General features: G+C 57.4%; 90 protein-coding genes and 8 pseudogenes (2 of these 98 running past the window's edge). 37 read left to right on the forward strand and 61 right to left on the reverse strand.

What is annotated here, in order from left to right; translation table 11 throughout:
* Positions 1-142 carry the 3' portion of a glycosyltransferase family 39 protein gene (locus SFA35_RS12435; RefSeq protein ID WP_320578761.1) on the forward strand. It extends 1,367 nt beyond the left edge of the window, so the window shows 142 of its 1,509 coding nt (coding positions 1,368-1,509); the start codon falls outside the window, past its left edge; the stop codon is at positions 140-142.
* Positions 143-182: 40 nt separating this feature from the next.
* Here SFA35_RS12435 and SFA35_RS12440 read toward each other — a convergent pair whose 3' ends face one another.
* From SFA35_RS12440 to SFA35_RS12460, 5 genes are all read right to left on the reverse strand, one after another.
* A complete protein-coding gene (locus SFA35_RS12440) occupies positions 183-1,244 on the reverse strand; it encodes an SDR family oxidoreductase (protein WP_320578763.1) in 1,062 nt (353 codons plus the stop codon).
* Positions 1,245-1,319: 75 nt separating this feature from the next.
* Positions 1,320-2,012 carry an RES family NAD+ phosphorylase gene (locus tag SFA35_RS12445; RefSeq protein WP_320578765.1) on the reverse strand — a complete coding sequence of 231 codons (693 nt, stop codon included), beginning with the start codon at positions 2,010-2,012 and terminating at the stop codon, positions 1,320-1,322.
* Entirely contained in the window at positions 2,006-2,410 is a 405-nt protein-coding gene (locus SFA35_RS12450; RefSeq protein ID WP_320578767.1) for an antitoxin Xre/MbcA/ParS toxin-binding domain-containing protein, read from the reverse strand. The genes SFA35_RS12445 and SFA35_RS12450 overlap by 7 nt, the downstream gene beginning before the upstream one ends.
* Positions 2,411-2,494: 84 nt before the next feature.
* The gene (locus tag SFA35_RS12455) at positions 2,495-3,691 is read right to left on the reverse strand and encodes a GGDEF domain-containing protein (protein ID WP_320578769.1); all 1,197 of its coding nucleotides are present in this window, start codon (positions 3,689-3,691) and stop codon (positions 2,495-2,497) included.
* A 399-nt stretch (positions 3,692-4,090) separates the two neighbouring features.
* Entirely contained in the window at positions 4,091-4,312 is a 222-nt protein-coding gene (locus SFA35_RS12460) for a hypothetical protein (RefSeq protein WP_320578770.1), read from the reverse strand.
* Positions 4,313-4,746: 434 nt separating this feature from the next.
* Here SFA35_RS12460 and SFA35_RS12465 point away from each other — a divergent pair.
* The 3 genes and pseudogenes from SFA35_RS12465 (at position 4,747) to SFA35_RS12475 (ending at position 7,837) form a co-directional block, all read left to right on the forward strand.
* Positions 4,747-6,163: pseudogene (locus SFA35_RS12465) on the forward strand (HlyD family type I secretion periplasmic adaptor subunit).
* Positions 6,164-6,461: 298 nt separating this feature from the next.
* On the forward strand, positions 6,462-6,872 hold the full coding sequence (locus SFA35_RS12470) for a hypothetical protein (RefSeq protein ID WP_320578772.1): 411 nt from the start codon (positions 6,462-6,464) through the stop codon (positions 6,870-6,872).
* 314 nt (positions 6,873-7,186) lie between these two features.
* Positions 7,187-7,837 carry a glutathione S-transferase gene (locus tag SFA35_RS12475; RefSeq protein WP_320578777.1) on the forward strand — a complete coding sequence of 217 codons (651 nt, stop codon included), beginning with the start codon at positions 7,187-7,189 and terminating at the stop codon, positions 7,835-7,837.
* Positions 7,838-7,943: 106 nt separating this feature from the next.
* Here the strand turns inward: SFA35_RS12475 and SFA35_RS12480 are convergent.
* Positions 7,944-8,150: pseudogene (locus tag SFA35_RS12480) on the reverse strand (IS5/IS1182 family transposase); the annotation flags it as partial.
* A 207-nt stretch (positions 8,151-8,357) separates the two neighbouring features.
* On the opposite strand from SFA35_RS12480, the gene SFA35_RS12485 reads away from it, so the two are divergent.
* On the forward strand, positions 8,358-10,160 hold the full coding sequence (locus SFA35_RS12485) for a hypothetical protein (RefSeq protein ID WP_320578779.1): 1,803 nt from the start codon (positions 8,358-8,360) through the stop codon (positions 10,158-10,160).
* Positions 10,161-12,412: 2,252 nt separating this feature from the next.
* Here SFA35_RS12485 and SFA35_RS12490 read toward each other — a convergent pair.
* Positions 12,413-13,771, reverse strand: coding sequence for a hypothetical protein (locus SFA35_RS12490; protein WP_320578781.1), 1,359 nt, complete (start codon positions 13,769-13,771; stop codon positions 12,413-12,415).
* A 620-nt stretch (positions 13,772-14,391) separates the two neighbouring features.
* On the opposite strand from SFA35_RS12490, the gene SFA35_RS12495 reads away from it, so the two are divergent.
* Entirely contained in the window at positions 14,392-18,852 is a 4,461-nt protein-coding gene (locus tag SFA35_RS12495) for a PIN domain-containing protein (protein ID WP_320578783.1), read from the forward strand.
* 508 nt (positions 18,853-19,360) lie between these two features.
* Here the strand turns inward: SFA35_RS12495 and SFA35_RS12500 are convergent.
* On the reverse strand, positions 19,361-20,332 hold the full coding sequence (locus SFA35_RS12500) for a tetratricopeptide repeat protein (RefSeq protein WP_320570838.1): 972 nt from the start codon (positions 20,330-20,332) through the stop codon (positions 19,361-19,363).
* Between the two features lie 177 nt (positions 20,333-20,509).
* Here SFA35_RS12500 and SFA35_RS12505 point away from each other — a divergent pair, with 177 nt between their 5' ends.
* Positions 20,510-22,780 (forward strand): restriction endonuclease, encoded by a 2,271-nt coding sequence (locus tag SFA35_RS12505; RefSeq protein ID WP_320570839.1) that lies wholly within the window; start codon positions 20,510-20,512, stop codon positions 22,778-22,780.
* 157 nt (positions 22,781-22,937) lie between these two features.
* On the opposite strand, the gene SFA35_RS12510 is transcribed toward SFA35_RS12505, so the two are convergent.
* Positions 22,938-23,759: an NADPH-dependent oxidoreductase gene (locus SFA35_RS12510; protein WP_320570840.1), complete on the reverse strand. Its 822-nt coding sequence runs from the start codon at positions 23,757-23,759 to the stop codon at positions 22,938-22,940.
* Between the two features lie 114 nt (positions 23,760-23,873).
* On the opposite strand from SFA35_RS12510, the gene SFA35_RS12515 reads away from it, so the two are divergent.
* Positions 23,874-24,188: a hypothetical protein gene (locus SFA35_RS12515; protein ID WP_320570841.1), complete on the forward strand. Its 315-nt coding sequence runs from the start codon at positions 23,874-23,876 to the stop codon at positions 24,186-24,188.
* Positions 24,189-24,245: 57 nt separating this feature from the next.
* Here SFA35_RS12515 and SFA35_RS12520 read toward each other — a convergent pair whose 3' ends face one another.
* Both SFA35_RS12520 and SFA35_RS12525 read right to left on the reverse strand, forming a co-directional pair.
* On the reverse strand, positions 24,246-25,667 hold the full coding sequence (locus SFA35_RS12520; RefSeq protein ID WP_320570842.1) for a Shedu immune nuclease family protein: 1,422 nt from the start codon (positions 25,665-25,667) through the stop codon (positions 24,246-24,248).
* Positions 25,668-25,803: 136 nt separating this feature from the next.
* Complete coding sequence (locus SFA35_RS12525) at positions 25,804-26,451, reverse strand: HAD family hydrolase (protein ID WP_320570843.1); 648 nt, start codon at positions 26,449-26,451, stop codon at positions 25,804-25,806.
* 605 nt (positions 26,452-27,056) lie between these two features.
* On the opposite strand from SFA35_RS12525, the gene SFA35_RS12530 reads away from it, so the two are divergent.
* Together SFA35_RS12530 and SFA35_RS12535 are read left to right on the forward strand one after the other, a co-directional pair.
* A complete protein-coding gene (locus SFA35_RS12530) occupies positions 27,057-27,488 on the forward strand; it encodes a LexA family protein (RefSeq protein WP_010434693.1) in 432 nt (143 codons plus the stop codon).
* A pseudogene (locus SFA35_RS12535) lies at positions 27,478-27,939 on the forward strand (DNA polymerase V subunit UmuC); the annotation flags it as partial. The gene SFA35_RS12530 and the pseudogene SFA35_RS12535, both read left to right, overlap by 11 nt.
* Before the next feature lie 12 nt (positions 27,940-27,951).
* Here the strand turns inward: SFA35_RS12535 and SFA35_RS12540 are convergent.
* Positions 27,952-28,992: a DNA-binding protein gene (locus tag SFA35_RS12540; protein WP_320570844.1), complete on the reverse strand. Its 1,041-nt coding sequence runs from the start codon at positions 28,990-28,992 to the stop codon at positions 27,952-27,954.
* Between the two features lie 196 nt (positions 28,993-29,188).
* Here SFA35_RS12540 and SFA35_RS12545 point away from each other — a divergent pair, with 196 nt between their 5' ends.
* Positions 29,189-30,142 carry a tyrosine-type recombinase/integrase gene (locus tag SFA35_RS12545; protein WP_320570845.1) on the forward strand — a complete coding sequence of 318 codons (954 nt, stop codon included), beginning with the start codon at positions 29,189-29,191 and terminating at the stop codon, positions 30,140-30,142.
* Positions 30,143-30,280: 138 nt separating this feature from the next.
* Here SFA35_RS12545 and SFA35_RS12550 read toward each other — a convergent pair whose 3' ends face one another.
* Positions 30,281-31,234, reverse strand: coding sequence for a hypothetical protein (locus SFA35_RS12550; protein ID WP_320570846.1), 954 nt, complete (start codon positions 31,232-31,234; stop codon positions 30,281-30,283).
* Positions 31,235-31,372: 138 nt separating this feature from the next.
* The gene (locus SFA35_RS12555) at positions 31,373-31,750 is read right to left on the reverse strand and encodes a hypothetical protein (RefSeq protein ID WP_320570847.1); all 378 of its coding nucleotides are present in this window, start codon (positions 31,748-31,750) and stop codon (positions 31,373-31,375) included.
* A gap of 158 nt (positions 31,751-31,908) precedes the next feature.
* Between SFA35_RS12555 and SFA35_RS12560 the strand changes: the two genes are divergently transcribed.
* Positions 31,909-32,838, forward strand: coding sequence for an aldo/keto reductase (locus SFA35_RS12560; RefSeq protein WP_320570848.1), 930 nt, complete (start codon positions 31,909-31,911; stop codon positions 32,836-32,838).
* A gap of 74 nt (positions 32,839-32,912) precedes the next feature.
* Here the strand turns inward: SFA35_RS12560 and SFA35_RS12565 are convergent, their stop codons facing one another.
* Genes SFA35_RS12565 through SFA35_RS12585 form a run of 5 tightly spaced genes read right to left on the reverse strand, consistent with a single transcriptional unit; the run spans position 32,913 to position 38,036 of the window.
* Positions 32,913-33,686 carry an L-iditol 2-dehydrogenase gene (locus tag SFA35_RS12565; RefSeq protein WP_320570849.1) on the reverse strand — a complete coding sequence of 258 codons (774 nt, stop codon included), beginning with the start codon at positions 33,684-33,686 and terminating at the stop codon, positions 32,913-32,915.
* A 55-nt stretch (positions 33,687-33,741) separates the two neighbouring features.
* The gene (locus SFA35_RS12570; RefSeq protein ID WP_320570850.1) at positions 33,742-34,839 is read right to left on the reverse strand and encodes a sn-glycerol-3-phosphate ABC transporter ATP-binding protein UgpC; all 1,098 of its coding nucleotides are present in this window, start codon (positions 34,837-34,839) and stop codon (positions 33,742-33,744) included.
* 56 nt (positions 34,840-34,895) lie between these two features.
* Complete coding sequence (locus SFA35_RS12575) at positions 34,896-35,729, reverse strand: carbohydrate ABC transporter permease (protein ID WP_044310640.1); 834 nt, start codon at positions 35,727-35,729, stop codon at positions 34,896-34,898.
* A gap of 10 nt (positions 35,730-35,739) precedes the next feature.
* The gene (locus SFA35_RS12580; protein ID WP_320570851.1) at positions 35,740-36,666 is read right to left on the reverse strand and encodes a sugar ABC transporter permease; all 927 of its coding nucleotides are present in this window, start codon (positions 36,664-36,666) and stop codon (positions 35,740-35,742) included.
* A gap of 59 nt (positions 36,667-36,725) precedes the next feature.
* Positions 36,726-38,036: a sugar ABC transporter substrate-binding protein gene (locus SFA35_RS12585; RefSeq protein ID WP_320570852.1), complete on the reverse strand. Its 1,311-nt coding sequence runs from the start codon at positions 38,034-38,036 to the stop codon at positions 36,726-36,728.
* Between the two features lie 290 nt (positions 38,037-38,326).
* Here SFA35_RS12585 and SFA35_RS12590 point away from each other — a divergent pair, with 290 nt between their 5' ends.
* From SFA35_RS12590 to SFA35_RS12600, 3 genes are all read left to right on the forward strand, one after another.
* Positions 38,327-39,277 carry an AraC family transcriptional regulator gene (locus SFA35_RS12590; protein WP_320570853.1) on the forward strand — a complete coding sequence of 317 codons (951 nt, stop codon included), beginning with the start codon at positions 38,327-38,329 and terminating at the stop codon, positions 39,275-39,277.
* A 53-nt stretch (positions 39,278-39,330) separates the two neighbouring features.
* Positions 39,331-40,227 (forward strand): carbohydrate kinase, encoded by an 897-nt coding sequence (locus tag SFA35_RS12595; RefSeq protein ID WP_320570854.1) that lies wholly within the window; start codon positions 39,331-39,333, stop codon positions 40,225-40,227.
* 433 nt (positions 40,228-40,660) lie between these two features.
* Positions 40,661-42,709, forward strand: coding sequence for a PIN-like domain-containing protein (locus tag SFA35_RS12600; RefSeq protein ID WP_320570855.1), 2,049 nt, complete (start codon positions 40,661-40,663; stop codon positions 42,707-42,709).
* A gap of 697 nt (positions 42,710-43,406) precedes the next feature.
* Here the strand turns inward: SFA35_RS12600 and SFA35_RS12605 are convergent.
* The 11 genes from SFA35_RS12605 to SFA35_RS12655 form a co-directional block, all read right to left on the reverse strand.
* Entirely contained in the window at positions 43,407-45,302 is a 1,896-nt protein-coding gene (locus SFA35_RS12605) for a caspase family protein (RefSeq protein WP_320570856.1), read from the reverse strand.
* Positions 45,302-45,922: a hypothetical protein gene (locus tag SFA35_RS12610; RefSeq protein ID WP_320570857.1), complete on the reverse strand. Its 621-nt coding sequence runs from the start codon at positions 45,920-45,922 to the stop codon at positions 45,302-45,304. The genes SFA35_RS12605 and SFA35_RS12610 overlap by 1 nt, the downstream gene beginning before the upstream one ends.
* 272 nt (positions 45,923-46,194) lie before the next feature.
* On the reverse strand, positions 46,195-46,785 hold the full coding sequence (locus SFA35_RS12615; RefSeq protein WP_320570858.1) for a hypothetical protein: 591 nt from the start codon (positions 46,783-46,785) through the stop codon (positions 46,195-46,197).
* Between the two features lie 2 nt (positions 46,786-46,787).
* Entirely contained in the window at positions 46,788-49,535 is a 2,748-nt protein-coding gene (locus tag SFA35_RS12620) for a UvrD-helicase domain-containing protein (RefSeq protein WP_320570859.1), read from the reverse strand.
* A 248-nt stretch (positions 49,536-49,783) separates the two neighbouring features.
* Entirely contained in the window at positions 49,784-50,980 is a 1,197-nt protein-coding gene (locus SFA35_RS12625) for an AAA family ATPase (protein WP_320570860.1), read from the reverse strand.
* Between the two features lie 90 nt (positions 50,981-51,070).
* The gene (locus SFA35_RS12630; protein WP_320570861.1) at positions 51,071-51,403 is read right to left on the reverse strand and encodes a hypothetical protein; all 333 of its coding nucleotides are present in this window, start codon (positions 51,401-51,403) and stop codon (positions 51,071-51,073) included.
* Between the two features lie 329 nt (positions 51,404-51,732).
* On the reverse strand, positions 51,733-52,383 hold the full coding sequence (locus SFA35_RS12635) for a hypothetical protein (protein ID WP_320570862.1): 651 nt from the start codon (positions 52,381-52,383) through the stop codon (positions 51,733-51,735).
* A gap of 108 nt (positions 52,384-52,491) precedes the next feature.
* Positions 52,492-53,355: an HNH endonuclease gene (locus tag SFA35_RS12640; protein ID WP_320570863.1), complete on the reverse strand. Its 864-nt coding sequence runs from the start codon at positions 53,353-53,355 to the stop codon at positions 52,492-52,494.
* A complete protein-coding gene (locus tag SFA35_RS12645) occupies positions 53,352-54,893 on the reverse strand; it encodes an AAA family ATPase (protein ID WP_320570864.1) in 1,542 nt (513 codons plus the stop codon). The genes SFA35_RS12640 and SFA35_RS12645 overlap by 4 nt, the downstream gene beginning before the upstream one ends.
* A gap of 222 nt (positions 54,894-55,115) precedes the next feature.
* Positions 55,116-55,484 carry a hypothetical protein gene (locus tag SFA35_RS12650; protein WP_320570865.1) on the reverse strand — a complete coding sequence of 123 codons (369 nt, stop codon included), beginning with the start codon at positions 55,482-55,484 and terminating at the stop codon, positions 55,116-55,118.
* Between the two features lie 2 nt (positions 55,485-55,486).
* Complete coding sequence (locus SFA35_RS12655) at positions 55,487-56,443, reverse strand: ATPase (protein WP_320570866.1); 957 nt, start codon at positions 56,441-56,443, stop codon at positions 55,487-55,489.
* 215 nt (positions 56,444-56,658) lie between these two features.
* Here SFA35_RS12655 and SFA35_RS12660 point away from each other — a divergent pair, with 215 nt between their 5' ends.
* Positions 56,659-57,060, forward strand: a complete 402-nt coding sequence (locus tag SFA35_RS12660) for a hypothetical protein (protein WP_320570867.1) — start codon at positions 56,659-56,661, stop codon at positions 57,058-57,060.
* 83 nt (positions 57,061-57,143) lie between these two features.
* Here the strand turns inward: SFA35_RS12660 and SFA35_RS12665 are convergent, their stop codons facing one another.
* The 3 genes from SFA35_RS12665 to SFA35_RS12675 form a co-directional block, all read right to left on the reverse strand.
* The gene (locus SFA35_RS12665) at positions 57,144-57,818 is read right to left on the reverse strand and encodes a DUF6957 family protein (protein WP_320570868.1); all 675 of its coding nucleotides are present in this window, start codon (positions 57,816-57,818) and stop codon (positions 57,144-57,146) included.
* 125 nt (positions 57,819-57,943) lie between these two features.
* Positions 57,944-58,219: a hypothetical protein gene (locus SFA35_RS12670; protein ID WP_320570869.1), complete on the reverse strand. Its 276-nt coding sequence runs from the start codon at positions 58,217-58,219 to the stop codon at positions 57,944-57,946.
* Between the two features lie 345 nt (positions 58,220-58,564).
* On the reverse strand, positions 58,565-59,299 hold the full coding sequence (locus SFA35_RS12675) for a metallophosphoesterase (protein WP_320570870.1): 735 nt from the start codon (positions 59,297-59,299) through the stop codon (positions 58,565-58,567).
* Positions 59,300-60,021: 722 nt separating this feature from the next.
* Here SFA35_RS12675 and SFA35_RS12680 point away from each other — a divergent pair.
* Entirely contained in the window at positions 60,022-60,483 is a 462-nt protein-coding gene (locus tag SFA35_RS12680; protein WP_320578994.1) for a helix-turn-helix transcriptional regulator, read from the forward strand.
* Positions 60,484-60,617: 134 nt separating this feature from the next.
* On the opposite strand, the gene SFA35_RS12685 is transcribed toward SFA35_RS12680, so the two are convergent.
* From SFA35_RS12685 to SFA35_RS12700, 4 genes are all read right to left on the reverse strand, one after another.
* Positions 60,618-62,126: a hypothetical protein gene (locus tag SFA35_RS12685; protein WP_320570871.1), complete on the reverse strand. Its 1,509-nt coding sequence runs from the start codon at positions 62,124-62,126 to the stop codon at positions 60,618-60,620.
* Positions 62,119-63,108 (reverse strand): hypothetical protein, encoded by a 990-nt coding sequence (locus SFA35_RS12690; protein ID WP_320570872.1) that lies wholly within the window; start codon positions 63,106-63,108, stop codon positions 62,119-62,121. Before SFA35_RS12690 ends, SFA35_RS12685 begins: the two co-directional genes overlap by 8 nt.
* A gap of 14 nt (positions 63,109-63,122) precedes the next feature.
* On the reverse strand, positions 63,123-65,072 hold the full coding sequence (locus SFA35_RS12695; protein ID WP_320570873.1) for a hypothetical protein: 1,950 nt from the start codon (positions 65,070-65,072) through the stop codon (positions 63,123-63,125).
* A gap of 70 nt (positions 65,073-65,142) precedes the next feature.
* Positions 65,143-65,823, reverse strand: a complete 681-nt coding sequence (locus SFA35_RS12700) for a hypothetical protein (RefSeq protein ID WP_320570874.1) — start codon at positions 65,821-65,823, stop codon at positions 65,143-65,145.
* A 2,531-nt stretch (positions 65,824-68,354) separates the two neighbouring features.
* Here SFA35_RS12700 and SFA35_RS12705 point away from each other — a divergent pair.
* Positions 68,355-69,665: a site-specific integrase gene (locus SFA35_RS12705; protein WP_320570875.1), complete on the forward strand. Its 1,311-nt coding sequence runs from the start codon at positions 68,355-68,357 to the stop codon at positions 69,663-69,665.
* Between the two features lie 95 nt (positions 69,666-69,760).
* Here the strand turns inward: SFA35_RS12705 and SFA35_RS12710 are convergent.
* Positions 69,761-70,114: pseudogene (locus SFA35_RS12710) on the reverse strand (DNA-binding protein); the annotation flags it as partial.
* Positions 70,115-70,676: 562 nt separating this feature from the next.
* Entirely contained in the window at positions 70,677-71,354 is a 678-nt protein-coding gene (locus SFA35_RS12715) for a hypothetical protein (RefSeq protein ID WP_320570876.1), read from the reverse strand.
* A 598-nt stretch (positions 71,355-71,952) separates the two neighbouring features.
* Here SFA35_RS12715 and SFA35_RS12720 point away from each other — a divergent pair.
* The 4 genes from SFA35_RS12720 (at position 71,953) to SFA35_RS12735 (ending at position 75,290) form a co-directional block, all read left to right on the forward strand.
* On the forward strand, positions 71,953-72,240 hold the full coding sequence (locus SFA35_RS12720) for a hypothetical protein (protein ID WP_320570877.1): 288 nt from the start codon (positions 71,953-71,955) through the stop codon (positions 72,238-72,240).
* Between the two features lie 442 nt (positions 72,241-72,682).
* On the forward strand, positions 72,683-73,603 hold the full coding sequence (locus tag SFA35_RS12725; protein ID WP_320570878.1) for a hypothetical protein: 921 nt from the start codon (positions 72,683-72,685) through the stop codon (positions 73,601-73,603).
* The gene (locus SFA35_RS12730; RefSeq protein ID WP_320570879.1) at positions 73,575-74,492 is read left to right on the forward strand and encodes a hypothetical protein; all 918 of its coding nucleotides are present in this window, start codon (positions 73,575-73,577) and stop codon (positions 74,490-74,492) included. The genes SFA35_RS12725 and SFA35_RS12730 overlap by 29 nt, the downstream gene beginning before the upstream one ends.
* Positions 74,493-74,594: 102 nt before the next feature.
* Complete coding sequence (locus SFA35_RS12735) at positions 74,595-75,290, forward strand: helix-turn-helix domain-containing protein (RefSeq protein WP_320570880.1); 696 nt, start codon at positions 74,595-74,597, stop codon at positions 75,288-75,290.
* A 25-nt stretch (positions 75,291-75,315) separates the two neighbouring features.
* Here SFA35_RS12735 and SFA35_RS12740 read toward each other — a convergent pair whose 3' ends face one another.
* Positions 75,316-76,467 (reverse strand): RES family NAD+ phosphorylase, encoded by a 1,152-nt coding sequence (locus SFA35_RS12740; protein ID WP_320570881.1) that lies wholly within the window; start codon positions 76,465-76,467, stop codon positions 75,316-75,318.
* Between the two features lie 289 nt (positions 76,468-76,756).
* On the opposite strand from SFA35_RS12740, the gene SFA35_RS12745 reads away from it, so the two are divergent.
* Complete coding sequence (locus SFA35_RS12745) at positions 76,757-77,023, forward strand: LysR substrate-binding domain-containing protein (protein WP_320570882.1); 267 nt, start codon at positions 76,757-76,759, stop codon at positions 77,021-77,023.
* Between the two features lie 159 nt (positions 77,024-77,182).
* On the opposite strand, the gene SFA35_RS12750 is transcribed toward SFA35_RS12745, so the two are convergent.
* The 10 genes and pseudogenes from SFA35_RS12750 to SFA35_RS12795 form a co-directional block, all read right to left on the reverse strand.
* Positions 77,183-78,049 carry a hypothetical protein gene (locus tag SFA35_RS12750; RefSeq protein WP_320570883.1) on the reverse strand — a complete coding sequence of 289 codons (867 nt, stop codon included), beginning with the start codon at positions 78,047-78,049 and terminating at the stop codon, positions 77,183-77,185.
* Positions 78,046-78,522 carry a hypothetical protein gene (locus tag SFA35_RS12755; RefSeq protein ID WP_320570885.1) on the reverse strand — a complete coding sequence of 159 codons (477 nt, stop codon included), beginning with the start codon at positions 78,520-78,522 and terminating at the stop codon, positions 78,046-78,048. The genes SFA35_RS12750 and SFA35_RS12755 overlap by 4 nt, the downstream gene beginning before the upstream one ends.
* A 397-nt stretch (positions 78,523-78,919) precedes the next feature.
* Positions 78,920-79,144: pseudogene (locus SFA35_RS12760) on the reverse strand (carbohydrate porin); the annotation flags it as partial.
* 107 nt (positions 79,145-79,251) lie between these two features.
* Positions 79,252-79,992, reverse strand: a complete 741-nt coding sequence (qatD, locus tag SFA35_RS12765; protein WP_320570888.1) for a Qat anti-phage system TatD family nuclease QatD — start codon at positions 79,990-79,992, stop codon at positions 79,252-79,254.
* The gene (gene qatC, locus SFA35_RS12770) at positions 79,992-81,257 is read right to left on the reverse strand and encodes a Qat anti-phage system QueC-like protein QatC (RefSeq protein ID WP_320570890.1); all 1,266 of its coding nucleotides are present in this window, start codon (positions 81,255-81,257) and stop codon (positions 79,992-79,994) included. The genes qatD and qatC overlap by 1 nt, the downstream gene beginning before the upstream one ends.
* Entirely contained in the window at positions 81,254-82,108 is an 855-nt protein-coding gene (locus SFA35_RS12775; protein ID WP_320570892.1) for a hypothetical protein, read from the reverse strand. The genes qatC and SFA35_RS12775 overlap by 4 nt, the downstream gene beginning before the upstream one ends.
* A complete protein-coding gene (locus SFA35_RS12780) occupies positions 82,108-84,018 on the reverse strand; it encodes a P-loop NTPase fold protein (protein ID WP_320570894.1) in 1,911 nt (636 codons plus the stop codon). Before SFA35_RS12780 ends, SFA35_RS12775 begins: the two co-directional genes overlap by 1 nt.
* 388 nt (positions 84,019-84,406) lie before the next feature.
* Entirely contained in the window at positions 84,407-84,955 is a 549-nt protein-coding gene (locus SFA35_RS12785) for an AAA family ATPase (RefSeq protein WP_320570895.1), read from the reverse strand.
* Between the two features lie 16 nt (positions 84,956-84,971).
* Positions 84,972-86,234: pseudogene (tnpC, locus tag SFA35_RS12790) on the reverse strand (IS66 family transposase); the annotation flags it as partial.
* Positions 86,173-86,352, reverse strand: a complete 180-nt coding sequence (locus SFA35_RS12795; protein ID WP_320578996.1) for a hypothetical protein — start codon at positions 86,350-86,352, stop codon at positions 86,173-86,175. The pseudogene tnpC and the gene SFA35_RS12795, both read right to left, overlap by 62 nt.
* A 465-nt stretch (positions 86,353-86,817) precedes the next feature.
* On the opposite strand from SFA35_RS12795, the pseudogene SFA35_RS12800 reads away from it, so the two are divergent.
* A pseudogene (locus SFA35_RS12800) lies at positions 86,818-87,031 on the forward strand (integrase); the annotation flags it as partial.
* Positions 87,032-87,105: 74 nt separating this feature from the next.
* On the opposite strand, the gene SFA35_RS12805 reads toward SFA35_RS12800, so the two are convergent.
* Entirely contained in the window at positions 87,106-88,101 is a 996-nt protein-coding gene (locus SFA35_RS12805; RefSeq protein WP_320570896.1) for a hypothetical protein, read from the reverse strand.
* 320 nt (positions 88,102-88,421) lie between these two features.
* Here SFA35_RS12805 and SFA35_RS12810 point away from each other — a divergent pair, with 320 nt between their 5' ends.
* From SFA35_RS12810 to SFA35_RS12835, 6 genes are all read left to right on the forward strand, one after another.
* Positions 88,422-89,342, forward strand: coding sequence for an ABC transporter substrate-binding protein (locus tag SFA35_RS12810; protein WP_320570898.1), 921 nt, complete (start codon positions 88,422-88,424; stop codon positions 89,340-89,342).
* The gene (locus tag SFA35_RS12815; RefSeq protein ID WP_320570899.1) at positions 89,339-91,396 is read left to right on the forward strand and encodes a phosphotransferase; all 2,058 of its coding nucleotides are present in this window, start codon (positions 89,339-89,341) and stop codon (positions 91,394-91,396) included. The genes SFA35_RS12810 and SFA35_RS12815 overlap by 4 nt, the downstream gene beginning before the upstream one ends.
* 144 nt (positions 91,397-91,540) lie before the next feature.
* Positions 91,541-93,652, forward strand: coding sequence for a TonB-dependent siderophore receptor (locus SFA35_RS12820; protein WP_320578998.1), 2,112 nt, complete (start codon positions 91,541-91,543; stop codon positions 93,650-93,652).
* A gap of 13 nt (positions 93,653-93,665) precedes the next feature.
* On the forward strand, positions 93,666-94,250 hold the full coding sequence (pnuC, locus tag SFA35_RS12825) for a nicotinamide riboside transporter PnuC (protein ID WP_320570900.1): 585 nt from the start codon (positions 93,666-93,668) through the stop codon (positions 94,248-94,250).
* On the forward strand, positions 94,247-95,644 hold the full coding sequence (locus SFA35_RS12830; protein WP_320570901.1) for an LLM class flavin-dependent oxidoreductase: 1,398 nt from the start codon (positions 94,247-94,249) through the stop codon (positions 95,642-95,644). The genes pnuC and SFA35_RS12830 overlap by 4 nt, the downstream gene beginning before the upstream one ends.
* Entirely contained in the window at positions 95,641-96,360 is a 720-nt protein-coding gene (locus tag SFA35_RS12835; protein WP_320570902.1) for a GntR family transcriptional regulator, read from the forward strand. Before SFA35_RS12830 ends, SFA35_RS12835 begins: the two co-directional genes overlap by 4 nt.
* A 110-nt stretch (positions 96,361-96,470) precedes the next feature.
* On the opposite strand, the pseudogene SFA35_RS12840 reads toward SFA35_RS12835, so the two are convergent.
* A pseudogene (locus SFA35_RS12840) lies at positions 96,471-97,364 on the reverse strand (pyridoxamine 5'-phosphate oxidase family protein); the annotation flags it as partial.
* Between the two features lie 430 nt (positions 97,365-97,794).
* Between SFA35_RS12840 and SFA35_RS12845 the strand changes: the two are divergent.
* Positions 97,795-98,766 carry a LysR family transcriptional regulator gene (locus SFA35_RS12845; RefSeq protein WP_320570903.1) on the forward strand — a complete coding sequence of 324 codons (972 nt, stop codon included), beginning with the start codon at positions 97,795-97,797 and terminating at the stop codon, positions 98,764-98,766.
* Here SFA35_RS12845 and SFA35_RS12850 read toward each other — a convergent pair.
* From SFA35_RS12850 to SFA35_RS12885, 8 genes are all read right to left on the reverse strand, one after another.
* Positions 98,747-99,385 (reverse strand): DUF6250 domain-containing protein, encoded by a 639-nt coding sequence (locus SFA35_RS12850; RefSeq protein WP_320570904.1) that lies wholly within the window; start codon positions 99,383-99,385, stop codon positions 98,747-98,749. The genes SFA35_RS12845 and SFA35_RS12850 overlap by 20 nt on opposite strands.
* Complete coding sequence (locus tag SFA35_RS12855) at positions 99,378-102,155, reverse strand: Tat pathway signal sequence domain protein (protein WP_320570905.1); 2,778 nt, start codon at positions 102,153-102,155, stop codon at positions 99,378-99,380. Before SFA35_RS12855 ends, SFA35_RS12850 begins: the two co-directional genes overlap by 8 nt.
* Positions 102,156-102,163: 8 nt before the next feature.
* Positions 102,164-104,413 (reverse strand): TonB-dependent receptor, encoded by a 2,250-nt coding sequence (locus tag SFA35_RS12860; RefSeq protein ID WP_320570906.1) that lies wholly within the window; start codon positions 104,411-104,413, stop codon positions 102,164-102,166.
* 100 nt (positions 104,414-104,513) lie between these two features.
* Positions 104,514-105,527 (reverse strand): ABC transporter substrate-binding protein, encoded by a 1,014-nt coding sequence (locus SFA35_RS12865; RefSeq protein ID WP_320570907.1) that lies wholly within the window; start codon positions 105,525-105,527, stop codon positions 104,514-104,516.
* Between the two features lie 240 nt (positions 105,528-105,767).
* Complete coding sequence (locus tag SFA35_RS12870; RefSeq protein ID WP_320579000.1) at positions 105,768-106,100, reverse strand: prolyl oligopeptidase family serine peptidase; 333 nt, start codon at positions 106,098-106,100, stop codon at positions 105,768-105,770.
* A complete protein-coding gene (locus SFA35_RS12875) occupies positions 105,983-106,747 on the reverse strand; it encodes an alpha/beta hydrolase (RefSeq protein ID WP_320570908.1) in 765 nt (254 codons plus the stop codon). The genes SFA35_RS12870 and SFA35_RS12875 overlap by 118 nt, the downstream gene beginning before the upstream one ends.
* A 115-nt stretch (positions 106,748-106,862) precedes the next feature.
* On the reverse strand, positions 106,863-108,221 hold the full coding sequence (locus SFA35_RS12880) for an MFS transporter (protein ID WP_320570909.1): 1,359 nt from the start codon (positions 108,219-108,221) through the stop codon (positions 106,863-106,865).
* Between the two features lie 109 nt (positions 108,222-108,330).
* Positions 108,331-108,714, reverse strand: coding sequence for a VOC family protein (locus SFA35_RS12885; protein ID WP_320570910.1), 384 nt, complete (start codon positions 108,712-108,714; stop codon positions 108,331-108,333).
* An 88-nt stretch (positions 108,715-108,802) separates the two neighbouring features.
* Here SFA35_RS12885 and SFA35_RS12890 point away from each other — a divergent pair, with 88 nt between their 5' ends.
* Genes SFA35_RS12890 through SFA35_RS12900 form a run of 3 tightly spaced genes read left to right on the forward strand, consistent with a single transcriptional unit; the run spans position 108,803 to position 110,070 of the window.
* On the forward strand, positions 108,803-109,312 hold the full coding sequence (locus tag SFA35_RS12890) for a DUF6516 family protein (RefSeq protein WP_320570911.1): 510 nt from the start codon (positions 108,803-108,805) through the stop codon (positions 109,310-109,312).
* Positions 109,309-109,656: a hypothetical protein gene (locus SFA35_RS12895; RefSeq protein WP_320570912.1), complete on the forward strand. Its 348-nt coding sequence runs from the start codon at positions 109,309-109,311 to the stop codon at positions 109,654-109,656. Before SFA35_RS12890 ends, SFA35_RS12895 begins: the two co-directional genes overlap by 4 nt.
* Before the next feature lie 27 nt (positions 109,657-109,683).
* Positions 109,684-110,070 (forward strand): hypothetical protein, encoded by a 387-nt coding sequence (locus SFA35_RS12900; RefSeq protein ID WP_320570913.1) that lies wholly within the window; start codon positions 109,684-109,686, stop codon positions 110,068-110,070.
* Between the two features lie 16 nt (positions 110,071-110,086).
* On the opposite strand, the gene SFA35_RS12905 is transcribed toward SFA35_RS12900, so the two are convergent.
* Positions 110,087-110,218: a DUF2256 domain-containing protein gene (locus tag SFA35_RS12905; protein WP_320570914.1), complete on the reverse strand. Its 132-nt coding sequence runs from the start codon at positions 110,216-110,218 to the stop codon at positions 110,087-110,089.
* A gap of 164 nt (positions 110,219-110,382) precedes the next feature.
* Here SFA35_RS12905 and SFA35_RS12910 point away from each other — a divergent pair, with 164 nt between their 5' ends.
* The 3 genes from SFA35_RS12910 to SFA35_RS12920 all read left to right on the forward strand — a co-directional run.
* Entirely contained in the window at positions 110,383-111,969 is a 1,587-nt protein-coding gene (locus SFA35_RS12910; protein ID WP_320570915.1) for a putative bifunctional diguanylate cyclase/phosphodiesterase, read from the forward strand.
* A 114-nt stretch (positions 111,970-112,083) separates the two neighbouring features.
* Entirely contained in the window at positions 112,084-114,072 is a 1,989-nt protein-coding gene (locus tag SFA35_RS12915; RefSeq protein WP_320570916.1) for a methyl-accepting chemotaxis protein, read from the forward strand.
* Positions 114,073-114,657: 585 nt separating this feature from the next.
* Positions 114,658-115,343 carry the 5' portion of an ABC transporter substrate-binding protein gene (locus SFA35_RS12920; protein ID WP_320570917.1) on the forward strand. 553 nt of this gene lie beyond the right edge of the window, so the window shows 686 of its 1,239 coding nt (coding positions 1-686); it begins with the start codon at positions 114,658-114,660; its stop codon lies beyond the right edge, outside the window.

Here is a 115,343-nt window from a genome sequence, read left to right on the forward strand (position 1 = left end):
CTGCGGCGTCTGGCTGGTCTATGACGCCGGCGACTCGCCGCCCTTGCCGCCGCCTGGCGAATGGACGGTCATGCTGCATCGCAAGGTCTATGACAACGAGATGCAGTACTTTCGTAGGCGCAGTTGCGGGTGGACTCACTGAGTCCGCTTGCGCAACTCGCCCAGTAAACTGAAGCACCGCGTCAGGGAATCAAGCGCTCGGCACGCAATGTGGCGAAGACATCGAAGAACGCCTGGTCACTCGGCTCGAAGTCGAGGAAGCCGAAGCGTCGGCTCTTCGATACATCGGTCACCACTTCAATCGGTCGCCCCAAGTCTGCATCGGTGTGCCAAGGAGAAACCAACCGGCTGATGTCCGCCTCTTTCAATCTATGCTCGGCGGCCAGTTTCGACCAGATTTCGCCATCGCCGGTCATCTGCTCGGCCAGCGGCGAAGGCTGCGCAGGGAAGGGCGCCGGCGTCAGCTCGAACCATTCGGCGATGCGGCTCCACATCCACTTCCAGCGGAACACGTCGCCATTGGTGACGTTGAACGCCTGGTTGGCTGCCGCCGGCGTGGTCGAGGCCCACAGCAGCTGGCGCGCCAGCAGGCGCGCATCGGTCATGTCGGTGAGGCTGTCCCACTGCACCTGCGAGCCGGGGAACACGAAGGGCCGGCCCGTCGCCTTGCAGACTGAGGCGTACACCGCCAGGGTAGTGGCCATGTTCATGGCATTGCCCACCGCCACGCCGGTGATGGTGTGCGGGCGGTGCACGCTCCAGGTGAACCCGTCGCGGGCAGCGGCGGCGAACACTTCATCTTCCTGGGCGTAGTAGAAGTTCTCCACGTCCAGGCGGCCCTGATCTTCGCGAAATGGCGTCTGCGGCAAGGCGCCCTTGCCATAGGCTTCGAACGGGCCCAGGTAGTGCTTCAGGCCGGTGACCAACGCCACGTGCTGCAGGCTGCCGGCCGGGCGCAGGGCGTCCAGCACGTTGCGCACCATCGCTGCGTTGACCCGGATGTTTTCGGCCTCGGTGGCCTGGCGCGACCAGGTGGTAAGAAACAGATGAGTCGGCTGCTGCCCAGCCAGGGCCTGCTGCAACGCCGCAGGGTCTTGCAGGTCGGCGCTGATCGGCGTCAGGTCGGGCAGGGCGCTGGGCTTGCGCGCCAGGCCGGCGACGGTCCAGCCATTATCGATCAACAGGCGGGACGTGGCGCTGCCGACGATGCCACTCGAGCCGACAACCAATGCGGAACGGGTCATGAAACCTCCAGGTGAAACGGTTTATGTTGGAAGTTCGACAACCCGTTGGCCGATCTGTCATTTTTTAATGGCGTATCAAGCCTGGCTGATCTGGTTGACGCTGGTGATCCCCTGGTTCCAAATCATTTCATAGTGGGCGCTCTGCACGATCGAAGTCACCACCTTGGGCGTCAGCAGTGCCCAGCACAGGTCACCTGGCCGGCGCACCGAGCGATAACGCAGCCCGTTGCGTCCGGCAGCTCGGGTCGCCTGGCCGAGCAGGCGCGCCTGGCTGTAGTCATCTGCGGCGTGTACCGGGTGACTCAGGGGCAGCACGGCGGCGTCGAGCATGTCCGCTTCGTTGAAGGTGCAGGTCAGGCCGCGAAAGACGAAGCGGTCATAGCCCAGCCCCGCCACCCCGGACCAATAGTGGTCCTGATGGTGGCGCACTTCGGCCAGCGCGGTCTCCAGGGACTCGCCCAGATACAGCACGCCGAAGCTGCCGTCGCTGAAGCGCGAGCCGGCGGGGTTGACATGCGTGAAGGGCGCCGTGGCGTAGGAGCAACCGGGGATGCCGAAGGGAATCTGCTGGCGCGGGATCAATTCCAGGCGTCCGGCTTCGTTCAGCAGGCGCGGGTTGGTCAGGGCCTGGATCTGGAACAGGGTGTCGAACTCGCTGGCGTCGGCGACATCGTCGAACAGCGCGATAGGCGGGAATTTCGAGTTGACCAGCCGGTAGGCCTGCAGCGAGTGGACGCCCAGGCTGGGCAATTGGGCGGGCGCTACCATTGGCCACCGCGCAGCGCATCCAGACGGCGGAAGGTTTCGTACAGGGAGATCATGTCGCCCTGGGCCATGATTTCCAGCGGCGTGCGGCCGTTGAAAAACTCGTTGTGGTTGGCCATGGCGACGAAGCCGTAGACGTTCTGCGGGTTGTCGAACACCAGACGCAGTGCAGCGTGCATGTTCAGGACCAGGCTGATGCGCTGCATCTGATCGGCATCCAGGCTCACCGACCAACCCGCCTCACGCTGCCTGGCGCGCGTTTGCGTGCTACGGGAAATGCGCAGGATGCGACAGGCCTGATCGCCTGAAGCCTGCCATTTTTCCAGAATGCTCACGGCAGCGTGCAGGCCGGCTGCGCACTGGTCACGGCTGAAGGCGGGAGCGGGCAGAAGGGTGGACATGCAAAGACCTCGCGGCGATCTGTAGTGTGTCTGTAGACGCAATATAGCATCCATTGCGTCTACAGACCAGGCACAGGTTGAATGTCAGCTGGCGACCGGTTCCACCGACTCCACTCGGTCCCTGACCGATTTGGCGCGGTACAGCGCCTGATCGACGGCATGCAGCACTGTCTCGAACGCCGATTGAGTGTCCATCTCGTGGGTCTGCGCCAGGCCGGCACTGAAACGGATCGGCGCCGGGCTGTCCTTTGCCTCACCCAGCGCCTGGCGCAATTGCCCAAGAAACTGGCGGGCGGTGTCGAGGCCGGTACGGGGAAACACCAACAGAAACTCTTCGCCACCCCAGCGGGCGAACAACACCTCCTTCGGCTTGAGCCGCAGGACGCTGCTGGCGAACACCGTCAGGGCGATGTCGCCGGCGGCGTGGCCGTACTGGTCGTTGATCTTCTTGAAGTTGTCCAGGTCCAGCAGGGCCACGCACATGGGGTAGTTCGAGGGGCCGACGAGACGGCGGGACTGCTCGAAGAGCTGCACCGACGCGCCACGCCGGTTCAAGGCACCGGTAAGGGTGTCGGTGAGGCTCATCTGCAGGATGTCCAGGCGCAGTTGCTCTTGCAGCATCAGGCCAAAGCACAGGGTAAAGAGGAACGAGACCATGAAGTCCATGCCCAGCGCCGCCAGCGAGAACATGTCCGGCTCGTCGAACGGCAACGGCGGCAGCGGTTCGATCAGCAGGCCCAGCGTGTTGTAGCCATGAAACAGCAACAGCGCCGCCTGGCCGGCCAACAGTCCCCAAGCGCCACGGTAACGCCGCTTGAGCGGCCAGGTCACGCCCAGCTGCAGGCCGATGGATGCCAAGGCCAGCAGCAGAAACCACGGCACTACATAGGCGCCATGCAGGAGCAGGGCAACACCCACCCCATAGATCGCCGCCGGCCCGCACAGCACAACCAGCTGGCGCAACGGGCTGCCAGCACGGCCGGCCAGATGCCCCAAGGCCAGGGTGTGACCACCGATGGCCAGCATCAGCAGGGAAGTGTTAGCCACAAAGGCGCTGACTGGAGAAAGCACCGCCAGCCAGGCGTAGCTGCCGGTCGCCACCCCAGGTTGCAGGAAATCGACGCTGCGATAGGCCGCCAGCAACAAATCACCGGCCAGCCACCACAGCAGCGGGGTATGCCGCTTGCCGATGCCGACACCGGAGAGGCAGAGCATCAGGGTGGTCAACAGCCCGAAGGGGGTGATGAGCAGCAGCAAGGTCAACGGATCGTTCAGCAGCATGGGGAGCCGGGCTTGTCGAAAAGGCGCGAACTTGGCGCAAAGGCCCATCCTAGCGGGGCTGGCGGGGTTTGACGAGATGCGGATTGCTGCGATGAAGTAGGGGGGTAGAGGTGTCTGGAGTGTCGACTCAACTAATAGCCGTCCAGTTGAGTGGGCCAGGACGTCGGTGGAAAGTCAGATGATGAGGAACGTCCGCAGCATCTGTTGCCCAAGTTTCGAGCTGCCAACCGCTCACTTCGGCCAGCCTCTGGCCGAAGTGAGTGGGATCGGGAAAAAGGCGTCGGATCAGCTTCCTTGGGTATCGGAGTTGATCAATCCCCGAGTACTGCGTGCCTGATCCTTTGGCGCATTCCCGTTGTCTTTTGGGTCGGTAGCACTCGTTGGATCGGTCGCGTGGGATCAGGCAGCTCGCCAATGGTCCGGGTTACCCTTGTCAGTATCCCTAACGCGCGCCACCAGAGGTTTGTGACCCAGTTTTCTGGCGTCGTCGATCGCTTCCTCCTGAGTCTTGTATTCGGTTTGAGAAGCCTTCGCTCCGCCTGCCAGTTCCAGAATGTAACCGGTGATGGCGGCGCCTTCAGGTCTTCCTTTCGGTTGAGGCTCTACATAGACGTTAACCATTCGATCTCTCCTGCAATCGGGAAATGATAGATAAGTGATGCCGGCGAGAGGGCAAAATTCACATTCTTTGCCAGCATCAGGGTGTTCGGGGCACGTCGATATTGAATGGGCCCACGATCACTTGATTCCCTGTCGCCGCGGTTGGCGAGCAGCCCTTCATGTGCCCGAACTACTTCGAGCAGTTTGTTCGCTTTTGCGAAGACCGCAGTTGCCTGGCCACAGCGATCCGCGACCCGGGTATTGATGCCATCTACAGGCAGCCCAGACCTATCCATCTGCCCAAGATAAAAATGAATTTATTCATAAAGAAATATTTAAGTTTTGACGCGTAGCGCCGAGAACTTTTGAAAGGATGTGCTGTCCCGGGCGCTAAAGCGCCGTCCCAGAGCCTTCAAGGATTGAAAATGCTAAATCGGACCCGCTTCGGCTTCGTCATGATCGCCACGGCAACATTGCTGCCTGGATTGGCTAGTGCAGTCGCATTCAGCGACGATGCCCGCAAAGCTGACCTGCTGGGTGTCTATCAAGCGGCCGTGAAGAATGATCCGCAGCTGTCTGCTGCTCGCCACACGTTCGAAGGGCAGGTCGAAGCCATTCCGCAAGCCATGTCAGGGTTGCTGCCCAGCATCAGCGCCGGTACCAAAACCGAAGTCACGCGCCTGGACCGCGATCGCCCTGCGCTGACGCGCGAACGCAGCGGCAATACCTTTCAGGCCAACTTGAGCCAGCCACTGTTCCATGCGGACCGCTGGTATCAACTCAAGGCGGCCCGCTCCAGCGTCGACCAGGCCGAGCTGGAACTGGCCGCCAAAGAACAAGCGTTGATTCTGACTTCTGCGCAGGCCTATTTCGAAACCCTGCGCGCGCTTGATGCGCTGGCGGCTGCCAAGGCCGAAGAAGCCGCATTGCTTCGTCAGCGCGACCAGGCCCAGGGCAAGCTGGATGACGGCGCTTCGAGCATCACCGACGTCTATGACGCCCAAAGCCGCCTACGATAACGCGCGGGCGAATCGCCAACTCGCTAAACGCAAGGTCGATGATGCCTTTGAAGCGTTATCCCGTCTGACCAATGTCAATTACGAATCCATCGCCGGCATGGGCCACCAGTTGCCTACCGAGCCACCTGTCCCCAGCAACCCAAGTGTCTGGGTCGACAAGGCTGTTCGACAAAACCTGCGGCTGCTGGCCACCGCCAAGGCAGTCAACGCCGCCCAGCTGGGTGTGCAGCAGGCCAGCCTGCTGCAGTCTTCAGCCGCGCGGCAGGAGGCTGAACGGCGCTCCGACGGTATCGTCGCGCAGACCAGAAGGGCCATGCTTGATTTGCTTCAACAGGCTGAGCAGAAAGCCAACTCGTTGGCTCAGGATCTGGCCAAAGCGCAGTACCAGGATCTGCTGACAACGCTGAGAGCACCTGTGAGCGGCACGGTCCAGCAGCTGAACGTACATACCATAGGAGGCGTGATCACTCCTGCCCAGCCGCTTTTGACCCTGGTGCCCGATAACCAGCCGGTCGAAGTCGAAGCCATGCTGGAAAACAAGGACATAGGGTTTGTGCATCCACATCAGAAAGTTACCGTCAAGGTCGAGACGTTTACTTTTACAAAGTATGGGACCGTACCTGGGGAAGTGATGAGCGTTTCTGATGATGCTATCGATGATGAAAAGAAAGGGCTCATATATAGCACTAAAGTCAGGTTGGATAGTGACCATTTATCGGGGGGCGCAGTGGATTTTCCGCTCAGTCCTGGTATGGCAGTCACCGTCGAGATAAAAACAGACGAGCGCCGCATCATTGATTATTTTATTAGCCCCCTTGAACAGCAATTGCGGGAAAGCATTCACGAAAGGTAAATAGCCATAAATGACGCCTAAAATCAGCCACCTCGAACGTGATAAATCATGGGATCTCTAAGTCTTTATGTATCTTTTAATATATATATTCGCATTTACTCTGATAACGGCATTGATTGTCATCTTATCACTAAAAGCCTACAAATGGAGTGCCTCATATCGCACAGGATCTCTGACATTCATACTGCTTTTTGGACTGATTTGGGGTGGTGATATAACATCGCTTGTAAGTTTTAGCTACGACTGTCAGCGGGCGGGCATCCATATTATGGAAACCTCGCCAAGACCAGGATTTTACTTGAAAGAAATGACTGATAGAGATATAGCTTATTATCTAAAATCAGGTTACGCATATGTAGAATCCGACAGGACAGATCAGAACTCGAATACCGCAAAGAATTATAGATTCACGGAGTCTGCGAACGGAGAAATCCACGCAGAGGCTATTGACAAACCTGGATCAGTAATATATGTGGCGAGCGATCTAATAGCTCACGAAAAGGGCGTTTTGGAGACGAGGGTCACTCTTATGAATCGCCTAGAAGGTAAAGTGCTAGCAACTAAGTCTAGTTTCATGACCTATGGCGAAGGGCTGTTTGGAATGCTTCATGCCTTGGTAGATATTCGTCCAGAGCCGCTTGCATGCGATGGTCCCAGGGCAGAACAGATTACCAATGTTATCATGAAAGCGATCCCCCCAAAAAATTAAAATTAAAGGAATAAATAATGTCTATTCAGAAGATAGCCGAGTATAGCGAGTTGGCGGATGCTTCCTACGCCAACTTTGGTGATTTGACGGACTCAGCCATCAAGGCTGGGCTAGAAGCGTTTTTGCCTATTCCTATCACGTGTAACGTAAGCGTCTGCTCAACACACCTTGTAGCCAGCATTCGGGGATGCCTCATCTTGTATCGCCCAATCCAGCGCGGTTCGGATAAGATTGCGAGGCATGGCAGCACACCATTATTTTCCATTCGCATTTGCATAGGCTCTCTCGCTTGGGACAGTCAATAGGGAGGTTGCATGCTTCAGGTCTGGGGACGACGCTCGTCGCTCAATGTTCAGAAAGTGATGTGGCTCATTGGCGAGTTGGGCCTGGCTCACCAGCATATTCCAGCGGGCGGCCAATATGGTATCAAGGATTCTCCAGAGTTTTTGGCCATGAATCCCCATGGCCGAGTGCCCGCCATTAAAGATGATGATGGAACGGTTGTATGGGAGTCGCACAGTATTCTCAGATATATGTCGGCGCGTCATGGGCAATCTGATTTCTGGAGGGATGATGCCGTTCAGCGCTCTCAAGCTGACCGCTGGATGGATTGGTCTCAAACTAGCTTACAACCGGCTTTTTTAAGTGGGGTATTTTGGGGGTTTTATCGAACGCCCGAAGCTCAGCGAGATACCCACGCGATTGAGAAAAACATCAGTGAGTGTGCCCAATATTTTAAATTACTTGAGCAGGTCTTGAGCGGGCAACCGTTTCTGGGCGGTAAGAGCTTAACGTTGGCAGACATACCTGTTGGCACACATTTGTACCGATACTTCACGTTGGATATTCCCCGACCGCACATTCCTCACGTTGAGGCGTGGTATCAAAGACTCCAAGAGCGCGAAGCTTACCGACAACACGTCATGATCCCTTTCGAAGAGCTTTTCGGGCGGCTTGAGTACTAGCTGTAGCTCATCAGAAGCGATTTTCAAACCCCTGACATTGGAAGGTTAGTTGTCCACCTATGAGGCAGCAATTGATCGATCTGGCGCGCCTGCTGCGTTGGCAGGGAAACCAATTTTGCAGTAGGTGAATGCGCAGCATGCTCTCCAGTGGGTAGGGGGTGCGACCGCCGCCGGCCTTGGGGGAACAAGGTTTGATCAACCTCAGCAGGCCTGTCCAAGGCATGACCTGATCCATCTCGGCAAGCAAGCGCTCGCTACGGGTTTGCTTGCGCTTGCCGGCGTATTCGAAGTCGGAAATGCTTATCTGACCCATCTGGCTCATGGGCGGCTCGGACAGGTGGTCATGCGACTTTCGCATACCCTGAATTTGTACGAAGAGTCCCTAAACCCCCGCCGGTACTTGCCGATAAAAGAAAGTCGTCAGGGATCAAAGGCCTCGGATCAGCGCATGGATAGATGGTTATCAGGACTGCTTACCCCCTGGGAGCAGTTGCTATCGGGATGTCTCCACGGGATTGTGATGTTGGTTCTGCTCAAGGCAGTCAAGCGCCTGATCACCTTGCACCCCAGCATCATTGCCCGTGAGTTCGCGACCTATGCCTACTGGATTCTGGCGGGGACAGGGGCTGTGGCGCTTTATTTCATTTCATTGCGGCACAACCCCGTTGCCCGGACGTGGTACGTCATGGTCGCGTTCTACGTCGGCGTTGCGTTGCCCTTTGCTGTCCAGGCGGGTGGCTTCAGGTATCTGAGCAAGATGTTATTTCGCCGTCGGAGGCCGATAGAGAGGGCCGCCGATCCCGCTGCAGACAATCTTCAGCTACCGCCCTCTCGCGGATTTTTCGAGCGGACGGTCTTGTCATCGGCGGCGCTCTCGACTGCTGCGCTGAGTCTCTGGGCGGTTTCGCTGGTATTGCCGACGTGGACGGACGCCAACGGTACCGATTTCCCAAGCGGCGGCACCATCCTCATGACGGGCTGGGTAGGCGCTCTGGGCTTGCAGTTCGCCTGGTTCGCCAATCCCATGCTGTGGTGGGCGTTCATTCGCGTTCAGGACAATCGCAGTGCGGCCGTGCCGGCCTGGCTTGCCGTGGTTTTATCTTTGAATACCATGACCTTGAAATACACCCCGGGGGTCGGCGTGGTTTACGGCTATGGTTGGGGGATGGTCGTCTGGTTCATGGCCATCGCGCTGATGCTCGCGGCGGCGGGTGCCGTGGAGTTGCGAGGGGGGCACCACGCTACGTTCGAAAATGGGGGTTGGCTGAGGCCGCTGGGCCTTGGTCTCTGTGCGGTGATAGGTATTGGCGCGGCAGTCCTTTCGGCGGCCGATCATCAAGGCGCCAACGCCGACGAGCAAGTCCGTTTGCAGCACGTGGCGATCAAGGCAGACGAAGTCTGCCGAACGGAATTTTCCAAGGTGGTCGAGCCGCTCACGGCGGGCGATGGAACCGTTGAAGTGCGGCTTGTTGATCACACGCCAGCCAGAGAATTTTCGACAGGCAAAGGTCTGGTGGCCGCACTGTTGGACTGGGGCGTTGAGAAGGTTCGCTTCGATGGGCGGGACTTCTTTTACACGCAGCCCGGTCCTCATCGAGTCCAGGCTTCCCTGCCTGCCAGCGGCGACGCCCGGGCGCTCATCGAGCTGACCGAAGACAGGGAGACCTTGCTCATGCGAATCCACGCGGCTGATGGCCGGCAAATCGTCGAGCAGTCCTGGAAAAAATCTGTGGGTAAGCGGCCCGCTTGCCCTGCTTACTCTCTCGAGGCTTCAACAGGGCAGCAGCCTCATTTGCTGGTGTCCAAGGCACTTTCGATAGCACCGACCGCAGCTGTAGCCCATCAGCCCTCGACAGTGCAGACTCGCGCCAATGGGCAGATCTTGAACCGAACAGTGGGGCCTGTTACGGCTCCGGTTCGGTATGGCGCCCTCGGCTGCCCCGATAGCATCGGATGGCTTGATCAAGATAGACCGCCGGCGGCTGTTAAATCGTACTCCTCGCGCCCGTTGCATATCGGCGAGCGAAGATTTTATCTGGATTCATACCCTGCGGGAAACGCCCTGTGCGAAGGCGATTACCTTTACTTGTATCAGGATAACGGCTCGACGGACTTGCATGAACTAAGTATCGAAAAGCGGCGTTTGTCGGATTTCGCTTGGGCAGGCTCCACCGTTATCAGTGTTCAGGATCATGATTTGCGCTCCGCCGCGTTGCAGCTTAATCACATCACTGAAAGCCCCGAGGGATATTCAGTTGATATCAGCAGCCCCGCCAAGGGGCTGTATTTCACGGTGAAGGCTTCTTTTGGTCTAAATCCATAAGGCATTGCTGGTCGGCCAAGGCTCTCAGCGTCGCTTGCCTAGCCCGTACTCTATGGGGCTATTGGCTGCATTTCTAGTGGAACAAAGGCGGGCAACGCTGAGCCTGAACATCTTGATAAAGAAGTACCACTTGCGAACCAGATTGGCATTAGTGCCGTGGCGCAGGGCAACACTGGCCATCTACACGCCGGGTTGCAGGCATTCCTGGACTATCTGGGCCTTGAGAGGGTTGGGATAAGAGGTTCTTTGGCGGATGGGAATCTGACGACAAGGGTGATGGTGTCCGCGTATTTTTAGGTGGGGAACATCGCCCTTATTGCTGGGATCGGTCAGGTGACTTTGCCGGACGGTTAAACACGTCGATCAGTAGGTCCCACCATGCCTTCATGGGCCGCGGCTGCGGGGGGCGGGGGCAGGGCGCGGACTATGTTGTCCCACCGAGTTTTACGTTTGAATTCGGTAGTGAAGGTACGTCGTTGTGTGCTCATCGAACACCTCTATCCCCACAGCATCTGAAGCTGGGCAGTCCTTTGGGGGCGGGCAGAAGTGATAGCCCTTTTTAGCTCCTTTTGGCTTATTCCTATCACGTGTAACCACAGCTGCATACGGTGTCGCGAAGTAAATACCCCTGTTGATTTTCCTGATCTCAGAATCGCTCAGTGTTAACTCAACTAAATAGTCATTTAGTTGAGTTGGCCAACGGCAAGAGGATTTTCAAGCGAAGGAGAAAACAGGGCCAGGGTCGTCTGTTTTTCGAGGTTGATCGAAGCGCTAGTCAGGGACTTGGTACTCGTATCGTTTACGACAGTTTAGCGAGGCGCCGTCGGGGGTGAAAACCCCATTCTCAATAAGTTCGCCGGTGCATAACGCGGGACAGAATCAGAGAATGGACAACCTGCCAATATTAGAAGGAGCCACATATTCGGTCATCAGCTTTCTGCGGTGAGTTGATAATGGACGGCAACCGATGCATCAGAGGGCTTTGTCTTGTCTGCGCGGTATTGCTGTTAGAGCACGGGAATCTCGTTGGAGTCTCATGGGCTTGGCGCTAAAGCAGGATGACGCGCTGCGCTTGGCCGTCGCTGGCTGCTTTGTCCAATGGCAAGCGGATCGCGTGGTTCGTGCAGACAACCTCAAATCATGATGCGTACCAGCACGTTGTCAGTCGAGACCTGTCGTTCAATTGGTGCTGCGCGTGGTTTCGCCCGCGAACGTTGAACCTGATGCGCGACAGCCATTGGCCGCTCGATAATGGCTTTTCACTGGGAGCTGATGTTGAACAGATGCACAGATGCACAGATGCACAGATGCACAGATGCACAGATGCACAGATGCACCCAGGATGACGCCGCTTGGTACGAGATGGGCTTAGCCCATTAGGCTTTTCCTCAGGTGCAGGAGGCCGGCGATGAGCAGACCTTCATGGCGGAACGGATTTCTTTATGAATTCGGTTCTTCCAGCAGAAAACCTTACGGCACGGCCAGTGGGGGCCGTTCAAATGTGCGGGTGGCTGGCGGGACCAGCGACTACAAGAGTACGTATAATGTATATTATGTTAAATCGTATAGGATGTAAGGTTACGCCGATCTGATCGACCCTCTCAACATCGGGTGTTCATGACGCGTTCGCGAAACTAGTAGAAAACTACCCCGGCCTTCCCTGAACCCCGCGTCAGACGTGACCTCCAGCGGTCTTGATGTGTTTGCACGGCGCGTCAATTTTGCAAAAACCTGTAGTGCTCTGAAGTAAAAGTAACCCCAGATTCCCTCCCAACCGCCGGATCTGGACGATGTACGCCTTAAACACCGTTCCCTTCAAATCTCCGACAGCTTTTCCCTCTCTGTACGCTTTAGGTTGCATTTACTTCCAAACCTAGCAGATCTATCCAGTTGGATGAGAGAAAGCGTGAAATCTCGTTGATCTACACGTCAACGCAACCATACAGCCGACGATACTGGAAAAAAGTATAGTCCATGGCTGATGCTTCCGATCCCCGCTTAAGGGCTCAAGGTACATGTAGGCCTGGAGCAGACATTTACTTCAGAATCACATGCCCTAGCTTCAGCGTTCCTTCAAAACCACATGCCTTAGCACCAAAATTCTTTCAAATTGTATGCCGTAGCACTCAATTCTCTTCAAAACCGCATGCCTTAGCATCAACTTCTCTTCTCGCTGAAATTGTCAGGCTAAGACTTCCGGTCGGAAGTTTGGCGAGATTTTCGACCCGACGGGCTCACGTTAACGCGATCCCTCAAGTCTCTTTTGCCGAACCTGCCGAGGTAAGCAAGCGAAGCCCGTTCAGCAGCGTGCCGAAGTCAACCAAATGGATATCGTAGTATTGCCTCGCCGCTTCTCGGTAACCTATGTAGGCAGCCGCTTCATCCACGTTGTCCGGCATGAGCCCGGCAACGACGACGCACCGCGGTTTTTGGATCTGTCCTTTGATATCAGGTAGCAGCCTTCTACCTTCCGCTATCGCAGATGCCAACTCGGGATCGGGCATCCACCTTTCAGGCGACTCCCCAGCGGCTTCGAGGTCAGCGTCACTGGCTAGGCCTAAGACGCCTCGTGTCATGAGCGTCGCATGAGGCGACCTCACAGTCAGCACCAACGCCTCATGCCCATAAATGATTGGGCTCCCTACAGCGGATTTGGGTTGCGCGCCAAGCGGTGGATCCAGCACCCCGCAGTCCGGATGCTGCAAGCATTTCACGACGAAATCGATATTTTGGCTGAGGAACGTTTGCCACTCTGTAGCGCTAAGGTTTTGCGCGAGCAGTATTTGATAATGGTGGATCATGCGGTATAGCTCGTCCCGATCCATCGATTCTCGCATTGCCTTGAGGTCTTCTGGCATCCCCAGGGGCAAGTAGCGAATGTATGCTTGCAGTGTTGCTAGATAATCTCGCTCGGCTTCGGTAAACCTGCTGAAAAACTGCCCCCCACGATCATCAAAGTGTTTTAGCTCAGGAGCTAGCTTTTCTACAATTTCTTTGTAAATGTATGAGCCGCGTGACCCTGATTTTTGACGATTCCAAAAAGCATCCGCAGAGTTGAAGGCCTTCCTGAGATCATTTAGGGTAGCTTCCGAAACGCAAACCACGTTCTTGCGCCTGAAGAGCTCGCCTTCAAAATGTATTTCAATCGTATCGACACTCTTGTCGATCTGAAGCGCGCTGAGTACCGCGTTGAAGGACGGCTTGAACCCCAGTCCTTCGGCGCAGGAATTAAATATCACAGAGTCGAATACGCGTTCGATGTGAGACACCGCCGAATTAGGATCGCTTGGCAGTGGCCCAGCAAAGGGTTTTGGAAGCCGATATACAACGTGAGGATACGGCTTCCTCTCCCGAGGATATTCTGAGAAGAAGCCGGGGTTGATGACTGTTGGCCAAGTCTCGATTCGGTCTGCAAAAATCCTCGCAAGCACATGCGAATCAGCGCCCGATGATCTGGTCGTCGGGTGTTCGCGCGCCGCCGAGGACGGCATTGATAGCTCGACGTAAAAAGCTCGATTCACGACCCCCTTTCGGATACTAGGCTGTGGCAAGCTCTTCGCCCGTCCTCGCCGTTGCTTTTTTTGGGAAGAGTCATCACTGCCATTTTTCACGCGCTGCTCCCTTAGCCTAGAAGTTTGAGTATGCATCATCCCAAAGCCGTATGAGGGATCGTATGATCAGCGAGATCCCATTTGATGCGGCACTAAGCGCCGGATATCTCAAATATTGCGCGAGTAGCTAATAACTTTCTGCGCCTCATACCAGGGGATCGGATCGCCTCGCCGAATCGCCACGTTACAGCCACCAATATACAAGCGACGTCACCCATCATTTGCCGCCCCGGTAACGACAATGACCTTAATCGACCGGTTTCACGGTGACCTGATAGACCTACGTGCCCATGTACGTATCTTAGCATCGTAGTAAGAAAGCCCTACGCGTCAGCTAGTATGGGCGGTGCGCGAGGGAGTGGCTCTACGAGCTCGCTGGTCGTGAATCAAGCCTCCCGCGAGGCGGTCGTCTTGACCCTGCGGGCTTCCATTCTCACCCCTGCGCGCTCCCCTTGCCTGGTCTTGCATTGCAAGCGGTCATAGCATTCGGCGCTACGAAGGCTGCTCTCTAGAAGCCCCCTGCCCCACGCTTGGATCTTTGGAATCTCTAGGGAGACAAAGCTACGCATGGCGTTAAATGATCGATAAGATGGGCCGTATATCAATTGTGCGAGCCAGGTATGGCAAGGCCTCCAAAGGCGAAGGAACAGAAAGCTTCCAGCCCTAAACCGAAACCTCAGCAGAAAAAGGTCGCAAGTCCTATTTCCACGGGCGGGCGCGGTGGTGCATTCGAGCAACGCGTGCAGGCGGTGCGTCTGCTCGCCATGTGCCTGGGCATCCCGTGTGCGGGGTTGCGCGAAGGATTTGTCATTGTAAGGTTGCTGTTTCAAGGTCGAGGATTTGACCACAACACTGACGACCTGGTTGTCCATGCTGCCTCGCTGAGCACCGGGCAGAAAGCAACAATAAGAATGCAGATGAAGCGCTCGCTCAAGGCGACCGCCAATGATGTTTTCATCGAAGCTGTAGGGCTCGCGTGGTTGGATTTCATCAAACCAACTTTCCTACGAGGACTGGACGACAACCTTATCGTTTACCACGTGTCTAGCTCGTCATCCATGGAAGGTGCCGTGGAGGTGGTCAGGCTGGCGTTGGCGTCCCTATCGCATGAGTCTTGGTACACCCGCGTGCATTCAGAGGGGCTGAGTAACGCTCGGAACCGAACTGCTTACGCCGCCATCAAGGCTGCAGCTGATCGGTATAATGAGGCGACGGTTAGCGACGAAGACCTGCGCCAGTTCGCACTGCACCTGAAGTTTGTGCCCCACGATCTTGACTCGGATCGCACTCAGGAAGCCGGATACCAAAAGCAATTTATCGCCCAGGCGTTGCCAAGCCGAGACAGCGGCGCAGTATGGTCGCAGTTGTTATCGGTGTGTGCCGAGCTCAATGGCACGGCCGGAGAAATTGATCTTTCTTCCGCTTCAGCCCACCTGGGAGAGCTTGCCCGGGAATTTCATACGGCCAAGTTGATACGTGAGAGTGTGCGCGCCTATCAAGTGGGCACGATCCCTGTCAGCCAAGAGCGCGCGTCAGAGCTCACCCCGCTGGCGGAATACCTCGCTCCCCTCCTCTCCGTTGGCCGCGCTCCCGGCAGCACACTACTGACTGATGATCTGCCCATCGCAAGCCAAGGGTCGGAAACCACGTTTGCTACGCGCCAGCTTGACCGCATCAGCACGCTACACAACGACCGCCGATACAAGGACGCCTTGACTCAGCTGGAGCTTCTCGAAGAGGAGCTGAACACGTTTGATGTTCACCAGAAGGCCCGATGGCATTTTCTCCGTGGGATGTGCTTCTGGCATCTTGGGGACGATGAGACCGCCTCGACAGATCTTGAGACAGCCGCAAACCTGTACACCGACGATGACCGGATTACTGCGGGTCATGTCCGGGCTCAGATGCTTAAAAATGATGTGCAAGCTGCAGTTCAGGTTGGCCAGGCGGCACAGGCACGGTTTCCGGAGTCGTATTCTGTATGGATCGCTTTCACCAATGCCAGGATCCTCAATCGAGGACAGCTGACTGAAGACGAGATACCCGCAGCCTTTCGCGACAAGTCCGGCGCTTGGCAGATGTTGGCCAGTTCCAGGGCCGGCGCCGGGGACGACCTTGGTGCCGTCGACGCTATAAAGACAGCTCTGGAACAGCCTGACAGTTCCATCTTCATCGTCGAAAATTACCTGCGTTTTGCCCTGCGACTCGCTACAGATAACCCGTTTCACGTGAACACGCGTTCTCAGCCCCGGGATCGACGCGAGCTCATCCTGGATGCGATCTCCAAGTTTGAGGATCGCGAGGGTGCGCTGTGGGCCGAGCAAAGTCCAAGGACAAAAACTGACGTCGTGTTTCACCTCGCCTATGCGTATCTGCTAATAGGGCAGCCGAGTCAGGCATTGGACATGATCGAGCAGGGAAGGCAGCGTGGCGTCCCAGAACATGAGACTTCGGCCCGAGTGGAGCTTGAGGCTCTTTGCGATTTGAAGCGAGAAAGTGAGGCTGTTGACCGCTTCTCTGGTCGCCTTGAGCAGCTTGCGGATGACGCACTGGTTATATTTGGCCAGGCGTGCCTGGTTGCGGGTAAAGAGCCATTGCTTGAAGCTGCCTACGATATCCAGGTGCAGCGGCCTGTCACGGATGAGTCGGCCAAAGTGCTTCGGATCCTGCGTCACATGCGCTGGGAATCCTTGCTGCGCCAACACCGCAATAATGCCGTTCAGCAGGAGCTTTCGCAGCTCGGTGTTACCCCCCAGAACAGCAATATCACCGATGGAGTTTTCGCTGCCCGGGCCTTCATCGATAACGATGCAATGCGGCAGGCATTTGAGAATCGTGTGGCCGAACTCGCACCACAGAGCAACGATTTGCTGGAGCTGTCCATGGCATCGCAGTGGATGCTCCATGCACGGCGTCACGATGACGCTATTGCAATGCTCGAACGTGTGCTGCCTCACGACTCGTTCACTCCGTTGCATGTTGATCTTCTTCACTCTTACGCACTCACAGATCAGCGTGCGAAGGTTCGAGATCTGCTGGATTCGCTCCCTGGTGAGTGGCGCCAGTCTGACGATGCGCGGAATGTGGCGTTGAACGTTTACGGTAACGCCGCTGACTGGCCGAAGATGCGCGAAATCGCAGAGATGATCGTTTCATTGCACCCTCTAGATGCCAGTGCATGGCTGTTACTGATCCAAGTCCTAGCCAACGTAAACCCTGAGCAGATGGACGCCTGTATAGCCGAGCTCCCCCCCTTTATGGAAGGATCCGCTCAGGATCTGCTGAAACTCGCTAACGCGGAGATCAGCCGGGGGAAGCCTGATCGAGGTATCGGCCGCATCTACCGAACCATGCGAGCAAGTTCGGGTAACCTTGAGGCCGCGGCCGGGCACATTTCGCTCATGGTTATGGCATCCGGCAGTGTGGACGCTTTCCTCACCAACCCAGTTGAGGCCGCCCGCGGGACATCGGTCGAACTCGAAGACAGCAACGGCGGCAGTGGTTACGTTTCAATAGACTTTGACGTTGACCCACCGCTCTCGCCAACCGCGGAATTCATCCCTGCAGACTCGGCGCAGGCTGTCGCGCTGATTGGTCTCAAAGTTGGTGAAACCACATCTGTTCGAAGCTTGATTGGAGAGCAGACGCTCAAGGTTAAGCAGATAGTGACCATTCACCGGCGTCTGCTCGACCTGTCATATGGGCAGGTCTCAAGCTCAGTCGTTCCGAGCAAAAATTTAGTCGCCATGACCATCCCAACGCGTGAAGACGGCGAGCTGGATATCTCCTTCTTCATCAAGCAAGTCGAACAGAAAAAAGAACAGGGTCTGACCACAATTGGTCTCTACGGCCAGCACATGGCTACGCTTGAGCTGATCGCGCGGATGCTCGGTGTGGATGTGATCGATCTCGTAAGAGGCTGGCCCGATGAGGGGCCACTGCTTGAGGTCTCGATGGGCGTGGGCCAGACCCACGATGCATTCCCCGTTGACGCTGCACGCGATCTCCCATGGGTAGTCGATCTCTCAATGTTGGTTGAGCTTGCGACGCTGGGAATGCTCGATGTACTGGAGCACATCCCAAGGCTGTATGTAGCTGCTGGCACCAAGCAAACCATCGAAACAAAGATCGAGTCTGCAGCGCGGTTTCGCAAGGGAGGGACGCTCTTCTCACACGACGGGCAACTCGGTATGCAGGAGCAAACTGAGGACAGTTGGCATCGGGAGCGTGCTTTTCTCGATTCAATCTGTGCAGCTGTCGACGAATATTGTGAGGTGGTACCGGCCTACGGCCCGCCTCAGCTACCGGCACAGATGCATACGCTCAGAGACATTCTTGGTGACGGAGAGTACGCAACGCTACTTGTCTGCTTGGAATACGGCGGTGGCCTACTGTCGCTAGATGCCCGCCTCCGCGCTATAGCAGGGTTCTTGGAGATCAAAGGGGCATCTCCTCAAATGCTACTAACGAATGAGCTGATCTCAGGGCGTTTGGCGCAAGGCGAGTACTCCCGGGCAATTGTTCAGATGGTGATGACCAGGCGCAGCTTCGTCTCGATCCAAGCTGCCGACCTTATCGCCATGATGGGCCAGGGTGAGACGTTTGCAAACATAGGTATCAACCGGTTGCGCGGCTATCTGGCCGAGCCGAACCTCACATTTGATAGTGCCGTGCCCGTCGTAACCGATTTTGTCTGTTTGATGTTCTTGCAGGTGCGCTGCAATCTTGGCGTGATGCTGCAACTGATTGAATATTGCTTTGAACCGATGTTTCGCCACCCACGCTGTCCTGATGATTTCCAGCGGTTGGCGTACACACGGATCCAGCTCACGTTGGCGGGTGTGGAGATCAATTCTATCGCGCGCAAAGCCATAGGGTACAGACTCCATGTTGCGAGGCAGCGAGCTGATCGACCTAGCAAGCCGGTCAAGCTGGAAGCGAAGGTTTGCTTTGCTTATGCAGTCCCATTTTGGGCGGTAGCGGTGCCTTCACCAGTGGCTTCTATTCGGCTAGAAGCCCAAAGTCCCGCACTCGCATCGGTTGAGAGCGGTCATACCGAGGAAAGCAGGAAGGGCGACTAGCTTTCGTACGAGAGGGCATGCAAGCCTGGCATAGAATTGCACAGCATCGATCTAATCTTACGGCTGCGCCGCTTTTATATTGGCGTGGCTCTACGAGCTCGGCTGTCGTGAATCAAGCCTCCCGCGAGGCGGTCGTCTTGCCCCTCCGGGCGTCCATCCTCACGCCTGCACGCTCCGCTTGCCTGAGACGCATGATGATGGGCAGTGGGGATGCACACATTCCTGCGCCGGTTACGTTAATGCGCCCTCACCCTCCCCTGGTGTATCGCGCTTCAAATTTCCAAGCACGGGTGCGGGGGGTAAAGGGCCACAGTGGGGCCTTGTATCTGACGTTCAGATGAGAGGCAGGGACGGTCAACCCGAAGCGCGCGGCTTGAGCGTCCAGTCCGTAGGCTATCACTGCCAGCTGTTGCGCTTTAGCACTTGCGGTTTGATTTCCTCAGACTGGCTTGAGGCGCAAATACCACACTATGAGAAGACGGCCTCAACGGCAATCTTGAAATAGCGATCACAAACGCTTCACCAGCGCATCTAACTTCCTTTTGACCCCAATCTTCGGGTTCAGTCGCAGCGCCTCCTCATAACACCCGATAGCCTCGCGACCTTGACCAAGCTCCTCATGGGCTAACCCTTGCACCTTCAACGCTGTCGGTTTCCACGCTGGGTTATCGTCCGCCCCCAACGCTCGCGATCCAATCACCGCGGCCAGAATCCTCTCCAATTCAGACGTGGAGCATCCATCCTTTAGCATGGTCTCGGCAGTTAAAATGACGTCCGTATAGTTGGCCGAGCTCAGCAAGGCCGCATCCGCGGCGTCTTCATCGACCAGAGCCCCGTCAGCCGCGTAACGGTACTCGCCTCCTCCTGAGACCTTGACCACCAACTGCATCAACTTCTCATCAAACCCGATCCGCTTAAAGGCACGCTGCGGAGTCACGGCGAAAAGCTCCACGCCTTCTTTGAGGTCATACAGAGCGAGCTTACGCCCATCCTCAGTCGGGCTGTTTGCGGTGAGGCAGTACGCCAGGAGGCCATTGCGCGAAATCCCACTCTGCAGAATATTTGCGGTCAGCGCCTTGGTAATTATCGGTAGCCCCTGAGAAGTGAAGACGTGAAATGTGCCGGACAGCGTGCTTCCGAAGTGCCAGTCTTCCAAGCAAAAGCTGCCGTTGTCCGCGACTGCGCCATTGTTCGGACGGGACATGAGGGCATTAACCACGATGGCGTTGTTGATGAGGTCGATCAGGATGTACCTACCCTCGCCCTCCTCTCGATGTCCGCCGCGTCGGCCATCAGGCGTAGCGTCATTCCAGGACACCGCCCATGATTTTCCCGGCGCGTGCTTGCACAGCCCGTGGTAATCATTCGAGGGTGAAGAAAGGAATCCGCCGGCAATCTCAAAACTCTTATCTGCGTGGGCCTTAGCGGGCTTATGATCGCGGGGCTTATGCATGCGGAACAGCCAATCGAACATACCCATCAAGTTTTCTCCATCAGTCCAAGCACGCCGCCGCAGGGGGAGCTCTGATTAGCGCCATCCGCCGTAGTATGGTCGTCTACATGCCGGCCTCGTGCGTCACCAGACGTGGGCTAAGCACCCGGTTCAAAGGGACTGCAGAATGCTATCTTAACCACCTGTCATGGAGTAGGTGCCCGAGTGAACGACTACGACTTTTCGCGTCTGAACGACAAAGAGTTCGAGGTGCTATGTACTGATCTGATAGGCGCCGACAAAGGCGTCCGGTTTGAACGGTTCAAGCCTGGTCGCGACGGTGGCGTTGATGGCAGGTATTTCACGCCCAGCGACACCGAATGGATCTTGCAGGCCAAGCATCGCCCTGGCACACCTTTGCCTCAGCTTGTCACCCACCTACGCAACTCTGAGGCGCCAAAGGTCATTGCGCTCAACCCCGAGCGCTACATTCTAGTCGTCTCGCATTCGCTTACGAGGTTGAACAAACAGGAACTGGCCGACGCTCTGGATAGCCAGACGTCTTGTCCTATTGAGGTCTATGGCCGCGAGGATCTGAACGATCTGCTTGCCACCCACACCCATGTTGAGCGCAGGCACTTCAAGCTCTGGATAAGCAGCTCTGCCGTGCTCGTTAGCATTTTCAATCATGCAATCAACGGCCGAAGCGAGGCCATGATGCGTGACATTGTTGAGAAGTCGAAAATCTTCATCCACACCGCTAATTTGGACTCGGCAGTGGACAGGCTCAACAAGCTCGGTACGGTGATCATCACTGGCCTAGCAGGCATTGGAAAAACGACTTTGGCTGAGCAACTCATCCTTCTTCACGCCAGCGATGGCTTTGAGCTCGTATGCATCAGTGAGCACATTCAAGAGGCTGAGCAAGCGTACTCCCCCGATGAGCGCCAGCTCTTCTATTTCGACGACTTCCTGGGGCGGAACTATCTCGAAGCCTTGTCAGGGCATGAGGGCAGCCAGATCGTCAATTTCATGAGGCGCGTAGGCCGAGATAAAGCCACCAAGAGATTCGTTCTAACGTCGCGTTCGACGATCCTGAATCAAGGCCGGATCCTTAATGACGTCTTTGAGCATAACAACGTTCACCGAAACGAGATGGAGATCAGGCTTGAGTCGCTTGCAGGCTTGGATAAAGCGCAGATTCTCTACAATCACATATGGCATTCAGGGCTTTCCCCGGAACACATCGACGAGTTTTACAATGGAAAGCGCTACCGTAAGATAATCACTCACCGGAACTTCAATCCTCGGTTGATTCAATTTATTACGGACATTCAGCGACTGGATGATGTGCCAGTGGCAGGATACTGGGCCTACATTCAAGAGCTCCTAGATAACCCCGCAAAAATTTGGGCGCATCCTTATGATGCTCAGTTGGATGACTTCGGCCGATTCCTTGTGCTGTTGGTGGCCTTCAACGGGCAAAATATCCTCGAGCATGATTTGGCTAAAGCGTATGCCAGCGGCTTGCTCATGGCGGGACATGCTAATTTCTCGGGCAAGCGTGACTTCCACCACGCCATACGACACCTGTCGAATTCCCTGATCACACGGGTGGTGGTAGGTGATTTCGTCTATTACAAATTGTTCAACCCATCCTTGGGAGATTTCTTACTGCATCGTTACTCGGCGTCACCAGATTCACTTAAAGGTGTGTTCCAGAGCCTCCGCAACCTTAACGCCCTAGATGTGCTGGTTGACATGTCAGACAACGAATTGATCGCCCGCAAAACAAAGGGCGAACTGCTTCTCTCGCTCCTGGAACATGAGGAGAAATCGAATTTTCAGGGCGCTGATCCTGAATATCTAGCGAAACTCTATCTGCTGACAGTCTCAGCCCATCCTTCTCTAGCAGCTCAGCGATCGCACGACCGGAAAGCGGCGAATCTTTTACGGATGAGAAATGTCACCCAAGTAATACTTGAAGGCCCTGTCTGCTCAAAATATTTCAATTGCCTATGCTTGGTTAAAAGTGCTTTCGACGAAGACATTATGTCTATCGATGTGCTAGAGGCGTTCACCCTAAAAGTCATCAGCGTCGGTGTGGGGGATGATGAGTTACCTGCTCTCGGTGAGCTTGTGGCGAAACTCGAAATAGACAATGTATTTCAGGCCAGTGAGCCTTTCTCAGATCTCGCTTACAACTACATCTGCGATGGACTTGACGATATATTCTCCGAGGGAGACGTATTTACAAACGGCGATGACTACTACGCTGCGTGTAAAAAGCTGGGGGCTATGATCGAGGATAAGTTCGCGAGCTGGCAAATCGCGCCTAGCCGCGCCATGGTCGATGAGATCGTGGATGCGTTCGATGTACGAGATCGAATGAAAAACTATTTTGACGACTCAAACTCACACTACACCTCGCGTGCGGCTGAACCACGCCTGCTTGAGACGATGAGTATTGATGACCTTTTTTCTAGGGATCGGTAAGCGCTCCAGCTAGTCGTGGTTCCCGCTTGCTGCCCACTCATATGGCTCCGCCGGCGATAGGCTGCAGGGGCGCTAACCCCCTGCACTCTCAAGCTCCTGCAGCAACCTCAGTCTCAACAGCGAGCCATGCACGTCCGAAAGCACGACGCTTGGCCGATCAGCGCAGCCCAAACCCCATCCGCTTCAGCTCCTCAACCAGCTCTTCCCGCCCGTGCAGGTTTGAAACACTGCGAAGTCGATTGACCACCTGCTCCGACCACCCGGTAGCCTTCATGCCCTCACGCTGGTAAAACGCGCCCAGGCGCTCATCGTATTCAGCCACCGCTTCCACATCTGCCGCTGCCGAGTAGGTCTCGTGGTGAAGCACTGCGCCTTGGGGCAGCCGTGGTTTTACCTGCGCTGGTCGCTCGGTAGATGGATAACCTACGCAGAGGCCGAAAACCGGATAAACCTGCGGAGGCAGACCAAGCTCTTTGGCCACGCCTTCAATGTCGTTTCGGATAGCGCCGATGTAAACGCTGCCTAGTCCCAGAGATTCCAGAGCGACCACGGCGTTCTGAGCAGCCAAGGCGGCGTCGATCGTACCGAGCAACAGGCTTTCCAAGTAAGGCACTGCTTCGAGCTCTACACCCTGCTGCTCAGCAACGCGGGTGACCCTGGACAGGTCGGCAAGCCATACAAAAAACAGAGGCGCCTGGCGAATGTAGTCCTGGCTTCCTGCTAGCGCCGAGAGACGCGCTTTCCGATCGCTGTCCTGAACAGCGACAACGCTCCAGACTTGCAGGTTTGACGAGGTCGACGCTGATTGTGCCGCGGCGACCAGGGTCTCTATTGTGCCGTCAGGCAGTGGCTGATCAGTGAAAGCACGAACGCTGCGATGGTCGAGCAACTGATCGATCGTCTCGTTCCAGGGCATGAGAGGCGAGATGTCCGCGGCGCCGTAGCGGGAAGCCAGTTTTGATTGTGCGTTGACTGTCATTCGAGATCTCCAAATAGTGCCCGAGGCTACCAAATCGACGGCAGTGCGACACGCTTCCCGCGCGAAGTTTCATATACCATGGGGCCCACACAGTCCCACAAAGGCACGTTTCGATTGTCAGCAAAACCGCTTTCTGCCCGCGAGACCTATCAGGTGCTTCGCGACATCGCTTTGGGCGTTCGCACCATGCGCCGCTTGGGTGAGAAGTCATGGACTGAAATGTACAGCGGCATGATGACCGTTGAAACCGATGGCTGGGTCATCACGTTCTACAACGATTGCGAGTCGCTGGATTACTGCGATAGCTGCTATTGCCCAGACGGTCGTGCGTACACTTTCGACTCATCGCAGCAATTTGGTACTGACCCGGTCGAGCTGTTGAGCACGTGGGAACATGGCCAACTAGAGAAGCTGCTCGCCGATCTTTAATAGGTCGCAGCGCTCCCTCGAGGACATCTTCTTTCAAGATCGCGTCCGGCCATATCTTCAGAAAGTATCGGGGAGGTCGGCCGGAGCTGCGGGCGTCAGGTGCTCGGCCAGCATCCGCAGCTTGCCTAGCAGCTCATCAAAGGTAACGACCTCGACATCTTTGCAGGCGTTGCGGAATATCTCGAAGCTGCGCCGGCGGCCTTCCTCGGTTGGCTTGGTACCGGCAATGACAACGCACCTCGCTGTGTCTGGATTCAAGTCTCGCATCGTTGGATCTCGAAGGTGCGACAGCCAGTTGGCACGCATCAGGCCTTGCTGATATAGCACCTGTGTAATTGCTCCACTGAGCTGCAAATTCGGGCCAAAGACATCCTGGTTGCGATACGGTCGGCTTTGCATCAAAGGGGTGGAAGGTTTCTTGATTTCCACGATGGCCAGTTCGCGTCCTTGTGAGAAAAGCAAATCGCCAATATGAGCGCCTGCTCCATTGATCGTGGAGCCTTGGGCATGGAACTGGGTATGCAGAAGCGCCACAGGGCGTGCGAACACCATCGCTAGGATGAACAGGTTGGCTTCGAAAAAATGCTGCCAGTGGCCCTCGCTAAGGTTCTGGCTCAGCATGCTCTCGAACTTTTCGATCATTACGGCCAAGGTGACCCTCTCGATCTCCGCGTGCAATTCGAATAGTTCGCGAGGCGCTTCCTTCGCCAACATCTCAACGCCGACCTTCACTTCTCTGAGCTGATGACGCCGCGCCCGCACAGCCGCCTGCGCAACTTGATTACTGACTCTGCGAGGGGTCGTATCGCTCGCCAGCACTGGACGGCTGCCTTCAAAGACCACATTGGGCATCAGCGTCGGAAACACTTGGCTCAGCACCCAATGCATCTGGGCTGACGTCTCACTCTTTTTTCGAGCCCGAGTGATCCGCATGCATGTTCTACGGCATTCATCCACCCGTGCCTCACTGACAAAGACGACGTCGTCCGTGATCGAGGTGTCACCATCATCCGATATGACTAGGGTTTTTAGGCTGGGAGCGAATCGCAGCCCTCGCCAGAGCGGCGTAAGCTGTTTAACCAGCCCCAATCCTTCCTCACAGGGATCAAACAGTTTTCTAGGGAGGCTGACGTCGATGTAGAGCACGGCGTCCTCTGGAGTGTCTGGAAGATCGTGCGTCGGCTGATGGCTGTACAAGATGCAGCCCACGTTTCCGTTCTTCGGGCTCCGATAGCGCTGAGTATGGGGGTTGGTGTAGATGGGATACATCGTGATCCAACCCGGCTCGATCGTGGCTAGCCGATGCCATCTGTCTTCGGGCAATGACTGCCATTTATCTGAGGAGATTTTGTCAAAAACCTGAAGGTACAAGTCAATGCAAAAGCCCGCTTCCACTGGCCGCCGGATGATGCTGAAACTAGGCTCCAACACGTCCTCCCCGTTCCATGTGTCCTGCAAGGTCTGCTGAGTCCCTTCCATAGTGCTCTCCATGCCAAATGTTGTTGAAATTATTGATCGCTCGGTCTTGGAAGTACGCGCGGGGTCGACCACAGATATCCCCCTATTGCCCCTTCTTGAATCAAACGGCGCGCACCAGGCTCGCATACTCACGGCGCTACGGAAGGCGATGACGCCGTGACTCAATGACCAACTGCGCAAATTGAACCAAATCCCGCACGCCCCCCCTGCCCGACCTGCCCAAATGAAACCCCAGCATCCCCACTGCGCGGGGCCCATCTTGATCGCACTTCAGCGAATCCCCTACCATCGCGATCTGGTCATGCTGATCGCCGAACAGGTGCCCAGGCGTAACCTGTAATGCATTGCAGATGGACTGGTAGATCAAGGCGTCCGGTTTCATCGCCCCGACCTGATAGCTAAAGGCGTACCCATCGAGATCAGGAAACGCTTGAAGGACTGCGGCCCCATAAGGCTCGCAAAGGTTGGAGCATATCCCCACTCGCACGCCCTCTGCGCGCAGCAAAGCCACCGCTTCAATGCCATCCTCGAACGGAGTGATAGATGCGACTTCGCGATCCAGATCGTCTTGCAACGCTTGCAGTCGAATGACTGATACGCGGATACCCAGTTGATCCGCAGCATCCTTTAGCGACCATGGGTTGCTCATCAGCACCCGCACATCGCCCGGGCTGGCTCGGCGGCCACCGACGATCCCTTCCTTGAGCAATTGCCTGAAAGGATGACGCTTGCTTCGGAGGTCGACCAGGGTGCCAAAGGCGTCAAAGACCACAGCTGAAATCATGGATTTACCTAATGGGTTTGCACAGGCCAAGCCGCCGGCAGCACGTACAGTCGACTGGCATATGACCATACCTTCCCCAAAGCATTTGTCGAGTGGCGGAAATCAATAGGATTCCACCGGCCCACCACCCTGCTAACTTTTAGCAAGCGTCGCAAGTATGCTGCGTCGGGGGTGAGAATGGCGGTACGAGTGGTAATGCCGGCTCCGGCCGTTGCGCACCAATCAGGGGAGTACAAATGTACTCCCTCTCGGCTCTACCATATCTTTCTGCCATCCAGACGGACGACAGCCAGCCACGCTCCCGGTCTACAAGGAGACTTTGGGCCGGCTCCCCCGCGTTAATACTTCGAGGACAACAATAGAAAATTTAAGCGCAGCCTCCAGACTTGGCAGCCTCTACCCTCCGGAAACATTGGTTCATGCCAGAAATGTAGCGCTTTTTACCCTGGCAGAAGCTGTCCTCGGCACTGTCAGCCTTCAGAGGAGCGACCACTCCCTCTGCAACCGAACCCCGTCAGGTAGGTCGTCCAGCCGTCGTTCGAAACTGGCAGATAGCTTTATTCCCGTGTACTGTATATATATCCAGTGTTACAAGAAATGCTCCTATGAACCTCATTTCACTACGCCAAATCACCGAATCTGAGCTCCCCACCCTCCTCCAGGTTCTCTCCGGCCGAGCCTCTGGCGGCTTTCCCAGCCCTGCGGCCGATCACTACGAAGCCCCGATCTCCCTGGACGACCTGGTAGACCTCAGAGCCCCGCACGTCTGGCTGGGTGAAACCGAGGGGGACAGCATGTCGCCGGCGGGCATTTTGAATGGGACGAAGCTCGTCATCGACAGAGCACGGACGCCGCAGGTTGGGAATGTGGTCGTCGCCTACATAGACAATCAACCGGTGGTCAAACGTCTGGATCGACAGCTCAATGGCGGCTGGATGCTGAGCTCCGACAACCCCAAGTACCCTCCGATCCAGGGCCTCGAGGAGATCGAAGTCTTTGGTGTGGTGACCTGGAGTCTGACCCTCCATGTCCCCTAAGCGCCCCACCTATGCACTGGTGGACTGCAACAGCTCCTACTGCTCGTGTGAGCGGCTGTTCCGTCCCGAGCTTCGGCAAGTCCCGGTCGTGGTACTCAGCAACAATGACGGTTGCGTGATTGCCCGGACACCTGAGGCCAAGGCGCTCGGGATCAAGATGGGCGATCCGTTCTTCAAGATCCGGGATGCTTTGAAAGCAAAAGGTGTGGTCGCTTTCTCCAGCAACTATGAGCTCTACGGTGATATCTCTTCACGCGTGCAGCGCACCATCGAATCCTTGGCCCCGCGGGTCGAGGTCTATTCAATCGATGAGAGCTTTGCGGATCTCACTGGCATTGCGGAGCCGCTTGGGGATTTCGCGCGGCAGATCCAAGCGCGTGTCCGGAGCTGGACGGGCATGCCGGTGGGCATAGGTATCGGCCATACAAAGACCTTGGCCAAGGCTGCTCAGAGAGTCTATGGGTCACTTCCTTGATGGCTTGCTGTTAGACTGGGTTGAAGGTGGGTTTGGATCCTGCTCCTCCAGGTCACGCCCGCGTAGTCGGCGCAAGTGCTCAGTCTCCGACTGGGCAGCTGCCAGCAACAACCGAACCTCCAGCTCACGCTCACTGCTCTGAGTTGCAGCCGCACTGAGCGCCTTGGCATCTTGTCGAAGCGTAGCAATCTGTTCCTGGAGCTGCTCGGAGATGCCGGCGGTTTTCGCTTCGGCCAGCTTCAAACCTTGAATCTCTCCAGTTAGAGCCTGAATGCGGGCCTCATGTGCATGGAGCGTCTTGACCTGCTGGCGGGACTCTCCCAGCAAGCGCTCGTTGTCACGATTCAAGCGGGTCAGGTCATCCTGTTTCAGTACCAGGGTTTCCTGAAGCTTGCGCTGCTCCACCTGGGACTCATGTAGCTGGGATTCATGGCGTCGTTGATCTTGATCGCGCTGTTCCTTCACGGACTCCCGGTAATGCTCCAGGGCGCCACGCGCATGAACATGCTTCTCCTCGAGGGATTGGATCTGTTTATCCCTGTCACCGACCAAAGCTTCGAGGTCAGTACAGCGCTGGCTGATCCCGGCATTGCGCGTCAGCTCAGCCTGAAGCGAGGACTGCGTGGTTTGAAGGTCAGCGGTTTGAGCTTCGATGGCTGCTTGCTGGGCGTCCAGCTGCCGGCGTGCAGAGGTCAGCTCAGCCTGCAGGCTAGCGATCTGGGCCTCAAGCCCCACGCGCTGTAAATCGAAAGCTGATCGAGCCTGCTCGATCGACTCATCACCCTCCTCCATTAGCCGATCCAGAAGGCTGGCAACCATCGCTGAAAGCTCTTCTCCCATTCGCTCCCGGGACGACGGCGGGCGCGGATCAAAGGACTCGATCTCCTTCAAATAGCGGGAAATAGTGGTTTTTGAACCGGTATTTCCAAGCTCAACGCGCACGGCGTCAATGCTCGGGTACATGCCCTTGGCGAGCAAGGACTGCCGAGCTTTTTGCACTACTGCCTTGTTTATGCCGCCGCGCGCCATGGGAGCTCCTACGATTTCGTTGTGTAATACGTGTCACGTAATTACGTCTCATGATAGGCGATTTTAAATCTTTAAAAAAAGAAGGTTCTGTAAAGCTATAATAATGTCTTATGGCTTCTTGAACCTCAAAAAGGCATTTAGCTGCCGCTGAAAGTGTGGAATGCTGGAATCACCCAGATTTTGAAGGCAAAACGTGATGGACAAGGCTGACCGGTACCTCAAGGCAGGCACCCGGGAGAACACACGCAAAAGCTACCGCGCTGCGATCGAGCACTACGAAGTGACGTGGGGCGGCTACCTGCCCACTACAGGCGACGGCATCGTTCGCTACCTGGCTGAATACGCCGACAAGCATGCGATCAGCACGCTCAAGCAGCGGTTAGCCGCGCTAGCGCAGTGGCACATCACCCAAGGATTCCCAGATCCGACTAAGACGCCTAACGTGCGCCAGATGATCAAGGGCATCCGTGTCGTACATCCCGCCCAGGTCAAGCAGGCCGCGCCCCTCCTGCTCACGCATCTCGAACAAGCCGTGAAATGGTTGGAAGTAGAAGCCGCCGCCGCTCTTGATCGCGGTGACTACAAGACGCTCCTGCGCCACCGCCGCTCGGTGGCAATGGTGCTGATCGGATTCTGGCGTGGGTTCCGCGGGGATGAGTTGGCCAGACTCACAGTGGAAAACACCAAAGCCTATAGCGGTGAAGGCATCACATTCTTTCTGCCGCACACCAAGGGTGACCGCCTGCACGAAGGGACAACCTTTCAAACGCCGGCGCTGACGATGCTGTGTCCGGTCGAGGCCTATCTCAACTGGATTACCGTTGCAGGTCTCGCGAAGGGCCCTGTCTTCCGCCGCCTGGATCGCTGGGGGAATTTGGCGGACAAGGCCATCCAACCTCATAGCTTAATTCCCATGCTGCGCCGAATTTTCAAGGAAGCCGGGCTGCCTGAAGAACTGTATAGCGCGCACTCGATGCGACGGGGTTTCGCAACCTGGGCGTCTGCGAATGGGTGGGACATCAAGGGGTTGATGAGCTATGTGGGCTGGAAGGATATGAAGTCGGCGCTGCGTTACGTGGACGCCGGAATGTCGTTTGGAGGGTTAGCCGCAAGCACTATTCCCGGGCGTTTGAAGACGATTGGGCCATGACGGATACGAAGCTGCTCAGGCAGCCAATTCTCTCCACCAGATGAATTGGCGACGAGTCCAGGACGCCAATTCAGCTAATGGTTTCCGAGCCTGCCTTCAAGGCGCCGGGGCGGTGCTAAGCATTGACGTCGAGTGGCCCTACAAGGTGGCCTTGATTACCCCCGGCATGTCTTTGATTCCGGTGGCATTAAAAAACGAGGCCCGGTTTAACGGTGCGACGAGGTCGAAGCTTACCGTATGATGATTTGAAACTGACACAGTTGACGACCACATAAACACACCTACCTCGCTTGAATCTAGCTCAACCGTCAATGCAGAAATATCTAAGTCGTAACATGACTTTAGGGTCTTGAGCTTCGTGGACGGGAATTTGATTTTGAATTTGTCATTATACTCGGACTGAAAATATCGAATTAAGGCAGCCTCAATCATGCCGACGGATTGTTTTTTCTTAGGAGGATTTCTGACAGCATTAACGAAGCGAGCGTCGTTCTCGTCATTGGCTATTGCGCCTACCGCTCGGCCATCCATTGAAGAGATCACTTTGGTGTGACCGAACTCATACATGAAGAGCACAATCTCCTGGTCGGGGTGATCATAAGGCGCGCGTGCCAAGATACGCTGGAGGGTCGAGTGGCTGCTCAGCCGATCGACGGCATAGCGGCTTCCATCTCCAATGGCTTGACCTATATAGAGAACTTGAAAGGTATTGAGAATATGACGTTGAGTGTCGCTTCGCGCTCGCAGCATAGCCATCATGTTAGCCGGCATGTGGGTGGTAACCTTGCCCTCCGGTGTAACCGCGTTAACCACCAAGTGAGGATACGGGCACTCTAGCTTGACTGCACCCCCCTCCAATTCCCAGCTGTAATTAGCAAATTCGTATTCACATTCTTTGCCGTTAACTTTATAAATTAATGTACCCGAGAATTTGTTTTGTTCGTGCCTTATCGACTCAGGCTTATATCTGACAGACGGGCGGGCAGCAATCGCATAAATGTGGCAACTCGACAGCCGCTGCTCTTCCTCCACGGGAAGAGTACCTCCGCTCATAAGCTGATCCGCCGTTATTATCCCAGTCAAGCTGTTCATGTAACAAATCGCGTACTCTGTGAGGAACTTACGTTTCATAATCTCGATTCTGGGAAAAATGTTTGAGGGGGGGGGATGTGCGGAGGAGTTGTCTTTTCCGGCCCCGGGCATATCCATGTCTAGATACCACCGTCGGCGTCAGTCGCAATGCTCAGCACTTTTCTGACTGTGGCTGAGCAGCGCGCGCATCTTTGTTGCTGTAACGGTCATCGTGGTCGCCGCAATTTCGACCCTTAATGCATACAGACCAGCGTAGCGACGCTCAGAAAAGACCTGATCTACATATGCCGCATATTGGTGAGCCAGCGTTAAGTCGTCGAGGTATAGGGTGGAGTAGGTCAGGCGCCCGGCCGGGGATACATAAAGGCCAGCAACCAGGTCATCATCCTCGTAGCCTGGGTTACGCAGGTTGGCGGGCAAAGGCTTGTGGGGAAGGTCAACCAGGATGGTCGCGTATTCCACCGTGCGCTTGTTCGCGAAGTCGCCTGGACTGCGAAGTGTCCCCTGACTCGTCATCACCCTGCTCCCTCATGGCGTACAACCGATTTGTAGGCTCCATTAGGCGGAGCAGCTTGCATTATGACGAATATTGAACCAGCCTCAACATCGACTTTTTACGGGGATCTACAGGCGCACGCCAGCCTGACATAGTGTGCGCGCGTTTCGGAGGGCCTATGGTTCCTATGGAAAGCAACGCTCAGCGCTTGATGCGCGTGCTGGCTGCAGCTACTAAGGTCGATCCGCTTTTGGTTGCGGAACGCACCGCACTCCCATGTGGCGCAGGAGGGCCTTACGTCAACGAAGAGCTCGTGGGTAAGGCACTCAAACCCTTTCGCGACCAGGTTCAAATAGCGACCAAATTTGGCTTCGCGATCGACGGCACCATCGGTTTGAATAGCCACCCTTCACACATCAAAAAGATGGTTGAGCAATCCCTCAGGCGATTGCAGACAGACCGCATCGATCTCTACTACCAGCATCGAGTAGATCCCAATGTACCGATTGAGGATGTCGCAGGTGCCATCAAAGACCTGATAGCGGAGGGCAAAGTCCTCCACTTCGGCTTGTCGGAAGCCAGCGCTAAAACAATCCGCCGGGCGCATGCCGTGCAACGCGTCTCAGCCATTCAATCAGAATACTCATTCTTCTGTCGTGACCCCGAGCGCAATGGGGTGCTGGCTGCGTGCGAAGAGCTCGGGATCGGATTTGTACCTTGGGCCCCGTTGGGCGAAGGCTACCTCACCGGAAGGATGGACAAAAACACCACGTTTGACAGCAAAACAGACTTTCGAGGCAGCTTCCCCAGGATGTTTCCTGAAAACCTGGCGGCCAATATGCCGGTCGTGGATATTTTGCGGGCAGTGGCCACTGCAAAGAATGGGACACCTGCCCAGGTCGCCCTAGCTTGGTTGCTTGCCCAAAAGCCATGGATCGTTCCGATTCCAGGCACACGCCGAGTCGATCATCTCACCGAGAATCTCGGCGCCGTGGGGATACATTTGACCGCTGAAGATCTGCTTGGCATGGAGCAGCAGTTTGCGAAGCTAACCGTGCATGGAGAGCGAATGTCGGACATGCACATGCAGCAGATTGACCCATCCTAAGTTGACTTGTCGCGGTCGTGGAGACTCGTTGAGTACCGCCACGACCGCTGCACCGCGGATGCAGGCCGCAATCACTAGCTCATCCAGTTACCGCCATCGACGTTGTAAGTCTGCGCGACGATGTAATCGCTTTCCGGGCCTGCCAGGAAGATCGCCATGCCCACTAGATCCTCAGCAGTGCCCATCCGCCCGTAGGGGACTTCCAACCCGACCAGCCTTTTCTTCTCGCCCAATGGACGGTTTTCGTGCTTCGCGAACATCGCGTCGACGCCATCCCAATGCTCGCCATCCACGACGCCGGGAGCAATCGCATTCACATTGATCTTGTTCTTGATGAGGTTCAGGCCGGCGGATTGGGTAAGACTGATGACCGCAGCCTTGGTCGCACAGTAGACGCCTACCAGTGCCTCACCGCGACGACCTGCCTGGCTGGCCATATTGATGATCTTCCCCCCATGACCTTGTGTGATCATTTGCTTGGCCGCTGCCTGGAGCGTGAAGAGCGTGCCGCTAACGTTGATTGCAAAAAGCTTGTCATAGCTTTCCCGAGTGATCTCCGTAATCGGTGCTAGATCGAACAACGCGGCATTGTTCACCAGGATGTCGAGCTTGCCGGCATGGGCAACGACAGCGCCAATTGCAGCGTCAATGGAAGCCTGGTTGGAGACGTCCATCTCCACAGCATAAGCTTGCTCACCCAGCTCGGCCGCCGTGGCTTGGGCGCGTTCCAGGTTGATGTCGGCGATTGCAACCGTTGCGCCCTCCCGAATGTAGGCTTGAGCGAACGAGCGACCGATACCGCGCGCGGAGCCTGTGATCAGCGCGCTTTTTCCTTCGAGACGTTTCATAGGATCTACCTCTAATTTCGTGACGCGCTTGTTCAGTGAGCACGCCTGATGGGAATTAAGCTGCGCGCGATACGGCAGAGCTGACAGCAAGGCCGTTGTCGTCAAACAGGTGGCAATGAGCGACATCCAAGTTCAGATAGCGTTTGGCGCCATAAGGCACCTCACAATCGCCGTGAACACGGACGGTCAGGCTCTCTCCGGAATCCACATTCACGTGGCAGAACGTATCGCTTCCCAGCCGTTCCGTGACGTCAGTCGTGACCGGCACATGCCCTTCGCTTCCAAGCGTCAGATGCTCAGGCCTTACACCAACCGTGACGGACTGGCCGATCGACAACGCGCAGTTGTCGCGAGGAATAAGCAAAGTGGTTCCAGAGGTGAACCTGACCTCTACGCCTGATGCATTGACGGCCTGCACGTGCGCCTGGAGGAAGCCCATCTTGGGTGTCCCGAGAAAGCCCGCTACGAACAAATTGGCCGGATGATGGTAGAGCTCGAGCGGCGAACCGATTTGCTCGATCCGCCCGCCGTTCAACACCACAACCTTGGTCGCCAGTGTCATGGCCTCGACCTGGTCATGAGTCACATAGATCATCGTCGCCTGGAGTTCCTTGTGCAGCCGCGACAGCTCCAGCCGCGTTTGTACGCGCAGTGCCGCATCAAGATTGGACAGAGGCTCATCGAACAGAAAGATTTTTGGATTGCGGACAATGGCGCGGCCAATAGCTACCCGCTGGCGCTGGCCACCCGAAAGCTGTTTAGGTTTACGATCCAGCAGCGCGTCGAGCTCCAGAATTCTCGCTGCCTCGGTGACTTTCCTATCCACATCCGGCTTCTTCTCGCCTGCCAGATCCAATGCAAAGGACAGGTTCTTGCGTACCGTCATGTGCGGATACAGGGCATAGGTTTGAAAGACCATCGCCAGGTCTCGTTTGGCAGGGGTGACCTCGGTAATATCCCGACCATCGAGCTCGATGGTGCCGCTGGTGACGTCTTCCAGGCCTGCGATCAACCTCAACAGGGTTGATTTACCGCACCCCGACGGCCCAACGAACACCACAAATTCCTTGTCTCTGACCTCCAGATCAATGCCCTTGATGATGGACAGTCCCTCGAAACCTTTCTTCAGATTTTTTATTTTCAAAGTGGCCATGCGTAAAGTCCTGTGTGAAGTTTGAGCCTTCGCCGCTTAACGAGCTGTCGCGGTCATCATTTGACGGCCCCGAATGACAGTCCGCGGACGAGCTGCTTCTGGCTGATCCAGCCGAAGATCAAGATCGGGGCGCAGGCCAATGTGGATACGGCTGAAAGCTTGGCCCAGAACAAGCCTTCGGGGCTTGAGTAGGACGCGATAAGCGCGGTGAGAGGTGCAGCGCTGGAACTGGTCAAGTTGAGCGACCAAAAGGCTTCGTTCCAGCACAGGATCAGTGACAGCAACATGGTTGATGCCAACCCGCCCTTGCTGATCGGCAGCAGCACCCGCAGCATCTCCTGTCCTAGGGTCGCCCCGTCCAACCTGGCCGCTTCGAGGATCTCCCGCGGTATGTCTTTGAAGTACGTGTAAACCATCCACACCACGATCGGCAGGTTGATCAGCGTGTAGATCACGATCAGCGCCAGCCGTGAATCCAGCAGACCTGCCCCCTTGGCCAACAGGTAGATAGGCATCAGTACGCCAACGGGCGGGAGCATCTTGGTCGACAGCATCCACAGCAGCGTCTGCTTGGTGCGCTTGGTTTCGTAGAAGGCCATGGAGTAGGCAGCGGGTACCGCAATCAGCATGCAGAGCGCCGTGGCAGTGAACGAAATCAGTACCGAGTTCCAAGCGAAGTGGAAGTAATCACTGCGCTCCTGGATGTGCAGGTAATTCTCCAAGGTCGGCATGAAGATGAATTGTGGCGGCGTCGCGAAGGCGTCGATCTCGGTCTTGAAACTGGTCAACACCATCCAGAAGATAGGGAAAAACAGCAGCAAAGCAATGATCCAGGCCAGGCTTCCAAGCACTACGCTTTGAAGGCGCCGGGTTTGTTTGAGCGTCATCATGGCGTCGTCCTCAAGCTTTATCGGTCAGATTTTTGCCGATCATGCGCACCAGCACGATCGCCGCGATGTTAGCGATCACGACCGCGATGAGCCCGCCGGCTGACGCCATGCCCACATCAAACTGCACCAGCGCCTGGTTGTAGATCAGATACGCGAGATTGGTCGAAGCGAACCCTGGGCCCCCGTTAGTCGTGGTGAAGATTTCGGCAAAGACCGAGAGCAGGAAGATCGTCTCGATCATGACCACCACCGCGATAGGCCTGGCGAGGTGCGGCAGAGTCAGATGCCAGAAGATGGCCACGGCCCCTGCCCCGTCCAACCTTGCCGCCTCTTTTTGCTCCTGATCCAGCGACTGCATGGCAGTCATCAGCAGCAGAATCGCGAAAGGCAGCCATTGCCAGGAAACGATGACGATGATCGAAAACAACGGATAGTGGGCAAGCCAGTCGATCGGCTGTGCGCCGAAGAGCTTCCACACCGCTGCAAGGATACCGGAGACCGGATGGAAGATCAGATTCTTGAAAATCAAAGACCCTACAGTCGGCATGATGAAAAACGGCGAAATGAGCAGCACCCTAACTATGCCGCGTCCAAAGAACTCGCTCGCCTCTAGCAAGGCGGCGATCAAAACGCCAAAAATGACGCTGATGAGCAATACGCTGACCACCAACACCAACGTATTGAGGGCCCCGGGGAGGAAACCGGAATCCGTAACGAAATAGGTAAAGTTTTCCAGCCCAACGAACTCGTTCTCGCCCGGGTTCAGCAAGTTGTAGCGGATTACCGAAAAATAGAGGGTCATGGCCAGCGGCACGATCATCCACAGCAACAAGAGTGCAACGGATGGCGAGACCAGAAACCATCCTGGATTAAAAACTCGGCGCGAGCGTGATGAGGTCGAGCCCGCTAGCGGAGCCCGGACGACTGAAGTGTTCATGATTGTCTACCTGTGCGGCGTTGACCGCCGGCGTTAGGCCGGCGGGTGTAGGGGGCCTGCTACTTTTTCGGGTAGCCCGCCCGCTTCATGTCGCGTTCGGTGGTCGACTGCGCAGACGCCAGGGCCTGATCCACGGACATTTGGCCGGTCAGCGCCGCGGAGAACAGCTTGCCTACAGAGGTGCCGATCGACTGGAACTCAGGGATCACGACGTACTGAATACCCACGTACGGAACTGGCTTGGCTGACGGCTGGGAGGGATCGGCATGCTTCATCATCTGCAAAGTCACCTGAGCGAACGGGGCCGCCTTCAGATAGGCATCGCTGTAGGTCGAGATACGAGTACCTGGTGGGACGTTGGTGATGCCGTCCTTGTCGGTGACCAGTTCGATGTATTCCTTGGAGGTCGCCCAGGTGACGAAGGATTTGGCAGCATCCTTGTGCTTGGATGTCGCTGGGATTGCCAATGACCAGGCGTACAACCAGGATGAACCCTTGTCAGTGACTTCAGTCGGCGCGGGCGCAAAGCCTACGCTGTCGACCACCCTGCTCTGCTCCTTATCCGTAGTGAATGATCCAGCAACGCTGGCATCGACCCAGATGGCGCATTTCCCGCTATTGAACAGGGCAAGCGTTTCATTGAAGCCATTGCTCGACACGCCGGGTGGGCCGTACTTTTTCAGGGTATCCACATAGAACGTGGCGGCCGCCTTCCATTCGGGGCTATTAAGTTCGGGCTGCCATTTCTCATCAAACCAGCGCGCACCGAAAGCGTTGGCCATGGTGCTCAGCAAAGCCATGTTTTCACCCCACCCGGCCTTACCCCGCAGGCACATGCCGTACTGATCCTTGGTCGGGTCATTGAGCTTTGCGGCGAACTCACCCAACTGTGTCCAGGTGGGCTTTTCAGGCATCGTCAGGCCCGCGGCCTTGAACAGATCTTTGCGGTAGTAGGTAACAGTACTTTCACCGTAGAAAGGCAACGCGTACAGGGTGTTGTTGACTGAGAGGCCTTGGCGGACGGCCGGAAAAATGTCATCGACGTCGTAGCCTGCCGGAAGATCCTTCATCGGCTCCAGCCAGTTCTTGGCGCCCCACAGTGGCGTCTCGTAGGTACCGATGGTCAATACGTCGAACTGGCCGCCTTGGGTGGCGATGTCGGTTGTCAGGCGTTGGCGCAGTACGTTCTCTTCGAGTACGACCCAATTGAGTTTGCTGTCGGGATGCTGCTGCTCAAAGACTTTGGACAGCCGCTGCATGCGGATCATGTCGCCGTTATTGACCGTCGCGATAGTTAGCGTCTCGGCGGCATGGCTGACAAGGGCGAATGACAGACCAGCAGAAAGAATTAGCGCATTCGTAATCTTCATGGGGCTCTCCGCTCCAAGCCGGTTCGACTGGAGCTGTTATTTTTGTTGGTGACCACTGCTGCTCAGATCGTGCCCTGGCACTAGCGGTGTACGAGCCGATTAGATCACCTCCAAAAATGAGTCTCAAACGAATGGCGGACGCTGTATTGATACTTTTTTGACCTTGCAGTCGCTGCGGGCCAGCGGTCAAAAAAGTATCGATGTGCGGCAAAAGCTGGGCTACCGGCTTGCAGAGAAATCGGCGTATGGTTACGGCATTCGACCCATAAAACAAATAAAAGGGGCACTCGATGCCTGATAACCGCGCAGCTCTGTTTGAGCACCGGCCCGCCGATCTTGAGGTCATCCTCCCAGGCCCTGATCAAAGCTTTCGGTGGTACGAGCACGACTATCCCTATGATCTTGCCCGCTGGAATCACCATCCCGAGTACGAGATCCACCTGATCCGACAAGGTAGCGGCAAGCTGTTGGCTGGCGACTACATCGGCCCCTTCACGGCTGGACATGTCGCATTAATCGGGCCTGGCCTGCCGCACGACTGGATGGGAGACGTGGCCCCAGGCGAGCTGATTACAGGTCGTGATGTGGTTTTGCAGTTTGATGGCGCTGCCCTGCTCAATCTCCGTGGTTCTTTGCCTGAGCTATCAGAACTGAAAACGCTGTTCGAACTGGCCCAGCGTGGGATTGAGTTCACCGGTACAACGGCCAGAGACGCTGCTGTCCTGCTTGAAAGCATTGGCCAAGCTGAGGGGCTTCAGCGCCTGATCCAGTTTCTGGATCTTCTCGGCACGCTCGCCAGAGCTCCTAAACGTGACATCCGAGTATTGGCCAGCGCGTACTACTCGCCGTCACTGGACGCCCGCAGTTCCGAGCGAATCAATCAGGCCTTCGACTATCTGATCAACGAGCTCACGTCCGACCTTCGGCTATCGGTAATCGCCGGGCGCGTCGGTATGAGTGAGGCTGGATTCTCTCGTTTCTTCAAACGAATCACGGGCCACGGATTCATCGATCTGATGCGCAAGCTACGCATTCAGCGCTCCTGCCGGCTTCTTGTCCAAACGCAGCTTTCGGTGGCGGAAATCTGCTTTGAGGTCGGTTACGAGAACGTCTCCAACTTCAACCGCCACTTCCGGCATGAGATGGATCAAACGCCCAGCGATTACCGACGCACTACGGCCGTGACACTCTTCAATCGCGATGGTGTTCACCAATCACTACCCGTTGTCCGGGCGCGGTGACCAAGCGTTTTAATCTCTGCCACGCGTCAACGAATCCAATAGAGAGAACGAATATGCAATTGCCGACCGTTGTGGTGTTTGGTGAGGCCCTGACCGATGTAGTTCAACACTCGCCCGGGCACTGGCAGGGTTATCCAGGTGGCGCACCTTGGAACGTGGCGCGGGCCATGAGTCGTCTGGGCGTACCTACGGCGTTCGCCGGTTCGATCAGTACAGATTCACTGGGCGACGAGCTCGCCGAGCAATCAAAGGCGGCGGGCCTGGACATGAGATTTCTCCAGCGTGTGGACGCCGATCCCTTGGTGGCGATCGTGCCCTCCAGCCACCCTCCCCGCTATTTCTTCGCCGGCGAAGCCGACCTGCATTTCGACGTGCAACAGCTCCCTGAAGGCTGGCTGGACAGCGTTGAGCTTTGCCATTTCAGCTGCATCAGCCTCGCCCGCCAGCCATTGGGCGATCGGCTGGTGGAGGTCGCCAGGATGGTCAAGAAGCATGGAAAGATCGTCAGCTATGACCCAAACTGGCGAAACCTGATGGACAGCCGCTACCGCGAGGTGACGTTCCCCGCCATGGTGGGGTTTGCCCACATCATCAAGCTTTCCGATGAAGATCTGCGTCAGATCTATCCTGGGTTGAGTGAGGAAGAAGCGCTTGAGGAGCTACGCGGCATGAACGCCGCTGCGCAGATCCTGTTCACCCGCGGAGCTGAAGGCATGGTTTTGTATGAGCACGATGCCAAGGTTGAACAGGCTGCGATTGCCATCCAGGTTGCTGACACTGTGGGTGCCGGTGACGCGAGCATGGCCGGATGGTTGGTCTCATCGTTCTTGGGTATTCAGGAATCCCGAGCTCGTCTGCAGTTTTCGGCAGCCTGCGCGTCGGTGTCTTGCATGCATTCCGGGGCTTACGCGCCTAGCCGTGAAGAGGTGACGGCATTGTTGTCCGGCTGAGTGTGGCGAGCTAGCGGGTATTCGGTACGTTGTGATTGTCCGGCCTCACCCCCCCACAGTAGAGAAACGAAGCGGAATGAAACCCCCAGCCCTCCCTTCAACCTTTCATGAGTGGTTATTCGGAACGAGAGCTGGCAGCACTAAGCGTAGTAAGCAGTTTTGAATATGATCCGGATAGGCATTCCTGCGCGACTTGGGCTTTAGGGGGTTTGGATTAGAGCTCCGTTGGGGCAGGAGAAATCTGGCGATAAGGGTGATCGCGTCCGCAAGAAAAGCGAACACCATCGCCAGTAGTCAGGGAACTCTGAACGTGCTTTCGCCAGACATTCAGGAAGCCTTAGCCGACAACACATGTAGAGCCGTTCGTTGCTATAGACTCCTTTTAGCCCTGAAGCTAAGCTCCATTTTCACATGCACATGCTAAGGATGGACGATGCTGCTCGGGCTCAATCTGCTCAAGAAGACCAAGGACGAATTTCTCACGGATCTAGCCAATCTCGCCAAGTCCCAAGAAACTCTAATATTCATTGATACGAACATACTGGCATACCTGTTCAAGCTTCACGCGGGTGCTAGGCAAGAGTTTTTCGACTGGGCAGTGTCCGCGATAAACCAGCAGCGACTGTATCTACCGGCGTGGTGTGCGGGTGAATACTTGGCCAAGGTTCGGGAGGGCTCGTTGCACTCCTACACCCCGAAGAGCAAAGGTGACGACCAGCCGAGAAAGGCCTTGGAGGCGATGTTGGACACGGCAGCGTTGTTTGTCGACGAGACCGTGCTCAAGTCGGCCGAATTTCCAGGTTCACGCAACGATTATCTCTTGGGATTTCGTGCAGCTATAGATGGACTCAAGCAGTACACCCAAGCATTCAAGCATCAGTTTGATCCAGACAAAATCCACGCTGAGATTGAAGAGCATCTAGGGCCAGCGGTGCTTCAGTCTGCGATAGCATCTCTATGCGATCGTGCAGCAAAAGAGGGCCCCTCACGAATAGAGCATCGTTTGCCACCAGGTTTTCGGGATGATGGGAAACCCGAAAATCGCCTCGGAGATCTCATCGTGTGGATGGAGATACTTGAGTACAGCCTTACCCGAAAGGCTGATTTCAAGCAGGTACTTTTCCTGACCAATGATGAGAAACCCGATTGGGTCTATGCTCCCGCGAAGCGTCTGGAACATACCCGCAGGGGTACCATCCCAGTTGGTAATATCAATCCCAAACTGAAGATCATTGACCCTCGGTTGATTTCTGAGTTCGACCAGCTAATCGGGCATGCGAATGTCTCGATCTGCACTCTTTCCTTACTAGTGCAAGGATTATCGAAAACCGATCCTTCGATCGTCACTGAGCTAGCAGCAGCGATTCAGATCGAGTTGGTGGCTAATGAAGAACTCGCCACTTCGACCGAAACTGTTACGCCGCCGGAACTAAACTCCTTAGCCACATCTGATGGATCTCCCCTTGTAGTTGCAGAGGCACCCCCACCGCCGCAGCCCGAAGGAGCTAGAGAGGAAGATCCATCTTTGCAGCCAGTCCATGCGCAGGAACCTGGCCAAGCGGTTGCAGCTCCAGAAGAAACTGTTGCAGACGCTCAGCAAAATCCGCTGGAGGATATTCAACCCGACGCTAACGCGCCTCAAGCCGCGATTGAAGATCATATCGCAGCGGTTATCGAGCGGGAGGGTTACCATGACGCAACCTACCAGGCTGACGCACCTAGCCAACTCAATGAGATCATTAGTTCACTTCAGTCCCACAACTGGTATGTTCAGAATCCGGCCATCGAGAAGCTCAGGGCAATAGTCGATGAGGAGTTTCCTCCAACGTCTTGGTTTGTCCTCGGGCGCAACATCTATCAGGCCGCGTGTGGTAACGCTCAAAAAGCCATGGACTTCATGGCAAACTTAGAGACACGCCTAAAGCGCTTCCCCGATCCTGTTGCACGATATGTACTCGCGGGTATGGTGTACGAAATCTATTTCGACGCCCAAGGCACTTTGCGAGACTCCCCCAAAGCAGGCTATCTGGCCAAGCCTCTCGCCCTCCTCGCAAATGACGAATATTCAGATGTCGCAGTGTTCATCAGGGCGCGGTTGGTGGCAGCAGGCGCCCGTCTGTATTTCACTCCAGGGGACAAGAGCAAGCACGCCCTCGTTATTGAATCTGTACCCCTCGAAACTGAAGATCTGATGGATGCAGATAAGCGCCGCCAGTTGACCGCGGTCACGCTCGAAGGACGCCAGATTCTGGTGGATGTGCCACCGGAATCGGATCGTTGGTTGACTCGGTATAGAACGTCCTACTCTGCCGCGGATGTCGTGGCTGACGTGAGCTCTGCTTTGTCTATCCCTCGCTGGGCATTGCGTTTGGAGATGCACCCAGAGACGGAATCTAACGTTCGATTTGTCATCCCGGATGATCATTGGCTGCAGCCTGGGATTGTGACCGTGGAAGACATGGAGGCTCAGTCGGAAGGTTGACAGTCTGGTGCGACTTTTTCCAGCTTGAAGCCATCTGCGCCGCCCCGAGCAAAGCGCGCTTCGTATTTTCGGGAAACCGATGATATTGCGGATGCGGCCTGTATGACTTAAGGACACCTGTGACTCACGCTCAGTCGGTCACAGGTTGGTCACTACCGTTTTTTGAGCTACATTCGCCTTTACCGTAACATCTCCGCTTCACTGTTCGCGCCTCCACAGTAGGGCTGCGACGCGAAACTCACCGGGTGGTTATTTCAGCAAGCACAACAGGTCAGTACCGGCTTCGATAGCCCACTCTAAAAGACCTTGAACGTTCCGTTGGCGTTGATGGCCCATTGGCACGACGCTACTCCAACTTATACGAGCAGCAAGCTGGACTGATACATGAACGCCTGAACTGCTAGTGTCGCACCCTTCAGGATCACAGCGGTAGAGAACGCAACCGCTGCGAAGACCGAAAACACCAATGATGCTCCAACAGCAATCTTTACTCCCATAGCAGTTTTCATATCGATCTCGAAGGACATTGAGGATGCTGTGATTATCCCATGCGTCGATCGTAAGAATGAGAGCTGTTGGAGTAATGGACTGTTTCTTCAGAACTATCAAACCATCTGTGGCAGGAGTGCCCGGATGAGTCTGACTGAGGCTGACCAAGCCACACAATCGAGTGATCACCACGCCGCCGGCTGCTGCCTCAATCGCTGAGGAGGAACCAGGGCACCCGATCCGGAAAGATTAGCGACGCGCATACCGCGCCGATTCTCGTTGCAGGGTGGCGCAGCGATGTGTCGTTTTCCATTTGCGAGATGCAGGCAGTCTTCCAGCGCTCAGCGACATCTTCCACCGTCCAGACCTTATGGCCGATCTGGAAAACATGGTTTATCCCATTAGGAACGAATGGCTGGCTGAACTCCAGGTAACTTTGGGGAATGAAGATATTGAGGTGCGCGTGATCGAGGCTCTCTAGGTTGTAGTCCAACTCCTCTTCCAGCGAATGTCGTCCACTTATGAGAAGGACAAGCGATAATGTCTCAGAAGGCGAGTTGCAAAAGGGTTTCAAAGCAGCCAAGTCCTTATCAGCGCGTGCCTTGAGATACGCGCACACATCCTTCGCCGGCAGCAAGGGCCTGGCAAGCCGGCCCTCATGCTCCACGAGAGCGTTGATTAGTGTGCTGACGACCAGCTCGCCAAGGCCATTCAGGTCATCGGTTTTGATGGCTGTAAGGAACGCGGCCCAGTACGGTGCTTCGTCCTCGCTCATGCCAGCACACACACTTGCGTAGTGCTCCATCAGAAAAACGCTGAGTTGCCCCAGTGCCTCTCTGAGTGGAGCGTCACTGATGCCGAGCTCCCGAGCCAGATGCACCGCTGCGCCGGCCCAACCCAATATCCGCGATATGCGCTGCGGAAGGTAGAACAGATCTGGAATGCCATGACGGCACAACGAGCTGGGGTTTTCTCGAAGTCCTTGGACAATGTCGCGGAGCAGCTGCTCAACTTCCCCTACGATTCCGTGCGCAAGCCCCGCTATGCAGTCGCGCGAGGTGTTGTCCTTGTACGATGAAGGAAGGAGCAGAGCTATGCACGTAGCGCTTAACTCCACTCGTGAGAAGCTATTAGCGTGACGCCCTGTGCTCTTCTCCAATGATTGCCAGATCCCGCCAATGAATGGCCCAACTGAGTTGGGTATGTCGGCCAATCGATCAACAAACTTGGTGAGGACAGGAAAAAGCTTCTCCGGAGTGAGCTCGTGCTCGGGGGCGAACATGAGCGCGTAGAGCTCGGCAGATTGACTGCTGATGGCTTGTCCACCTAGGGATGCGGGTGATATCCCGGTGAGCCCTAGCAAAGAGGATGTTGGATTGTCAGTAGCATGCGGATTGCCAAACAGCGGCATATGACCGTAGAGGTTGACGCCCCATACGGACGGCATTTGCCCTCCTTGAGTCTGCTCTGCCACATATTGCGCTGCGGGTCGGCCGATATCGACCAGATCAAGCATCCTCGCTCGAGAACCCGTGTCGATCTCTCCATCCAGCACTTTCAGCAATGCTAGGGTGCCATACCCACCACGACTGGTCTCGCCCGCGTACTGATCAGCAGCAGACGATACAAAAAATGAAACGCCGAATGTCTTGGCCTTACCAATCACTTCGGGTTTTAGAAGGATACCCAAATTGGAAACCATACCGGCTGCATTGCAGGCGTCGATGATGACGTTACAGTGCGCTGCTTTGAGCTCGTTGAAGTACTCGAACAAACGACTGAGCGCGAACCCAGTGGTTGAAAGGCGATCGGCTCGGGTATCGCTCAGGCAAAGAAAGTAACTTTCATTGGCTTCTCCGCCGTGGCCTGCAAAAAAGAGCGTAAAACTCTCGATGTCCTCGTACCTGTCTTGAATATCAAGCAGCGTAGCATCTAGCTGATGCCGGGCTGGAGAGTCAAGCAAATAGGCGTCCGCTGGGTTGATATTGCTCAATGCCCCCGTGGAAAGCGCGGTATGGACAGAAAGCGCGTCACGCTCGGCTCCAGACAGCTTATTGAGAGACTGATAATCGTCACAACCGATGCACAGCAAAACCTTGGACATCACTGCTCCCTGGTACGAAATTTGGACTTTCGCGTGGCTTCCTTTGACAACGCTTGGGCTGTTTTAAGCTTCGTGACCTCATCTACCCTCGCCAGCAGTTCAGGTTCCTGGAGCGAAGGGTCAGAATGGACACGATTGGCGAGGCTGGGGGGCATGCGAAACTCTGGAAGCGATACTTGCCCATCCCGACCCACCGAGTATTCGACTTGCTCAATGGCTTTGAGCATCTGCTCCCCCAAACTCCCTGTAGAGCCATCTATGACGTTGCCGCTCTCTTCGCACGTATCGGAAATCATCTGGTAAAACGCCTTGGCAAAGCTGTTCGCCATGCCGTTAGAAATTTCATCTACCGTGCGCTCAATGACGTCGAGGCGGCCCTCCATGATGTCCTCAAATCGCAGCCTTGTTTCATGCTCAATGGTCTGCATCTGGTCGACGCGGTCAGGAGCATAGCTGTGATGTGACTGCCACGATCCTCCGTGGCTGAAGCGCTGGACTTCATCGCCACCACCCAACTTTTTGCGTTCTAGTTCGAGCTTTTCCCCAGTAGCTTTCATGAACGCTTTCATGACGAGATCCGCCTGCGCATCAAACGGGAAAGGATGGGCTTTGTCCCTCATGTCTCACTCCTAATTGATCAACCTAGGCCCGCCCAGGCAGATTATTTCGCACCATCGCAAGAGACCTGCCGCAGCCTCTACCCCATAGCTGGCGCAATTGCCGACTCACCAGCATCACAACCTTCCGGAATGCTTTGGCACGGGGTGGCCATAGTATGTCATCCATCGCTGAGGCGCCCTCCTGAGAGGCCAGAACCGGCAGACTTCAGCAGGTTGGGCTCTCTCACAACTGACATGCGCCGAAACTGACAAGCCATGGAGTCCATCGCCTTTTATTTTGAGTGCCCTCTCAGGCTCTTGGATTGGGCAGACAAGCCCTGCAACACACCACAGATTCGAGAATCGTCCAGAGCATAGCGAGGAACGAATGTCATGCCTGTGGGCAGCTGTTGCAGCGTACTGATCAATGCCCCTCTCCCCGTTCCAAAATTGTCCAGAATGTACGACTTTAATCTGCTGGGATGGTCGATGGCGTAGGCCGATCGGAACAGCGATAAGTCCATGATGTACCCGCCCACCATAGCCCATGCATGGCCATCCCAGACACGATCGATGACCTCACCGTCGTAGGTCGGCACAGGGATGTTTTCAACGCATTGGAATACGTACCCGCCGTTAATAAGCAGATCTCCTAAGACTACAATTCCAGGAATACCCCGAGCTCTGAGCGCCGCGATTAGCCCCGTGCTGACCATCACACAGGAACCAAATGCAGAAGGAATTGAAGTCAGTGTTTTGCGGATAACCTCAACGATGGCATCCATATCATCAGCCCGGAAGCATGCATACTCGGCGTAGGACTCAGCGCTTCGGTCTCGGGCAATTATGTGTTCAAGAGCTGTTGTGAAAGTGATTTCGTCCATGTTCATAGCGCCTTTCGATTTAGGAGGGGCTTCTTGGGCTTCGCCGGCTTGTACTTGCAGCGAGGAAAAGCTGAACAGGATTTGAAAGCACCAAACTTACCGGTGCGATGAAGCACGACACCATGCTGGCAGACCGGACAACGCTCCTCTTCGATTGGCTCGCCTTTCATATCCGTGACCGTCACCACCCCGTCCTTCACCAGCTCCGTCAGAAATGGCGAATTTCGGGCTGATACGGTAAACATCGCGACAGACCGGCGCGCCCGCGTCAACGCGACGTAGAACAGGCGGCGCTCCTCGCCGTGCAGGTAAGTGTCACCTTCCGGCATCACCAGACTGAACACAGGATCATCCCCTTTGGCGCTCGGGAATCCCCCGACCATCATCCCTGGCAGCAATACGTAATCAGCTTGATCGCCTTTAGACGTGTGGATGGTTTTGAATCGAATTTCCAGCTTGTCGCCATAACGCTGTTTCCAGTCCTGAGGTATGAACTGCGCGTCTGACTTGTATCGTCCAAGCACAAAAACCGATATCAGCCTGTCGCTCGCTCTGGGCACTGCACCGGTGCAAAGCTGCTGATGGAGGTCACTCAGGTACTGCCTTAGGCCATCAGCTATCTGATCCCTGCCTGGAAGTTGGAATGCTTGGAAAACTGGGCCAATCGGTTCCGTTACCGAAATCACGGTCTTCTGCAGCTGAGCCGGATTCTTCGCAACGAACTGACTGGATGCATCACAGATACCTTGAGGGCATCGATAGGTCTTCTCCAGTCTGAACACCTCCCCGTGCCCATACCAATCGACGAATCCAGTCATGACACCTACGTCAGCGCCAGCGAATCGGTTGATCGACTGCCAATCATCACCCACCGCAAAGAGGTGACTATGGGGCTCCGTCACCAATGCCCGGCAAAGCCGCGCACGGGCACGCGAAGCATCTTGGTACTCATCAGCCATGACCAACCGATAAGGTGATCGATACCCTCGCTCTAGGCAGTCTGCGGCGAGGTTGATCATGTCCTCGAAATCGATCCCGCCGTCTTCTTTGAGCGCTGCATCCCACCCCTGAATCACAGGGACAGCGAGTTCAAGGAACATCTTGTAACGGAACTTGAGAACACTCAGGGGAAGCGCGTTGTAGCGCTCGTGAAGTTTTTCCGCAGTCAGACTATTGCTCTTGTAGTGGGAAATGAACGATCGAAGTACCTTGACCAGGTCGATATGTTCCAGAGGTACCAAGCCGGAATCGGGGATCGGGCGATCAGGATTAGGATCGAGTACGACACCTCGCGAGGTCAGCTCGCGCGTGAGATGCGCAAAGATTTCGCCAGTCCGTAACTGATGTGAAGTCGACTCAATCAGCTCGGTGCCCTGGCTAGCGTGCGTCTCACGCTTCCAGGCCGCGCCTTGCGCATAGTTCTCAAAATGCGCGGGTGCTTGGCCATCCGCGTCGAAGGCAAAATGCTCGTGATAAAGACTTAATTTCGGGTAGTAAAAGTCAGGCACATATTGTCGGTAATCGGCAGTTGCCGTGTCGTGCTCATAGGGTCTCTCGTACGCGTACTCCACCCCGTTGTAGAACAACCAGTTGGCAATCAGGCGCTCTTCCTGACTAGCGACGTGCTCACCATTGAGTGTCACCAGCCGTGCCTCTCCCTCTTTATCGAAGGCCTCTGCCACATCCCTGAGTGGCGCCGATGAATGATCACGCCCGAAGACCAGCCGGAACAGATCCCACTTGGTGCGAAACTCATCTGAGCTGTCTTTCAGAGCGTCGACAATCTCCCCCAGTTTTTCGAGCCCAAGCTCAGTTTTGGTCGTCCATGTGGGTACGCTAGGCTTCCTGCCCGTCGCGCCACCGATGATTTTCAAACCCAAAGAATGGAACGTCATCGCATTGATCGTCACGCCAACCATGCCAAGACGATCCAGGGATTCAGCGCCCCGCGCCTCCAGTTCCTGCGCTGCATCCTTGTTGAAAGCCAACATGATGATTTCAGAGGGCGCCACGAAGCCGCGGTGCACTGCATAGATCGCCTTGGCAACCATTGTTGAGGTCTTGCCTGACCCGGCAGATGCAATCAGTTGAACCCGATTGTCGAAGCAAATCACAGCCTTTGCCTGCTCATCGTTCAGCGGCCGAGACTCGACGTTATCAAGCAGGTGGGAGCAGACATCCATCTCGCGGATCATGTGCGCCTGGTTTCGGGCTTTCCATTGCTCCGGCCAGTCCTGAGACCACTGAGCAAGTCGAGCCTGAACGCGCGGCTTGTTATCTCCCATCGACGCCTGGATGACAGGAGAATCAAAAAGCGCTTTAAGATTCACGGTATCAATTCCCAAAGCGTGCCTCTGGGACATCAGTTCCCGCTGCAGGTCGTGGGTGAGCCAACGATGTTCGGCGTCCGCGGTCGCTACAACCCGGTCAACCTCTTTCAGCCAATTGATGATCTTGGCGTAGAGCGAGCGGAATTGCTGCTTGGTCATTACTGCACGCAGCTGGTGATCCAGGACGTTACGGGCAGACTTGGCCAACCCAACAAGACGCACTTCGTGGCCTATCCAGACGGAGACGTTCGTCCAGAGCAGCCTGTGGTGGAAGCGCAGGGACGAAAACGATTCTAGCGGTATTGGATACCTCTGCCCGGCTAGCGTGACACTCAGCTCATCGTTCTCGATCACTAGCCGCCACGGCTCTGCTCTTCTGAAAAGCCGTGACAGAAAAGAAGGTTGCCACTCCATCGCCATCCGTAGACCACACTGCGAAAAGCAAAGAGTTTACCAGATGTAACAGAGTACCAACCTACCCCCCAGTGCTCTAGTCCGGACTTGTCAGCTCTCAATGTGGCATGCCACAAAGTGCGTCATCGGCTCGGTTATCAGGGTCTCGGATACGGCTGGATAGGGGATTTCCGTAATTACCTGAAATGTGCAAAATTTGCACAGTGCATGTTTCGGCAACGCAAGCTCCGCGCCTCAACACGTGCCACGTTTGCCTAAAGCCGCAGACCAACCAGCTCGGTGGTCAGGCGGCGTATCTCGTCTGCGGCATGCGAGTGGGGAGCGACATCCAGAACGGAGTCAAAATACGAATAGCCCTCCATGAACGGCTGCTCATAATTGTACTTGTCGATCACGATCTCGTGCGCATTGGTCAAGTGGGTCATAAGACGTGTCAAGGGAAGCGCCATTATGTCGCTGAGAATATGCTCACGGAATTTACTGGAGGCAAGCCTCGCAACCTCAAGCGCCTCCGCTGTGTCTTGCGGTAGATCCAGGGCGCCCAAGTACTCCTCCAATTCTCGGCTTCTGCCTCCTACATCGTTGCGCGTGATCAATCCAAAGCAGCTGGGTGTCCGGCGCCCTCCTTTGCTCCTTTGCAATCTCAGATTCAATCGCTCGGCACTGTCTACTGATTGAGGGCAGGCGCTGTCGATGATGATCGCAACCAGGTCTGAGTGAGCACGAATCAAATCGACCTTAAGGTTGAGGTCAAGCAGGATGTAGTCGTAATCAGCGTGCAGGTCTTTAAACATCCTGCACGATCCAATCCGCTCGACCATCGAACCTAGCGTCCCACCCATCTCAAACTCAAGCCCGCTACGATCCATAGGCGATCCATGATCCACGATGTGTCTCAAACGTTTGGTCAAGGCTTCCTTTTGGGCTACCGAGAAGAACACATCGGGGTAGCCAAAAAAATCGACGCTTGCCGTTAGGCCGCCAGCTCTGGGGCGTCCCCCTTGTGATAAGCCGTCCTCATAGCAGCAATCATGGGAGATGACGGCCACTCTGCTTCCTCGCTCCACCAGACATGCTGCGACGTCTACAGTGATCGGAGACTTACCGACGCCCCCTTTCAGTGAAGTGATACTCATCACGCGGGCTGCGTGCGAAGCCCTTAACATCTTGGCGGTATCCTCCGTCATCGGGATACCCGATCGGTCATAGAAATTTCGGACAACGCTTTTGCGAGGTGCTCGCTGGCCTTGCTCGTAAGACCTCCAGGTACGCTCACTTACCCCGGCGCACTCTGCGGCTCTGAACCTGGACATTGAATGCGCAATTCGGGAACTCATAAGGGCTGCTGCAAATGGGGACATAGCACTTCTCCTTTTCTGATCAATCAGCGTAAGGGTTTGCCCAATCTGATAACAGCTGGCACAGAGTGCCGCACCGTTCGCCCTAGACATGAGTATTCAGAGCTTTTCGCCTCGCTAAGCTTGCGCAGTCAGATGCTGTTTACACTCGATTGCCACCGTTGCGGTGGGCGGAACCACCTTTTACATAGGCTTGACCGACACCACCTCGACATACCGATATTTCTTCCTGGCCGCCTTCACTGCTTCCTGCTCTGCCAACAGCTTGCTGAGGGTGTCGGCCTCGTGGATCAGCTCAAACGTTTTGCCTTCAAACTCATTGCCTACGCGCAGGATTACCTGAAGCCTGGGTGTGAAAGCCTTCGCTACCTTCTTCTTTGCCACAGGCGGTGCAGGCTTCACGAACACCACCTCAGGAACCGAGTCCTGCACCGGTGGTGCAGCCACTTTTGGTGAGGGCTCGGCGTCGCCAAAAAGCGCTCTGCGCATCTCTTCTTCACTCAGATCTGGGGTCATGCAATATCTCGATGGGAGCCACACTCGAATGTCCTGATTCTAACAGTACGTCGAAAGGCATCCCACCAGCGGATGGAGAGCGTGAGAACCTTGACGGCAACTTGTCGCCAACGAGTCGCGATTCGGATTCGGATTCGGATTCGAAGGAGCGCTGCGAAACACAATGGTTCTGTAAGTGATGATGGCCACACCGGGCTCACCACCGCTTAGCTCATTCCGGAGACCTGAGAGATGCCGTGACGCTGATGAACTCGTACGGCATAAGGGCTAAAAGCTGTTACCGCGGTGCCATCGGCGCGGAGGAATTAGCTGTAAGCCTCCTTTCTGAATCAGCTGCCGCCCAAGGAAGCTTCGACGATATTGCTTGTGTGCTGCATCACGCGGGCAGCTACGTCAAAGACGTCGCGAGCGGTGCCCCGATGCTTTTCACCAAGATTGAACACGTCATCTATCTGCTGCTCTTTGCCCGAGCCTGGGTCAGGATATCTGCCTGCCCAAGTCACGAAATGTGTCAGGCCCCGAAGTATTGCGGTATCCCTGTTCGACAGCCCTGGAATGAATGAGGCGAGGTCATGCAATCGGTGGTGGTGCATCTTTTTTTCTAATTTGGTGAAGCCCTCAATCCCTTCCCTGATGATAACCATCGATTTGAGGCAGATCTCAAGACTGTAGCCAACAAGCATCAGGGCGGCGGCGCAGTATTGGCTTTCGCACACTCCGCGGATTTGCACTGGGAGCAACTCAAAATTCTGCTCCTTTTCAAGAACAGCATGTGCCGCCTGCGTCATGGCCTGCGCCTGAGCCATCCAAAGAATCGGATTTTTGAGCCGCTCACTCGCGTGCATTACTGAGTGGTCAATCGGAAAACCTGCATGGTTGCATTCCAAGTCCCAGATATAAGGGCCAAGCAGGCTATAGCCGAACGGATCGATGGCAAAATTCTCTCTGCCTTGAGGTAAAGGACTGGGCGAACTTTTCATGCTGGTGAACTGAGCTCATGTAGGTCATGTGATTGGTGATTCAGCGGGGGGCACCCTCGAAATTGGTGAGGGAAAAGACCGTGCGTCACCGCGAAGGAGGATGAAGAGCTAACGATGAAATTCGGCATTGCAAAACCAAGCGTCCTCGGCAAGGGCTTCATAGAGCACCTTCTTCCACCCATTGGTGAGCAGGCCGGCTACATTGGCGCCTGAGCGAAGGAATTCAGAGAACGCTTCAGGGGGCTGCCTGCTGAAATAGCTCGCTCGTAGATCCATCAGGGTGCTGAGTTCTGAACCCGCCTGGATGCTGTAGCGCTCGGCAATCCCGAACAAATCAAAATGATTAACTACCCTCGCCTTATCGTCATCACTCCAGTCATTCGGCGGACTGGCGCGGTAGATGATCGTGCAAGGGCTGGTGTGGGATACGAAAACACTGATCCACCTTTCCTCGAAAAACTGTCCTTTGTCCAGATACGGATGAAGCGGTTGCCGATGCGGGTGATCAATAAGGGGGTTGCGCTTGTCGGTATTACAATCACGGCAGGCAGGGATCAAGTTTTGGGGAACGATAGCCAGCTTCGGATAGTTGGCTTTTGGCAAATAATGATCCAGGGTGCGAGGGCGTCCTATCCCTCCACATGTCGGACAATGGTCACCTGCAGCCACCAAGATAGAGTCGTAGAGAGCTCGACCAGGCTCTCGCTGCACCATGTAGTATTCATAGAGGTGAACAAGTTCGCTTTTTCGAATGTCATTGATCACGAAAGGATCATCCCCCCTGGCCAACCTCAAATAGGGCATTTCCCAGGTGGATCCGGCAGCGACCCTTTCGATGAATTCAGCGGCATTCGCTGTGATACCTGGAAGAATGTCCCTCATTCTGGCTCGCTGTTGATCATCGATGATCGCAGAGGTGCAAGCTATGTAGGCTTCCTCAGGGGTGCAGGTTGGGGCTAACAATTGCTTCATGCCTGCCCCTTTGAATCACGCTCAGCGATTAACGCCCGAAGCACTGCCTGACCCTCAAGCCCCAGTCTCCCACCAAATTTTCGAAGGATCGCGTCAAAGCTGTGTCCCTCGGCGGCTTCAGCCGCTAGCAGTGTATGAAAACCCGACGATGCCACCTCCAAGCCAAATACTTCCCGGGTCAGAATTCCTACGTTCTCGCCGAACGTCTCGACTGTTGGCCGCTGTGCTGATGCCACTAAATTAGATCGATGAATTTTCCATACGCACGAAGCAGGAATTTCTTGAAGCACTACGGGCGAATGCGTGGCCACGATCGCTACACCGTTACGATCCAGAAGCAACTCACTCAACGCCCGAATCAATGCCGATAACAGCGGGGGATGCAAATGGCTTTCGGGCTCATCCATCAGAACGAGTGTTTTCTCTTCAACCCGTTCGACCAGCTTGGTGATAGTCAGCAGCACGATCGAATGGCCGGAGCTGAGGTTCGAAAAAATTTCGTCAGCTGCCGTGATCCATTCTTCGCCGCTTAAGGACAAAAGCCGCTCGAATCCCAAACCTGCAAAGTTTTCGTCAGACTGCAGGGTTATGACGGCTTGCCGCCAGCGATTACGCTTATGTGTCTCTCGCAAGCACCCTCTCATACCGGCGATAAAGTCTGATTTGAGCGCGTCCCGGCGCTTCAACTCATGCCATGCGTCCTCTCTTTTTGACTTTAATCCGACATAGAAAAAGCAGGTGCCTTTGGATGGGTCAGGCTGTTCGGGAGGCGGGTCAAAGGGGTCAAATGCGCTAAAGGATACGAGCACTACGCTGCTGAAGAAATCCGGGGCGATAATCGTCCGCTGCTGCCCCCAAAACTGAAACTGGGAAATGGCATCTGCACCAGTGTGGCCCGTGTGAATGGCTTTGGTGATCCCGTTGAGGATGGTGGTTTTTCCGATTCCATTACGACCAATCAGCGCGTGCACATTTGTTTGGGGCGTCGAATCAACATCTACATCGAAACTCAACTCAATCCCAGCGGTAGAGCTATCAGCTTGCTTCGCATAGATGAAAGAAAAATTGGTTCGAATAGCACCACCGACCAGGACTCGGGAGAATTGATTTTTGACGCTGGTCAGGCTGACATCGCGTAACAACGAGATTGAGAACACCGGCTCATCTTTTATCGTTTCGAGTATTTCGGGGTTGGCAACGATGTCCCTCATCGCTAGCAGAAAGTCGGACTGCAGCTCGCCCGAGGATGAGTTCGCAATTTTGTGGTAGTACTCGACACTGGTGCCGAGTGAGAAGAATCCCTCAGGGAGCATTTCGAAGGAGTCGGGAAGCTTGGATCGAGTGGATGCGGAAGTATCCTGCCCTTTGAACCCGATTTTGACGTTCTCAAGGTCGTGGGCTTGGCCAAATTCGTCAAATACGATCACATAGAACATCGTGATGAAGCTGTGATCGTTCCAGCGGTCATATTTCAGGTAGGCAGTACTGGCTTTGCCGCTCGGAAATTTATCTTCCCTGCCGATGATGTGGAATTCCATTTTGCCCTGCCCGTGGTAGACCCCTATGCCCAGCGGTCAACATTATTGAATGGCACGGATGATGTCATTTCGGCCTCACAACCTCAAATTGTTGGTGTGACGCTGGGACGCGGAATCTCAGGAAGGATAGCCGCATCTACCTTTACCTAACACTGATTGTGTCTGGCGCTGATGGATAGCCCGACCGCCTCTGCGCCAGTCCGAGGGTAGGGTTATGTAGGATCAGTGCCAGCAGATGACGGGTTCAGTAGCCCCGTTCTCGTGCGAACGATGCGCAACGACATAGACTCCGTCGGTTGCGATGATGAGCTCGTACTCCTCGACCCAAGCACGGTCTTCGATGACTCCGGTCTGGATAGGAGAACCGTCCTGCCGGTCTCCATTCTGGTCGCAAAACAAAAGTCCAGACACCCTTCTCTTGTGCTCCAAAGCGCAGAGCAGGTACCCCGTCACACCCTCTGGAGAAACAGCAACCAGCGCACGATCAATGGCGCTGGGGAGCCTATTGAACACCACTTCTCTTGCAGCGCCTGAGTCTTCATGCGCCAGGCCATGGCAACTTTGCTTAATGGGGGATGCGGCGCTTGCCATAGTCAGCCCCCCTGCTCATCGGGCTGCTTTTTGGTCACTGCATAGAGTGTCAGATGGTTTAGATCCTGAACCTCAAGCCGGTAGCTCTTCCCAGTTTCCGAAAGCACTACGCGTCCCAAAGCAAATATGCGGAAATAGTCTGCAGTCTCTTGAGCAAGGGTGTCGTTGAAGTAACCTCGGAAGCGGTATGCCTCCATCTCTTGATTGGTCACCTTCAGGTAAACGCCCTTCCCATCAATCCTGTCCATGAACCAGAGCATAAATCCAGCGTCCTTGCGGGGTTCCAACCTGGCTCCGCCATGGATGACACGCTTGGGTTGCCCTGGGTGAGCTTTTGATACGTTGGGGAAATAGGAGATCAGCGGCATCTCACCTTCGCCGGCCACCTTGAGTTGCAGGCTGAAGAACTCTTCCTTGTCTAGCTCCGCAGCATTGCGGTAGTACTCCACAAGCCGTTCAAAACTTTTCGTTCGATTCCTGTTGGTGAATGACTCGCCCTTACCAACACCCATATCCCCGCGACGATTTTGGGCCAAACGATCCGTATCTGCCCCTCCCACGTCTTGGGTGCCAACCTGCCGGCCCGCGGGTGCAGGATCAAACTCATTGATGAAATCGTGGAGCTTGCGCTTGGCTTCCCGATCTTTGGTTTCGGCTTCTGAAGCGGGAGCGATGTCGGTGGTCGCCTCATCGGCTTGCCACGGACAATCCACCGCATGGCCTACCCCGGGATCGCGAAAATGGGCAGCCCTGTAGGTATCTGTCGGCAGGCTGGAATAGTTGACGCCCGTAATCGTCGGCGGCTCGTCGAGCGCTAAGCACCCCGAGTCGGGGCATTGAAAGGTGAAACGGGCCCTGGGCGCAGGCAAGGAAAAATACGCTCTACGGGCCTCGGTGATTGAGACAGTCCGGCCTAGCTCTACGCAATACGCTTCGTTGATTCGAATTTGCCCTGACATTCCCTAGCGCCCCCTCCTGAGGTTTCAGAATTCCACAGACGCTGGACACCGGCTCTCGCCAGTCCAGCACCTGCCTGACCGGAATTTATATTCGACCTGGACGTACCGCGCAAACAAAAACGCGGCCAGCGGCGAGAAAATATCGGATACAACTGTGTAATTGCGCCCATGGGCTGCGACGCGTCTAATCAGCACATTCCACAGGAGAGAATGGTATGACAACACGCGCCAAAACCTTCATGACCACCCTTAACAATCCACAACCCCGAGAGCAGGTGCTCATTGCGTACCTCGCAGTGACGATGTTGATTGCCGGTGTCTACCAGACCGCGCAGATTACAGATCCGATCGCCGCCGTCGGCGTCCCCAACGAGCTCGCACCACTACTGGTCGTGGTCATCTTCGCGCCGATTTTGGCTTACCTGTTCCGCAACTTGCGAACCCTACACTCAAGATTGAGGATCAAGCGTGTGTACACCGATGAGGTGTATCAAGGGCTCGCCAAATTGGGTCAACGCATGGCCATCGCTGCTCGAGTAGCCAGAGTGGTTCTGAAATTGAAGAACGTATCTCTTCTAGCTGTTGGCTTAGCGCTGCTGGCAGCGTGGTTTCACTAAGCGAGCTTGATGCTTGCAGGATTTCTCGGCTGTGGAAGGGATTCCAGTCCTGAGCCTAGCTTGATAGGCAGAAACTCTGCCGGTCATCGCGCCTTTCCGATGGATGTCTCAAGCTCGTTCTCTATCGCCTGGAAAACCTCCTCCAGATTTGGATGCTGCCCCGCCTGGCGAAGTCCCCTAATCAGGGTTGCCAGCTCGCCGGCTTGCTCAACAGACATCTGCAGATCGCAGTACACGTTTTCATCGGACTGCTTGAATGCCTTGAGCCCAGAGGGGCGATGCAGTGGATCGATGACCAGCTCACTGGCGTTTATCCACCCTTCAGGAAGGTGGCCCGCTGACTTAGTTGTGGCCGATCGCCGGAAGCCCTTTCCTAACAGTATGTAAATGGTATCGGAGGTTTGGAAAATGCCACGACCATCATATTGGGTCGCGTAGCCGGCCAAGATCGAGTCACCTTTCTTAAATCGGCCTCGGCTATGGTGCTCAACGTAATGGCCGCAGAGCAGCATTGGAAGACGAGTCGCCTGAGGGCCTGCCTTATCAGACCCAGCACTTGCCGTCCCGTCCTCCATACTCGTGGGAGCCCAGGCCAGACTGAAATCTGCGTCCAGGACGTCAAGGACAATCCAGGAATACAGGCCACAAACCGCCTTGGTGGTTTCCGCACCGAGCGCTTCTAAGGTCGAAATGTCCTTGGAGGAAGCCCCTTCCTGTAGCTCCCCGTTCAGGTCAACCAGCCCTACGGATTTAGACACGTTGGCACTCCATCGATCGGCGTCACGAGGACGGCCAATGCTGCAAATTAAGCGGCCGCAATCCCGGCCAGTTGCTTAACGAATATTCCCTGAGGGTTGGGGACGTCGGATGCAGCATGGCTAGGCTAAGCATCTGCTCGCCCCCGATCGTGAACCAGCACATATCGACTATTGGCGATAGTCACTGCAACCACATACCCAGCCTCTTCGTACAACGACATGACCACAGCCGTACGAATCAGGCGACCATCTATGAAGCGACCCGTGCGATCCATGTTGATCCTCCCGATCACACAGGGAAATTTCGCCTCTGGCATCCATAGGTAGGCAGTGATGGCCTCGGCAAATTTGACCATGGACGCCTTCAAGATAAGCTCTGGCCTTTCAATCGCGGTCGCCATCACTACCTCTTTCTTGGGGGAGCTCGGAAACGATCACGTAATGATCGGACGCAGCCACCGCGCGTAGTAGTTGAAAGCCACCCTGCGTGGATATGTGCTCTACCGCGGGCGTTGCGACCGTCATGCCATCACGCGCTCTGCCGGAGCGATCGCAGAAAACAGTGGCTGCGTATCTATCCCCCACCCGACCGGCATCCATGAGATAGGCGTCGACAAGAACCCCCCAGTCATAGGTCATCGCACGCTCGACTGCTGCCGGTAACGACGAGTGGCCGGCCGCCGTGCGTGCGATGTGTGGGGTGGTCTTGGGTGATCCGGTCTTTCGTTTCAAAACATCAGTGCTCATCAGATTTGTATTTCGAACAGGGGATCAAAGCCTGTTTGCTCTCGCGGGTATCCCCGAGGGTTTGAGATGACCCGACAGCCGGCCAGCTCGACATCCACTGCCTGATGCGTATGACCAAATACCCACAGATCTGCCTTTTCGATAAGCCCTGGCCAGTCATTCGTATACGCGGCATTGAGGTGGCCATCATGTTTGGTACCGACCACCGCGGGCGATGGTGAGTGATGGGTTACGACAATCGTTTTGCCTTCAAAAGGCTGGGCAAGCTGCTGGGCTAGCCAGGCCTTGGCGGCATGATTGCGAGTGACAAGGTCATCGGGTCTCAGGCGTCGGTATCCCGCATCAGCCCGGATGTAATTGAAGTCGTTCATCCACTGCCAAGCCATCTTGCTCGCAGCCACCTGATCGCCCGTTGAGGAGAAGTCAGTCCACGCTGCGGTGCCCAAGATACGGGTGCCATTGATAATGAGTGAATCATTTTCCATGACATGCACGTGGCTTTCTGCGGCATCTCTCATTTTGCGCAGCGTCCTGTCGATATGGCCGTCGTAGTACTCATGGTTGCCGCATATGTAAGCGACCTTGCACTCGAACGTTTCATTTGCCCACTTCACGCCACGGGCCTTCTTGTCGATGTCCCCCGCGAGAATGACCAAGTCGACGTCGGGATCGAGCGCCGGCGGATCAAAGCGGTGAAATTCGTTATGCAGGTCTGAGTAAATTCGTAGCTTCATCGGTCGGTCACTTGGGAATTTGCTGTGTTTCGATTTGATTTACAGGTTGTACGGCTTTAGTGCTTCCACACCTGTTTGACCTTCGCACGGGCACCGCTATGAGCTGCTGGTTTCGAGTGTGTTTGATAGTCTATGGGGCCATAACAGCTTCACCTGTGTAGATCCGTATGCCGGATGGCTAGTGGCGTACGCCAGAAAAGCGTGGGCTCAATCCATCCGGCGCCAATTCGCAAACGACATATGCACTGCCATTGCTCGTCTCGAAGACGTGATATCCGTGGCTCTCGAACTGCCGACGTAGGGTGGACGTCCTAATGGTCGCACCATCTCGAAAGCGCCCACGTTGTTCTTGGTAAACCACACCTACCAGGCAGTTGATTTCGTGCTCCACCCTCGCACAGCACATGTAAGCGGTGGCCGGGAATTCGAACCGCATACCCATAGCACGCTCGACGCTTTCGGGCGTTGAGGTCGGCTTGACCTGGGCTCTGCAGCTCGCCTAGGTGTAGAGGATAAAAATCACAATCGACGGTTTAGGGCTAAATTGATATCTGGTAGAGAGATGTCGCCCTGAGCCGCTGCCCTCGCCCGCCTGCCTGCCTAAACCCACGCAGCGGTAGGTCGAACCACGCGCTTGCGCCGTAACCTTACGACTACTATATACGGTAGAGTGTTACGGCACAACATGGCTACATCCTCGGTTTTGAGGATTGCCTGTGTCGATGAAGGTACCTTTAGCCGCAATCCTTCGCGCGCTGCGAGCTCACAAAGGGTTGACCCAGGAGTCAATTCCCGAAGGGAGCAATCGTCAGTACCTGAGTCAGCTTGAGCACGGCAAGTCGAGCCCGACATTGGACAAGCTGCAGGACTTATCGGAGGCATACGGGGCGTCTCCCCTATTGCTAGTCGGCGCAGCCACGCTGATCCAGGAAGGCATAACTGTTGATGCGCTCGTAGAGAGATTCGCAGACCAGATGCGCGAACTGGATGCCGCCGGCACACTCGCGGCAGCGCGGGCAGAGTTGGATGACAATGGGCTACGTAGCAGGCCAGCCGGCCGGGTGATTGATCGCGATCTGAAGGCTGCGATTCAGGAGTGCAAAGCTCAGGGCTTGAGCCAGGCGCAGACGTCTCAGAATCTTGGTGTGAACAAGATGACTGTCAGTAGGTATTGGCGCGACTAGCTAGTTGATTATTGAGGGTTATTATCATATCGCGAATGTTGGCCCCAATCATTACCCCAGCAGAACAGCATATAGCGCAATGAAGACACCTTTCAGGAGAGCTGCCAGCCAAATAGCAAGTGGCGCTCAATAGCTCACAAATAAATGTAATTTTTTACTTTGCTTGGTTTCTGTGGATCGATAAACTTCAAAACAGATGCAGCGTCAGGATAGAATCGCTCAACTGCGTCTTCGACAAGATGTGGTAATACATAGTCCGCGGTGCCGGATTTGCATCCGCAGCGCAAGCTAGACAATTCTTCCAGGTAAGATGGCGATACAAAGTAAGCGCCATATTCTTCTGAATCATCGGCCGAAGGTGACCATGGAATATCTTTGTAGGTATGAGAGAAACTGGAATTAAGGGTCTGTTCTACCTTCATGTTGTGGAACTTCACAACCGTCTCTCCGCTTTCGGCAGTACCGATCAAAAAAGCGCCCCACACGCTGTAGAATCCCACCAATTTGTTGTTAAGGCTATTCTTAAACTCCGCCAAGGGGCAATGGTCACGGCTGCCATATGTCGAATATGTACATTGACCTCTCCCGACTGCCAACGCCAGATCATTTGTCGTTAAGGCGTTCATCAGCCAACAAACGTACGCCAACGAGGCAAAACAGCTAGATCCTGGCTGCAAATGCATGCGCTGGTGAAGCGTTAAATTGATAAAAGAACGAAGACATTTTCTATGCTTTGAAATGTACGTTTTCCATATGTGCCTCCTGAGAGATTTTACACACCGAATCTGATCTATTTTTGAAATCGATACAACACCCATGCACTGGACGTCGTATAGTCTCCGCTTGGCGGGGTCAGCGCCCCAAAAGCCGGAAACTCCCCCTTCTCGCTCAAAAGAGTATTCAAGACTAAGCCTCGTAACAGGAAAGCTCAAACGAGCATTAAATAGTTTTGGGACATTAAGTTTATCCTCCAGATATCGCAAGATCATATCATCTAGGTCGTGTTTAAAGCTTCGTGACTCTACCCAACGGAATATATCACCGCCAACTAGTTTTTTCGAAGCCGCTAACCACACTGTAAAGTCACGATACCAAGAACTCATCACCTGGAATTCCGGTGCTGAAAAATCTGGGATAACGAGCTGCCCAGCAAGTGACGAGATATGTCCACAAAAGCGCTCAGGATCTGATGGAAAGCTTCGAGAGTGTTGTGAAGGCAGATGGAGTAAATTTAACAATTCGTAGCACTTGGGGCAGCTAACAAGTTTATCACCGTGCCATGGGCACGACTGAATTTTTTGGAGGCAAAATATAGATGAATGGTAACCGATTTTAATGCAACTAGGGCAATGCCATACTTGAGGCCCAGCGTAATGAAGGTGGTCTCTGGGTATCATCGTAAGAAAACTGTCATCCAAAGCACCACGCTGGAAACCGAGCGTATCTTCCAGCCGTCCCTGGTCGATGGAGCCTTTTGCCCACCAACTAAAACTATGATGGTCTTCGATGCTTGGATTTTTAATTAGATCGATCACCTGGCGTCCGCTGACCTTATTGATGAGCAGAACCTTCACCAGTATCAGCCAAATCGACTCGAAAGGCGCTAGGCGCCTTATGAAAGATAATACTTGGCGTTCATTCATCATCTGGGGCCTTCGGCGGTTTGATACTCATTAACGCAGCGAACTGACTCATTTCAGAGCTCGCAATTGCGCTTTTGATATCTTTCTCATTGAACGCGAAACCCTCTTCGTCTTTCAGTCTTGCGCCGACAAGTAGGTATGACATTGTTAAAAAGATATGCTCTGTGGGTATAGTGTGGGCACCCACCGCTGCCACGCAGCTCATGGAATGCCTATAGATCTCATCTGCCATTGACATCAGCCTAAAGCCCGCATGGAACGCTTTCGGCAGAAAAAATTCTGTGAAACTGCACGCGCTGCCATGAGGATAAGCCGAACCCTCGTCGAAATACGCCAGAATCGTACTAAGCCACTCAACACTTCCACAGCCAACAAAGTCAATTTTTCTACCTAGAAACCTGGCCAATATGGCCATATGCTTACCCGCATGCAACGAGTTACGGACGTTCTCAATTTCAGTTTGTGCAAACCCCACAGTCGTAAGTTTTAAGCCACGCGTGCTGAGAATATTTTGCACCACCTGAAGATGCTGATAGTCCTTGTAGTCTAGGGCCTGCATCTCATCAATTACCAAGATAAAATGAGTACTACCGAGGCTGGCAAGCTCACAGATGATGTGATCTATCACAGCATCTCGAAGGCCGCTCAATTTAGTCCTAGGCTTGACTACCAGACCAATAGCTTTGACCATTGAATGGATAATACTTTCCTCTCGGGCTATATCCGCGGTGACAAATTTCACATACCGATTGGGAAAATCGTTACGCAAAATTGCTACGATGGCGGTTGCACACTGAGTTTTTCCCATCCGAGGTACTGATTGGAAGTGAACGCTTGGCATGCTCAACCAAACTTGCTCGCGAACCTGTTTGTACGCCCACTCAATGGTCGGCGTCAACACAAAGTAACTTCGAAGAACGATAGGATGACCTTCCAGAAGCTGATCTCGCACGGATGTTATTTTGGGGTCAAAATCAAGCACTGGAAGTCTCCGATCTACTTGAATAAATTCCTAATATTCAGAACTGTATCTGGAACCACCGAGTCGTAAGATTTAGTCGGATCTATGAGTGGCTCAGTGCTAGGCTTTGAAGGTTTGGCTGGCGCTGGTGTCGCGGGATGCCCTCCTGGTGCCGGCTGTAAGGGAGGCAGTGGCTGACCCGACTCATGCAGCGCTTTTTTATATGCGGACGCAGCGCCGGCGTTCTTCCGGTCATTAGGCGTTTCCACAATTTTTTCTTTAGACGCATGGAGTGACTGCGCTTTTTGTGCTTGATAGTGAAGAAATGCTATGACAGGGTCGTCTGAGTGCGCGAGAATAAGTAGTCGGGCTCGCAACAGTTTGTTGATTGCTTTTCTGGTTCGACGACTGTGTTTGGTCTTCTCCCATCCACCCGTAGCGGTCAACGTACCAAGTGGTGATCCATCTGGCAGAAATGCTTCAACAGATCTCATATCGCTCTCGTCGATTTCGACGGTTAGGAATTCACCTATGAGCCACGTCGAATACGAAAGGACTTCACTTTTATACCTAACCCGATCAATTTGAGTGTACCCCCTAACCCCCTTGAGCGGATAGCCGATGACCTTCACTCGTGCAACCGTCTTTTTGAATGCTATTGATGGGAGAACTGCTGCAATAGGGCTCCGAGGAATGTAGCTGAAGTTATCGCGCTCCAAATACTGGCCAATCATATCTAATGGACTTAACCCACCCTTGCCTTCAGAAGGTAGGCCGTTTGCCATTGCGTGATGGTAATACAACATTTCCTCAACTTCGTCTGCTTCGATCCGGTATTCAACTGCAGCCTTGATTCCCGCGGCAGCCACGCCAGGCGTTGAACTGGCGCGATTGGGCATCCGCATCATATAAGCAGCAACTTCTTTGAATGCACGCTCAACATTGGGCCTGCGTTCAAATTTTGCCGGCGCGCCATAGCATAACGAAACCCCGAGCAGTTTTCTAAGTTCGAATGAGACAATGGTCGCTTGATGCGCTAACGCGTTATCAAAGAATATACAGCTAGGCAGAGAGCCTACCAAAGCTGGAAATCTCTCGGTAGGGAAGCCAGCGCCGTCGGGCAGGGTTAGATTTAAATTATTAGTGCGGGGCTTTGGCAGTACACTTCTTAAAGACTCTGTAATAATATCAACAATATCTTGGGAGGTAACCTCCGGACTGTACACCACCTTCATCCACCATACAGCCGAGGCTGCCTTTTCAACTATCGCGATCAAGCTGATTTTCTTAATTGGCACGTATGTCAATAAATCCGCGCTATTTCGCACCGCTACGACAAAATGGGCATCAACCTTATGCGAGTCAATTTCAAAAACATCTAGAAAGCCATTTAGTTTTAGAATAGAGTCAACGCCTCGTCCTACTGCCAATTGTGCAATTGCCTCGCTACTTCCTGATATTCTTGTGAAGGAATCAAAGTATCTGAGTTTAATCTCCTTCAAAAAGGCTGCCACGGTTCGATAGCCCTGATACTCCACATTTAGCGGCCACTCATTTGCTGGATGTCCTTCCGCTTTCAAAAAGGCATGAAAATGGTTGAATAACGCCTTGGCGTTCATATTTATTTCTTTGGGCGCTTTCTTTGATTTCTTAGGTATTACTTTGCCGATCAGATACTGCTCTAGATCAGGATATTGCCTGAAGAGTGCGCCTAGAGCGCCTGCATAGCCTCCGCGGGCTGATTCACCGGGATTTTGCATGGGAGCGACTCTCTCGTAAGTCGCAATCCTAAAGTGTGGTATCAGAGCGGTATAACCTGCCACCATTCCGTTGGAACACACTGACATGCAACGCTTCGTGAAGCGTCGCACATCCGAAGATGGGATATTGGTGCTGTTGAAGATATCTTCCAGCGGCGCACCGTCAACGTACATATCAACCGCCAGTTTTCTCGCATCAAAAATCTCTTTGTCTGATTCACTCATCAGACTCGTATGTACGTCACTCCAGGGCCGAGTGGCTTCCATTGCGGTGATAATTTCTCTACGAGATCGTCTAGCTTTCACTTAACGACCACCATGTTGAGCGCCCAAAATCAGACATGCTCAAATTTTTTTGTTTGATGACCCCTTGAAAAATAAACTTAGCAACGATCCCGACCACTATCATTTCATCACTCATGGAAGTGCTGCTAATTACTTCCTGGATATCGCCACTCTTAAGGATTTTAAGGGTATTTAAGATAGTTTCTTCCTCAAATGGCCATTTCTTGTAGCGCATCTGGGCTACAAAAGGCAGAAGTCTAAGCAATCTTGCTGCGTATTTTGCTCGAATGACAAGATAGTCTTCCGTTATTGCTCGATATGTAATGTTTCGGACGCTGCCTTCTTCAAGCTGAAACGTCGCAGAGAAAGCATCTACATGTCCAGTCTTCGACGTTATATGGTGTATCTCCTCACACCCCGTTTCAAGAATTACCTGAATGGCTTCAATCGGTTTAAAATTATCCTTAGGGTCATTAACTTGAATCTGGATATTATAGCCAAACTTGAACGACTTCACATTTCTATTAACTTCCAGATCAGCCAGCCAATAGATCAGCTCATTATTGCTGGCCAGTGATAAGTCCCGATTGAGTTTAACACTGTAGCAAAGCCACAGGTTATTCGTGGTATTGGTTCGCTGGCCATGTGCTGCGGCTAATCTCCCCCTCATTTTACTTTTGAGTGATGGCATGGTGAGCACCTTTGTCAAGCCGCTGTCTTTCACCTATCTCACAGGATGGCTACAACTTCAAGGGGCGTTGGAAGAGAACAAACCCTAAGACCGGAGATATCTGTACGCTCTGAGGTTTTTATGCGGTCTGATTTTTCGTACGTATGCGGAGCATTTTTTGTCTTGCATACATCATAATAATAAGAACGCAGCTTTGTTTGAAACTCCTCCCGCCAAGGCCCTTGCTGTGGTATTTTTTGGCAACAAGGGGCGGTAGGCCTATCGCTTGCGATAAAATAAATTCAGCACCGGCGCCCGCCAATCTGATTACACGCACTCAAAATTTCTTTACTTCTTAAAGCCACGCTCTCCGTCCAGCACAGGATGCGCGTGACACCATACTCACTAAAATCAGACGGACGGCATCACCCGTTGGGGATGTGCTTAGACTCGACTGCCTGCCGGTTATTGCGTCACACACTAGATTGGCGTCGAGCAACCGAATCCCTCAAGAGAAACCCGGCTGCGACGCAGCCGGCCTTGTCCGACCAGCAGCCGTGTATAGACGGCCTTCTACTCCGATGTTCTTCGGACGTTCATCCAGAGCGTTCTGCTGTTTCAGTTACTGATGCCGGAGGCTCGCCTGCGCTGATTCCCAGGCTACTGGGTCAGCGCGAGTCTATTAATGCTGCATCTACTGGTATTCGACGAAAGATTTTCCTGACCGAAATCCCTGCCGTAGGAATACATCTGCGTCTCCAGAGTCTGAGTACAGGTTCTGCTTAGAGCGACCAACTGGCACTTTTAGTGTGGCTGTCGGATGCGGCACTGCCGCTGGATTCGTGCAGTTACGCACGCAACGCGGTTTCACCCGTTAGGAGTCTGGTTCTCTATCTCTCGTGAATATGCACCAACAACGTGCACGCTTTTCCTTCTCGGCTGTATGCCTTAGAGTATTATTGCTTCAAATGTAGGCCTTAGATTAATATCACTTCAATTTTTATTGAAGTGAATGTTGCGGCAAACCTAAGCCTGGTTAGGGATTGTAGGCTGTAGGTTATTGATTTGAATAGAAAGGCTTCGACGGAGTTTTAAGGTAAGATTTACTTCAGAGCACTCCTGTAGACACCAAAAATCGACCTATCGTGTTGTTATACATGAATATTATCGGGTTTTAGCCCGAATTTACGCCGAGTTGCGGCGCAGCCCTTTTTTGCAAAAACCACCAGAATGGTCGAGCACGAATCTAATCCCCCAAAATAGCCTGAAAGCCCCGTATTTCATGGCCTCCAGCCAAATTTTCACAAACGAAGATAAACGCCCACCTTTCATTTACTCGGAGAAACGTCGGCTGGTTAAGTCTCTGGATTGGTATCAAGGCAGCCCTCGCGCCTAGAAGCCTTGCTGTGCGGGGCTACGGGCTGTTTTTCTGCACTGACAGCGCCACTTCCGAAGCTACGTCAGCCCGGTAAGTACTGACGCGCTCAATCAACATCCTCACGCTAGGCGTTAGCCCAGGATCACCGCTCGACCACCTCGTGGCCACGCACGCGCTCCAGTGAATCCGGATAGTTGCGGGCTGTTTATTCAACAACAAGTAGAAACGTCATTTTTCAATAATCTGTAGAAATGTTTAATGTTCATAAACCTGTAGAAACGTAAATTGCAAAAACCTGTAGAAATTGATTCTGATGAAATGTGATTGAGCTGCTACCGCTGCAAAGAAAACCTGCTCGACACCTTTACTCATCAACAGCCCATTGCAGTTGCGACCGATGCAATATCCGATGATTGAGCGTCACTACAGGGCGATTAGCGTAAACACACGTAAATACGCTTAAAGCACATAAACCCGAACAATTTACCGCCGGGCACTGAAAGCCGAAAACCAACTCTGTTACCCACTGCATTTATCTGCAATGGGCCTGGCCGGCCATAGCCCAATGCGCGCTGGTACTGCGGTCGGTTAACGCGACCGGCCGCTCCAATTTTGTCGATAAATCCTGCGTAACGCTTAGGCTGTCCTCGCCAGCCGCCAGCCGCCAGCCGCCAGCCAGCACCCGGAGTCCGCCCAGGCAAGCCAACCCGTAGGCGTGCTCCCAGGCCAACCCCGACCTCCCGGCAGTCCCTGTACTCAATTTACGTCAAAAAAGAGTAATGCAGACATCCGAATTGATACGCTCAATTAACAAGTAAACCCTGCGATAAAAATGCCTGAGAAAATTAACCCTCCGATTAAATAACCCTGTCGACAATATAAGTTAAAGCCGAACACCAAGAATTCAAAGTTAGAAAGCCAGCGCGGCTAGTACAGCCAAAGATGTAAGTCAAGGTTTGCTGTCGAATTCTATCAGCCATCTAAGCGTCATGAAATTTCAAAGAGTGGAGTTGCGCATCGGTACGTAGGGGCGCTAGTATCGGGCATTGTCAAACGATCATTCTATTAATCAGCGGATGGCGAGAGCAGGGTTGAGACACGCACCCTTCCAACTTCCAGTTACTCCCAATACTGGAAGTTTCTCGCAGAGCTAAACACTTGGTGAATCCTTCTAATGCCTCAGCTGCCACGGCCCATTTTCGAGTCCTATGAGATCTTCATTGATCAGGACTTTAGTTCGCCTGAGCCTGGCATGGTGTGCGTTCGAGTTTACTTGGACTCATTTCAGCCTGAGGTTGAGGCACACAAGGGTTACCTCGCGGCGCGCAGTTTTCTGAGGTCATTCTCGGACAACAGCTTCACGTTTACGTCTTACCGTACACATGTGGAACGATTGCTCCTATGGTCGATGCTTGTTAAGCGCAAACCTTTCAGCCAGCTCAAACGTCAAGACGCCGAGGACTATCTTGAGTTCTGCCGAAACCCGCCGTCGGACTGGATTGGCCCAATTGTTCGCGGGCGATTTGTCTCCAGCAGCCACACAGAGTCAACGTGGGGCGATCTGGTTATGCCGAACGAAAAATGGAGGCCGTTCAGCCTGAAGTCTTCCAAGGCTGCTCATCGTGAGAAGGAATGCTGTGATCAGCCCCTGGATATGGCAGTCCACGCTAGCTACCGAGCGTCTCAAGGCACCATCAATCAGGTGTACTCAATCAGTAGTCGTTTCTTCGAACACCTGGTCGAAGACGGCGCAGTCGCTGCAAACCCCTTCCGGATGATCAAAAAAAAGGGGCAGAATCGCAGCACTCCACAAGAAGAAGGCGCTCATCGGGCGTTGACGCCTCTTCAATGGGACTACGTTCTGGAAACCGCTGAACAGATGGCGCTGGTCGAGCCTGACCGTCATGAGCGGACGCTGTTCATCCTAGCTACCCTCTTCGCCATGTACCTTCGCGTTTCAGATATCGTCGGCAGGCCCAATTGGCAACCGGCCATGGGCGATTTTCGACAAGACGAAGAGGGAAATTGGTGGTACCACGTCATCGGCAAAGGCAACAAAGCCGGCAAGGTTGCCGTTAGAGACGAGTACATCACCAGATACCTGAAGCGCTACCGGCGTTTTGTTGGCCTTCCAGCGCTTCCACAGTGGGAGGAAAAGACACCTCTGCTCACGACGCTGCGCGGCAGATCAGGTCTTTCAGGACGACAAGTGCGCGCCCTCCTCCAGGCTGTTTTCGATAAAACGTTGTCCCGGATGCGAGATGAAGGCCGAGAGGAGCACGAGCTGATCAGTCCTGAAGCTGCTTCCGCCCATTGGCTGAGGCATACGGCAGCAACTTTTGATGCGCCGCTGCGCAGTGCCAAGGATCTACAGTTGGACTTACGCCACAGCAGCCTCAGTACGACTCAGAACGTCTACTACCACTCGCATGACCAAGAGCGCAGTCGATCTGTCAAGAAAATCGGTATGCGTGACAGGGGGTAATCTTCGCCCGGGCAAGGTAGATACCAAGGCAGCGGCGCGGTAGAAAACGTGATTTGGCGGGGACGAGTGGGCTGCGCGAAGCGATCTTCATTGGAGGCGGATTGACCGTCATGCACAGGGAACGGGAAGCTGGGGTGATTCGAGACCAGCTTGCGCATGTTTTACCGGGACACGCCCATGACTTCAGCCAAGTCTGTGAGGCCTACAAGATCGGGTGTCGCTCCAATCAGCTTAGCGTCAGGCACCGCGCGGCGGACATCGGCTAATGCGCTTTCGACTGCTTCTCTAACGTTGCTAGCCTCTCTCACGAACTCAAGACCAATTCGGCCAGATTGCCCAATGCCCACCAGTGCATCGTCACACCCCTCCTCTACCAGTTGCTCAATGAGCGCGTCGATGTCAGTGTCGCAGGTTGTTAACTGATACTTGAGAGTGAAGGTAAATTCCATCTTTATTGCTCCGAACTTCGGGGATCGCTCGACTACCTTTGAGCCAGGTCGCGCTGGACTTCAGGCCCCAGTGACTGATCTGCAGTATGAAAAAACACGGCAACGTTATCAAATGACAACCTTGCAGGCGTTTGAGCATTGATCTGGTGATACGATCCCCATGCACCCATAACGGCAAGCGATACCACAATGGATCCAGGCTAATACGCCACACGGCTTGATCGTGCGCTTCCAGAGCATTAGCCGCAGGTGTGCAGTACAGGTAGGAACCTTAAAACGTGTAGTCTCGACGGTCGTGCAAGCGTCGTGATTTGACGTCACGAAGGACAGCGACCAGACTGCAAGAGAGCTGCCGTAGATCAGCGCTTCAGTCCCCCAAGCTTGGGTTGTAGATCATCCACACTGGACGCTACTCGCCCACGGGTATTCCCGTGTCCGTAGAACGTCCAGACAAACATGTCCTTGCCACTGCACATCATTTAAAGCAGCGGGGACTATCTAAACCGACTTATGCAGCGGTGTAAGCAGCCTCCGCCACCCGGTCAATCTAACTAGTCACCCGTCACTGCCGGTTATCATATTGATCCCAGCCTTGGTCGCGCCAGCTGTCATCCACGCTGGCCCCTCCGGTGGTATCGATCAGCACTAGACCCGCCCTACCAGCTTTCGCATAGATCAGTGCTCCACGGCATAGCAGCGTGTCCCCGGCAAAGATACGATCACCCACAGGATCTCCGCTGAGCGTACCTCCATCTTCGATAGACCAAGACTGCTGGGAATGCCAAAGATCATCAGCTTTCCACTCACCATCCATCTCGGGATCGTCTTCGTAGCTAGCGCCTGTGTCGGCCATGGCCCCAGCAACGTCGTCGCTATCGTAGATAGCTCCTGCAAGAGCTTCCTGCGCATGCAGATCGTAAAAATCCTGGACGCCAACGAACACCGGCACTGGGCACAAGGCCTTCAAGGTAGCGATACAGCGGGGCACAACTTGATCGGCCGGCAGGGTTAAGCTCTGCGCACGAGCCAGGCCCTCTGGTTCGTTCAATACCAGTAGTTCAGCATCATCCAGGTAATAATCTTGCCCGGGGAGGCCTTCCTCGACCCTCAACGCGGCGAAGCTCTTGTAGCCAAGCAATGCTGCCAGGACTTCAAGGACGGGCTGGTGTTGAACAGTGTGCCCTTGCTGGGCCAAAAATTTACGAGCCTGAAATGAAGCAGGCGTGAGGAAATCAGCCATGTTCGGTCTCCGAATGTCTGTAGGCAACGCTGAGTCGTTTTGTCGTTGCACACAGCCGGGTATCCGGAAATGTCTGCAAGTATTGAGGTAGAGCTATTGGATTGCGCCCTTTTCAAGCCGACCAGAACTTAGGCGGGGTGGCCTGCTCGTAGATTAGCCCTCCCACGCTCACAAGTGCAAGAGGACAAGCTTGTGGAGCTCGCCAGAGCATGGAGCGGCGGCCCAGTTTCGTGCCACGCCAGTCGTCGTTAAAATTTTTCAAGGGGGTGGGAGTCAACTATTTTCGCAATCGCGGACGAACAGTCGTAGTGCTAACAAATTGGCAATGCTTTCAGGACTTTTGTGAGGGTCAGCGATTATTTTTTGGACATTTTTGACGGCAGCACCTGCTAGCCCGAGCTCAGCAGTTCCACTAGATAATCATCTTTAGCCCGCTCATGACTGAAGTCGTCGTTCCCATACTCAGATTGGAGCCCGACGCACCCGGCAAACCTCAGGCGCTTGCATGCATTAATTCAATCACCAACGCTGATAGCGTGTTGCTCCAAGACCCTTGAGCCAAAGCTGTTTGTGATGTAAAAAATGCAGCTGAAATGCCATGGCATCGGCAGTAGAAAGCCGCCATGGTCCCGCGTTCAGTACGGTAGCTGTAGTGAACCTAATTCCTGAGGCCGGGGGCTTTTATGGGCATAATATTTGGGCGCCAGATGCCGAGTGGTTCAAAGGCATCAAGAAAGATGATGAAGTCATCGTCTTGGGTATGTGGGATGCGTACACCTCCAAGCCCCAAAAGCCCTCGAAGGAAGGGGCGTTCAAGACGCTCACCAAGCGTAGGCTCACCACACATCTGGTTCTCAAAGCTCAGATTTCCAAGCTCGTTGAGTGAACCGTTCCGCGAACGCGGCGTGTATGGCGATAGCCATCCACGTCTCGTCCGTGAGGTATTGGGCACGCTTTATGAAGAAGTCACGCCCAAGTGAGTACCACCTGTTGGCGCCGCCCCCTATTAGAGTATGAATCGATGTATCAGATGCTGCCCGATTGAATATGAATTAGGCCTGCCTAACACGCCAAGAAGCTGACGAAAAATCCAATCACTCAGCAAGCCGTTCGCTTCTTCGAGACTGAATTCTCTACCGACGATACTGGATAACGCAGCTGTATGGATGCAGGGTGAGAGTTTTCACGACCCCGGCATCGCGCCCCCAGCAGTCAACAGGCCTATCTCGCTTGGCAATTCCCGCAAGATATGATGAATCCTGTAACCAGCCAACAGGCAATGCAGTCTTCGTCCCCGAACAACGCCGATCACTACCAAGGAGTGCACTATGCCAGCCAATTACCCACCAGAGTGGTTCCAGATGGCGGACGTCCGGCGGCGTCGACTATCGGCTTCCATTTGGATTCCCTTACGTCAATCTGAAGTGTTGTATCAGGAAGGCGCTGACAGGGAACCTGGCACATTTGAAGAAACACTTTGCGTCGGCTCACTGGCGGTCTACACGGATCAGCGAGAGTTAGGCGATACTCTGGGTTGGAGCTCCATCGGGTTGATTCATTCCCCTGGGCCTTACGCATTCAGCAATGGCCGCTACAAGCCAGCAGATCAATACCTTCACGATGACAACGAGCCGCCGGTAGGGGTTGAGCTCGTCCTTCTGAATCATCTAAACAGCGACCACGATACTCAATGGCTAGTCAACCAAGATTTAATTCTGGCGCTGCGATTGATGCAGGAAGGTGATTCATGGGTAAGCCCCAATGAGGGCTACATGGAGGTTATCCGGCAGCGCAGGCATAAAGATGGTCGGGTAATCGCCATAGAAATCCGTGCTGAACATCTACGCGATTATTTATGCGCACGCGGTCTTGCCCTCAGGTTGTCGCAATACCGAGAACGTAAGCAATATATCGCAGATGCTTCTCACATCCCATGGCATGGCACGCCTGTCGAAGAAAAGAAGGCCGACGAGCTATTTAAATTGCATACCTTTAGCATAAGAGCCGATGGAGGCCTGCTGGGCCGAACGTCCGTGATGAGAGTATGGCGCACAGATGTTGACTCTGAAGAAGATGTCCCGGCATTTGCTGCCGAAGACACCAACAATACTGCCTACGAGCATTATGAAGTCAAACACTCAGGACTCACCTATGAGCAGGTCGACGGTAGGCTCTGGCGTGACGAGTTGGTAGAGCCCGCTTTTAGGAGCGAACGAGTTCGTGTACTACACCACAGGCGCCGGCGGTGAAAGGCAGTCGGCGAGCGCGCTTTACGATGAGGATATCGGGCTGTACCTATGGTTCAAGGCTGAGGTGATTGAAGCCTTGTTAGCGTTCAAGGGTTCAGCGTTGGGGTGGTATACATCGGGCACTGGCTCGGTCAAATGCTCGCCTGACTACAGTGTTCATTTTGGAGTGAATGAACAGAGCCACATCAACGCGCACGCATACGACATCGTCAAGCTTCCCCTTTGGCAACAAAAGATATGGCATGGGTTCAACATCTCGCCAGACGGCCGCCCCTCCCGCGAATTGTTGGCGTCCCAATTCGAAACCAATCCCGCAGACACCACAGCGCCGGAAGAGATGTTCAAGATAGTGATTTCCAAGCTCAATGCTTTCTTCTCTGAACGCTTCGACGGCCCGCTGTTTAAACCCCATGACCATGCGGCTGATATCCTACGCAACTGTCACCGATTTCGAGCCTTGGACAAAAATGGGGTACTGGCCTTGGCCAAAGCCATATCTAGACTCACTGTGGACTCTGTCGACGTTGATCACTTGAGGCAGCTTGTGAAGGTTGACCCCAAGGAGAAACTAGGAAGCTTGAAACTCCTGGAGCGCCTGCTGTTGAAGTACTGCGACAAGGACGTGGCTGGCCAGATCATGACGCCGCTGCATATCGCTTATGGCCTGCGCCTCGGCGACGCTCACCTGCCTTCAAAGACTGATCTGGAGGACGCGCTTCGTGATCTGAATGCAGCTGACGGAGCTCATCCCGTCAAAATCGGAGCCACCCTGCTAGCCCGGGTTAGTATCAGCCTCTATGAGATAGGGGACACCCTCTACGCGGGCCTTCAAGCTGAGGACGAACGTCTGAGCCCGTCTGCGAATCAGGCCTCGACGAAAGCCCCGTGACGTCAGCCGCTGGGCTGGCGGGCGCTGTCGGGCTCCTGTCGTGTTGTGCCATTGGGGGCTGCCGCATCATGAGTCCTACCAACCTTCTGATGGAGCGAAACAATGAACAGCACCACGTCTGGCCAGCCTCGCCTGTTGAACCTTGAAGAATTCGCTGCCCTTATTCGCAAAATGCGCGAGGTCTTTCAGTGGTCACAAGAGACCCTGGCCGAGCTCGCGGGTCTGAACGTGCGAACTGTCCAGCGCGTCGAGAACGCAAAGTCAGCGAGCTTCGATACCCGCCGCGCGCTCGCGCGAGCATTCGAGATCGAAGACATCGACGCATTCAACAAGCCCTACATCATTCCTACCGAAGAAGAGCTCAAGGAAGAGAAAGCCCGCTTTGACCGAGACTACATCACGCTCCCGACCTTTCCCCTGTCGACTGGCCACCAACTCGCCAAGCTCGCAGAAGGTTCTACGGTCGATATCTGCCAGCCTGGTTTTGAAATCAAACGTGAGGCGCATGAGGTCTTTGCGGCGCTCATCGACTATTTCCGTGAATATCGGGACTGCGCCAGCGACTACCCGGAAACTTCAAAATTTTCGGTGTACGACGAGATGCAGGAGCTCCTCGATGAACTGCTCACGCTGCAGGTGTCGATTCAGTGCGCAACGCGTGAGGTACACCTGAAGGTGTCGGGCAGCCAGCCCGATGCGAAGCCCATGACTGCCCAGATGACGTACCTGATTGCCTTCGAACAGGGCAAAGCTCCTGATGAGTTCGCGGTGCAGAAGAAACTGGATTTCAGTTTCTAAGTCCTGCAACCATGAGCAAGGACGCTTATCCCACCGCACCCTCGCTACACAGTGAGGGCTCAAACACTGAGGGAACGGCGGAAGGCGGGCCATCAAGATTTGGCTGCCCCCGGAAATCAAAGATCGGCTGTGGCACAGCAACGGGCAGTGTCTCGGGGAGCACATACTCATCAGTGCCAAAGACCACTCCTTTGATGGTGTGCTTGATGAGGCTGCCATTGACGTATTCGATTCGGGGCGCATCCGAAGCCTTGCGGCCACGCACGTAGTATCCACCTGAAACCGGCCAGGTCATCGAAGTGGCCTCGCAAGCGACGTGCGAGAAGAGCACCAGGTTTTGCCCGCCCTCTTTCTGCACCGATTTGAAGATAACCCCGTCAAAGCGCGGCACGTAATGGGTTGCCAGGTATTCGGCAATAACCTGCGTGATCAGGTAGCTGCGCTGGTTTCCAGGATTCACGGGGGCTGTGATCTCGTTATGCAGGTAGCGAAGAAATTCCTGCCGTCCCGTTTTCTCGAAATACTTTGGGTCAAAAAAGCTTGGTGAAGGGCCGAGGTCTGCGCTCTCAAACCGGCCAAAATCCAACACCCTCACGTCTGCATTTAAGCGAAATTGGCCGCTGACCACATCGCTGCCCACCCGAGGTCGAAGCTCAGCAACGCACGTTTCGCGGTCAAAGGCGCCATAGAATGCAGGTACCCCGGCAGGATTCATCCTGCCCTCGCCTGCTTTCTCCTTGGGGGGGGGCGCACCGAGATTGCGGGCTGGATCAGCGCAAATAACCTCGACTTCCTCATTCCCTGAACATGCCCGAGCACGGAAAAAAGGGGCTGCATTATCGGGAGTGAGTAGGCGCACCACCGAGTTTTCTTCAGATGATGCGGAATAGTGATCCATCCCTTTGAACAACCACCCCAGGAATTGCCTGGCGCTGTCATTGAAGTAGCGGTTGCCATGGGTCACGCCTTCCTGAAACTCACACCACTGGTGCCCGACATTGTTGGGAGTGAATGGCAGGAGGACATAGTTGGTGTCGTTGCTATAGGAGGTCAGATCGCGGTAGACCTCTTGAACAATGGGAACGATCGTGTCGCAGTCAAAAAGCTCACTAATCCAGTAAACCGCATCCTCACCTTCCTGAGCGTCACAAGGGCCGTCAGACGTCCAGCGAGGCATGTAATCACCCTCACGGATATACGAGTCCAGCACCCTCTCCACCTGGGCGGTGATGCTGGCTAATGGAACACACTTGCGCTTGGTTCCGCAGAGGCTGCAGGAGGCTGACGTACCTTTTCGCTGGATCTGTCGACGCAGGTACGGCTCTGTAGCGTGTGGCCACGGCCAACTCCCTAACCTTTATCAAACGCTGTGCGTCTTGGCTCGCACCGAAGCAGCTCCCTAGCTGGCCAGCATTTTCACCCATTAGCGCTTTTGCGTGCCAGGGAGTTATTTCAACAGCAGGCACATGCACGGCTTAATGGCAGCCTTAAACGATATGCGAGCGCTGATCAACGCAGCCATCAATGGTCAGGGAATCGTCCTGGCGGCCGAGGAAACCTTGGTGGATGCCCTGCGCCGGGGAGACCTAGTACGCGTGCTGAGCGGGTACCAAGGGCCTTCCAGGCCATTGAATCTTGTCTACAAAGCTGATCGTCAGCAAATGGCAGTTGTCAGGGCGTTCGTGAAAGAGGCAGTGGAGCATTTCACATCAAGCCTCAATCTTCAGTTTTAAGAAAGGGGGGTAGCCAGTGCCCTGCATATTCGTAAACAGATTCGACCAATGCCGTCGAGAAATCCCATGCCAGTTCAGTTGCGGCCCTGAGGGCGTCTCCGTCCAGAGGCAGAGTGAAACCAGGAGCCTTCATACGTAGTCTCTGCGCCCTCCGCCCCGTCAGGACTCCTGACTAGATGGACAGGTCTCGGCACTTTCAGTAACTACCTGCAGGTCGCTCACACATGCTTGCATGGGTAAATGGAATACCAGGTTGATGTGGTTAGTCTCGATAGTTGGACGAGGCATGCAGCAATCATCATAATGCCGAATGCTCCTCATGCAGGGACACACGGATGAAGGTGAGTGAACACCTGTATGCTTTTTTAACGGAGTTCCGGTTATATAGGCTCTGAACTGATGTCGAGGGCTTGTGACTACTTGAAGAACAGCCTTCAACATTGTGTAGTTATGTTGGTCACCTTCGCTGGAAAAAGGGACGGATGACTTTCGAACAGGATTCGACACAACGTCCCAAGTAATCAATTCAAAATCTTCGGCTACGTCATAGCAGATCTCGCCGGCGTATAATTTTCCTTTCCTATGGCCGCACCCCTGAAGGACTGACCTCGGTTTTTCGCAAATCGAGCAGCTTAGTTTCTTGATTATCTCACGACTGCTAAAAAATATCTTGTACGGAAAAAGTGCCTGCCAGCTGCCAACCGCATTACTCAGGAATCTCTGACCGAAATTACCATCCAGACATGCTTTGTTTTCGTCAATTCTAGAAAGGAGAATTTCCAGCTGCTCCAAAGCGCACCAGGCTTGGTAGAAGCTTCCAGATTTTAGGAGGCCAAATATATTCAGATTGAGTAAGTGGCTGTCTAACAGTGCCGAATACATCCATATTTTGTTTTTCAGCTGGGTGTCAGCTGTCGCCCCCTTTAGAGCCTCCAGTAACGGCAAGTATCGCTCATCGCGGAGCTCAATCATCCACCACGCGCAAAGCAAGTCGTCAAGCTCTGAAAGCAAATTGACAGAGTTCATTTCCCTCCAAGCTCTTTAACAATTTTTAGAACATCCCTAGGCTTACCGGACACATGATATTTTTTCTTCGCCTTCCCCTTCCCCTTGACCACACTCACCCGGAGCTCTATATCTTCAGATTTATGCTGATTAATCTTAGACTCAATGAAGCTCCCCAAAACGGTGACAAATAACGGGATTCCGATATCTGTCAAGAGGTAGCTGCCGATATCCAGAATGATACTATTGAGCTGACTGTAGTGAAGGTTTTGGGCGTCGCCGCAAACGCCGATGCTGACTTCGTCTGACTCCTGCTCACGAAGAAGTGTCATAAACTCAATGGAGTCCGCGCCAATAATGGCGACCCCATCCTGAGGACTGACCTCAGGGATAACCAACGCAATAGCGCTTGCGTCGCCGAGGTTGTCGATATAGATCGAGACTGCGCTTTGTTCCGGAATATCTTCTTCGAAAAAACTTGCGCTTGAGCTCACCGTTGATACTCCCTGCATGGTAATACGCGAAAAATCTGGCCTGACTCCTTGATTTCGCTGAATAGGACTGCGGTAAATGTTCTTCGAGTCCAGTGATCCAGTGCACGAGAAGCAGGCGCTAGAGCCATCGTAACGATATCATTTTGGCGGTAGACAGTGCACGTTATGAGCGCTTGAGAAGCAGATTTTTTAGCCCCCTCGTGCTTAAAGGAGATAGCTGACTAGACAAATACGCTAACTGGAGACGCACTGCGTCGAACCTGACGACGCAACCCAACCACAGCTACACCCTCGTCAACGCTCGGAGACGGCGCATCGCTTAGGGACAGAGGGGCCAACAAAAATGCGGGCCCGTTTTCAATCGAGCCCGCACTGCTGTCGCTTTAACCATGTTGCGTCAGAAGGAAGCGCGTACCATCAAACCGCCAACCAGAGCATTGTCGACCTGGTTCACGCCACCCGGATGAACGATGTACTGCAGGTTTGGCCGCAGGGTGAGCCAATTGGTGATCTTGGCCCCGTAGTAGATCTCGGCACTGTACTCATCCCCTTGTACCGGCAGGTAACGGGGATCGTCATAGTCGGAGACGTCATTGATCTCGTTGACCAGACGCTGCCGCTTCCCCAATCAGTCGCACCGTGTCTAGAGGTCGGCGTGTGTTCAGTTCAAGGCATATTGATTGGTGAAAGCCTCACACATCCACGAGGAGCGTAAGGGCTCGAACAGAGTCAATCGGCCCTGTTTATCAGCCCGATCAGCTGTCTAGCGTTGAATTCGAGAGTCATTGCCACCTCCCCCACTGGCACGTCCCAAGCCTCAGCCAGCAGCTCAGCCGTTTGGCCTGAGCTCCACGGCATGACAGTGGCACCGTTGACCTTGGCGAACGGCCCGTCGCTTTCAGGAACCACGCGATCACGAGGAAGCCTCTTGGCAAGCGCCTTGCCAGATGCCGAGTTGAACGCTGCCGGCCCGATGCTGAACCAGCATCCCATATCCGAGGCGGACTTAAGCTCAGCAGCCGTCCCTGTAAACCAATGAAGAACAGCTGTGCCAAAACCTGGGTGGTCATCGAGAATCGCTAGCACCTGTTTCACGGCCTGGCGCGAGTGAATGCTCAGCACACGTCCACCGACGTTGGCGCATTGCGCGACCACAGCAGTGAACACTGTACGCTGAGCGTCGTAGCTGTGCTGGAACCGTTTGGAACCATCCAGCCCTACCTCACCGACAGCAGATGCGTATTTGATCTGCTCGATCAGGGTGTCCAGCTCAGCGTAACGCTCATGGACGATTTCCGGATGCAGTCCCGGTGTGATGAGCATATTTGCATGACCGCCAAGCACCTTATTGGTGGCAGAAAATGCCCGAGGGCTGGTGGTAACCAGCCAGGTGAACATGTTCCTCTGCACCGCTTGCGCGAAGACCTTCCGTGCATTGGGATAGAGGTCGAGATGGCAGTGAAAATCCATCAAAGCAATCCGTCTCCGGTTAAAAGGGCCTCCAGCTCATGGATGCCATTGGTGAGCACAGATCGATACTGAGGTCGTTCAGGAATAGGAGCAAACGCTAATGATGCTCCCAAGAACTTGTCGATACCTCTATCTCGCGCCGTAAGTACCGCCAATGCTACAGACATCGGATCATCTGGCCCGCTGGATTTGTCGCTCCCTACCAACCCTGGGAAGACGTACTCGGTTGCATCGGCCCCCGATGTCCAGGCACCGAAAGCAGCCCTGCGAATCATACAAGGCACGCAACGACCACAGTGACGTCGATTGTAGGTACGGAATCGCCCGCAGCTGGTCGTATCGGACGCCAGCGCTTGTAGGCGCGGCTGATCAAGGCACTCATTCATCATCTGCCCTTTGGTCTTGAACCGGTAGGGCAATTCCAGCTGCACCGAGACGCCAATACCATCGAGAACCTGCTGCAGCTTGTTGATGAACAGAGGGTGAGTCGTGCGAGTACTCAGGCTCGATACTCGCCCAGGAACCAGTGGGGGGTTCACACAAATGAAGCCGTTCTCCGGGATGTAGATTGTCGGGCGCGCAACGCCGAGCCGAGACGCGGCCAGTACGGCGAAGGCATAGAACGCCAGTGAACGACCACGCGTCGACGGTTCACGCGGGCCTTTGAAGCTGATTCCATGACTCCACTGATAGTGGGCATCAGCACCACCAAGCAGGGTTGCATATCGGCGTTGGCGTTCGGAGTCCTCGTGCGCCAGCTGAGAAACAAACAGAGGCCGCCGGCCCTGGGCCACGAGATCCAGGCCACCGATAAGGCTGTCGAGACCACCAGACAACAAGGAAACGCAATCTTGATCCTTGGTGGTGAAACGTCCTTGAGGGGGTGGCAGGCCTGCATCCGTGAAGATCAGAGTCCAATAGTCCCCGGTCAGCACTTTCAGCAGTTGCTCAAGCTCCACCTTCCACGGATCCCATCGCAATGGCTCGTGAAGCCCCACACTGAGCTCAATTGTACGAGTCCAGCCATCAGCACTTGTACTGCGCAGTGCGCAAAGGTCGGTCGCACAGACTGCCAAGCAGAACTGAACGAAGTCCCAAGCCGCAGGGGTTGGGCGAAACCCTTTGCGCTTCAAGGAGCCGTGCCAACTCTTGGCGATGGTACCGACACCCTCACGCCTGGCGCTTCTGAAATAGGTGAAGGCGCGCTCCCCTTCGGCGAGTTGCGCGGGAAGACGGGCAACGCTGGTACAAATGACCTTGATCATTCAGCAAATACCTCTAGCGCGGTCTGCAGCACACGATGCGCAAGGGTTTGGGGATCGATTCTCTGCGCCGCTAGACCTTCCATGATTCGCTGCACCTCTCCGTGAACCCATTGCTTGATGTCATTACGGAACGCCTGGATCTCGACCGGCGAATACTTGAGCTTTTCATAAGTCTGGCCCAGCTGCAGATCCATCCGGTTGCAGACTTCGTTGGCGATCGTGAACCCGATGACCGCAGTGATCTGCTGATCATCAAGCTGAAAAATATCGACGTTGGGATCCTGTTCATACAGCTGCGCTAATGCATCGGCGGCGGCGTTTCTCAATGACTCATCGTCGACACTGCCGGTGCCCGGCATGACTTCCTTGATGAGTTCCAAGGCAAGATCGCTGGCTGACAGGTTCTGGCCGCGAACCCTCTGAATCCAGTCGACTACTTGAGGATCGGTGCCGGCCCTGACCGCTTCGAGAAACGATCCCAGTTGCCCCGCGCCTTGAGCAACCCCACGCATGGTATTGCTTGCACGCCCCGCTCCACCCATACCCTTGTTGATCATGCTGCTGGCAGCGCCGCGAAGCGCGTCACGACCACCTCCAGACAGGTATTTGCCCATCTGGGATCGGGCCGGCATAAACCTGCGATCTGGCGCGATGTCCTGATCTTGGGCGGGCTCTAAGCCGGGCTCTCCATTTTCAGGTGCATCCTGGGGAACACCCTCATCACCATCTGGAGCACCATCCGGCGCTCCGCCATCTGGCGCTGGGCCACCGGCGGCATCGCCCTGATCTAACCATTCCGGGTCAAAGGGCGAACCCGCCTTGCCGCCACCACTTGATGTAGAAGTTCCCATCAGACTCCACTCCTTAGCGCTGCCTTGATGGCCCTTTTGGTACGTTCGCTTACGGCAGGATCCTCCCCCCAGGATCTCAAGATTTCCGCCGCCCAGGATTGGCCTGCTAGGGCGGGTATGATGCCTGGCCCTAACGCATCCAGGGGAGCAAGACTCAACAGCCCTGCTGCACGCCTTCCGAGTGCTGGGTAAACCTTGCAGGGTTCAATCAGGATGATCATCTCGACGGTGGCTTTCCATGTCCGCGACGATGCAGTTCTCTGCCAGGCTTTCACCATCGCAAGCTCTGCCTGGTCGCTGTCGACGGCGGCAATAGCCTTCGTCAGAGGTTCATTGGCGCTGGTGGCAACCTTCAAAACATCACGAAGAACACGGGCGGCGGGGGTCATGTTGTTGTCGCCGAAATCGCGCGTCGCAGTATCTCGACTCAGGTGAAGCAGAGGGCGCAAGTCCGTCGCACCAAGCGCCGGCGCTAACTGCAGCCACTCTTGGACGAATGGCTCGTCAAAAGGCTTGGACAGTGCGCCTCCATCGCGGGCGACCTCCTCGGCCTGCAGCAACTCCGCCACTTGCCCATCGTTTTCAGAACTGACCATGGACGACAAGCTGTCGGCTAGTTCCTCTTTGTAGCGCTCCAACAAATGCCACTTCGCCAATGCCGGAATGTCCAAGGTGATTCCTTGAGGTTGCGCCAAGGATTCCCTCAGATAGACAGTATTCAGAAAGCGCTTCATGAGCCGTGGATTCGCACTGATACTGGACGACTTGAACATCAGCGTTGCCAACCCTTGTGCCAGTTCCATTAATGCCTGGAGACGTGTATCGGCTCCCACGAGCTCGTTGAGAAACGAAGACGTAATCGTCTCGCCGAGCCAGCTTCGGGCTAGGCGTTGCGGTATATCCATCTTCGCTTGATCAAATTTTTCTTGTGGAAATGCCCCCGTCCTGGCCTCGCGTTCGAGCAGGAGCAGCACGAGGTATGCTTTGGCTTCGTTCACGCCGATACGGGGCACATGCAGAGGCACCTGGATCAGCTTGTCAAAGTAGTTAGTGGCGATGTTGCTGGTGATGCCGGTGCCTTCGAAATGTTTCTTAACGGCACCGTGGATGAATTCATTGTCGGCAGCGATCACAAAAGCCGTGCGCTTGAGAAACAAAAGCAGCCTGATGGATTCGAGAGTCGAAATTGCCGTCTCCGGCAGGCACCGATCCAAGTCGTCAACAAACACCACCAAGGTGATGCCAAGCTCTTCCAGCAGCTTTTCGAGCGCTGATCTGAAGGCATGAATTTCGTTAGGCAGCGACAGCGGCTTCGCCGGGTTCAACAGACCATCGGTCTTGAGATCCAGCGCCTCTCCCTCTTTTTTGTCTCCCCCCTCAGCCGCGTCGCCGTCTGAGCTGAAGGCGCTCCAAAGACCTGAAACCTTTCCGATCGCCTTGCCAATCGTTCCGACAGGCACACCCGTGGTAATCGTGATCGCAGCCTCGCCCCCGAACTGGGCCAACCGCAGCAGATTGATGCGTTTTAGGAGGTCGAGGGCTTTCTTCAGCAGCGTTTCATCACCCTTCGCCAGCTTCAGCACCTCATCGCCGACGATTTGCAGCAACGCGCTGCGAGCGCTTTCGAAGTCTTGATAGAGCCACGGGTTGAAGGTGATGACAACGTATCGGTCTTCGGCAGGCGGAGGCTGGGCAGCGGCGGCATCGGCTGGTGACGGAACTCTTGGGGCTGCCGGGGTTTCGAGGCGAGCGGCGATCATTTTGACCAGAGAGGACTTACCCGCCCCCCAACCACCTGACACACCTATCGAAATCGGCTCGCCACGACTCTGCCGCAGAAGGCTGGCGCAGGCATCAGCTACCACGCCAAAGTTCAGATAATCGACCGTTGTCTCGTTGTCATGCCACATGGATTGAAGTCCGTTTCGGGTTTCGTGCGAGGAACGCTTGGCCGCTTGATGCTGCTGGCAGCAGCGCCCAGGCAGGGCCGAGAAAACGTCCATGTAATGAGTTGACTGCGCTGAGTTACGTCCAGTGGCGAGACCGGCAATGGGCCAACGCCATATGAGCTCTACAGCACGCAAATCGGATCCCAAAGATTCTAAGTCGCTTAACGGCAACACGCCATACCAAAAACATGACGAGCTCGCGCCGTCTTCAGCCTCTCCATCAACGTAGGTGCAGGCCGAGGCCAATGAATACGGCACTCAACCGCTCTTGGCGCCTGGATTGTGCAGCGTCGCGCCTAAATGGCCGGCCTGGAGGGAGATTGGGCGTAAGCGTATGGCCAACACACGTTCAGATGACCGACGGTGTATGGTTTAACCCGTCAAATGCATCCAGTATCTGCCGTACTCGATCTTCGACGGACATGTCCCCCTCAAGCCTTAAGACAAAACAAGTACGCACAGACAGCCACTCCTGATGCCCGGCCAAGCTCCGTCCAGGGACGCCTCCCTCATCATACTGAGCAGCCCAAGCCAGGAACTCCGGCTTTGCTTGACCGAAGCGTTTTACCTCTCGACGTTCTAATCTTTCTAGCCTGAGTTCAACAGGAAGATATAGGAACACCACAAGATCAAATTCATTCTCAAGCGGCAGCCCCCAACCCATTACTGATCCGGCCACTACAGCACGGCCATGAGCGCGCATTTCCTGTAGCAAGCGCTCTCCTCGCTGCGTTTTGTCTGCCAGATATTGATATGGCGGGTTACTCGGCAGCCACAAAAAATCATCTGCTTCCAAGTGAGATGTGCTCAGTTCCTTTGCTAAAGCATTCGCTAAGGTCGAAGTGCCGGTACCTGCCGCGCCTGTGATCAAGATGTAACGTGCTGTCTCGTTTGTCATTTCGCTCTCAGCCACTCTAAAACGAGTTTGCCATCTCCGATGAATTAACAGTGCTCCATTGATGCGGCAGTAGCCGTTCAATCTCACTGGCCTTCTGAGTCGGCAACCGCATCAGCACATCCTTGAGATAAGCGTACGGATCATGCCCATTCATGCGTGCCGACTGAATCAAACTCAAGATCGCGGCCGCTCTTTTACCGCTACGTAGCGATCCTGCAAATAACCAGTTCGAGCGCCCAAGCGCCCATGGCCGGATCTGGTTTTCGACTGGATTATTGTCGATTGGTACAGCCCCATCATCGAGGTAGCGCGTCAGCGCTACCCAGCGTTTCAGACTGTAATCCAAGGCTTTAGCCGTCGCTGATCCGTTGGGCACAAGATCGCGCTGGGTCAACATCCAGTTGTGAAGGGCTTTAGTCAGCGGCGCGGCTTTTTCTTGGCGTATTCGCCCGCGATCTTCATCGCTCGTGTCGTGCGCCTGCCGTTCGACTTCGTACAAGCCGCCAATCGAGTGCAGTGCTTGTTCTGCCAACTGACTTTTATTCGCCACGTGCAGATCGAAGAACTTGCGACGGGCGTGGGCCATGCAACCGATTTCGGTCATGCCCTTTACGAAGCATGCATTGTAGCCCGCGAAGTCGTCACATACCAGTTTGCCGTTCCAGGAACCGAGGAAGTTGCGGGCATGTTCACCTGCGCGATTTGGGCTAAAGTCGTAGACCACCGCTTTAACCCCCGTGAACGGCGTGGTGCAGTAAGCCCAGACATAAGCGCGGTGAGTTTTCTTCTGACCGGGCGCAAGCATCTGCACCGGCGTCTCATCAGCATGTACAACCCGCTGCGCCAGGGCGACTTCTCGCAGCGCATCAACCAACGGCTGAAGCTGCACGCCGATCTGCCCGACCCATTGAGCCAACGTGGAACGCGCAATTGCCAAGCCGACGCGGCCGAAGATTTTCTCCTGCCGGTACAGTGGTAAGTGGTCGGCGAACTTTGCGACCATCACGTGAGCGAGCAAGCCCGCAGTCGGTATGCCTTTGTCGATTACCTGGGCCGGCACCGGCGCCTCAATAAGTGTTTCGCATTGACGGCAGGCCCACTTTCTACGCACATGCTGCTCGACCGTGAACACGCCCGGCGTGTAATCCAGCTTTTCGCTGACATACTCGCCGATGCGCTGAAGTTGGCAGCCGCAGGCGCACTGGGTGTTTTCCGGCTCATGGCGGATCCGTGGAAATTGCGGTGGCAGCGGCGCGCGTTTGGGCTGCTGACGTGCCTTCCCGGGGGCCCTTCATCCGGTTAGCGCGACGATTGGCGAAAAGATAAGCACAGTGCGGCTTCGCCGCACCGAACACGGCGATCACTTTGGCCAGCGCAGATTCTGTGCCAGCGCGCATATCTAGAGGTTCAGTGGCGAGCCAGATGGCGTCGATACGGATCACCGGGCTAGACCACGGATGAATCGGGCGCAGCCATCAGGATCTGCCGAAGGCCATTTGACGGTGATGGTTTGCTGACCGAAAGGGATCTCTAGACTCACCAGCAATGGTTGATCGGACCGAGCTATGGGCTCCATTTTTATTGGAACGAAGGCAGGTAACGCCGGAGTCTGAACATCGTGATAAAGAGGTATCCACTTTCGAACCAAGTCGGCATTGATGCCGTGGCGCAGGGCAACACTGGCCATGGACACGACAGGTTCCAGGCATTCCTGGACTATCTAGGCTTTGAAAGGTTTGGGGTAAGAGGTTCTTTGGCGCATGGGAATCCTGACGATAAGGGCGATGGTGTCCACGTATTTTTAGGTGGAGAACATCGCCCTTATTGCTGGGTTTAGGTAGGTGACTTTGCCGGACGGTTACGATTGGGCCGCGCACAGCCTGCGTTCGGGATTCGTTACCGAAGCCAGCAGGGCGTGCCGCTCGGCGAGGTCATGGCTATGCCGAGCACCGCAGCGTCAGGACGGTAATGGGCTACTTGCAGGCTGGATCACTGTTGGACAGTCGGGCCAGTCAGCTGATCCGTGACCAGGAGGATGGAACGCTGCCTGCAGCACCTGGACCCATAGCAGACTGACTGGAGTCGCTAGTTCGCGCCTTGGCCGCCGTCACCCGCCTATTGGCGCTTGGGCTCGATGGTCAGTGCCCAGCTCAACCAAACGTCACCGGTTCAGGCGCTGCAATGATTACCTGGTCGTGTTCTATCCGCAGCGTGAAGTGATGGCGGTCCCGCGCACTCACCTGGCGAGAAAAGAACCGGTAAAACTCATGGGGCTCTTCCATTTCGATATCGAAGGTGATTGCGCTTATTTTATGGCGATCCAGCAGCTTTTTCAGGCCGTTTCTGAGTCTGCCATACTCAGATATTTTGTTGCGCTCCTGGCTCTTGGTGCCGAAGTAGTGAATGAGCGCATGCTCCAGCAGCTCCCCCTCTTCGACTCGCTGGACCTCGTCGATTAGAGAGTTCGCGATCATGAAATTCAGCATGAGATCACGGTTTTTTGCCACTGAAACCACTTTGAAAATGTTGTAGAACACGAAGACGTCGGTTTCTTCCGGCGACAGTGAATAAACAGAGTCGCCATAACCTCGGTGATCGCGATTCAACGGACGCGTGGCAGGATCGTCCGTAGAGCCAACGTAGAGCACTTCGGTGTCGACCCCCAGATTGATGTCATGAAGGATCAAAAAATCATGGACAGGTAACGCGATCGCCTGCTGACCTTCCTCACCCTCGATCAGGATAAAACGCCCGTCCTCAGTCAAGGTTGGCAGGGCGAACCGACGGGCGTCCTTGGGTATTTCCAAGCGCAGCTGTTTCAGTTTTTTTGCCCGCCCAACTTCGAGATGGATCAGCAGGTACTTTCGAGACAGGGATCGTTTCGGTGGCCTGCGGCAACAGAACCTTACCTGCTGCCGTGCAGCGATGAAGTACACAAACCGCTTATCGGCGCTATTGCGGACGGCCTCTCGGTGACTGTCAAGGAAGGCTGCTGCTTGCCGCTGAACGTCGCACCCTTCCGGCGGGTTGACTATCAGGTCAAACCAGAAGAACTTGGAGTGGAGCAAACCGACCCGCCACTCTTTTAGCGCCTCAGTGTAAGCAGGTTGATTGGCAATGAAATTGAAATGACCCCGGGTGCTCATCAGTGGCACTTCCTGCACATTGTTCTGAAATAGCTAAGCATAAGCATTCAGCTGAAGCCACGAGCCGGAATAACCCCGGCACGAGGCCTCCAAGCCGGCGCCTTGTCGCCTACAGCTTGCGCCATCATAGTCCTTTTACCATCAGCGGGCAGCGTTCAGCTGGGCAACGGACGGTACATGCCCAAGCTTCCAGAAAGCCGGCATCTCTTCAAGGGAATTCTCGATGCTATCTAAGCATAGCGCCATCCGATATTTGGTATATACCAAATTCCTCGTTTATAAAGAGCCACCTTCGTTTACCCGTGCAGGCGGTCTGATCCATGGTGTCGCTCAAAATCATGCTGGAATACTTCCACCCCTGGCCTAATTCTGCGGGCTTCTATGTGGCCCGCGAGCGTGGCTGGTATGCCGAACTGGGGCTGGACGTGGAATTGCGCGTGGCCGATCCGGAGCGCGGCGACAGCCTGCAGCATTTGCTCGATGAGCAAGTGCAGCTGGCGGTGTGCCCAAGCAATCGGCTGCTGGTGCGGCGTGACCAGGGCCAGGCGCTCACCGGCGTCGCTGCCATCAACCATGCCGGGCTGGAAGCGTTTCAAACCCTGACGGAATTCGCCATCGAGCGGCCCCGTGATCTGATGGGCAAACGCCTGGCGTTGAACCCTACGCCTCGCGGTCTGGCGATGGTTCGTGACCTGGTGCGCCGCGATGGCGGCGACCCCGATGCGCTGATCATTGTCGACAGTGGCTGCCGTGAGCTGCGCCCGGAGGAGCTGGCCGCCGGGGTCGCCGACGTCAGCTTTGGCGGCTACTGGGCCTGGGAGGCGCTGATGGAGAGCGCCGTCCCCGCCGAGCGCCGGGTAGTGCACCGGGTCAGTGACTGGGGCGCGCCGGCCTACCACAGCTACCTACTGGCGGCGGGCGATGCCTGGCTTGCGTCCAACGAGACGACCCTGCGGGCGTTTCTGCAGGCCAGTCGGCGCGGCTTCGAGGCCGTGGCGGCGGAGCCAGGCCTGGCATTTTCGGCCTATGAGCGGGTGATTCCCTACTTCCCGACCCAGTTGATCGAGCGTTCGCTGCAGCTCATCGCCCCGACCTGGCTGCATCAAGGTCAGTGGGGTGCGCAACGCCAGGCGCTGGTCGAGCCCTATGCTCAGTGGCTGCACGAACACGGTATCATTGCCAACCCGCACGCCTGGCGCCAGGCAATCAGCAATGACTACCTGACGGAGCTTCAGGCATGAGCCAAACGCTACACACCCATGGCATGGCGGGCGAAACGGTCGCTGCCGACTGGCCGATGCTGACCTGCGATGACGTGAACGGCCTGCTGGTTTTTTTCTCGCACTTGGGGAAGTTGCAGCGCATCGACTGGCACAGTCCTCGGCCCTTCTCTTCGGCGGCATTGATCAGCACCGATCGCGGCGAGTGGTTCGTCAAGCGTCACCATCGCGAGGTTCGCCTACCGGCGTGGCTGGAGGAAGAACATGCCTTCATCGCGCACCTGCGCCAGGCCGGGCTTGGCGTGCCCGAGGTACAGACCAGTGACGATGGCCGCACGGCGCTGGCACTCGGCGACTGGACCTACGAGATTCATGCCCGGGCACCGGGACAGGACCTGTACCGCGACGCGCAATCCTGGTCGCCCTTCCAGACCCGGGCCCACGCTCATGCCGCCGGTCGCAGCCTGGCGCAGTTGCACAACGCCGCCGAAGGCTTCCAGGCGCCGCTGCGCCAGGCGCGAACGCTGACCAGCCGTTGGCACCTGTTCGCCCACCGTGATCCTGCCCGCGCCCTGGAGCGCTATCTGCACGAGCATCCGGCCGTGGCCGCCTACCTTGGCGAGCGCGACTGGCATGCCGAACTGCAGCGGCACGTGTTGCCGGCGGTGGATGCGTTGCGCCCCACCCTGGCCAACCAGGCGCCGCTGTGGACGCACAACGACTGGCATGCCTCCAATCTGCTATGGAGCGCCAATGGCGAGGTCGAGAGCGTGCTGGACTTCGGCCTCTGCGACCGTACGTTCGCGCTCTACGACCTGGCCACCGCGCTGGAACGCAATGCTGTTCCCTGGTTGCAACTGGACAGCGAAGGCCACGCCCGCGCCGATCTCGATATCGTCGATGCGCTGCTGGAGGGTTACCACCAGGTGCGGCCGCTGTCAGCGCAGTCGATCGAGGCGTTGACAGCATGGCTACCTGTCGTCCATGCCGAGTTCGCGCTATCGGAAATGGTCTATTTCGCGCAGGTGCTGGGCAACCGCGAGAGCACTGATCTGGCCTGGAAGGGCTATTTGCTTGGCCACGCGCAGTGGTTCGCCGGGGCCGAAGGCCAGCGGCTGCTGGCGCATATTCGCGACCATGGATCAGTGGTGGCAGCGCACGTTGCCCGCAAAGAAGCCAGCCCGGTCACCGAAGCAGCGCCTGACTCACTGGTCTCGGTCAACTGGCTCGCCGAGCACTTGCACGACCCAAGGCTGGTCATTCTGGACGCGACGGTGCTGCTGCCCTCCCCGCGTTTCGATGGCGACTATCGAGCCGAAAGCGGCTACCAGGGCTGGCTCGACGAGCATATTCCGGGCTCCCGGCATGCCGACTTGACCTGCGCTCTGCACGACACCAATGCCCGCTACAGCTTCGCCATGCCAGCGCTCGAGCCGTTCGCCGCGCAGCTGCAACGCCTGGGCATCGACGACCACAGCCGCATCGTCATCCACGACCGCAACGACGGTTTCTGGGCCGCGCGTCTGTGGTGGATGCTGCGCAGCGTCGGCATCGCCGCCAGCCTTCTGGACGGCGGCTTGAGTGCCTGGCGCGCTGCCGGCCAGCCGATCCACAGCGGCCCGGGCCCGCAGCAGCAGCCCAGTCAGTCCGGGCCGACCCTGCGGCACCAGCCGGGCCACTGGGTCGATCAGCAGCAAGTGCTTGCCGTCAGCCAGGGGCAGGCGCAGGGCCAGCTGGTGTGCGCCCTGGGCCAAGGGGTGTTCGACGGCAGCGCCGCCACCCGCTATCACCGCCGTGGGCATATCCCGCGCAGCCTCAACCGCCCTGCCCGGCAACTGTTCGATGAACAGGGCCGCTACCTGCCCCGCGCGCAACTGCAGCAGGCGCTGGGATCGACCCTGCTGGAGGGGGATCAACCCGTGCTGCTGTATTGCGGCGGCGGTATCAGCGCCGCCGCCAGCGCTTTCGCCTTGACCCTGCTGGGCCGTGCCAACGTCATGATCTACGACGGCTCGTTGCAGCAGTGGAGCGCCAACACCGCCTTGCCAATGACCACCGGACCAACGCCGGCCTGATTTGCCGATTCAATCCCTACGCCTCATCCTGCGCCCCGGTCCAAACGTGCGCAGCGGATGAGTGCGCCCGGCCATCCCTTTGTCATGCAAGGAGCTGCAATGATTCATCGTCTTCCCTTCCCGACCCAGGCCCTGCTGGCGAGCATGAGCCTGCTCTCGCCCTGGGTCTTCGCCGACGACACCACTACCCTGAGCGCCATCACCGTGACGGGCGAGCCGTCAGACAGTTACCGCGCTACCCAGGCGGCCGTCGGTGGTGGCAAGCCGGCGGCACTGATCGACACCCCGGCGGCGATATCGGTGTTCAACCGCCAGCTGTTGCAGGATCAACAGGCCCGTCTGCTCAGCGAAGTGCTGCGCAACGATGCCTCGGTCGGTGACAGCTACGCGCCGGTGGGCTACTACGAGAATTTCGTCATCCGTGGCTTTTCCCTCAATGCCGCGACCAGCTACAAGATCAACGGCCGTACCGTCACCGGCGAGCAGAACATCGCCCTGGAAAACAAGGAGCAGGTCGAAGTGCTCAAGGGCCTGGCCGGTCTGCAAAGCGGCGTCAGCGAACCCGGTGGCGTGGTCAATTACGTGACCAAGCGGCCCAAGGAGGTGCGCTCGGTCACCGCCGGCACCGACGAGCAAGGGGGGCGCTACCTGGCCACCGACCTGGGCACCTGGTTGGGCAGCGAGCAGCAAGTGGGTGTACGCGCCAACTTCGCCCACGAAGACCTGCGCTCCTATGTCGACCACGCCGACGGCAAACGCGACTTCGCCTCGCTGGCGGTCGACTGGAACATCGATCCGCGCTCGACCCTGCAACTGGACATCGAGTACCAGAGCCGCGAACAGCGCTCGGTGCCCGGCTATCAGCTGCTCGGTGGCACCTCGCTGCCCCATCACGCCGACCCCCACGACCTGCTGGGCTACCAGAGCTGGTCCAACCCGGTGGGTATCGATTCGCTGAACATGAGCGGTCGCTATGACTATCGCCTCACCGACGACTGGAGCGCACGCCTGAGCCTGTCCCGCAGCCGCGTGGTGATCGACGACTACAGCGCCTTCCCCTGGGCCTGCTACGGCGCCCCCAGCTGCGCCAATTCCGCCGTGCCCAACTACTTCAGCAGCGAGGGTGACTACGACATCTACGACTTCCGCAGCCCCGACGACACGCGCCGTACCGACGAAGCCGAGGCGGCAGTGTCGGGCGAGTTGTTCACCGGCGCGCTGCGCCATGAGCTGGACCTGGGCGTGAGCGCGTTCCGCCGCACCGTCGACAAACGCGAAGCGATCAACCAATACCTGGGCGAAGGCAATATCGACGCGACCCCGGACACCTTCGCCCCCTATGACGGCGCGCTCAACCACACCTACCGCAACCTCGACAGCCGCCAGTACGGGCTGTTCATCAACGACCGCGTGCACCTGAACGAGCAGTGGCAGTTGCTGCTGGGCGGCCGCGAAGTGCGCCTGGACGAGAAATCTTACGACAGCGACGGCGATATCGCCCGCCACACTCAACTGTGGCAGTTTCTGCCCAACCTGGCCGTGCTCTACAAGCCACGCGAAGACCTGTCGCTGTACGCTCGCTACAGCAAAGGCCTGTCCCTGGGCAGCGCCGCGGCCTGGTATACCACCAACGCCGACCAGACCCTGCCGCCGACCGTTTCCCGGCAGGTGGAAATCGGCATCAAGCAAGACTGGCAGCGCCTGAGCCTGGGCGCCGCGTTGTTCCAGATCACCCAGGGCTACCAGTATTCGCGCCCCAACGACGACGGCAGCAGCACCTTCGTGCAGCAAGGCCAGCAGAAGAACGTCGGTCTGGAGCTCACCGCCAATGGCCGCGCCAGCGATCGCCTGCAGGTGTCTGCCAGCGTTGCCGCCATCCGCGCGCGGGTCACCGGCAGCGGCACCGAAGCCTATGAGGGCCATCAGTCGATCAACGTGCCCAAGCTGCGCGCCAGCCTCTCGACCGATTACAGTGTGCCCGGCCTCGACGGCCTGTCACTGCTGGGCGGCATGCAGTACAGCGGCGCCAAATATGCCGATCGCACGGCCAGCGTCAAGGTCGACGACTATGCGGTGTTCAACGGTGGTGCGCGCTATAGCACGCGTATCGACGGCTACGACACGGTGTTCCACCTGATGGTCGACAACCTGTTCGACAAGCGCTACTGGCGTGACGTCGGCGAGTTCGTCGGCGATGGTTACCTTTTCCTCGGCGCCCCACGCACTGCGCGGCTGTCGGCCACCGTCAACTTCTGAAGGAATCTGCCCTATGTCCCCTCTCGAAATCATCGCTGTGCTGGTCAACGTCCTGGGTGTCTGGCTGACCGCGCGGCGCACGCCCTGGTGCTGGCCGGTCAGCGTGGTGGCGGTGCTGCTGTACGTGTGGATCTTCTATGACGTGAAGCTCTACTCCGACATGCTCCTGCAGGTTGTGTTTGCCTTCCTGCAAGGCTACGGCTGGTGGCGCTGGCAGACCGGGCGCATGGACCAAGGCAAGGTCCGCATTGAACGCCTGTCGACGCGCCTGGCGCTGGTCAGCCTGGCCTTGGGTGCGCTGATATCGGTGCTGCTGGGCGCCGCCATGGCGCACTTCACCGACGCCTCGCTGCCCTGGCTGGACGCCAGCCTGACCGGCTTCAGCCTGGTGGCCAGCTACTGGGCGGCACGCAAATTCATCGCCAGCTGGTGGCTGTGGATCGTCCTCGATGCCATCTACAGCGGCCTGTACTACTACAAGGCACTACCGCTGACCGCCGTGCTCTACGCGGGCTTCATCCTGCTCGCGGTCTATGGCCTGCGTGCCTGGCGACGCGACCTGCCAGGCGATAATGCTGCGGCGGCGGTGGCCTCATGAGCCAGCCCCGGCGCATGCGCCTCAATGGCCTGCGGCAGAACACCGTGGGCCATACCGCCATGGGCCTGTGGCGCCACCCACTGAGCCAGGCCCACCTTTACCGCACCCTGCAGCACTGGACCGACACGGCGCGTACGCTGGAACGGGGCTGCTTCGATGCGCTGTTCATCGCTGATGCCCTGGGGCCGCTGGATGTCTACCAGGGCCGCGTCGATGCGGCGCTGCGCGACGGTATCCAGAGCCCCTGTGGCGATCCTCTGCTGCTGGTCAGCGCCATGGCGGCGGCCACCCGCCATCTGGGCTTCGCCATCACGGTGTCGACCACCTACGAGCAGCCCTATGCCCTGGCACGCAAGTTCAGCACCCTGGACCATCTAAGTGAAGGTCGGGTCGGCTGGAACATCGTCACCTCGGCGCTGGACAGCGCGGCCCGCAACCTGGGGCTGGACGCGCCGCTGTCCCACGGCCAGCGCTATGAGCGCGCCGAAGAATTCATGCAGGTGGTCTACGGGCTCTGGGAAGGCAGCTGGGCGGACGACGCCGTGGTGATGGACCGGGCCAGCGGCGTGTTCGTCGACCCCGCCCGAGTGCACCCGGTGGCGCACCGCGGGCACTACTTCAAGGTCGAGGACATCGCCTTGTGCGAGCCCTCGCCGCAGCGCACGCCGGTGCTGTTCCAGGCCGGCAGTTCGGGCACCGGCCGGGCGTTCGCCGCGCGCCATGCCGAAGGCGTTTTCCTGTCCACCTACGACCCGCTCATCACCCGTGGCCTGGTCGACGACCTGCGCGCCCAGGCGCAGGCTGGCGGGCGGCCGGGCGACGCGCTGAAAATCTTCAATATCGTCACGGTGATCTGCGCGGCCACCGATGCCGAGGCGCAAGCGCGCTACAGCGATCTGCAGGGCTATGCCAGCACCGAGGGCAGCCTGGCCCGCTACAGCGCGTTGCTGGGCATCGACTTTGCCGCACTCGACCTCGACCAGCCGCTGGCCTACGCCGAAACCCCGGGCATTCGCGGGCTCCTGGAGGTGTTCACGCGGCTCGATCCGACACGCACCTGGACCCCTCGAGCGATCGCCGAATTCGTCGCCATCGGTGGCGGCGGCCCGGTCATCGTCGGCTCACCGACCACCGTCGCGGATGAACTGGAACGCTGGATGAGCGTCGCCGACCTGGACGGCTTCAACATTGCCGACCCATTGCCGGGCGTGACCCTGGTGGACTTTGTCGCGCATGTGGTCCCCGAACTGCAGCGGCGCGGCCGGGTATGGCGCGCCTACGAGGGCGCGACACTGCGCGAGTATTTCGCGGGCCCAGGCAACGCGCGGGTTGCACAAACCCATCCCGGCGCCGATCATCGACGCCGTTTGCACGCACTCACAGGCCGAGAATGATCAGCAAAGCGTCGCTGCCCCACTACCTGCGCATCAGCGAGCAACTGCAGGCCGACCTCGACGAAGGCCGCCTGCAACGCGGCGAGCGGCTCGCCCCGGAACGCGAGATGGCCGAGCATTTCGGCTGCACCCGCGTGACCCTGCGCCAGGCCCTGCAGCGGCTCGAAGCCCAGGGCGGCCTGTACCGAGGGCCGCGCCGCGGCTGGTTCGTGTCGCCGCTGGCGGTGCACTACGACCCCAGCCGCACCACCAGTTTCATGGACTACGTCACCGCCCAGGGCCGCGTGCCGCGTACTGAATGCCTGGTCGCCGAATACCGTGCGGCCGGGCCGTGGCTGGCGGCGAAGATGCAACTGGCTGCCGATGAACCGGTGTATTGGCTGCAGCGCCGGCGCTGGGTGGATGGCGTGCCGGTGCTATTGGAAAACAACGTGCTGCGCGCCAGCGGCTGCCCCGGCCTGCTCGGCCAGCCCCTCGAGGGTTCGCTGACCACCCTGCTGCGGGAACGCTACGACCGCCGCCTGGCCCACAGCCAGATCAGCCTCAAACCCTTGCTGCTCGACGAGCAGCAAAGCGAATGGCTCGACATCGCCGAGGGCTCCAGCGGTCTTTATCTGCAACGGCTGTGCTTCGACGAGAGCGGCCTGGCGGTGGAGTACGATCAGGAGCACTGGCGCGCGGATGCAGTGCAGGTGGTGATGGCGATCAATGGCTAAGTGGGATGGACGGGTTTTTGCTGGCCGCTGCAGACCCGACGCCCTCCTGCGGTAAAAAATGTTTTCTGCGGATGGCCGACTGGGCAGGTCGACTTCTAGCCGGGCCGCTGCCAGCGCAACGACAGTGCACCCGGGCGCAGCACTACATGCTCGACATCGAGGGTCCACAACCGTTCGGCACCGTCGAATGCCTCGATCATGACGCTATCCAGGATTACCTGGGTACGCCCGCAGAGGTGCAGCATGTCTCCGTTGCTGAAGTCGACAAACAACAACCCGGCGCGGCCATTGATTTTCAGATTGCCCAAGGTATTGAAGAACAGATTGCCGGCGTAGTCAGGAACGATCAGGCGGTTGCCTTCGACTCTGACGAAGCCGGGCGGCCCTCCCCGATGGGACACGTCCACCGAGCGATGCGGCGGATCATGGTCGAAGTAACTGGCGACAAAAAACGTGTCAGACGCGCGAATCAGCGCGGCCGCGCGTTCGGACAACGCAGTGCAGTCTTCGCGCGGCCCCGGCGTCTGCAGCGGGGCGACACGTTGCCAGGTCCTGACCTGTATGTACCTGGGGCAGTTCCCATAGGACTGCTCGACCCTGACCTCGAGCCCCAGGGAGGAAACCTGCGCAATCACGCCGTTGATGCGATTACGCCGCCTTGTGTGCAGCTCGATTCCCAGCAAACCGACGGCCTGGCCCGGCTGCAGCCCCTCAAGGGCGGGATCCTGGCCGTCGGGTCGTGCATCGAGCAGCAATCGCCCAGGGTCCGGTGAGCTGACAAATCCCTCCGGGCCCTCGAGCAACGTGGCCCAAGGCCGGTTCTGTCGGTCCACGGCACCGACGATCATGAAGGGCAACTGCTGGTAGAACGCCCGGTGTTGGTCGGGTATAGCGTCGCGAATGACTTTTCGCCCGATCACCTCCATCTGCTCCGAGACATTGTGCAGTTGCTGAAGCATTTTCTCACCGGCGTGCCACGGGGAGTGTTTGGGCAGAGTGTCCACGGCGTGTTCCTTTGCAGGGCCAGCGGTGAAGCAGGCGGTGGATGGTGGGTTCATCAGTGTTCAGCAGTCGTGCGGCCCTGGGCTGCAGGGGCACCAGGCCAGGCAGCGGCGCGATGCTCGGCCCTCGGGTCTGCCTCGATGAACTTCTTCATTCCCAGCAGGGGTTGGCCATCAGGACTGATGAAGGGGATGCGCGGGTTCTGCTCGAAGGCGTGGGCCACCCGATGGAGCAGCGACGACCGCAACGATCAGCGCACCTCGACCCAGGCAAAACTATAGATGAGTCATGTCGAATGTACAGTCGCTTCAGGACGCGCAAAGTCCGGCGGCCATATGCCAAAAGCATAGTTCCTGCGGGTATTTGATTCTTTTTAAACCGCAGCGCGGCGAGGCACATTACAGCCCTGCCCCACTCACGGAACCCCGCCCCATGCACCTGGACCTGCGTCAACTGCGCCACTTCATCGCTTTGGTGGAATTTCGCAACTTCGGCCTCGCGGCTCAATCGGTCAACCTCTCGCCCTCGGCCTTCAGCCGCAGCATCCAGGCGCTGGAACAGAGCTTCGGCACCCGCCTGCTGGACCGCACGCGCAACCTGGCGCCGACCAAGAAGGGCCTGATCGTGCTGGAACACGCGCGGTTGATGATCGGCAACGCCCATGACCTGATCAATTCGGTGCGCCAGTTCAACGAACACGAGGCCGGTGAGTTGTCGTTCGGCTGCGGCCCGGCACCGGCGGCCTGGCTGATGCCCCAGGCGCTGGGGCTGTTCACCCGGCGGCTGCCCAAGGTGCGGCTGCGCTTTCACGTCGACAACTGGCAGGCGCTGGGGCAACGGCTGCTGGCCGAGGAATGCGAGTTCTTCGTCGCCGACGCGCGCAATTTCGAGCATGACCCCGACTACCGCGTGCAGCTGCTCAGCCAGCACCGCTGGGGCTTCTGCTGCCGGGCCGAGCACCCGCTGGCAGCCTATGACCAGGTCAGCGTGGAGCAGCTGTTCAGTTACCCGCTGGCCGGCACCGTGCGCCCGCCCAACCTGCGCAAGGCATTGGTTGAGCTCAGCGGCCGACCGGACTTTCAAACCAGTATCGAGTGCGACAACGGCTACAGCCTGATCAGCGTGATCCAGCATTCGGACGCCATCGGCACCACCAACGTCAGCCGCAACAACCCCTACCTGCAACAGGGCCTCAAGCTCCTCGATGTGCAAGGCCTGGACCCACAGGCGCCGGAGTTCTTCACCCACTACGGCATCGTCAGCCGCGCCGGCTACAAGTTGTCGTTCCTGGCCCAGGGCCTGATCGACGCCTTCCACGAAGCGGACACCGCCATGCAGGCGCTGGAGGCCCGTTCACCCCAGGGCGAGCGGGCCGAGCACCTGCTTATAGGGCTTGCACACTGAAACGGCTGATGGCCTGGCGTGACCACACCGAGCGAAAACCGAAGTAGCCGGCCGGCGGCAAACCGTGCAACGGCTGCTCGAAGACCTGCTCGCCGTCCACCCAGTAGGCGCTGCGTCGCGCCGTGACCTCGACGCGGATGCGGTAGATGCGCCCGGCCTGCAACAGGTGCGCGGCATCCAGGCGCTCGCCGAGCAGGTGCCGCGCGCCGCTGCCGTCGTAGTGGCGAAAGCGCGTGGTGCTGTTGTCGTTGCCGCCCATGCCGACGTACCAGGTGGCCAGCGAATCGTAGGACCCGAGCACGCCATCACGCCCGCGCAGTTGGCCGCCAGGGCCGTCGTGGGCGCCCCAGAACAGGTTCATGTCCGACAGCCGATCATTGGCCTGCCCGGCCACCAGTACCTGGCGCAGGAACTCGATGCGGTAGGCGCCGTCCAGCACCCGGTTGAACCACAGGGTCATGCCGGCGGCGGTGTCCATGATCAGCCGGCCTTGCTCGACGTACACACCGGAGGTCTGCGGGCGCTCGGTTTCCACCCGCCATCGGGACGGGTCGAACCCTTGAAAATCATCCTCGGCCAGCAGTGCGCCCTGGCCGGCCGGCAGCCTCGAATCAGTCATGGCCAGCCCCCGAATCCAGCAGGCTGTTGTCCAGCGCCAGCAGCGCGATAGCCGTCAGCCCCCATTGCGCCACGGCGTTGGTCGACAGGTTGTCGCCAGCCTGGCGGTCGGAATGGGCGTCGATATTGGACACCGCGTCCGGCTCGTTCAGCGGGTACAGGTAGGCCGGCGGCTCGATGCGCTTGAAGCGCCGGTTGGGCTGGGGGATGCCACCGGAGCCGGCGAAGAACTCCTTCCAGGCGCGGGCCTGCAGCCCCGGGTCCTTGAGGCGGTAGCCGGCGTAGGCGGTCAGGCGCGCGTGGCCCTGGGCCAGGTTGAGGTTGGGCAGTGGCTCGCCAAGGCTGCGCTGGTGCTCGTCCGGGGAGGCGTTGTAGAGCCGGCAATAGTCCAGCCAGGCGCGCTCGAAGCTGGCCGAAGGCAGCAGGTCGAGCAGCTCACTGCAGATCTCCACCAGCCCGAACACCGCCGAGAGGTGCGACACCGTCAGCTTGCCGCTGCGGTCGATGTCGAAGCGCCCGGTGTCCAGCTGCATGGCTGCCACGCCAGTGAAAAAGCCATGGGGCTGGGCGGCGATGGTCTCCATGCTGTTGCGCAGGCGCTGGGCGATGGCCGGGTCGCCACTGCGTTCCCAGTCGGTCAGCCAGGCGGCGGCAATGGCCCCCCAGTCGGTGCCGAAGCTGATGCTGGCGTAACCGTCACGCGGGTCGCGCTGTTGGCCGACCTTGCGCCCCGGTACGACGTCGCGCAGGGTGCGCAGCGCTTCGACCTGCTCGTGCAACAGGTCGCCGACGCGTTCGTCGGCGGTCAGGTAGTATAGAAAGCGCCGGTTGGCCGCAGTGGAGATGCGCAGCTGCTTGGCGCTGTCGCCCCAGTGCTGCACGTTGTGCCGCGAGCCCAACGGGGCGAAACGGCCGATGTGGTGCACGTCGACTTCGCCGGTGTGGCGAGTCATGGCCTCCGCCATGCGAAACACATCCTGGCGCCCGGTGCGCAGGAAGTAGTACCACAGCCACAGGTCGGTGCTCAGCTCGGAGTTGTCCCAGGCATAGCCGCCGACGTCGTAGCGCCACACGTGACGGTGCTCGTCGTAGGTGTGCATGACGTCGCCGTAGTCCCAGAAGCCGTACCATTTGCGCTGTTCGACTTCATCGCGATAGAAATCGAAATACCAGGCCAGCTGTGCCTCGATCTCATTGTGCCGGGCACCGCCATCGACCACCGGGGCCCAGTCGGGGCCGAACACCCCGGCGCGATGCAGCCAGGCCGGCGGCGCCGTCAGCAGCGGCGGCTCCTGGATGCGTTGGGCGATGCCTTGCAGGGCCTGGGCCGAGGGCGTGGCGGCGACGAACTGCAGGTGCAGCTCGCTGGTGCGGGCCACGCCCAGCGGGGTGGCAAAGCCCGGTTCGTAGTCCTCGTAGGTGATGTCCAGGGCTTCGCGCTGTTGGCTGAAGCTGTCTTCACCCAGGCCGTCGTGATAGTGCCGCAGGTCCATGGGCGCGGCCTGGGGCGCCCACAGCCACAGGGTGACCTGGGCGAGCTCGGTGTGCGCGGCGCTGATGTCCAGCTGGGCCGGATAGCTCTGCCAGAAGTTGCGCACGCCGAACACCACGCCGCCCTGGGGTGAACCGAGGTAGCCGACGCCGGCCGCGCGGTGGCCGGTGGCGCTGTGCAGCCAGCTGTGGCCGGCGGCGGTGCGCTTGCTGATCTGGTAGCCGTCGGGGTGCGCCTGCAGCAGGCGGTAGCTGCCGAAGGCCGCAATGTACTGCAGGCGCTGGGCGACCTGCGGGGCGAAGCCTGCCACAGGGCCCGTGCTGCGCCCTTCGACCTGCGCCTGGAGCACCGCATCGCCCGGGTTGCGGCGCAGGCCGGTCAAGCCGCGCACGGCCTCGGCAAAAACGCCACCGTCGGCGCCCACGAAACGCACGTGGCGATCATGCAGCGGGGCGTCCAGCGGGGTGTCGAAACGCAGGCCCACGGCACTGATGAAGTCACGGTTTTCGTCGGCGTCGAACACCAGGGTGTGCATCAGCTTCAGCGCATCGCTGCCTTGATAGAAGTACAGCCGCACCACGAACGGCAACAGGCTGTCGCCGGCGCCCACCCGCTGGTGCTGGCCGTGTACGGCGATGACGGCGCGCACGGGCCCGGCCTGCTCCACCACCACGCGCTGGATGGCGCTGCGATATTCGCGCACCTCGCCGCCCGGCTGGTCCGGGTCGCTGCGCACCTGCAACACCAGCTGGCCGTTGCGCAGGGTCTCGCGGCCCTGGCGGCTGACGGTCTGTAGTAGCTGGCTGCCCTGGCGCGCAATCACGCACTGCAGCAGGCCGGTGTCGATGCGAATCTGCTGCGCGCTCTCGCTGACCCAGCCCGCCCCGGCCCCGGCCCCGACTGTGTCGGCGCCGGCCACGGGCTTGAGCTGGTAGGCGCTGGCCACCTGGGCCTGGGGCCCGAGGGCGTGGGCGGTCCACTTCAGGCTGCCGTCGGGCCAGTAGGCCAGCGGCCAGCTCTGCAAGGCCGGGGTCACGCCGCCTGCGCCGTGCAGCTCGAAGCGACTGCCCGCAGCAACCTGGCCGCGCGGCCAGGGCGTGCCCCAGGTGACGCCGGCGGATGCGCGCGGTGGCTGGCCGCCGAGCCAGCCCAGCGGGGCCTGGAGCACACCGCCGGGCGCGCTGCCGGCCGCCTCGGCGCGGGTGATAAACGGGCTGGCGCCGGCGAGGATGGCACTGGCGCGCAGAAAGCCGCGCCGGTCGAAATGAAAGTCTGTCATCGAAGGTCCTAGAAGTCGTAGCCGAGGGTCACGCCGAGGGTGCGCGGATCACCGAGCACACCGAATGCCGAGCCGTAGTCGCCCACAGTCATCGCCTGGTAGTAGCGCTTGTTGGCCACGTTGTTGGCCCACAGCGAGGCGTTCCAGCGGCCGTCGCCGTACTTGCCGCTCAGGCCGGTGGACAGGCTCAGCAGGCCGTAGCCGGGAATACGGGTGAACTGCGAGTCGTCCACCGTGCCATAGGCCCAGCTGCGATACGCATAGCGTCCGGAGACGAACGCCTGCAAGGCGTCGAAGGTCTGCCACTCATAGCGGCTGGTCAGGTTGTAGGTGACCTTGGGCGAGCGAAACACCCGCTCGCCGCTGAGGTTGCAGGTGGCCGGCGCGCCCGGGGCCAGGGACACTTCCGCGGGGCAGGTGGCGTTCTTGAAGTCCAGGTACTTGTTGTCCAGCAGCGTGCCGTTGAGGTTGACGGTCCAGCCGTCCAGCGGGGTCAGGCTCAAGGTGCTTTGCAGGCCGCGCGAGCGCATGGTTCCAGCGTTGATCAGGTAGCTGCTGAGGCTGGCCGGGTCGTAAGCGGTGGTCTGGAAGTCGCGGATTTCGGACCAGAACAGCGCGGCGTCGAAATGGATGCGGTTGTCCAGCCACTGGCTCTTGAGCCCCAGCTCGCCGCCCCGGGTGCTTTCCGGGTCGATCAGCAGGCTGTCGTAGCCGGCCTTGCTGGCGGCCCCGGACGACACGTTCATGCCGCCGGATTTCTCGCCGTAGGCCAGGGTCAGGTAACCCTGCAAGGTGGGCGTGAAGTAGTAGGCCAGGTTGAGCATGCCGGCTGGCAGCTGCTCGTACTGGTTGAGTTCGCCGGAGTCGAAGTCGTTCTTGTTGACTCGGCGAAACGAGCCGGATTTTTTCTCGTAGCTGTCGCGCACCCCGGCAGTGATGTCGAACTTGTCGCTGACGTGCAGCGTGCCCTGGGCGTACAGCGAGAAGATCGAATCGTTGATCTGCCCCCAGCGGCGCACTTCCCTGCCGGTGTTGACCGTCGAGCCGTAATACTGCGTGGTCTGGTTGCCGGCAGCGTAGTAGTCGTGGGCCAGGGTGTCGAGGTTCTCACCCCAGTAGCTGGCGCCCAGGGAGTAGTCGAACAGGTCGCCCTTGGGCGAGTCCAGGCGCAGGTCCTGGGACCACACGCGGTCCCAGACGTCGGCGCCGCTGCCCGAATACAAGGGCACATCCAGGGCATCGGTGGCGTTGGGCTGGAAGCCGAAATACCGGTAGGCCGTGACCGAGCGCAGGTTATAGCCGTCGGCCAGGCCCCAGTTGGCTTCGGCGGACAGGCCGCCCTGGCGCACGTAGGAGGTGTTCTCGGCGTCGGTGTTGACCCTATCGCCGCCGCCCACCACGTGCGCGCCGATCAGGCTGGTACGGGCCAGGTACGGCACCGTGCCGTTGATCGCATGGGCCGCGTCGAGGACCTGCACCGGCTCGGTGGTGGCCTCGTTGGCATCGGCAATCAAGCGCAGGCTGAAATCGTCCGTGGGCTGCCACAGCAGCTGGGCGCGTACGCCGTCCTGGATGCTGCCACCCAGCTCGTGGCCGGTGTATTGGTTGCGCACGAAGCCGCCGGTTTCGGTATGGGAGAGGTTGATCCGCCCGGCCAGGGTGTCGGTCAATGGCCCGGAGAACATCGCCTGGGTCTGGGTGTAGCCGCGTTGGCCGAACGACTGGCGAATCGACCCCTGGGGCGTGAACGTGGGCTGGCGGCTGTGGATGTCGATGGCGCCGGCCGTGGTATTGAACCCCTTGAGCGTGCCTTGGGGGCCGCTCAGCACCTCGGCGCTTTCGATGTCCAGCAGATCGTTGGAGAGCATGCCCGGGCGGCTCAGGTAGACGTTGTCGAGAAACAGGCCGACGCTGCTGGGCATGCCGATGTTGATCTCGCTGCCGCCGCCGTCACCGACCCCGCGCAAGGTCAGGCGCGTGTCGAAGGCGCTGACGTTGGCCACGTCCAGCCCGGACGCCACTTGCTGCAGGTCTTGCAGGCGATAGATGCGCTGCTGTTCCAGGGTCTTGCCGGAGAGCTTCTGGGTCGAGGCCGGTGGCTGCTGCGGGTCGCCCTGCGGCGCGGTGCCGTTGACCTGGACGGTGTCCAGGCGCGTGTCCTCCTGGGCCAGGGCCGGGGCTGGCGCCATGATCAGGGCATGGCCCAACGCGACGCCCGTCATCAGGGTGAAGTACTTATGGGGGGTGTGTCGTTTCATCATTCATTCCAACGGACGAGTGCGGGCTGGCCTTCAGCGCGAGGCTGGCGGCGGGGTCAGGTGCAAGGGTTGAGGGGGCGGGAACGGATCAACCGTGGCTTCAAGGCGTGCTGGCCTGCAGCAGTTGCGGCGCGAGCCAGGCGTCGATCGCCACGTCGCCACGGATCAGCCCCGCCGTCTTGGCCTGGGCCGCCGCCTGCGCCAGGTGGCTGACGAAGGCCGGGTCCAGCTGCGGCGACAGCAGTTGCGCCAACGGCGGTGCGCCCTGCAGATCCTCCTTGAGCAAGGCGACCGGGTACGCCGCCTGGGTGGCCAGCAGGGTCAGGTAGGCGTCGTAGTGCTCGGGCGCGCTGGCCCAGGTGGCGGCGTCGCGTTGCACCTGGACGATGGCTTGGACCCAGTCGGGGTGTTCGGTGAGCAAGCGCCCGGACACCACGACCAGCCCGGCCAGCTCGCCCGCGCCGCCAAGCGCGCGGGTCGAGACGGCGATCTGCGCCTGACCGCGGTCACGCAGGGCCAGTTCGCCCGCGCCGCCCCAGGTGGCGTCGATCTGCCGGGCGGCCAGGGCGGCGCTGGCGGCCGCGAAGTCGAGGTTGATCACCTTGACGTCGCGCTCGCGCAGGCCGGCGGTCTGCAGCGCGCCGATGAACGACAATTGCGCTGCGGTGCCGCGCAGCAGCCCCACTGTCCGGCCCTTGAGGTCTGCCATGGTGTGAATGTCGGAACCGGGCGGCACCGCCAGGTAGTGGCTCACGCCACGGGCGGCCACGGCCACCACCCGGGTGTCCAGGCCGCCGGCGCGGCCGACCAGCGCGCCCAGATCGCCCAGGTAGGCCATGTCCAGGGTGCCGCTGGCCAGCGCCTCGTTGATCAGCGGTGCAGCGCCCTTGAAGAAGTGCCACTGCACCTGGACGCCCTGCCCGGCCAAGGCGTTTTCCAGGCGCTGCTGGTTGCGGATGACGTCCACCAGCCCGCCACCGGCCGGGAGGTTGCCGGTGCTGATATCGGAGACGCCGATGTTCAAGGTGCTGGCAGCCATCGACAGACCAGGCTGGGCCAGCACAAGGCCCAGGCCCAGACTGAAGGCCACAACGGTGCGGGTAAAAAAATCCATGACGGCTCATCGCCTCCTGAGGGCTGCCAGGACGCCTGACAGATTTCATGGCGACGTTTAATCACACCGATGGCGCAAAGCCGAAATACCGAATGCAACCATTTTTATGCAGTAATGGCATAAGCAAGCCGCTGCAAGCGTTCCAGCGGTTATGTGCAATGCACAAAAAAACGTTGAGGAAAACGCAATGGATTCATCCCGGCAGAGCGGTTTAAATGCCGGCCCTTTGGGTTTCAGGCATCAGGTATCGGGCTGCAAATGCCGCGCGAGAAAATCCAGGGTCCGGTCCAGCGCCGCGTCATTGGCCTGCTCGGTCAGCGCCTGGCTGATGCCCACCAGGCTGTGCCCGACATTCGGGATCAGCATCAACTCGACCTCGGCACCCTGCTCGCGCAACGCCCGGGCCAGGTTGGCCGACTGCTGCCACGGCACCACCTGATCCGCCGTGCCGTGGATCAACAGCACCGCCGGCGCCTGGGCGCCCAGCAATGCCTGCGGGCTGGCCAGGGCCAGCTGCTGGGCGGTACAGGCAGTCGCGGCGCAGCCCAGCAGGGTCTTGGCCGCCTGGGCGATGGGCCGCAGGGGGGGTCGTCGAGCAAGCCGGCGAGGTCGAACACACCAAACCAGCTGACCCACGCTTTGACCGCCGGATAACGCCGGTCGGGGCTCAGCGCCGCCAGCGCGGCCAGGTGGCCGCCCGCCGAGCTGCCCCACAGTGCAGTGCGCGCGGGGTCGATGCCATAGCGGCGGGCATGGTCATGGAGCCAGGCCATGGCGTCCTTGATGTCGTCCAGCGGCGCGGGAAAGGTTGCCGCCGGACTCAACCGATAATTGACCGAGGCCACCGCATAGCCCTGTTGCGCCAGACGCCTGAGCAGTTCGGGAAAATCCACGAAGGCCCCTGCCGTGCGTGCATCGCCCTGCGACCAGCCGCCGCCGTGCACGTACACCAGCAGGGGGCGACGGCCGGCCGGGTGGCGCGGCAGGTACAGGTCCAGGGTTTGCGGTCCGCTGGCTGGAGTGTTCGAGTAGACCTGGCTGCCGAGCACGCGTACCCGCGGGTCCTGCTCGCGCCAGGGCGCCCGCACTGCGGCGGCCTGCTTCACCGTAGCGGCTACAGGCAGCCCGTCGGTCAATGGGCTGGCCAGAGCCGGCAGCACCGCGCAGCTGATCGACATGATCAGGCTGGCGCCGGTCAACCAGCGAAGAGGACAAGGCATGGTGGCTCCGTGAAGGGTCGACAAAGCCCTACCATGGCACGGCAGCTGTGCATCGGACCATTGCATTGCATGCACTGGGTGACTTCACCGATTGCAACGCAATCATGGCCGAGGCTCAACGACCGCGGTAGATATGCGCGCCCGCCTCGGGGGCCAGACCACGGAACAGCAGGGCCGACAAAGCCGTGACCAGCCCGAACAGCAGCATCACTGCGGCGATGTCCTGCTGGTCCACCTGCGCCTGCCCCCGCCACTGCACCATCACTCCCAACAGCGCCGCAGCCGCCCCTACGGAGACGCTGATGGTCAGCAGCACGCTCATCGAAGACAGGCTGCTGGCCCGGCTGGACAGCTGCGGCGGTACATCGGCGTAGGTCAGCGAACCCAGGGTGCTGAACTGCAACGAGTTGATCATGCCGCTGGCAAACAGCACCGGCACCACAATCCACAGCGGCGTGGCCACCGAGAACCCGGCGCAGGCCGCCAGCAGCACGCCCGACAGGACTGCGTTGACCATCAAGCTGCGGCGAAAGCCGACTCGGCGCACGATGCGCACCGCCAGGAGTTTCATCAGGCAGGCGCCCACGCCGGTGGCGAAGGTCAACAGCCCGGCCTGCAGTGCGTTCAAGCCAAAGCACAGCTGAAACAACAGCACCAGCAGGAACGACTGGGCGCTGCTGCCGAAGCGAAACAGGTTGCCGCCCCAGAACGTCACGGCAAACGAGGAGATCCGCAGCAGCGAGAAATCGATCAGCGGCTGCGAGTGGCGCCGCGCGTGCAACCGATAGATCAGCGCGCTGACGATGCCCACCGCCAGCAGCATCAATACCCAGCGTTGCGGCAGCAGACCGTGGCCCATGGCCTCGAAGCCGAACACCAGGCAGCCCACCGCCAGCGCACTGAGGACCACCCCCAACCCGTCCAGCGGCTGGCCGCGCTCGGCGGGGTAATCGGCGATATGCCGCAGCACCAGGTGTATGCCCAGCAGGCCGATCGGCACATTGACCAGAAAGATCCAGTGCCATGACAGCAGCGTCACCAGCAGACCGCCCAAAGGCGGGCCCAGCACCGAACCCAGCAGCCCCGCGACCGTCAGAAAGGACATGGCGCGCATGAGATTTTCCCGCGCCACCCAGCGCAGCAGGATGACCTGCCCCACCGGCACCATCAGCGCCCCGGAGGCCCCCTGCACCACCCGCGCCACTGACAGCTGGGCCAAAGAGCCGGCCGCCGCGCAAGCCACCGAGGCCAGGGTGAACAAGGCGATGGCGCCGATGAACACCCGCCGCGGGCCGAAACGATCGGCCACCCAGCCGCTGACCGGGACGAACATCGCCACCGCCAGCAGGTACAGCGACACCACCAGGTTCATCCGCACCCCGGGCTCGCCGAAATCGCTGGCCATCTGCGGCAAGGCCGTGAGCACCGCACTGCCATCGAGCAGTTCCATGAACAGCGCGCAGCCGATGATCATTGGCACGGTCTTGTTGAAAGCGGCCGTGGCAGGTGGGAGGGTGCGGGCCGCTACATTCACGTCGGCACGGGCCCCGTCTCATGAGAGTCGATGTGCTGCGTGACGAAGGTCACTGGCCGAGGCGCTCTGAGATCTCGATCAGGTTGAGATCCGGGTCGCGCACATACACTGAACGAATGGGGCCCGTCGCGCCGGTCCGCTTGACGGGTCCCTCGATGACTGGCCACCGATGCGCCGCGAGCCGATCGATCACCTGATCCAGCGGGCAACTGGCAATGAAGCACAGGTCTAGCGAACCCGGCACTGGCAGATGCGCCTTGGGTTCGAACTCCTTCCCGCGTAGATGGACATTGATCTTCTGCTCGCCGAAACGAAAAGCCAGGCGCCCTTCCCCGAAGGTTTCCAGTTGCATGCCCAGCACCTGCGTGTAGAAGCCCTTGCAGGCGTCGACATCGAAGGTGGTCAGGACGAGGTGATCCAGGTGATCGATCATCGGTTTTCCCCCAGGGTTGCTGCGTCCCGAAGGCGCGGTAGCCATGCTCGGCCACTCTAATGGCCCACAATGACCGCAACAAGCCCTGATGACGGGCGTGCGGCGGCGCCTCGGGCAGTTTGACACGCCAGCGGCAACCGGACGCCCTCGCTGGGCCGCCCAGAAACTTCTCTTTGAAACATCGGGTCATGAGATGCCGGGGGGGCAGTCATGGGTCTTCAAAACAGCTTGTGGTAGCCTCGATACCTCATCCACCGGCGCTCTACAGATGGCGAAAGGAATGGCTCAAAGGGACAAGGACGGCCGCAAGATATCGGAGCGGCATGCCCCGCCGGAAAGACGTGGAAACGGTAACCTGCGCATCGAGGCGGTCTGGGATAGCTCCGGAAAGCTGGTGACCTATTCTTTCGCCTACATCAACTCCAGGGTGTACTCTGGAGACAACGGCAGGGTACTGGGATATGACAATGCCCATGGTGAGCACCATCGACATGTCATGGGCGAATACCAGCTCGTCGAATTCGAATCATTCGAAAAAACGATGGAGCTGTTTCAAGAGCAGTGGCAGACCTACCTGAGGTCGAAGGAGGGGCAATGAGCAAAATCTACCAGGTTGAAAGCGAAGATGACTTCCTGGCTCGCATGCGGACCCTGGCTCGCAAAATCGACAATGAAGAAATCGTGGCCAGTTATGAAGCCGAAAGCTTCGAAACCTGCGAGGACATGCAGGCTGCCGTCGCCCGCGACAAGTCGATTGAAAAGGCCCGCAGCCTCGGGAATGTTCCCTCTGTAGGTGCCATGCTCAGGAACAAGCGCGCGAGCGTGAAGGTGAGCCGCCCCGAAAAGATCATCAAACTCGTGAAGGGTGAGCCAGATGCACCCAGGTTGCTTGCTTCCCCTGGCGCCGCGCGGCTTGCCAAGGCGAGAGCCAGGAAACCCTGACCTTCTATTGCAGCAACGTGCAACAACGTGCAACAACGTGCAGCAACGTGCAACAGCACCGCCCCAAGGCAAGCCATTGAACGCTCGACCCCCAACCCCTCCGCCGCCATGACCTTGGCACCCAGAGAAATCGCGCAGATCCTGCGCGAGGTCGTTTTCCAACGCAGAACCCTCAAGCGATCCGACAGCCATCCCACCACTACCGGCCTGAGCGCAGCGCTCATCGTCGACTCGGAAGGCTGGCTGATCACCCTGCACATCGAGCATGCACACCTGCATCACTGCGAGCATTGCCTCGCACCCGATGGCAGACAATGGTCGCTCTGCGGCGGCGACCGCTTTGGTACCGACCCCATCGCCCTGCTCAGCACCTGGGAACACCAGAGCCTCGAACAGCTGCTGACCACCCTCTGACAGCCGCCCCTGGCCGTCATTGCTTGTGCCGCCGGCAGCGCTCCGAGCAGTAGCGCACCTCATCCCAGCAGCGGGCCCACTTCTTGCGCCACGCAAAGGGCCGACCACAGGTGGCGCAGTCCTTGACCGGCAATTCGCTCTTCTTCACCCTCACCCTCCAGACCACAGCGCAACGCGACGGCGCAGTATCCCTCGCCTGAAGACACCGTGCAGCATCGATTGTCGGCCTGCACACAGGATTCAAGACTCTCCGGCCGCTACCGATAACCACGGCATGGCCACACTGCCAGTGGCCTTTCGAGTGCGCCGCCCATGCCCTTTATCCGTAACCCGCAACTGGTGCGCAGCAACCTTTACGGCTTGCTGGCTTTCTACATCTTTTCAATCTTCCTGCTGGCCATGGCTTGGGAGTTCAAGGTTGAAGCGCTGGCCATGCACCTGCTGGACCTGCCCTACGACGGCGACTTCGAGGTTTCCGAGCGCTGGCGTTTCGTGCTGACGTCGACCGGGTTCGCGGTGTTGGCGATGATCGTGCCCTTCATCGTCCTCAAGCGCCTGGTCGGTCGCCTGCACGTCAGCTACAACAACCTGGTGGTGGCCCAGGCCTACAGTGACTCGCTGGCGCGCCATGACCCTTTGTCCGGCCTGCTCAACCGCCGCGTGTTCCACGAGCAGCTGGTCGCGCGCCTGGAGCAACCGGCGGCCAGCACCGCAGTGATGCTGCTGGACCTCGACAAGTTCAAGACCATCAACGACACCCACGGCCATGCTGCGGGCGACACGGCCATCTGCGCGGTGGCCGACATGCTGCGTGACGCGACCGCTGGCTGGCAGGCCAGCCTGGCGCGCTTGGGTGGCGATGAGTTTGCCCTGGCGGTGACCGGGGATTTCAGCCGCGCCGAGCTGGCGGCGTTGGCCGAAACACTGCTGGACAGAATCGCCGGCGCCGTCACCGGCCTGCCCGGCATTGCCTTCAGTGCGACCCTGGGCATCGCCGTATCGCCGGTCGATGGAACCGCCGCCGAAACCCTGTTGCAACACGCCGACAGCGCCATGTACCGCGGCAAGCACAACGGCCGCGCCGTGTTTCATTTCTACGAGGCCAGCTTCGAGCAGGAGCAACGTGAGCAGGCGCGGTTCGAGCAGGAGCTGCGCCAGGCCATCGAGGCGCGGCAGATTCAGCCCTACTATCAGCCCATCGTCAGCCTTCCCGAGCAGCAGTTGGTGGGCTTCGAGCTGCTGGCCCGCTGGCTGCACCCCGAACGCGGCATGGTCATGCCCCAGGACTTCATCGCCCTGACCGAACAACTGGGGCTGATCAAGTTGCTGACCGAAAGCCTGCTGCTGCAGGCCTTCGCCCAGGCCCGGGAGTGGCCGCGCGCCCTGACGCTGGCGGTCAACGTGTCGTCCTCGATGATCGAGAGCGTCGACTTTCCGGATTGGCTGCAGGCGTTGGCCCTCAAGGGCAACTTCCCGCTCGAGCGCCTGGAGGTGGAGGTAACCGAAAACGCCCTGGTCGCCAACGTCGGCAGTGCCCGGCTGAACCTGGAGCGCCTGCGCGCCCTTGGCGTGTCGGTGGCCCTGGATGATTTCGGCACCGGCTATTCAGGCCTCTATCATCTGACCCAACTGGCCATCGACAAGATCAAGATCGACCGCTCGTTCTTCGACATCTCCCTGGACAGCCAGAGCGAAATGGTCCGCGCCATCCTGGCGTTGGGCAAGAGCCTGCGCATGCAGATCACCGCCGAAGGCGTCGAGCATGAACAGTTGGCCAACTGGCTGGCGACCCACGAATGCGACTTTGCCCAGGGGTTTCTGTTCGGCGCTGCCCTGCCGCTGGCTCAGGTCACGGCGCTCGTGGCCAGCGATCCGGGCGCAGGGCCGCTGAGGGCTTGATGGAAGGCGGCTGAAACGATTAATGCTACGTCGCAGGCGGCCGATAACACAGCATCGATACCCTCCTCGCCGCCCCTCGGCGTCGACCTCTATCCGTTCAAGGGGACACAGCCCATGGGCCTGATGCCTGTAAAAATCATGACGCGGTTCAGCCTGGCCATGGCGTCCATCGTGGTGGTCACAGCCGCCTCCGTCTATACCGTGATGGTCATCAGCGGCGAGCCCAAGCTGATCGAGTCCAACACCCAGGCGGCGCAGCAGTCGGCCAGCGCGATTGCCCGGCAGCTGACCATCAAGCTGTCGGAAATCGAAGGGCGGGTGGCAGCCATGGCCGACCTGGGCGCGACCTTGCCGACCGACCCGGAACTGGTCAAGGCCAGCCTGGCGCGCATCATCGATTCCCAAGGTGACACGGCCGTGGCCGGTGGCGGGTTGTGGCCCGAGCCGAACGCCTTTACCCCGGGGGTCGAGCGCCGCAGCTTCTACTGGGCACGCAGCCAGAGCGCCTTGGGCTTTTCCGAGGAGTACAACCTGCCCCAGGCCGACGCCTACCAGGCAGCGGACTGGTACGCCCAGGGCAAGCGCGCGACGCCTGGCCACTGCGGCTGGTCGGACGCCTATGAGGACCCGGTCAGCAAGATCCTCATGACCACCTGCACCGTGCCCTACAGCCGCGACCAGCGCTTTGCCGGGGTGGCGACCATCGACCTGACACTGACCGGCCTGGCGGATTTCCTCAAGGCCAACGGCAATGTCACCGGCGGCTATGCCTTTGCCCTGGACGCCTCGGGCAAGGTCCTGTACTTCCCGGCTGGCAACGACAAAGCGCAGGCCGACGAGGCCGGGCTGATCAAGGCCCTGCCCTGGTTCGACAGCGTTGCGCAGTGGCGCAAGTCGGGAGATCAGGCGGCGCACACCTACCCCATCGTCAACGACCCGCGCCTGGGCTCGCCCGGCTACGTCAGCCTGACGCGCATCCCGGCCAGCGGCTGGGTGATCGGCCTGGTCACACCCAAGGCGCAGATGACGGCGATTGCCAGCCGCCTGACCGTGGACATTCTCACCACCTTGCTGCCGATCCTGCTGCTGGTGTTCGGCCTGGCCTGGCTGGCCGGGCGCTCGCTGCTCAAGCAGATCGACGAAACCACCCGGCAGATCGACAGCCTGGGCGACAGTGGCCTGGGCGCCGCCGAGCTGGCGGTGCTGCGGCCCGACGAAATCGGCCTGCTGCGCGGCGCGGTGAACCGCTACGCCGGCAGCCTGCAACAGATGCTGCGCACCATCCGCGCCGAGTCCAGCCAGCTGCTGGTGCAGGCCGACGACGTGGCGCGGCTGTCCACGGTAATGGCCGACCGTGCCGAAGCGCAGCGTCAGGACAACACCCTGCTGGCCACGGCGGTCACTGAAATGTCTTCCAGCGCCCATGAGGTGGCCAACACCACCGGCGACTGCTCCAGCACCGCCGAGCTGTCGCTGGCCACCGCGCGGCAGAGCCAGGCCCACGTCGAGCAGAACAGCCAGGCGATCGTTTCCCTGAGTGGCGACATCGGCAGCGTGGCCAGCGCGATCACCTCGCTTGGCCAGGACATCGAGGGCGTCAGCGGCGTGCTGGACGTGATCAAGTCGATCTCCTCGCAGACCAACCTGCTGGCCCTCAACGCGGCCATCGAGGCGGCCCGCGCCGGTGAGCAGGGGCGCGGCTTCGCGGTGGTGGCCGACGAGGTGCGCACCCTCGCCGGGCGCACCCAGGCCTCGGCCGACCAGATCCAGGAGATGATCGCCGAGCTGCGCCAGGCCTCGGTGACGGCCGTCAATACCATGGTCGCCGGCCAGGAGCGCACCCGCACCGTGGTGGAGAAGGCCGACCTGCTGGCCACGTCCCTGGGCAGCACGGTGGTTGGCTTCGACGACATCGTGCAGCGTACCCAGCAGATTGCCGTGGCCGCGCAGCAGCAGAGCCATGTGACCCAGGAAATCAACGAACTGGCAGTGAGGATTCATGCCGCCAGCGAGGAAGGCGCCCGTGATGCCGCCTCGCTCAGCGAGCTGAGCCAGGGCATGCAGGCGCTGTCACGGCGGCTGGGTACGCTTAGCGGGCAGTGAAAGGCAGGTTTATGCCAAGCCCGTTTCAGCACCCAAAGCTCGGGCGCTTTGCACCCTCCTACATTGAATTCGGTGGCTGCTTCTATCGTGGGAGGGGGCAAAGCCCCCGAGAGGCCGCCAGGCCGATTTGCCTGGGCGGTTTGCATCCATGCACCGGCAAACTCATTGTCTTCGCCTCGTAACCCTGCACCACAACAGTGCCCACCTTGGGTCAAAGCTTCCCAGACCGGGGCTTTGACCCGCCCGCCAACCCGGCGAAAGCCCCGCAGCCCGGGCGCCGGCCACCCTGGCCCAAACCTTGCTTGCGACAATCAGGTCACTTCCCCAGGTGACCTTCGTTTCCTCCTCGGCCTGTTCGAGGGCGACGCGGCCTCAATGATGCGGCTGGCGGTCACAAGCGAAACGATCATGACTCTTCCAGCCGACAGCGTCGTCGGTCATTGAAATCGGGCCCACCTTCCCTGCCCGCCTTTCATCCAGCCGCGTCCCGCCAACCTCTTCTCCCCCACAGCCACTGGCTGCCTTTGCGGCTGTCGGCGCGCAGGGTGCTGGCTGGGCGACGGCCTGACTTCAGGAGCTCTGTGCATGGCTATCAATCGTCGTACGTTTCTGCGCTCGACCGCGCTCTCTGCCGCTGCGCTGTCGGCGTTGAGCCTCAAGAGTTTCTCGGCGTTCGCCGCCGATGACGCGATCAATATCGCGTCGCTGTACGACAGCTCCGGGGGCCTGGACATCTATGGCAAGCCGATCGTCGACGCCCTGACCTTCGCCGTCGAGGAGCTCAACGCCGCAGGCGGCCTGCTCGGCCGGCCGCTGAACCTGATCAAGTACGACACCCAGTCCAACATGCAGCTATACGCCCAGTACGCCCAGCAGGCGGCGCTCAAGGACAAGGCCGCCGTGGTGCACGCCGGCATCACCTCGTCGTCGCGCGAGGTGGTGCGCCCGGTGCTGGATCGCTACAAGACCCTGTACTTCTACGACACCCAATATGAAGGCGGGGTGTGCGACCGCAACTTCTTCGCCACCGGCGTCACCCCCGGGCAGACCGTGGAAAAGCTGGTGGCCCACGTCACCGAAAAATGGGGCAAGAAGGTCTACATCGTCGCCGCCGACTACAACTACGGGCAGATCGTCACCGCCTGGGTGAAGAAATTCGTCGAGCAGGCCGGCGGTTCGAGCGCCGGCATCGAGTTCTTCCCGCTGGACGTGACCAACTTCGGCGCGACCATCTCCAAGATCCAGGAAGCCAAGCCGGACTTCGTGTGGTC

This window comes from Pseudomonas sp. HR96, from assembly GCF_034059295.1.
GTDB lineage: Bacteria > Pseudomonadota > Gammaproteobacteria > Pseudomonadales > Pseudomonadaceae > Aquipseudomonas.

Excerpts from the sequence above, each read along its gene's own strand:
- SFA35_RS12440 (WP_320578763.1), bottom strand. The coding sequence starts at position 1,244 with ATGACCCGTTCCGCATTGGTTGTCGGCTCGAGTGGCATCGTCGGCAGC.
- SFA35_RS12445 (WP_320578765.1), bottom strand. The coding sequence starts at position 2,012 with ATGGTAGCGCCCGCCCAATTGCCCAGCCTGGGCGTCCACTCGCTGCAG.
- SFA35_RS12450 (WP_320578767.1), bottom strand. The coding sequence starts at position 2,410 with ATGTCCACCCTTCTGCCCGCTCCCGCCTTCAGCCGTGACCAGTGCGCA.
- SFA35_RS12455 (WP_320578769.1), bottom strand. The coding sequence starts at position 3,691 with ATGCTGCTGAACGATCCGTTGACCTTGCTGCTGCTCATCACCCCCTTC.
- SFA35_RS12460 (WP_320578770.1), bottom strand. The coding sequence starts at position 4,312 with ATGGTTAACGTCTATGTAGAGCCTCAACCGAAAGGAAGACCTGAAGGC.
- SFA35_RS12475 (WP_320578777.1), top strand. The coding sequence starts at position 7,187 with ATGCTTCAGGTCTGGGGACGACGCTCGTCGCTCAATGTTCAGAAAGTG.
- SFA35_RS12485 (WP_320578779.1), top strand. The coding sequence starts at position 8,358 with ATGTTGGTTCTGCTCAAGGCAGTCAAGCGCCTGATCACCTTGCACCCC.
- SFA35_RS12495 (WP_320578783.1), top strand. The coding sequence starts at position 14,392 with ATGGCAAGGCCTCCAAAGGCGAAGGAACAGAAAGCTTCCAGCCCTAAA.
- SFA35_RS12500 (WP_320570838.1), bottom strand. The coding sequence starts at position 20,332 with ATGGGTATGTTCGATTGGCTGTTCCGCATGCATAAGCCCCGCGATCAT.
- SFA35_RS12510 (WP_320570840.1), bottom strand. The coding sequence starts at position 23,759 with ATGACAGTCAACGCACAATCAAAACTGGCTTCCCGCTACGGCGCCGCG.
- SFA35_RS12520 (WP_320570842.1), bottom strand. The coding sequence starts at position 25,667 with ATGGAAGGGACTCAGCAGACCTTGCAGGACACATGGAACGGGGAGGAC.
- SFA35_RS12525 (WP_320570843.1), bottom strand. The coding sequence starts at position 26,451 with ATGATTTCAGCTGTGGTCTTTGACGCCTTTGGCACCCTGGTCGACCTC.
- SFA35_RS12530 (WP_010434693.1), top strand. The coding sequence starts at position 27,057 with ATGAACCTCATTTCACTACGCCAAATCACCGAATCTGAGCTCCCCACC.
- SFA35_RS12540 (WP_320570844.1), bottom strand. The coding sequence starts at position 28,992 with ATGGCGCGCGGCGGCATAAACAAGGCAGTAGTGCAAAAAGCTCGGCAG.
- SFA35_RS12545 (WP_320570845.1), top strand. The coding sequence starts at position 29,189 with ATGGACAAGGCTGACCGGTACCTCAAGGCAGGCACCCGGGAGAACACA.
- SFA35_RS12550 (WP_320570846.1), bottom strand. The coding sequence starts at position 31,234 with ATGAACAGCTTGACTGGGATAATAACGGCGGATCAGCTTATGAGCGGA.
- SFA35_RS12555 (WP_320570847.1), bottom strand. The coding sequence starts at position 31,750 with ATGACGAGTCAGGGGACACTTCGCAGTCCAGGCGACTTCGCGAACAAG.
- SFA35_RS12560 (WP_320570848.1), top strand. The coding sequence starts at position 31,909 with ATGGTTCCTATGGAAAGCAACGCTCAGCGCTTGATGCGCGTGCTGGCT.
- SFA35_RS12565 (WP_320570849.1), bottom strand. The coding sequence starts at position 33,686 with ATGAAACGTCTCGAAGGAAAAAGCGCGCTGATCACAGGCTCCGCGCGC.
- SFA35_RS12570 (WP_320570850.1), bottom strand. The coding sequence starts at position 34,839 with ATGGCCACTTTGAAAATAAAAAATCTGAAGAAAGGTTTCGAGGGACTG.
- SFA35_RS12575 (WP_044310640.1), bottom strand. The coding sequence starts at position 35,729 with ATGATGACGCTCAAACAAACCCGGCGCCTTCAAAGCGTAGTGCTTGGA.
- SFA35_RS12580 (WP_320570851.1), bottom strand. The coding sequence starts at position 36,666 with ATGAACACTTCAGTCGTCCGGGCTCCGCTAGCGGGCTCGACCTCATCA.
- SFA35_RS12585 (WP_320570852.1), bottom strand. The coding sequence starts at position 38,036 with ATGAAGATTACGAATGCGCTAATTCTTTCTGCTGGTCTGTCATTCGCC.
- SFA35_RS12590 (WP_320570853.1), top strand. The coding sequence starts at position 38,327 with ATGCCTGATAACCGCGCAGCTCTGTTTGAGCACCGGCCCGCCGATCTT.
- SFA35_RS12595 (WP_320570854.1), top strand. The coding sequence starts at position 39,331 with ATGCAATTGCCGACCGTTGTGGTGTTTGGTGAGGCCCTGACCGATGTA.
- SFA35_RS12600 (WP_320570855.1), top strand. The coding sequence starts at position 40,661 with ATGCTGCTCGGGCTCAATCTGCTCAAGAAGACCAAGGACGAATTTCTC.
- SFA35_RS12605 (WP_320570856.1), bottom strand. The coding sequence starts at position 45,302 with ATGTCCAAGGTTTTGCTGTGCATCGGTTGTGACGATTATCAGTCTCTC.
- SFA35_RS12610 (WP_320570857.1), bottom strand. The coding sequence starts at position 45,922 with ATGAGGGACAAAGCCCATCCTTTCCCGTTTGATGCGCAGGCGGATCTC.
- SFA35_RS12615 (WP_320570858.1), bottom strand. The coding sequence starts at position 46,785 with ATGGACGAAATCACTTTCACAACAGCTCTTGAACACATAATTGCCCGA.
- SFA35_RS12620 (WP_320570859.1), bottom strand. The coding sequence starts at position 49,535 with ATGGCGATGGAGTGGCAACCTTCTTTTCTGTCACGGCTTTTCAGAAGA.
- SFA35_RS12625 (WP_320570860.1), bottom strand. The coding sequence starts at position 50,980 with ATGTCTAGGGCGAACGGTGCGGCACTCTGTGCCAGCTGTTATCAGATT.
- SFA35_RS12630 (WP_320570861.1), bottom strand. The coding sequence starts at position 51,403 with ATGACCCCAGATCTGAGTGAAGAAGAGATGCGCAGAGCGCTTTTTGGC.
- SFA35_RS12635 (WP_320570862.1), bottom strand. The coding sequence starts at position 52,383 with ATGAAAAGTTCGCCCAGTCCTTTACCTCAAGGCAGAGAGAATTTTGCC.
- SFA35_RS12640 (WP_320570863.1), bottom strand. The coding sequence starts at position 53,355 with ATGAAGCAATTGTTAGCCCCAACCTGCACCCCTGAGGAAGCCTACATA.
- SFA35_RS12645 (WP_320570864.1), bottom strand. The coding sequence starts at position 54,893 with ATGGAATTCCACATCATCGGCAGGGAAGATAAATTTCCGAGCGGCAAA.
- SFA35_RS12650 (WP_320570865.1), bottom strand. The coding sequence starts at position 55,484 with ATGGCAAGCGCCGCATCCCCCATTAAGCAAAGTTGCCATGGCCTGGCG.
- SFA35_RS12655 (WP_320570866.1), bottom strand. The coding sequence starts at position 56,443 with ATGTCAGGGCAAATTCGAATCAACGAAGCGTATTGCGTAGAGCTAGGC.
- SFA35_RS12660 (WP_320570867.1), top strand. The coding sequence starts at position 56,659 with ATGACAACACGCGCCAAAACCTTCATGACCACCCTTAACAATCCACAA.
- SFA35_RS12670 (WP_320570869.1), bottom strand. The coding sequence starts at position 58,219 with ATGGCGACCGCGATTGAAAGGCCAGAGCTTATCTTGAAGGCGTCCATG.
- SFA35_RS12675 (WP_320570870.1), bottom strand. The coding sequence starts at position 59,299 with ATGAAGCTACGAATTTACTCAGACCTGCATAACGAATTTCACCGCTTT.
- SFA35_RS12680 (WP_320578994.1), top strand. The coding sequence starts at position 60,022 with ATGAAGGTACCTTTAGCCGCAATCCTTCGCGCGCTGCGAGCTCACAAA.
- SFA35_RS12685 (WP_320570871.1), bottom strand. The coding sequence starts at position 62,126 with ATGAATGAACGCCAAGTATTATCTTTCATAAGGCGCCTAGCGCCTTTC.
- SFA35_RS12695 (WP_320570873.1), bottom strand. The coding sequence starts at position 65,072 with ATGAGTGAATCAGACAAAGAGATTTTTGATGCGAGAAAACTGGCGGTT.
- SFA35_RS12700 (WP_320570874.1), bottom strand. The coding sequence starts at position 65,823 with ATGCCATCACTCAAAAGTAAAATGAGGGGGAGATTAGCCGCAGCACAT.
- SFA35_RS12705 (WP_320570875.1), top strand. The coding sequence starts at position 68,355 with ATGCCTCAGCTGCCACGGCCCATTTTCGAGTCCTATGAGATCTTCATT.
- SFA35_RS12715 (WP_320570876.1), bottom strand. The coding sequence starts at position 71,354 with ATGGCTGATTTCCTCACGCCTGCTTCATTTCAGGCTCGTAAATTTTTG.
- SFA35_RS12720 (WP_320570877.1), top strand. The coding sequence starts at position 71,953 with ATGGCATCGGCAGTAGAAAGCCGCCATGGTCCCGCGTTCAGTACGGTA.
- SFA35_RS12725 (WP_320570878.1), top strand. The coding sequence starts at position 72,683 with ATGCCAGCCAATTACCCACCAGAGTGGTTCCAGATGGCGGACGTCCGG.
- SFA35_RS12735 (WP_320570880.1), top strand. The coding sequence starts at position 74,595 with ATGAACAGCACCACGTCTGGCCAGCCTCGCCTGTTGAACCTTGAAGAA.
- SFA35_RS12740 (WP_320570881.1), bottom strand. The coding sequence starts at position 76,467 with ATGCCTCGCTGGACGTCTGACGGCCCTTGTGACGCTCAGGAAGGTGAG.
- SFA35_RS12745 (WP_320570882.1), top strand. The coding sequence starts at position 76,757 with ATGCACGGCTTAATGGCAGCCTTAAACGATATGCGAGCGCTGATCAAC.
- SFA35_RS12750 (WP_320570883.1), bottom strand. The coding sequence starts at position 78,049 with ATGAACTCTGTCAATTTGCTTTCAGAGCTTGACGACTTGCTTTGCGCG.
- qatD (WP_320570888.1), bottom strand. The coding sequence starts at position 79,992 with ATGGATTTTCACTGCCATCTCGACCTCTATCCCAATGCACGGAAGGTC.
- qatC (WP_320570890.1), bottom strand. The coding sequence starts at position 81,257 with ATGATCAAGGTCATTTGTACCAGCGTTGCCCGTCTTCCCGCGCAACTC.
- SFA35_RS12775 (WP_320570892.1), bottom strand. The coding sequence starts at position 82,108 with ATGGGAACTTCTACATCAAGTGGTGGCGGCAAGGCGGGTTCGCCCTTT.
- SFA35_RS12780 (WP_320570894.1), bottom strand. The coding sequence starts at position 84,018 with ATGTGGCATGACAACGAGACAACGGTCGATTATCTGAACTTTGGCGTG.
- SFA35_RS12785 (WP_320570895.1), bottom strand. The coding sequence starts at position 84,955 with ATGACAAACGAGACAGCACGTTACATCTTGATCACAGGCGCGGCAGGT.
- SFA35_RS12795 (WP_320578996.1), bottom strand. The coding sequence starts at position 86,352 with ATGCGCGCTGGCACAGAATCTGCGCTGGCCAAAGTGATCGCCGTGTTC.
- SFA35_RS12805 (WP_320570896.1), bottom strand. The coding sequence starts at position 88,101 with ATGAGCACCCGGGGTCATTTCAATTTCATTGCCAATCAACCTGCTTAC.
- SFA35_RS12810 (WP_320570898.1), top strand. The coding sequence starts at position 88,422 with ATGGTGTCGCTCAAAATCATGCTGGAATACTTCCACCCCTGGCCTAAT.
- SFA35_RS12815 (WP_320570899.1), top strand. The coding sequence starts at position 89,339 with ATGAGCCAAACGCTACACACCCATGGCATGGCGGGCGAAACGGTCGCT.
- SFA35_RS12820 (WP_320578998.1), top strand. The coding sequence starts at position 91,541 with ATGAGCCTGCTCTCGCCCTGGGTCTTCGCCGACGACACCACTACCCTG.
- pnuC (WP_320570900.1), top strand. The coding sequence starts at position 93,666 with ATGTCCCCTCTCGAAATCATCGCTGTGCTGGTCAACGTCCTGGGTGTC.
- SFA35_RS12830 (WP_320570901.1), top strand. The coding sequence starts at position 94,247 with ATGAGCCAGCCCCGGCGCATGCGCCTCAATGGCCTGCGGCAGAACACC.
- SFA35_RS12835 (WP_320570902.1), top strand. The coding sequence starts at position 95,641 with ATGATCAGCAAAGCGTCGCTGCCCCACTACCTGCGCATCAGCGAGCAA.
- SFA35_RS12845 (WP_320570903.1), top strand. The coding sequence starts at position 97,795 with ATGCACCTGGACCTGCGTCAACTGCGCCACTTCATCGCTTTGGTGGAA.
- SFA35_RS12850 (WP_320570904.1), bottom strand. The coding sequence starts at position 99,385 with ATGACTGATTCGAGGCTGCCGGCCGGCCAGGGCGCACTGCTGGCCGAG.
- SFA35_RS12855 (WP_320570905.1), bottom strand. The coding sequence starts at position 102,155 with ATGACAGACTTTCATTTCGACCGGCGCGGCTTTCTGCGCGCCAGTGCC.
- SFA35_RS12860 (WP_320570906.1), bottom strand. The coding sequence starts at position 104,413 with ATGAAACGACACACCCCCCATAAGTACTTCACCCTGATGACGGGCGTC.
- SFA35_RS12865 (WP_320570907.1), bottom strand. The coding sequence starts at position 105,527 with ATGGATTTTTTTACCCGCACCGTTGTGGCCTTCAGTCTGGGCCTGGGC.
- SFA35_RS12875 (WP_320570908.1), bottom strand. The coding sequence starts at position 106,747 with ATGCCTTGTCCTCTTCGCTGGTTGACCGGCGCCAGCCTGATCATGTCG.
- SFA35_RS12880 (WP_320570909.1), bottom strand. The coding sequence starts at position 108,221 with ATGATCATCGGCTGCGCGCTGTTCATGGAACTGCTCGATGGCAGTGCG.
- SFA35_RS12885 (WP_320570910.1), bottom strand. The coding sequence starts at position 108,714 with ATGATCGATCACCTGGATCACCTCGTCCTGACCACCTTCGATGTCGAC.
- SFA35_RS12890 (WP_320570911.1), top strand. The coding sequence starts at position 108,803 with ATGACGGGCGTGCGGCGGCGCCTCGGGCAGTTTGACACGCCAGCGGCA.
- SFA35_RS12895 (WP_320570912.1), top strand. The coding sequence starts at position 109,309 with ATGAGCAAAATCTACCAGGTTGAAAGCGAAGATGACTTCCTGGCTCGC.
- SFA35_RS12910 (WP_320570915.1), top strand. The coding sequence starts at position 110,383 with ATGCCCTTTATCCGTAACCCGCAACTGGTGCGCAGCAACCTTTACGGC.
- SFA35_RS12915 (WP_320570916.1), top strand. The coding sequence starts at position 112,084 with ATGGGCCTGATGCCTGTAAAAATCATGACGCGGTTCAGCCTGGCCATG.